Annotated in this window: 89 protein-coding genes, 1 tRNA gene and 1 other RNA gene; 21 read left to right on the forward strand and 70 right to left on the reverse strand. The window is 70.5% G+C overall.

The features are described 5' to 3' along the window. On the forward strand, positions 1-809 hold an 809-nt coding region (locus tag A5643_RS06725), incomplete at its 5' end, for an HNH endonuclease signature motif containing protein (protein ID WP_156628596.1). Between the two features lie 5 nt (positions 810-814). On the opposite strand, the gene gatB is transcribed toward A5643_RS06725, so the two are convergent. Continuing rightward, positions 815-2,317 carry an Asp-tRNA(Asn)/Glu-tRNA(Gln) amidotransferase subunit GatB gene (gatB, locus tag A5643_RS06730; protein WP_066853257.1) on the reverse strand — a complete coding sequence of 501 codons (1,503 nt, stop codon included), beginning with the start codon at positions 2,315-2,317 and terminating at the stop codon, positions 815-817. A 67-nt stretch (positions 2,318-2,384) separates the two neighbouring features. On the opposite strand from gatB, the gene A5643_RS06735 reads away from it, so the two are divergent. Further along, the gene (locus A5643_RS06735) at positions 2,385-3,029 is read left to right on the forward strand and encodes a hypothetical protein (protein WP_066853261.1); all 645 of its coding nucleotides are present in this window, start codon (positions 2,385-2,387) and stop codon (positions 3,027-3,029) included. Positions 3,030-3,031: 2 nt separating this feature from the next. On the opposite strand, the gene tenA is transcribed toward A5643_RS06735, so the two are convergent. Beyond that, complete coding sequence (gene tenA, locus A5643_RS06740) at positions 3,032-3,700, reverse strand: thiaminase II (protein WP_066853268.1); 669 nt, start codon at positions 3,698-3,700, stop codon at positions 3,032-3,034. Positions 3,701-3,797: 97 nt separating this feature from the next. Between tenA and A5643_RS06745 the strand changes: the two genes are divergently transcribed. Further along, positions 3,798-4,184, forward strand: coding sequence for a DUF2237 family protein (locus A5643_RS06745; protein ID WP_066853270.1), 387 nt, complete (start codon positions 3,798-3,800; stop codon positions 4,182-4,184). 4 nt (positions 4,185-4,188) lie between these two features. Here the strand turns inward: A5643_RS06745 and A5643_RS06750 are convergent, their stop codons facing one another. The 4 genes from A5643_RS06750 to gatC form a co-directional block, all read right to left on the reverse strand. Next, entirely contained in the window at positions 4,189-5,220 is a 1,032-nt protein-coding gene (locus A5643_RS06750; protein WP_066853405.1) for an ATP-dependent 6-phosphofructokinase, read from the reverse strand. 280 nt (positions 5,221-5,500) lie between these two features. Next, positions 5,501-5,971 (reverse strand): DIP1984 family protein, encoded by a 471-nt coding sequence (locus A5643_RS06755; RefSeq protein ID WP_066853272.1) that lies wholly within the window; start codon positions 5,969-5,971, stop codon positions 5,501-5,503. A gap of 96 nt (positions 5,972-6,067) precedes the next feature. Beyond that, positions 6,068-7,561, reverse strand: coding sequence for an Asp-tRNA(Asn)/Glu-tRNA(Gln) amidotransferase subunit GatA (gene gatA, locus A5643_RS06760; RefSeq protein WP_066853274.1), 1,494 nt, complete (start codon positions 7,559-7,561; stop codon positions 6,068-6,070). Further along, positions 7,558-7,857, reverse strand: a complete 300-nt coding sequence (gatC, locus tag A5643_RS06765) for an Asp-tRNA(Asn)/Glu-tRNA(Gln) amidotransferase subunit GatC (RefSeq protein ID WP_066853407.1) — start codon at positions 7,855-7,857, stop codon at positions 7,558-7,560. The genes gatA and gatC overlap by 4 nt, the downstream gene beginning before the upstream one ends. Before the next feature lie 83 nt (positions 7,858-7,940). Between gatC and A5643_RS06770 the strand changes: the two genes are divergently transcribed. Beyond that, positions 7,941-8,600 carry an ACT domain-containing protein gene (locus A5643_RS06770; protein ID WP_066853276.1) on the forward strand — a complete coding sequence of 220 codons (660 nt, stop codon included), beginning with the start codon at positions 7,941-7,943 and terminating at the stop codon, positions 8,598-8,600. Between the two features lie 35 nt (positions 8,601-8,635). Here A5643_RS06770 and A5643_RS06775 read toward each other — a convergent pair whose 3' ends face one another. The 8 genes from A5643_RS06775 to A5643_RS06810 form a co-directional block, all read right to left on the reverse strand. Beyond that, entirely contained in the window at positions 8,636-9,724 is a 1,089-nt protein-coding gene (locus tag A5643_RS06775; RefSeq protein ID WP_066853278.1) for a DUF4878 domain-containing protein, read from the reverse strand. A gap of 113 nt (positions 9,725-9,837) precedes the next feature. Beyond that, positions 9,838-11,922: an NAD-dependent DNA ligase LigA gene (gene ligA, locus A5643_RS06780; RefSeq protein ID WP_066853280.1), complete on the reverse strand. Its 2,085-nt coding sequence runs from the start codon at positions 11,920-11,922 to the stop codon at positions 9,838-9,840. Next, complete coding sequence (locus A5643_RS06785; RefSeq protein ID WP_066853409.1) at positions 11,919-12,944, reverse strand: methionine synthase; 1,026 nt, start codon at positions 12,942-12,944, stop codon at positions 11,919-11,921. The genes ligA and A5643_RS06785 overlap by 4 nt, the downstream gene beginning before the upstream one ends. A 25-nt stretch (positions 12,945-12,969) precedes the next feature. Further along, positions 12,970-13,995 carry a TIGR03617 family F420-dependent LLM class oxidoreductase gene (locus A5643_RS06790; protein ID WP_066853281.1) on the reverse strand — a complete coding sequence of 342 codons (1,026 nt, stop codon included), beginning with the start codon at positions 13,993-13,995 and terminating at the stop codon, positions 12,970-12,972. Positions 13,996-14,025: 30 nt separating this feature from the next. After that, positions 14,026-15,099, reverse strand: coding sequence for a tRNA 2-thiouridine(34) synthase MnmA (mnmA, locus tag A5643_RS06795; protein ID WP_066853283.1), 1,074 nt, complete (start codon positions 15,097-15,099; stop codon positions 14,026-14,028). After that, complete coding sequence (locus A5643_RS06800; RefSeq protein ID WP_066853285.1) at positions 15,096-16,274, reverse strand: cysteine desulfurase family protein; 1,179 nt, start codon at positions 16,272-16,274, stop codon at positions 15,096-15,098. The genes mnmA and A5643_RS06800 overlap by 4 nt, the downstream gene beginning before the upstream one ends. Before the next feature lie 140 nt (positions 16,275-16,414). Beyond that, a complete protein-coding gene (locus A5643_RS06805; protein ID WP_066853287.1) occupies positions 16,415-17,371 on the reverse strand; it encodes an electron transfer flavoprotein subunit alpha/FixB family protein in 957 nt (318 codons plus the stop codon). A gap of 32 nt (positions 17,372-17,403) precedes the next feature. Continuing rightward, positions 17,404-18,195 carry an electron transfer flavoprotein subunit beta/FixA family protein gene (locus A5643_RS06810; protein WP_066853289.1) on the reverse strand — a complete coding sequence of 264 codons (792 nt, stop codon included), beginning with the start codon at positions 18,193-18,195 and terminating at the stop codon, positions 17,404-17,406. Positions 18,196-18,401: 206 nt separating this feature from the next. Here A5643_RS06810 and A5643_RS06815 point away from each other — a divergent pair, with 206 nt between their 5' ends. The 3 genes from A5643_RS06815 to A5643_RS06825 are packed head-to-tail and all read left to right on the forward strand — an operon-like array spanning position 18,402 to position 22,023. Then, a complete protein-coding gene (locus tag A5643_RS06815; RefSeq protein WP_066853291.1) occupies positions 18,402-19,211 on the forward strand; it encodes a class I SAM-dependent methyltransferase in 810 nt (269 codons plus the stop codon). A 20-nt stretch (positions 19,212-19,231) separates the two neighbouring features. Beyond that, a complete protein-coding gene (locus A5643_RS06820) occupies positions 19,232-20,782 on the forward strand; it encodes a 1,4-alpha-glucan branching protein domain-containing protein (protein ID WP_502686218.1) in 1,551 nt (516 codons plus the stop codon). Continuing rightward, on the forward strand, positions 20,779-22,023 hold the full coding sequence (locus A5643_RS06825) for a glycosyltransferase family 4 protein (protein WP_066853295.1): 1,245 nt from the start codon (positions 20,779-20,781) through the stop codon (positions 22,021-22,023). Before A5643_RS06820 ends, A5643_RS06825 begins: the two co-directional genes overlap by 4 nt. Before the next feature lie 11 nt (positions 22,024-22,034). On the opposite strand, the gene A5643_RS06830 is transcribed toward A5643_RS06825, so the two are convergent. Further along, positions 22,035-22,772: an acyltransferase gene (locus A5643_RS06830; RefSeq protein ID WP_066853297.1), complete on the reverse strand. Its 738-nt coding sequence runs from the start codon at positions 22,770-22,772 to the stop codon at positions 22,035-22,037. Between the two features lie 50 nt (positions 22,773-22,822). Between A5643_RS06830 and A5643_RS06835 the strand changes: the two genes are divergently transcribed. Beyond that, positions 22,823-24,112 carry an outer membrane protein assembly factor BamB family protein gene (locus A5643_RS06835; protein WP_066853298.1) on the forward strand — a complete coding sequence of 430 codons (1,290 nt, stop codon included), beginning with the start codon at positions 22,823-22,825 and terminating at the stop codon, positions 24,110-24,112. A gap of 7 nt (positions 24,113-24,119) precedes the next feature. Here A5643_RS06835 and A5643_RS06840 read toward each other — a convergent pair whose 3' ends face one another. From A5643_RS06840 to ctaD, 19 genes are all read right to left on the reverse strand, one after another. Beyond that, positions 24,120-24,818, reverse strand: a complete 699-nt coding sequence (locus A5643_RS06840; RefSeq protein ID WP_066853301.1) for an esterase — start codon at positions 24,816-24,818, stop codon at positions 24,120-24,122. Positions 24,819-24,885: 67 nt separating this feature from the next. Beyond that, positions 24,886-26,172: a PPE family protein gene (locus A5643_RS06845; RefSeq protein WP_066853302.1), complete on the reverse strand. Its 1,287-nt coding sequence runs from the start codon at positions 26,170-26,172 to the stop codon at positions 24,886-24,888. A 22-nt stretch (positions 26,173-26,194) separates the two neighbouring features. Beyond that, positions 26,195-27,367 carry a PPE family protein gene (locus tag A5643_RS06850; protein ID WP_066853304.1) on the reverse strand — a complete coding sequence of 391 codons (1,173 nt, stop codon included), beginning with the start codon at positions 27,365-27,367 and terminating at the stop codon, positions 26,195-26,197. Positions 27,368-27,664: 297 nt separating this feature from the next. Next, on the reverse strand, positions 27,665-28,861 hold the full coding sequence (locus A5643_RS06855) for a THUMP-like domain-containing protein (RefSeq protein WP_502686219.1): 1,197 nt from the start codon (positions 28,859-28,861) through the stop codon (positions 27,665-27,667). Continuing rightward, a complete protein-coding gene (locus tag A5643_RS06860; RefSeq protein WP_066853307.1) occupies positions 28,858-29,826 on the reverse strand; it encodes a class I SAM-dependent methyltransferase in 969 nt (322 codons plus the stop codon). The genes A5643_RS06855 and A5643_RS06860 overlap by 4 nt, the downstream gene beginning before the upstream one ends. Positions 29,827-29,876: 50 nt before the next feature. Then, positions 29,877-30,980 (reverse strand): histidine phosphatase family protein, encoded by a 1,104-nt coding sequence (locus A5643_RS06865; protein ID WP_066853309.1) that lies wholly within the window; start codon positions 30,978-30,980, stop codon positions 29,877-29,879. 128 nt (positions 30,981-31,108) lie between these two features. Continuing rightward, a complete protein-coding gene (locus tag A5643_RS06870; protein WP_197497668.1) occupies positions 31,109-32,452 on the reverse strand; it encodes a phosphoglycerate mutase family protein in 1,344 nt (447 codons plus the stop codon). Positions 32,453-32,669: 217 nt separating this feature from the next. Next, positions 32,670-33,329: an enoyl-CoA hydratase gene (locus A5643_RS06875; RefSeq protein ID WP_066853313.1), complete on the reverse strand. Its 660-nt coding sequence runs from the start codon at positions 33,327-33,329 to the stop codon at positions 32,670-32,672. Further along, positions 33,326-34,138, reverse strand: coding sequence for an NUDIX hydrolase (locus A5643_RS06880; RefSeq protein ID WP_066853315.1), 813 nt, complete (start codon positions 34,136-34,138; stop codon positions 33,326-33,328). Before A5643_RS06880 ends, A5643_RS06875 begins: the two co-directional genes overlap by 4 nt. After that, positions 34,135-34,977, reverse strand: a complete 843-nt coding sequence (locus A5643_RS06885; protein WP_066853411.1) for an ABC transporter ATP-binding protein — start codon at positions 34,975-34,977, stop codon at positions 34,135-34,137. Before A5643_RS06885 ends, A5643_RS06880 begins: the two co-directional genes overlap by 4 nt. A gap of 68 nt (positions 34,978-35,045) precedes the next feature. Next, positions 35,046-36,527 carry a hydrogenase large subunit gene (locus A5643_RS06890; RefSeq protein ID WP_066853316.1) on the reverse strand — a complete coding sequence of 494 codons (1,482 nt, stop codon included), beginning with the start codon at positions 36,525-36,527 and terminating at the stop codon, positions 35,046-35,048. After that, positions 36,527-37,993 carry a proton-conducting transporter transmembrane domain-containing protein gene (locus A5643_RS06895; RefSeq protein ID WP_066853318.1) on the reverse strand — a complete coding sequence of 489 codons (1,467 nt, stop codon included), beginning with the start codon at positions 37,991-37,993 and terminating at the stop codon, positions 36,527-36,529. Before A5643_RS06895 ends, A5643_RS06890 begins: the two co-directional genes overlap by 1 nt. Then, entirely contained in the window at positions 37,993-38,655 is a 663-nt protein-coding gene (locus A5643_RS06900) for a hypothetical protein (protein WP_066853320.1), read from the reverse strand. The genes A5643_RS06895 and A5643_RS06900 overlap by 1 nt, the downstream gene beginning before the upstream one ends. 4 nt (positions 38,656-38,659) lie before the next feature. Continuing rightward, positions 38,660-39,619, reverse strand: coding sequence for a respiratory chain complex I subunit 1 family protein (locus A5643_RS06905; protein WP_066853322.1), 960 nt, complete (start codon positions 39,617-39,619; stop codon positions 38,660-38,662). Continuing rightward, positions 39,616-41,583 (reverse strand): proton-conducting transporter transmembrane domain-containing protein, encoded by a 1,968-nt coding sequence (locus A5643_RS06910; RefSeq protein ID WP_082948776.1) that lies wholly within the window; start codon positions 41,581-41,583, stop codon positions 39,616-39,618. Before A5643_RS06910 ends, A5643_RS06905 begins: the two co-directional genes overlap by 4 nt. After that, complete coding sequence (locus A5643_RS06915) at positions 41,580-42,059, reverse strand: NADH-quinone oxidoreductase subunit B family protein (RefSeq protein ID WP_066853324.1); 480 nt, start codon at positions 42,057-42,059, stop codon at positions 41,580-41,582. The genes A5643_RS06910 and A5643_RS06915 overlap by 4 nt, the downstream gene beginning before the upstream one ends. Beyond that, positions 42,056-42,418: an ArsR/SmtB family transcription factor gene (locus tag A5643_RS06920; protein WP_082948777.1), complete on the reverse strand. Its 363-nt coding sequence runs from the start codon at positions 42,416-42,418 to the stop codon at positions 42,056-42,058. Before A5643_RS06920 ends, A5643_RS06915 begins: the two co-directional genes overlap by 4 nt. 127 nt (positions 42,419-42,545) lie before the next feature. After that, the gene (gene serB, locus A5643_RS06925) at positions 42,546-43,784 is read right to left on the reverse strand and encodes a phosphoserine phosphatase SerB (RefSeq protein ID WP_066853326.1); all 1,239 of its coding nucleotides are present in this window, start codon (positions 43,782-43,784) and stop codon (positions 42,546-42,548) included. Between the two features lie 30 nt (positions 43,785-43,814). Further along, entirely contained in the window at positions 43,815-45,539 is a 1,725-nt protein-coding gene (ctaD, locus tag A5643_RS06930; RefSeq protein ID WP_066853328.1) for an aa3-type cytochrome oxidase subunit I, read from the reverse strand. A gap of 189 nt (positions 45,540-45,728) precedes the next feature. Between ctaD and A5643_RS06935 the strand changes: the two genes are divergently transcribed. Further along, a complete protein-coding gene (locus A5643_RS06935; protein WP_502686217.1) occupies positions 45,729-46,805 on the forward strand; it encodes an ABC transporter substrate-binding protein in 1,077 nt (358 codons plus the stop codon). Here A5643_RS06935 and A5643_RS06940 read toward each other — a convergent pair. Next, the gene (locus A5643_RS06940; RefSeq protein ID WP_066853330.1) at positions 46,798-48,651 is read right to left on the reverse strand and encodes a hypothetical protein; all 1,854 of its coding nucleotides are present in this window, start codon (positions 48,649-48,651) and stop codon (positions 46,798-46,800) included. The genes A5643_RS06935 and A5643_RS06940 overlap by 8 nt on opposite strands. A gap of 278 nt (positions 48,652-48,929) precedes the next feature. Between A5643_RS06940 and A5643_RS06945 the strand changes: the two genes are divergently transcribed. Continuing rightward, complete coding sequence (locus tag A5643_RS06945; protein ID WP_066853331.1) at positions 48,930-49,979, forward strand: NAD(P)-dependent alcohol dehydrogenase; 1,050 nt, start codon at positions 48,930-48,932, stop codon at positions 49,977-49,979. On the opposite strand, the gene A5643_RS06950 is transcribed toward A5643_RS06945, so the two are convergent. The 4 genes from A5643_RS06950 to A5643_RS06965 form a co-directional block, all read right to left on the reverse strand. Further along, positions 49,957-51,186 (reverse strand): nitrate/nitrite transporter, encoded by a 1,230-nt coding sequence (locus A5643_RS06950; RefSeq protein WP_286143644.1) that lies wholly within the window; start codon positions 51,184-51,186, stop codon positions 49,957-49,959. The two genes, A5643_RS06945 and A5643_RS06950, sit on opposite strands and share 23 nt — an antisense overlap. 13 nt (positions 51,187-51,199) lie before the next feature. Continuing rightward, positions 51,200-52,174, reverse strand: coding sequence for a class 1b ribonucleoside-diphosphate reductase subunit beta (gene nrdF, locus A5643_RS06955; protein WP_156628597.1), 975 nt, complete (start codon positions 52,172-52,174; stop codon positions 51,200-51,202). A 99-nt stretch (positions 52,175-52,273) separates the two neighbouring features. After that, complete coding sequence (locus tag A5643_RS06960) at positions 52,274-53,815, reverse strand: flavin-containing monooxygenase (protein WP_066853335.1); 1,542 nt, start codon at positions 53,813-53,815, stop codon at positions 52,274-52,276. 93 nt (positions 53,816-53,908) lie between these two features. Beyond that, positions 53,909-54,646 (reverse strand): TetR/AcrR family transcriptional regulator, encoded by a 738-nt coding sequence (locus A5643_RS06965; protein ID WP_066853420.1) that lies wholly within the window; start codon positions 54,644-54,646, stop codon positions 53,909-53,911. Positions 54,647-54,812: 166 nt separating this feature from the next. On the opposite strand from A5643_RS06965, the gene A5643_RS06970 reads away from it, so the two are divergent. Beyond that, positions 54,813-55,994, forward strand: coding sequence for an NAD(P)/FAD-dependent oxidoreductase (locus A5643_RS06970; RefSeq protein ID WP_066853337.1), 1,182 nt, complete (start codon positions 54,813-54,815; stop codon positions 55,992-55,994). A gap of 9 nt (positions 55,995-56,003) precedes the next feature. On the opposite strand, the gene A5643_RS06975 is transcribed toward A5643_RS06970, so the two are convergent. Further along, entirely contained in the window at positions 56,004-57,101 is a 1,098-nt protein-coding gene (locus A5643_RS06975; RefSeq protein WP_066853339.1) for an oxygenase MpaB family protein, read from the reverse strand. A gap of 84 nt (positions 57,102-57,185) precedes the next feature. On the opposite strand from A5643_RS06975, the gene A5643_RS06980 reads away from it, so the two are divergent. Then, positions 57,186-57,791 (forward strand): TetR/AcrR family transcriptional regulator, encoded by a 606-nt coding sequence (locus A5643_RS06980; protein WP_066853341.1) that lies wholly within the window; start codon positions 57,186-57,188, stop codon positions 57,789-57,791. 101 nt (positions 57,792-57,892) lie between these two features. On the opposite strand, the gene nrdE is transcribed toward A5643_RS06980, so the two are convergent. From nrdE to nrdH, 3 genes are all read right to left on the reverse strand, one after another. Further along, positions 57,893-60,061, reverse strand: a complete 2,169-nt coding sequence (nrdE, locus tag A5643_RS06985; RefSeq protein WP_082948779.1) for a class 1b ribonucleoside-diphosphate reductase subunit alpha — start codon at positions 60,059-60,061, stop codon at positions 57,893-57,895. Continuing rightward, positions 60,028-60,474: a class Ib ribonucleoside-diphosphate reductase assembly flavoprotein NrdI gene (gene nrdI, locus A5643_RS06990; protein WP_066853345.1), complete on the reverse strand. Its 447-nt coding sequence runs from the start codon at positions 60,472-60,474 to the stop codon at positions 60,028-60,030. Before nrdI ends, nrdE begins: the two co-directional genes overlap by 34 nt. A gap of 82 nt (positions 60,475-60,556) precedes the next feature. Continuing rightward, on the reverse strand, positions 60,557-60,796 hold the full coding sequence (gene nrdH / locus A5643_RS06995; protein WP_066853347.1) for a glutaredoxin-like protein NrdH: 240 nt from the start codon (positions 60,794-60,796) through the stop codon (positions 60,557-60,559). Between the two features lie 454 nt (positions 60,797-61,250). Here nrdH and A5643_RS07000 point away from each other — a divergent pair, with 454 nt between their 5' ends. After that, a complete protein-coding gene (locus A5643_RS07000) occupies positions 61,251-62,141 on the forward strand; it encodes an LLM class flavin-dependent oxidoreductase (protein ID WP_066853349.1) in 891 nt (296 codons plus the stop codon). Between the two features lie 7 nt (positions 62,142-62,148). Here the strand turns inward: A5643_RS07000 and A5643_RS07005 are convergent, their stop codons facing one another. Beyond that, positions 62,149-63,009, reverse strand: coding sequence for an SDR family oxidoreductase (locus A5643_RS07005; RefSeq protein WP_066853352.1), 861 nt, complete (start codon positions 63,007-63,009; stop codon positions 62,149-62,151). Between the two features lie 37 nt (positions 63,010-63,046). After that, on the reverse strand, positions 63,047-63,706 hold the full coding sequence (locus A5643_RS07010) for a TetR/AcrR family transcriptional regulator (RefSeq protein ID WP_066853422.1): 660 nt from the start codon (positions 63,704-63,706) through the stop codon (positions 63,047-63,049). 124 nt (positions 63,707-63,830) lie between these two features. Between A5643_RS07010 and A5643_RS07015 the strand changes: the two genes are divergently transcribed. After that, positions 63,831-65,306, forward strand: coding sequence for a cytochrome P450 (locus A5643_RS07015; protein ID WP_066853353.1), 1,476 nt, complete (start codon positions 63,831-63,833; stop codon positions 65,304-65,306). A 17-nt stretch (positions 65,307-65,323) separates the two neighbouring features. Here the strand turns inward: A5643_RS07015 and A5643_RS07020 are convergent, their stop codons facing one another. From A5643_RS07020 to A5643_RS07055, 8 genes are all read right to left on the reverse strand, one after another. Continuing rightward, positions 65,324-65,818, reverse strand: coding sequence for a 2-isopropylmalate synthase (locus tag A5643_RS07020; RefSeq protein ID WP_066853355.1), 495 nt, complete (start codon positions 65,816-65,818; stop codon positions 65,324-65,326). Positions 65,819-65,999: 181 nt separating this feature from the next. Then, positions 66,000-66,401, reverse strand: a complete 402-nt coding sequence (locus A5643_RS07025) for a DUF302 domain-containing protein (protein WP_066853357.1) — start codon at positions 66,399-66,401, stop codon at positions 66,000-66,002. A 27-nt stretch (positions 66,402-66,428) separates the two neighbouring features. Further along, entirely contained in the window at positions 66,429-66,698 is a 270-nt protein-coding gene (locus A5643_RS07030) for a metal-sensitive transcriptional regulator (RefSeq protein WP_066853359.1), read from the reverse strand. 17 nt (positions 66,699-66,715) lie between these two features. Further along, a complete protein-coding gene (locus A5643_RS07035) occupies positions 66,716-67,072 on the reverse strand; it encodes a carboxymuconolactone decarboxylase family protein (RefSeq protein ID WP_066853362.1) in 357 nt (118 codons plus the stop codon). Between the two features lie 52 nt (positions 67,073-67,124). Next, positions 67,125-68,861, reverse strand: coding sequence for a ubiquinone-dependent pyruvate dehydrogenase (poxB, locus tag A5643_RS07040; RefSeq protein WP_066853364.1), 1,737 nt, complete (start codon positions 68,859-68,861; stop codon positions 67,125-67,127). A 64-nt stretch (positions 68,862-68,925) separates the two neighbouring features. Further along, the gene (locus tag A5643_RS07045) at positions 68,926-71,103 is read right to left on the reverse strand and encodes an acyl-CoA dehydrogenase family protein (RefSeq protein ID WP_066853366.1); all 2,178 of its coding nucleotides are present in this window, start codon (positions 71,101-71,103) and stop codon (positions 68,926-68,928) included. 55 nt (positions 71,104-71,158) lie between these two features. Then, positions 71,159-71,611 (reverse strand): GreA/GreB family elongation factor, encoded by a 453-nt coding sequence (locus tag A5643_RS07050; protein ID WP_066853368.1) that lies wholly within the window; start codon positions 71,609-71,611, stop codon positions 71,159-71,161. A gap of 42 nt (positions 71,612-71,653) precedes the next feature. Beyond that, positions 71,654-72,895: an NAD(P)/FAD-dependent oxidoreductase gene (locus A5643_RS07055; RefSeq protein WP_066853370.1), complete on the reverse strand. Its 1,242-nt coding sequence runs from the start codon at positions 72,893-72,895 to the stop codon at positions 71,654-71,656. A 266-nt stretch (positions 72,896-73,161) separates the two neighbouring features. Here A5643_RS07055 and A5643_RS07060 point away from each other — a divergent pair, with 266 nt between their 5' ends. After that, positions 73,162-73,746 carry an RDD family protein gene (locus A5643_RS07060; RefSeq protein WP_197497669.1) on the forward strand — a complete coding sequence of 195 codons (585 nt, stop codon included), beginning with the start codon at positions 73,162-73,164 and terminating at the stop codon, positions 73,744-73,746. Here the strand turns inward: A5643_RS07060 and A5643_RS07065 are convergent. The 3 genes from A5643_RS07065 to nrdF (A5643_RS07075) all read right to left on the reverse strand — a co-directional run bounded on the left by A5643_RS07065 (position 73,737) and on the right by nrdF (A5643_RS07075) (position 78,363). Then, complete coding sequence (locus A5643_RS07065) at positions 73,737-75,203, reverse strand: DUF7937 domain-containing protein (RefSeq protein WP_156628600.1); 1,467 nt, start codon at positions 75,201-75,203, stop codon at positions 73,737-73,739. The two genes, A5643_RS07060 and A5643_RS07065, sit on opposite strands and share 10 nt — an antisense overlap. A gap of 18 nt (positions 75,204-75,221) precedes the next feature. Next, a complete protein-coding gene (locus A5643_RS07070; RefSeq protein WP_066853374.1) occupies positions 75,222-77,282 on the reverse strand; it encodes a hypothetical protein in 2,061 nt (686 codons plus the stop codon). A 124-nt stretch (positions 77,283-77,406) separates the two neighbouring features. Then, complete coding sequence (gene nrdF / locus A5643_RS07075) at positions 77,407-78,363, reverse strand: class 1b ribonucleoside-diphosphate reductase subunit beta (protein ID WP_066853426.1); 957 nt, start codon at positions 78,361-78,363, stop codon at positions 77,407-77,409. 358 nt (positions 78,364-78,721) lie between these two features. Between nrdF (A5643_RS07075) and A5643_RS07080 the strand changes: the two genes are divergently transcribed. Further along, on the forward strand, positions 78,722-80,884 hold the full coding sequence (locus A5643_RS07080) for a catalase (protein WP_197497670.1): 2,163 nt from the start codon (positions 78,722-78,724) through the stop codon (positions 80,882-80,884). Positions 80,885-80,993: 109 nt separating this feature from the next. Here A5643_RS07080 and A5643_RS18650 read toward each other — a convergent pair whose 3' ends face one another. The 4 genes from A5643_RS18650 to pgm all read right to left on the reverse strand — a co-directional run bounded on the left by A5643_RS18650 (position 80,994) and on the right by pgm (position 84,396). Next, a complete protein-coding gene (locus A5643_RS18650) occupies positions 80,994-81,233 on the reverse strand; it encodes a DUF6480 family protein (protein WP_066853376.1) in 240 nt (79 codons plus the stop codon). Positions 81,234-81,372: 139 nt separating this feature from the next. Then, a tRNA-Ala gene (locus tag A5643_RS07090) sits at positions 81,373-81,445 on the reverse strand. A gap of 57 nt (positions 81,446-81,502) precedes the next feature. Continuing rightward, positions 81,503-82,768 carry an MFS transporter gene (locus tag A5643_RS07095; protein ID WP_066853378.1) on the reverse strand — a complete coding sequence of 422 codons (1,266 nt, stop codon included), beginning with the start codon at positions 82,766-82,768 and terminating at the stop codon, positions 81,503-81,505. After that, positions 82,765-84,396 carry a phosphoglucomutase (alpha-D-glucose-1,6-bisphosphate-dependent) gene (gene pgm / locus A5643_RS07100; protein ID WP_066853380.1) on the reverse strand — a complete coding sequence of 544 codons (1,632 nt, stop codon included), beginning with the start codon at positions 84,394-84,396 and terminating at the stop codon, positions 82,765-82,767. Before pgm ends, A5643_RS07095 begins: the two co-directional genes overlap by 4 nt. Before the next feature lie 52 nt (positions 84,397-84,448). Here pgm and crcB (A5643_RS07105) point away from each other — a divergent pair, with 52 nt between their 5' ends. The 3 genes from crcB (A5643_RS07105) (at position 84,449) to A5643_RS07115 (ending at position 85,774) form a co-directional block, all read left to right on the forward strand. Beyond that, the gene (gene crcB / locus A5643_RS07105) at positions 84,449-84,847 is read left to right on the forward strand and encodes a fluoride efflux transporter CrcB (protein ID WP_066853383.1); all 399 of its coding nucleotides are present in this window, start codon (positions 84,449-84,451) and stop codon (positions 84,845-84,847) included. Further along, positions 84,844-85,203, forward strand: a complete 360-nt coding sequence (crcB, locus tag A5643_RS07110) for a fluoride efflux transporter CrcB (RefSeq protein WP_066853385.1) — start codon at positions 84,844-84,846, stop codon at positions 85,201-85,203. Before crcB (A5643_RS07105) ends, crcB (A5643_RS07110) begins: the two co-directional genes overlap by 4 nt. A 70-nt stretch (positions 85,204-85,273) precedes the next feature. Continuing rightward, positions 85,274-85,774 (forward strand): hypothetical protein, encoded by a 501-nt coding sequence (locus tag A5643_RS07115; RefSeq protein ID WP_082948783.1) that lies wholly within the window; start codon positions 85,274-85,276, stop codon positions 85,772-85,774. A 3-nt stretch (positions 85,775-85,777) separates the two neighbouring features. Here A5643_RS07115 and A5643_RS07120 read toward each other — a convergent pair whose 3' ends face one another. The 4 genes from A5643_RS07120 to A5643_RS07135 all read right to left on the reverse strand — a co-directional run bounded on the left by A5643_RS07120 (position 85,778) and on the right by A5643_RS07135 (position 88,900). Beyond that, positions 85,778-86,140, reverse strand: coding sequence for a DUF488 domain-containing protein (locus tag A5643_RS07120; protein ID WP_066853387.1), 363 nt, complete (start codon positions 86,138-86,140; stop codon positions 85,778-85,780). A gap of 31 nt (positions 86,141-86,171) precedes the next feature. Beyond that, entirely contained in the window at positions 86,172-86,777 is a 606-nt protein-coding gene (locus tag A5643_RS07125; protein WP_066853389.1) for a heme-binding beta-barrel domain-containing protein, read from the reverse strand. 387 nt (positions 86,778-87,164) lie between these two features. Further along, the gene (locus A5643_RS07130; protein ID WP_066853391.1) at positions 87,165-87,992 is read right to left on the reverse strand and encodes a phosphoribosyltransferase family protein; all 828 of its coding nucleotides are present in this window, start codon (positions 87,990-87,992) and stop codon (positions 87,165-87,167) included. Beyond that, positions 87,989-88,900 (reverse strand): DNA-processing protein DprA, encoded by a 912-nt coding sequence (locus tag A5643_RS07135; RefSeq protein WP_066853393.1) that lies wholly within the window; start codon positions 88,898-88,900, stop codon positions 87,989-87,991. Before A5643_RS07135 ends, A5643_RS07130 begins: the two co-directional genes overlap by 4 nt. 188 nt (positions 88,901-89,088) lie before the next feature. On the opposite strand from A5643_RS07135, the gene A5643_RS18070 reads away from it, so the two are divergent. Then, positions 89,089-89,250 carry a hypothetical protein gene (locus A5643_RS18070; RefSeq protein ID WP_156628601.1) on the forward strand — a complete coding sequence of 54 codons (162 nt, stop codon included), beginning with the start codon at positions 89,089-89,091 and terminating at the stop codon, positions 89,248-89,250. A gap of 45 nt (positions 89,251-89,295) precedes the next feature. Here A5643_RS18070 and A5643_RS07140 read toward each other — a convergent pair whose 3' ends face one another. Continuing rightward, the gene (locus A5643_RS07140; protein WP_066853395.1) at positions 89,296-90,252 is read right to left on the reverse strand and encodes a hypothetical protein; all 957 of its coding nucleotides are present in this window, start codon (positions 90,250-90,252) and stop codon (positions 89,296-89,298) included. A 382-nt stretch (positions 90,253-90,634) separates the two neighbouring features. Here A5643_RS07140 and A5643_RS07145 point away from each other — a divergent pair, with 382 nt between their 5' ends. Next, positions 90,635-91,870: an IS256 family transposase gene (locus A5643_RS07145; RefSeq protein ID WP_066853396.1), complete on the forward strand. Its 1,236-nt coding sequence runs from the start codon at positions 90,635-90,637 to the stop codon at positions 91,868-91,870. Between the two features lie 276 nt (positions 91,871-92,146). Here A5643_RS07145 and ssrA read toward each other — a convergent pair. The 5 genes from ssrA to ftsE all read right to left on the reverse strand — a co-directional run bounded on the left by ssrA (position 92,147) and on the right by ftsE (position 95,560). Beyond that, positions 92,147-92,516, reverse strand: a transfer-messenger RNA (tmRNA) gene (gene ssrA / locus A5643_RS07155). A gap of 99 nt (positions 92,517-92,615) precedes the next feature. Beyond that, positions 92,616-93,467: an EamA family transporter gene (locus A5643_RS07160; RefSeq protein ID WP_231995483.1), complete on the reverse strand. Its 852-nt coding sequence runs from the start codon at positions 93,465-93,467 to the stop codon at positions 92,616-92,618. A 2-nt stretch (positions 93,468-93,469) separates the two neighbouring features. Further along, positions 93,470-93,976 carry an SsrA-binding protein SmpB gene (gene smpB / locus A5643_RS07165; protein WP_066853401.1) on the reverse strand — a complete coding sequence of 169 codons (507 nt, stop codon included), beginning with the start codon at positions 93,974-93,976 and terminating at the stop codon, positions 93,470-93,472. 1 nt (position 93,977) lies between these two features. Continuing rightward, positions 93,978-94,871: a permease-like cell division protein FtsX gene (gene ftsX, locus A5643_RS07170; protein WP_066853403.1), complete on the reverse strand. Its 894-nt coding sequence runs from the start codon at positions 94,869-94,871 to the stop codon at positions 93,978-93,980. Beyond that, positions 94,871-95,560 carry a cell division ATP-binding protein FtsE gene (gene ftsE / locus A5643_RS07175; RefSeq protein WP_066853434.1) on the reverse strand — a complete coding sequence of 230 codons (690 nt, stop codon included), beginning with the start codon at positions 95,558-95,560 and terminating at the stop codon, positions 94,871-94,873. The genes ftsX and ftsE overlap by 1 nt, the downstream gene beginning before the upstream one ends. Between the last annotated feature and the right edge of the window lie 173 nt (positions 95,561-95,733).

Below are 95,733 nucleotides of genomic sequence, written 5' to 3' on the forward strand. Positions count from 1 at the left end.
ACGACGACGACCGCGCCCGCCGCCGCGGTCTGGTACTCGGCCGGCAGCAGGCCGACGGGATGAGCGAACTGCGCGGCTACGTCAGCCCGGAACTGCGCGCCACCCTGGAGGCCGCCTGGGCCAAACTGGCCGCACCCGGGATGTGCAACTCCGAGCAGAGCACCCCGACCGTCGACGGCACCCCCAGCGCCGAGGCCGTCGACGCCGATCGGCGCAGCGCCGCGCAACGCAACCACGACGGCCTGCTGGCCGGCCTGCGGGCGTTACTGGCCTCCGGCGAGCTCGGTGCGCACAACGGGCTGCCGGCCACGATCGTCATCACCACCACCCTGGCCGAGCTGGAGTCGACCACCGGGCACGGCTTGACCGGCGGGGGCACCCTGCTGCCGATGAGCGACGTGATCCGGCTGGCCCGCCACGCCCACCATTATCTGGCGATCTTCGACAAGGGCAAGGCGGTGGCGCTCTACCACACCAAGCGACTGGCCTCGCCGGGTCAGCGAATCGTCTTGTACGCCAAGGATCGTGGGTGTTCACACCCGGGCTGCGACGTGCCGGGCTACTTCTGCGAGGTGCACCATGTGCGCGAGTACGCGACCAGCCCCGAAACCGCCATGGACAACCTGACTTTCGCCTGCCTGCCGCACCACGCACTGCTGACACCGGGCGGCTGGCGGACCAGGGTCAACAGCCGCGGCGAGGTCGAGTGGATTCCCCCGCGGCACCTGCAGCGCGGCAGCCCGCGCACCAACACCTTCCATCACCCGGAGAAACTGCTGGACGGCGATCCCGACGACGACACCGGGTGACCAGGTCAGCTGCAGGCGGCCAGCACCAGTTCGCGGACCCGCGCGGCGTCGGCCTGTCCCTTGGTGGCCTTCATCACGGCGCCGACGATCGCGCCGGCGGCCTGCACCTTGCCGCCGCGGATCTTCTCCACGACGTCGGGCTGGGCGGCCAGCGCCTCGTCGATGGCCGCCTGGATCACCGAGTCGTCGCGGACCACCTCGAGTCCGCGGTCGGCCATCACCTGCTCGGGCTCGCCCTCGCCGGCGAGCACCCCTTCGACCACCTGCCGCGCCAGCTTGTTGGACAGCTTGCCCGCCTCGACCAGCGCCACCACCTCGGCCACCTGTTTGGGGGTGATGGCCAGGGCGTCGAGTTCGACGCCGGCCTCGTTGGCCTTCTGCACCAGGAAGTTGCCCCACCAGGCCCGCGCGGCCTCGCTGGGGGAGCCGTGGTCGACGGTGGCGGCCACCAGTTCGACGGCCCCGTTGTTGACCAGGTCGCGCATCACCTCATCGGAGATGCCCCACTGCTCCTGGATGCGCTTGCGCGCTAGCCAGGGCAGCTCGGGGATGGTGGCGCGCAGCTCCGCCACCAACTCCGGGCCGGGCGCCACCGGCTCCAGGTCGGGTTCGGGGAAATACCGGTAGTCCTCGGCGGTCTCCTTGGCGCGCCCCGGGCTGGTGTAGCCGGCCTCGTGGAAGTGCCGGGTCTCCTGGGTCACCTGCCCGCCGGCGGTCAGCACCGCGCCCTGCCGGCGCATCTCGTAGCCGACCGCCACCTCGACGCTCTTGAGCGAGTTGACGTTCTTGGTCTCGGTGCGGGTGCCGAACTCCTCGACGCCCTTGGGCTTGAGCGACACGTTGGCGTCGCAGCGCATCGACCCCTGGTCCATCCGCACGTCGGAGACCCCCAATGCGCGCAGCAGGTCCCGCAGCGCGGTGACGTAGGCGCGTGCGATCTGCGGGGCCCGCTCCCCCGCCCCGACGATCGGCCGGGTGACGATCTCGATCAGCGGCACCCCGGAGCGGTTGTAGTCGATCAGCGAGGCGGTGGCGCCCTCGATGCGGCCGGTCACACTGCCCAGGTGGGTGAGCTTGCCGGTGTCCTCTTCCATGTGGGCGCGTTCGATCTCCACCCGCCAGGTCGAGCCGTCCTCCAGCGGCACGTCCAGGTAGCCGTTGATCGCGATCGGCTCGTCGTACTGGGAGATCTGGTAGTTCTTGGGCATGTCCGGGTAGAAGTAGTTCTTCCGGGCGAACCGGCACCACGGCACGATCTCGCAGTTCAGCGCCAACCCGATCCGGATCGCCGACTCCACCGCCGCGTCGTTGAGCACCGGCAACGATCCCGGCAGCCCCAGGCACACCGGGCAGACCTGGGTGTTGGGCTCGGAGCCGAAGGTGGTGGCGCACCCGCAGAACATCTTGGTGGCCGTGGACAGCTCCACGTGGACCTCCAGACCCAGCACGGGATCGAAACGCGCGATGACGTCGTCGTAGTCGAGCAGTTCGGTGGTGGCGGCGGTCATGGCCCGAGTCTATTCGGCCCCGCGATTCGCTCCTCGCCCCCCGGCGCGCCGTCGGTAGGCTCGCCCCGTGTTACGCGTGGGAACGATTGCTGCCGCGGCGCTCGCCGCCCTGTTCGGCCCGGCCGTCACCGGCTGCCACACCCCGACCGGCGAGCCGGGCACCGAGGTGGTCCACGTCGTGCCGGTGGACCGGGACGGCCAGCCGGTCGACGGCTACCGGGTGGCGGCGGAGGGCGGGCTGGTCGACGACTGCACCAACCCGTCGCCGTCGGCTGTCGCCGACGACATCTACCTCTGCTTCCCCTACGCCGCCGGTGCCTACCAGTGCTGGTCGTCCCCACCGGAGTCGATGCTGTGTCTGTACGACCCGACCGAGCGGCAGCTGCGTCGGGTCACCTACACCGGGGAGTTGCCGGAGGTGCATCCCCTCGCCACCCCCGAGCCGTTGGCGTTGCGTCTCGACGACGGCACGCTGTGCTTCCTGCGGCACGGCGGGGCGTGGGGCGTGCGCACCGACGGCTACGAGGCCGCCTACGGCTGCTCGGGTGAGGACACCGTGTTGCGCGGCATCGACCCGGACGCCCCGCCCGCGGTGGACCGCTCCGACCGGGCTTGGACGGTGCAGGTCGGTCCCGTCGGCCCGGCCGCCGACCCGGCGCCGCCGCAGACCCGCACCGTGGCTACGGCCTGGTTCGCCGGTGACCCGGGCTGAGGTCACACCGGCCACTGCTCCATCCGGTAGGCGCCGTCCCAGAACATCCACTCGTAGCGGGCGGTGGTGTGGAAATGCCTGCGCATCGCGGCCAGTTCGTCCTCGGCGGCCCGCGCCCCGATCCGGTCGGTGACGGTCAGTGCGGCCTCGACGACGGCCTGGAACTCCGCCTCGGCATAGGCGTCGATCCAGCGCCGGTACAGCGCATCGGTGGAGCCGCCGGCCTGCAGGTGCTCCCCCACCCGCGCGTAGATCCAGTAGCACGGCAGCACCGCGGCCACCGCTTCGGCGTAGGAGCCGGAGTAGGTGACCGCCAACAGGTAACTGACGTAGGCCTGGGTGGTCGGTGCGATCGGCAGCGCGGCGGCCCGCTCGGCGTCCAGGCCCAGGCCGTCGAGCAGTTCGGCGTGCATCTCCCGCTCGGCGGCCACCGCCTGGCCGGCGTGTTCGGCGAACATCATCAGCTCGGCCTCGTCGGGCGCCTTGGCCGCGCACACCGCCAACGCCTTGGCGTAGCCGCGCAGGTAGTGCGCGTCCTGCACGATGTAGTGGCGGAACCGCTCCCGCTCCAACGAGCCGTCGGTCAGCCCACTGATGAACGGATGGGCGCAGATACCGCGGTAGATCTCCGCGGCGTCGGCCCAGAGCAGGTCACGGGTACGGGAAGCCATGGGTTCCACCGTATCCGAACCGTCGCCGCGAGACCGTTTGACAGCGAACGGTATTCGCTGCTCGCTAGAATCGGGAGCCGAGACTTCGGGAGGTCTGATGACCGAGCGCAATGTGTTGGGCGGTCCGTTGCAACCCTGCGGCACCGACCCGCTCACCGGCTTCTACCGTGACGGCTGCTGTTCGAGCGGTCCCGAGGATGCCGGGCTGCACACGATCTGCGCGGTGGTCAGCGCGGAGTTCCTCGACCACCAGCGCTCGATCGGCAACAACCTGACCACACCGGTACCGCAGTACCGGTTTCCCGGCCTGGCCCCCGGTGACCGCTGGTGTGTGACCGCCCGCAACTGGCTGCGGGCGCATCGCGACGGCCGGGCGGCGCCGGTGGTGCTGGCCGCCACCCACGAGCGCACCCTCGACGTGGTGCCGCTGGAGGTGTTGCGCCGCTACGCCGTCGACGTGCCCGACGACCCCGGCGACCTGTAGACCGTCAGCCGAAGAACGCGGCGGCGTCGTCGTAGCGGCTCTGCGGCACCAGCTTGAGCTGACGCACCGCGTCGGCCAGCGCCACCCGGCCGATGTCCTGGCCGCGCAACGACACCATCATCCCGTACTCGCCGGCATGGGCGGCGTCGGCGGCGTTGACCCCGAACCGGGTCGCCAACACCCGGTCGAACGGGGTCGGGGTGCCGCCGCGCTGCACGTGGCCCAGCACGGTCACCCGGACGTCCTTTTTGACCCGCTGCTCGAGTTCGACGGCCAGCTGGGCGGCCACCCCGGTGAACTTCTCGTGGCCGAACTCGTCGGTGCCCCCGGCGCGCAGCTCCATCGAGCCGGCGGCGGGTTTGGCGCCCTCGGCGACCACGCAGATGAAGTGCGACGACCCGTGCTGGAACCGCTTTTTGACCAGCCGGCACACCTCGTCGATATCGAACGGCTGCTCGGGGATCAAGATGGCGTGCGCGCCGGCCGCCAGACCGGAGTTCAGCGCGATCCAGCCGGCGTGGCGGCCCATCACCTCCACCAGCATCACCCGCTGGTGGGATTCGGCGGTGGAGTGCAGCCGGTCGATGGCGTCGGTGGCCACGGTCAGGGCGGTGTCGTGACCGAATGTGACGTCGGTGCAGTCGATGTCGTTGTCGATGGTTTTCGGCACCCCGACCACCGGCACGTTCTCCTCGGAGAGCCAGTGCGCGGCGGTCAGCGTGCCCTCCCCGCCGATCGGGATCAGCACGTCGATGCCGTTGTCGTCGAGGGTCTGTTTGATCTGGCTCAGGCCGGCCCGCAGCTTGTCCGGGTGCACCCGCGCGGTGCCCAGCACGGTGCCGCCCTTGGTCAGCAGCCGGTCGTTGCGGTCGTCGTTGTAGAGCTGGATGCGCCGGTTCTCCAGCAGTCCGCGCCAGCCGTCCTGGAACCCGACCACGCTGGAGTTGTAGCGCGCGTCGCAGGTCCGCACGATCGCTCGGATGACGGCATTGAGGCCCGGGCAGTCACCACCGCCGGTGAGGATTCCGATTCGCATGTCCCCCATCTTGCCGGGTCGGTGCCGCGCGCGGGTGCCGACGTCGATCCGCGGGGAAGGTGTGTGCCCCGTGCCCGCCCTCGTCGTCGCGGGTCTGCGCGTGGTGATGTGCCGTGCGCGTTGCGCTGTCACCGGTGCGCGTTGCGGGGCTGAGGTGTGAGGAGGGAATCGAACCCTCTGCACTGCCCTTCGTGCGCCACAGAGACCGGACTTGGCCCGCCGGTCGGGGCTTGCGCACGCCCCCGCGACAACTACCTGCCACACCTCGAACCTTCGAGGATCAATCGAGCAGATCGACCTCCCAGTTGGCTCGCTGGATCCGGACGTCGAGTTCGCGCAGCGCCTTGGCGACCTCGTCGGCACGCGACCGCAGCTCGGCCACCGGCAGCGCCGAGAGCATCTTCAGCTCCGAGCGCAGCTGACGCGTGTACCCGCCCTGGTTGCTGCCCGCGGCGGCGTCGGCGGCGTTGGTGAGCAGCTGGTAGCGCAGCCGCAGCGCGTCGCGGCGGGCCAGGGCGTCGGTCACGGTGCCGTCGTCCCCGAGCGAGGTGGCCGCGTTGGTGCGGTTGATCCGGCGCAGCATGGTCTGGTAGTTCTCGAGCGCCACCTCGGCCTCGGCGAGCAGGCTCGCCGCGTCCTCGGCCGGTTCCTCACCCTCCTGGTAGCGGGCGTTGTTGACGATGCGGGTGCGCAACTGTTCGACGCGGCGCACCGCGTTCGCCCGCGCCGAGAGCGCTTCGGCCAACTTCACCGTGGTGTCCTTCCTGCCCTGCCGGATGGGCCTGCGGCGCCCAATCTTGTTCCGCGGCCATCATTGCACCGGGCCGCGGAGCCGCGGAACACTTTTTTACAGGGTCGGGGCGACCGGCAACTCCCCGCGCGCGGCCTCGTAGGCCGCGCCCACCTGATAGAGCCGATCGTCGGCCAGCGGCGGCGCCATGATCTGCAGGCCGACCGGCAGGTTGTCGTCGGCGGACAGCCCGGCGGGCACCGAGATCGCGCAGTGGCCGGCGAGGTTCATCGGCAGCGTGCACAGGTCGAAGAAGTACATCGCCAGCGGATCGTCGATCTTCTCGCCGAGCTTGAACGCGGTGCTCGGCGTCGTCGGCGACACCAACACGTCGACGTTCTGGTAGGCGGCGTCGAGGTCGCGGGCGACCAGGGTGCGCACTTTCTGCGCCTGGTTGTAGTAGGCGTCGTAGTAGCCCGCCGACAACGCGTAGGTGCCGATCATGATGCGCCGCTTGACTTCCGGGCCGAAACCGGCGGCGCGGGTCAGCGCCATCACCTCTTCGGCGCTGCGGGTGCCGTCGTCGCCGACCCGCAGCCCGAAGCGCATCGCGTCGAAGCGCGCCAGGTTGCTGGAGACCTCCGAAGGCATGATCAGGTAGTAGGCGGCCAGGGCGTGCTCGAGGTTGGGGCAGTCGACCTCGCTGACCTGCGCGCCGAGTTCGCTGAGCTGCTCCACCGCCGCGTCGAACGACGCCAGCACCCCGGGCTGGTAGCCCTCCCCGCTACGCAGTTGGCGCACCACCCCGACGCGCACGCCGCGTAGGTCCCCGGTGGCGCCGACCTGGGCGGCGGCCACCAGGTCGGGGATCTCGGCGGTCACCGAGGTGGAGTCGCGGGCGTCGTGCCCGGCGATGACCTCGTGCAGCAGGGCGGCGTCGCGCACGGTGCGCGCGCACGGCCCGCCCTGGTCCAGGGAGGAGGCGCAGGCCACCAGCCCGTAGCGCGACACCGTGCCGTAGGTGGGTTTGACCCCGACGGTGGCGGTGAGGGCGGCCGGCTGGCGGATCGAGCCGCCGGTGTCGGTGCCGATCGCCAGCGGCGCCTGGAACGCGGCCAGCGCGGCGGCGCTGCCGCCGCCGGAGCCGCCGGGCACCCGGTCGGTGTCCCACGGGTTGCGGGTCACCTGGAAGGCGGAGTTCTCGGTGGAGGAGCCCATCGCGAACTCGTCCATGTTGGTCTTGCCCAGGATCGGGATGCCCGCCGCACGCAGCCGCATGGTCACGGTGGCGTCGTAGGGGGCGTGCCAGCCCTCCAGGATCTTCGAGGCGCAGGTGGTGGGCATGTCCACGGTGGTGAACACGTCCTTGAGCGCCAGCGGGACGCCGGCCAGCGGGGACGCCAGTTGCTCGCCCGCGGCGATCGCGGCGTCCACGGCGGCCGCGGCGGCCAGCGCCGCGTCGGCGGCGACGTGCAGGAACGCGCCGTAGCGCTCGTCGGTGGCGTGGATCTGGTCCAGGCAGGCCTGGGTGATCTCGACCGACGACAGCTCACCGGCGGCGATGCCCGCGGCCAGGGTGGCGGCGTCGGAACGGACCAGCTCGTCGGTCATTGCTCTTCTCCGAGGATCTGCGGCACCGCGAACCGGCCCTCGGCGGTCGCCGGCGCGCCGGCCAGCGCCTGGTGCTGGGTCAGCCCCATCCGCACCCGGTCCGGGCGGGTGACGTTGACGTCGGGCAGCGGGTTGCCGGTGGGGGCGACACCGTCGACGTCGACGGACTGAATGGTGCTGACGTGGGCCAGGATGGCGTCCAGCTGGCCGGCGAACCCGTCCAGCTCGGCGTCGGTCAACGCCAGCCGGGCCAGTTTGGCCAGGTGGGCCACCTCGTCACGGGAGATCTTCGACACGGCCGCCAAGCCTAGTCGCGTGGGTGCGTCGGGCCGGAGACGGCCCGGCGCTCTGGCGGCCGCACTGTGCCACAGTTGACGGTGTGTCGACGTATCTGATGCGGGTGCAGCTGCCCGACCGGCCCGGGTCGCTGGGGTCGCTGGCGGTCGCGCTCGGCGCGGTCGGCGTCGACATCCTCTCGCTGGACGTACTGGAACGCACCGCCGGCAGCGCGGTGGACGACCTGGTGGTGGAGCTGCCCGCCGGGGGCATGCCCGACCGGCTGATCAGCGCCGCCGAGGCGCTGCCCGGGGTACGGGTGGACAGCGTGCGGCCGCACACCGGCATGTTGGACGCGCATCGCGAGCTCGAGCTCATCGACCACATCGCCGCCGCGGGCGGGCGGGCCGCCAAGCTGAAGGTGCTCGTCGACGGCGCGCCGCGGGTGCTGCGGGCGGGCTGGTGTGCGGTGGTGCACGGCTCCGACGACGAGGTCAGCCGGGTCGCCGGCAGCGGCAGCGCGCCGGAGACCCGGGTGCGGGTGGCGCCCTGGCTGCCGCTGGACCGGCCCACCACGCTGGATATCGAGGCGGATTGGGTGCCGACGCTCTGGCGGGAGCTGCACACCGCGCTGGCTGCCGCCCCGCTGGGCGACCCGCGCACCGCGATCGTGCTGGGCCGCCCCGGCGGCCCGGAGTTCCGGGCCTCGGAGGTGGCGCGGCTGGGCTATCTGGCCGGGATCGTGGCCACGCTGCTGCGCTGAGCGTTGTCGCGCTGAGCGGTGGCCGCCACCAGCGGTCAGCGCAGTGTGGCGGTCGGCGGGCTGGTCGACACGTCGGCCTTGCCGTAGATCGTCGTCGAGACCGTGCCGGTGACATCGCCGCCGCCGCGTTTCTTGGCCTTCAGCGGCCAGTCCAGCGTGCCGTCGAAGCGCACCGTCATGTCGAACTGGCTGAATCTGTTCAGGGTCAGCGGGCTCAGGTCGGGCATGCCCCACTCGACGGTGTTCTCCATGGCCTCGCTGCGACTCACCCGCTGCGGGCAGTCCGGCGGGGACAGCGCGCGTGATTTGTTGCACTCGGTGATCGCGGCCTTGATCGCGGTCATCACGCCCTGCCTGCCCTGCTCGCTGAGCTCGAACTCGACGTTCATCGAGGTGAACGAGGCGTAGCTGAATCCGTTGAGCAGCAACGGTTCCGAGGTGACCTTCAGGTTCTTGTTGGTGCTGGCCAGGTCCAGCCAACCCGGGAAGACGTAGACGGCCGAGTCCACGGGCTTGCCGAACAGGGTCAGTGTCTCCATCGGGGTGTTGCGGGTGCGGGTGGGCGGCTCCACCTTGATCGCGGCCTGCTTGAGCTTCCACTCCTTGCCGGACCGCTCCAGCTGGATCGTCTCGTCGGAGGTCTTGTCGCCGAACTTCACCCGCACGTGCACGCTGGCCATGCTGATGAAGTTGGCGCCGTCGTCGGACAGGATCTGGATGTCGCTGATCGGCATCTTCTCGATCTGTTTCTTGAGGATCTCGTCGGTGAGCAGATCGGTCGAGCCGGGCTGGTCTCGGCCGTAGGACAGCGCGGCCTCGGCGTCGCCGCGGCTGAGCGCCTCCAGGTAGGCGGTCACCGCCTCACCGGGGGTGCCGTCCTTGCCGCCGCCACCGCCCAGCGTCACCACCGCGATCACCGCCGCCACCAGCACGACGACGCCGGTGATCACCAGGCCGATGATCAGCGGTTTGCGGTTGGGCGCCGGCGGCGGTCCGCCCTGCCACGGCGCGGGGCCGGGCGGCAGGTAGCCGGGCTGGTAGCCCGGTGGCGGCTGGTAGCCCGGCGGCGGGAACTGCGGGGCACCCGGGTTGCTCCCGGGGTAGTCGCCGGGTCCGAACGACATGGGGCTCCTCTCACCGCGGAGCGCCTGACCCCCGCCTCGGTTGCTGCCACCCGCCGAGCCGGGCGGGTCGCGCTCAGTTTAACCACGGCGCAGCCACCCCCAGCGCGGTGTTTTCACCCGCCGGATTCGGCCCCGGCCGGCCCGTTTTCCAGCAGCGCGACGAAGCCGTCCTCGTCGAGCACCGGCACCCCGAGCTCGACGGCCTTGTCGTATTTGGAGCCCGGCGCCGCCCCGGCGACCACGAAGGAGGTCTTCTTCGACACCGAGCCGGCGGCCTTGCCGCCGCGGGCGATGATCGCCTCCTTGGCCGCATCGCGGGAGAACCGGTCCAGCGACCCGGTGACCACGATGGTCAGCCCCTCGCAGGTGCGGGCGATGCTGGCGTCGCGCTCGTCGGCCATCCGCACCCCCGCCGCCCGCCACTTCTCGACGATCTCGCGGTGCCAGTCCTCCGCGAACCAGTCGGTGATGGCCGCGGCGATGGTCGGCCCCACCCCGTCCACGTCGGCCAGTTCCTCGGTGCTGGCCGCCATGATCGCCGTCATGCTGAGGAACTCGGTGGCCAGCGCGCGGGCCGCGGTCGGGCCGACGTGCCGGATCGACAGCGCCACCAGCACCCGCCACAGCGGCTTGTCCTTGGCGTTGGCCAGGTTGGCCAGCAGCCGCTTGCCGTTGGCCGACACCGTCCCCTTGCGGGTGGTGAACAGCGCGGTGCGCAGCAGGTCGTCCTCGGTGAGGGTGAACAGATCCCCCTCGTCACCGATCACCCCGGCGGCCAGCAGTTCGGTGGCCGCCTCATAGCCCAGGGCTTCGATGTCGAAGGCGCCGCGCCCGGCGACGTGGAACACCCGTTCGCGCAGCTGCGCCGGGCAGGACCGCGCGTTGGGGCAGCGGATGTCGACGTCGCCCTCCTTGGCCGGGGCCAGTTCGGTGCCGCACTCCGGGCAGTGGGTGGGCATGACGAACGCCCGCTCGGTGCCGTCGCGCACGTCGACGACCGGCCCGAGCACCTCCGGGATGACGTCACCGGCCTTGCGGATCACCACGGTGTCGCCGATCAGCACGCCCTTGCGGCCCACCTCGGCGGCGTTGTGCAAGGTGGCGAGGCTGACGGTGGAGCCGGCGACGGTCACCGGGGTCATGTAGGCGAACGGGGTGACCCGGCCGGTGCGCCCGACGCTGACCCGGATGTCGAGCAGCGTGGTGGTGGCCTCCTCCGGCGGGTACTTGTAGGCCACCGCCCACCGCGGGGCGCGGGAGGTGGCGCCGAGGCGGCGCTGCAGCGCCCGGTCGTCGATCTTGACCACCAGGCCGTCGATCTCGTGCTCGACGTCGTGGCGGTGCTCGCCCCAGTAGGTGATCCGCTCGGCCACCGCATCGATGCCCTCGACCCGGGCGGTGTGGTCGGAGACCGGCAGACCCCAGGCCTTCAGCGCGGTGTAGGCCTCGTGCAACGTGGCCGGGTCGAATCCCTCGGTGTGGCCCAGCCCGTGGCAGATCATCCGCAGCGGCCGGCGCGCCGTCACCGCCGGGTTCTTCTGCCGCAGCGAGCCGGCGGCGCTGTTGCGCGGGTTGGCGAACGGCGATTTGCCCTCGGCGACCAGTCCGGCGTTGAGCGTCTCGAAGTCGGCGAGCCGGAAATACACCTCGCCGCGCACTTCGAGCACCGCGGGCACCGGGTACTCGTCGCTGGCGGTGAGCTCGACCGGGATGTCGTCGATGGTGCGGGCGTTGAGCGTGACGTCCTCGCCGGTCACCCCGTCGCCGCGGGTGGCCGCGCTGACCAGCTTGCCGTCGCGGTACACCAGGGCCAGCGCGGCACCGTCGATCTTGAGTTCGCACAGGTAGGCGGTGTCGCCACCGATCTCGGTGCGCACCCGCGCCGCCCAGGCCATCAGTTCGTCGGGGTCGAACACGTCGTCGAGGGAGAGCATCCGCTCGAGGTGTTTGGCCGGGCTGAACTCGGTGGCGAACCCGGCGCCGCCGACCAGCTGGGTCGGCGAGTCGGGGGTGCGCAGCTCGGGGTGCTGCTCCTCCATCGCGAGCAGGGCGTTGAACAGCCGGTCGAATTCGGCGTCGGAGATGATCGGGGCGTCGCGCACGTAGTAGCGGAACTGGTGCTCGCGCACCTCGTCGGCGAGTTCGCGCCACTGTCGCCGCACGTCGGGGGCGACCGGGTCATCCTCGGGGGAGCTCACGACTGCAGGCTATCGCCGAACACCGTCTCGGGGTCGTCGGCCAGCGCGGCCGCGGCGAGCCGGGCCAGCTCGATCGCCCGACGCGCCCAGCCCATACTCGCTCCGGCGAGCCCGCAGGCCGGGGTGATGCCGACCCGTTCGGCGAGCACCGCGCGCGGCAGCCCGATCCGGTCGATGAGCGCCGCGGCCGCCCCGGCGACCTGCTCGACGCTCGGCCGGCGCGCCGGCTCCAGCGCGGGCACCGCGCCGAGCAGCACGCTGCGCCCGGCGTCGAGGAACTCCCCGACGCCGTCCTCGTCACCGCGCGCGAGCCGGCTGACGTCGACCGCTACTGCCGCTATCGCGCTGCGCCGCAGTAACTTCCACGGTAGCTGTGGGGCGCAGCAGTGCAGCACCGTATCGGCGGGCGCGGCGCAGGCGTCGAGCAGTTCCACCGCGACGGCCTGCTCCACCGCCGGCACCGGGGTCAGTGCGGTCACCCCGGTCAGGTGTCCGGCCAGCGCCGCGGGCAGCGCCGGCTCGTCGAGCTGCACCACCACCGGGGTGTTGAGGCGCCGGGCCAGCTCCGCGGTGTGGGAACGGATCCCCTCGGCCAGGGACGCCGCCAGGTCGCGCAGCGCGCCGGGGTCGGTGACGGCGCGGTGCCCGTTGCCCAGCTCCAGTTCGGTGGCCAGGGTGATCGGGCCGGGCACCTGCACTTTGACCGGCCTGCCCTGCCCGGCCAGCCCGGCGGTCTCCCACGCCTCTTCCAGAGCGTCGAGGTCCTCGGCGAGCAGGCTGGCCGCGCGCCGGGTCACCGCGCCGGGGCGGGTGGCCACCCGGTAGCCGCGGGGGGTGGTGTCGATCGCGATGTCGACCAGCAGCGCCCCGGCCCGCCCGATCAGGTCCGCCCCCACCCCGCGGGACGGCAGTTCGACCAGGTGCGGCAGCCCGGGCAGCTCCCCGACGATGACCGCCGCGGCCTGCCGCGGCGGCATGGCCGGCCAGGAGCCGATCCCGGTGGCGGTGGCGAAGACACTCACCGGCTCACCGTAGCGGCGCGGCGGCTCAGCGCAGGCGGCGGGCGATCTCACCGTAGCGTTCGAAACGCTCCCGGTCGCCGCCGTGGTGCAGGGGCAGCGCGTTGTAGAGCACGAGCCGATCGGTGAGGCCGCCGTACTTCGCGGTGAGGGCCTCGGCCAGGCCGTCCCAGGTCGATTCGGTGGCGAACACCGCCAGGTGCTCGTCGGTCACCTGGGCGGCCATCCCGGCGATGTCGGCGGCCTTCTGATTCTCCCGGATGCGGGCGGTGGTGCCCTCGAATCCGGCCTCGTCCCAGATGAAGGCGTAGTTGGGGGTGCTGCCGTAGAAGCTGAGGCTGGCCCGCACCAGCTCCCGTTCGACGTGGCGTTCGGCGTCGTCGTCGCCGACGATGGTCAGCGCCGGCACGGTCAGGGCGATCTCGGCGGGGTCGCGGCCCGCCGCGGCCGCACCGGCGGCGACGTTGGGCAGCACGTGTCGGCGCAGGTAGCCCGGCTCGCCCAGCGGGTGCACGTGCACCCCGTCGGCGACTTCGCCCGCCATCCGCAGCATCCACGGATTGACCGCCGCCGCATCGATTTTGGGGTCGGCCACGTCGATGGGCCCGGGGCTCCACTGCGGGGTGATGAAGTCCAGCTCATAGAACTCCCCCGCGTAGTCCAGCTCCCCGGTGCGAAACGCCGCGAAGCAGGCCTTCACCGCCCGCAGATAGTCGCGCAGCCGCGGGCCGGGCGGGTCGAACTCCACCCCGTAGCGGCGCTCCACGTGCCTGCGCACCTGGGTGCCCAGGCCGAGCCGGAAGTTGCCGCCGGTGGCCTGCTGCAACTCCCAGGCGGTCGCCGCGGTCACGAACGGGCTGCGCGGGAACGCGACCGCCACCCCGGTGGACAGCGCCAGGCCGGGCGCGGCCTGGGAGGCGACGGCGGCCCCGAGGTAGGCGGTGCGCCCGCCCTCGGTGAACAGCAGCCCGGCGAATCCGGCGGCCTGGGCGCGGCGGGCCAGTTCGGCGGTGCGGGCCAGCGGACCCGGGATCACCATCGCCTCGACGTGCATGCCCCTCACCGTAGCCAGCCGGGGCGCGGCTCACTCGGTGTCGGCGATGGTGGCGCTGGCGATCACCTCGTCGCCGGCCGGGTCGGGGAGGTAGCAGACCAGGGTCTGGCCGCGCGCCACCCCGCGCAGCGGGGCGCCCAGTTTCACCTCGAGGCGACCCGCCGCCGGCCGCGCGACCGCGGGCACGGTTTCGCCGTGGGCGCGCACCTGCACCTCGCACTGCACCGGGCCGGGGAAGACCGCGCCGCCGGTGTAGACCGGGTCGGCGCCGGTGAGCGCCCAGACGTCGAGATCCGCCACCGAGCCGACGGTGACGGTGCCGGTGGCCGCGTCGATGGCGGTCACGTAGCGCGGCTTGCCGTCGGGGCCCGGGCCGGCGATGCCCAGTCCCTTGCGCTGCCCGATGGTGAACCCGTGCACGCCGTCGTGGTGCGCCAGCACGGTGCCCTCGGCGTCGACGACGCTGCCGCGCCGCACACCGATGCTGGCGCCCAGGAAGGCCTGGGTGTCCCCGGAAGGGATGAAGCAGATGTCGTGGCTGTCCGGCTTGTCGGCGACCGCCAGGCCGCGGCGTTCGGCTTCGGCGCGGATCTCGGGTTTGGCGGTGTCGCCCACCGGGAACGCGGCGTGGCGCAGTTGCTCAGCGGTGAGCACGGCCAACACGTAGGACTGGTCCTTGTCGGCGTCGACGGCGCGGCGCAGCCGCCCGTCGGCCAGCCGGGCGTAGTGGCCGGTGGCGACGGCGTCGAAACCCAGCGCCACCGCGCGGGCGGCCACCGCGGAGAACTTGATCTGCTCGTTGCAGCGCACGCACGGGTTGGGGGTTTCGCCGCGGGCGTAGGACTCCACGAAGTCGTCGATGACGGTCTCTTTGAATCGCTCGGCGAAATCCCAGACGTAGAACGGGATCCCGAGCACGTCGGCGACGCGGCGGGCGTCGTCGGCGTCCTCCTTCGAGCAGCAGCCCCGCGAGCCGCTGCGCAGGGTGCCCGGGGCGCTCGACAGCGCCAGGTGCACCCCGGTCACGTCGTGGCCGGCGTCGACCATGCGGGCGGCGGCGACCGAGGAGTCCACCCCGCCGCTCATCGCGGCGAGCACCTTCATCGGATCACCCCCGCGCTGGCCAGCGCGGCCTGCCGCGCCCGCTCCACGGCGGCGGGCAGCACCCGCAGCGCGGTGTCCACGTCCTCCTCGACGCTGGTGTGGCCCAACGACAGTCGCAGCGATCCACGCGCCCCGGCCGGGTCCACGCCCATCGCGGTGAGCACGTGGGAGGCGCGGGCCACCCCGGCGGTGCACGCCGAACCGGTGGAGCACTCGATGCCGTTGGCGTCCAGCAGCATCAGCAGCGAATCGCCTTCGCAACCACGGAAAGTGAAGTGGGCGTTGCCCGGCAGCCGGGGTTCGCGGGCGCCGTTGAGGACGGTGTCGGGGATGGCGGCGAGAACACCGTCGATGAGCCGGTCGCGCAGCCGGCTCAACCGGGCCGCGTTGTCGCCCATGGCGTTCACGGCGATGTCCACCGCGGCGGCCATCCCCGCGGCGCCTGCGACGTTCGGGGTGCCGGAGCGCACGTCGCGTTCCTGCCCGCCGCCGTGCAGCAACGGCACGCACGCCACGTCGCGGCGCAGCAGCAGCGCCCCCACCCCGGGCGGGCCGCCGAACTTGTGCGCGGTGATGCTCATCGCCGACAGCGCGGTCGCCCCGAAATCGACCGGCAACTGCCCGATCGCCTGCACGGCGTCACTGTGGAAGGGCACCTCGAACTCCGCGGCGACGCCGGCGAGCTCCTCGACCGGCAGCACGGTGCCGACTTCGTTGTTGGCCCACATGATCGACACCAGCGCGACGTCGTCGGTGCCCTGCAGCGCCTCGCGCAGCGCCGCCGGGCTGACCGAGCCGTCCGCGGCGGTGGGCAACAAGGTCACCTCGGCCCCCTGGTGGTCGGCCAGCCAGGTGACCGCGTCGAGCACCGCGTGGTGTTCCACCGCGGTGGTGACGATGCGGCGGCGGCGCGGGTCGGCGGCGCGCCGAGCCCAGTAGATGCCCTTGACCGCCAGGTTGTCGCTCTCGGTGCCGCCCGCGGTGAAGACCACCTCCGAGGGGCGCGCCCCCAGGGCCGCCGCGACACTCTCGCGGGACTCCTCCATCACCCGCCGCGCCGCGCGCCCGGTCGTGTGCAGCGAGGCGGCGTTGCCGACCGTGGCCAGCATGGCGGTCATCGCCTCGATGGCCTGCGGGTACATCGGGGTGGTGGCGGCGTGATCCAGGTACACCATGACCCGCTCAGACTACCGGCGGACGCCCGGGAGCGGCGCGCCCGGCACCGAGCGGTCCGGCAGCGCGACGCGGCCCGGGCGAGCGAAAGGCCCCCGCCACGGTGTGCCGGGGGCCTTTCGTCTGCTCGTGCCGGAAGCGGTCAGCCCTTGCGGGACTTGATCGCCTCGGTCAGCTGCGGGGCGACGTTGAACAGGTCGCCGACGATGCCGTAGTCGGCAATCTCGAAGATCGGCGCCTCCTCGTCCTTGTTGACCACCACGATGGTCTTGGAGGTCTGCATGCCGGCCCGGTGCTGGATCGCCCCGGAGATGCCCAGCGCGATGTACAGCTGCGGCGACACGGTCTTACCGGTCTGGCCGATCTGGAACTGGCCCGGGTAGTAGCCCGAGTCCACCGCGGCACGCGAGGCGCCCACCGCGGCCCCCAGCGAGTCGGCGAGCTCCTCGACGACGCTGAAGTTGTCGGCGCTGCCCACGCCGCGGCCGCCGGCCACGACGATGCCGGCCTCGGTCAGCTCCGGACGGTCGCCGGCCTCCACCGGGTCCCGCGAGGTGACCTTGGTGTCGTTCTCCTCGGCGCCGGGCACCTCGACGGTGACCTGCTCGCCGGCGCCGTCGGCGGGCTCGGCCTCGACCGAGCCGGGGCGCACGGTGATGATCGGGGTGTCGCCGTTGGCCTGGGCCTCGACGGTGAAGGCACCACCGAAGATGGAGTGCACCACCTTGGCGCCCTCCTGCACCTCGACCACGTCGACCAGCAGCCCCGACCCGAGCCGGGCGGCCAGCCGGCCGGCGATCTCGCGGCCGTCGATGCTGGCGGCCAGCAGCACGCCCGCCGGGGAGGCCGACTCGACCAGCTCGGCCAGCACGTTGACGTACGGGGTGATCAGGTATTGGTCGACCACGTCGGACTCGGCGACGTAGATCTTGGCCGCGCCGGCGGCCTTCAGCCCGTCGATCAGCGGCTCGGCGGTGCCGGGGGCGCCGATGACGACGGCGGAGGGCTCACCGAGCGCGCGGGCGGCGGTGAGCAGTTCGGAGGTGACCTTCTTCAGGGCACCGTCGGTGTGCTCGGCGAGCACCAGTACTTCAGCCATGTTGTCTCTTCCCTAAACCAGTCTGGACGTCTCTAGATGATCTTCTGGGCAACCAGGTACTCGGCGATCTTGGTGCCGCCGTCGCCCTCGTCGGTGACCTTCTCACCGGCGGTCTTGGGCGGCTTGGGCGTCGACGCCGTCACCGTGGAGCCGGCGTTGGCGAGCCCGACCTCGTCGCCCTCCACACCGATCTCGGCCAGCGAGAGCACGGTGACTTCCTTCTTCTTGGCGGCCATGATGCCCTTGAAGGACGGGAACCGCGGCTCGTTGATCTTCTCGTTGACGCTGACCACGGCCGGCAGGCTGGCCTCCAGGGCGAACACGCCCTCGTCGGTCTCCCGCTCGGCGGTGAGCTTGTCGCCCTCGATGGTGAGCTTGCGCACCTGGGTGACCTGCGGCAGGCCCAGGTACTCGGCGATGATGGCCGGCACCGCGCCGGCGACGCCGTCGGTGGACTCGTTGCCGGCGATGACCAGCTCGGTGCCCTCGATGGTGCCCAGCGCCTTGGCCAGCGCCCAGGCGGTCTGGATGGCGTCGGAGCCCTTCATGCCGTCGTCCTTGACGTGCACCGCCTTGTCGGCGCCCATCGACAGCGCCTTGCGGATCGCCTCGGTGGCGCGCTCGGGGCCGGCGGTCAGCACGGTCACGGTGCCCTCGGCGCCCTCCTTCTCCCGGATGAGCAGGGCTTCCTCGACGGCGCGCTCGTTGATCTCGTCGAGCACCGCGTCGGCGGCCTCCCGGTCGAGGGTGAAGTCACCCTCGGTGAGCTTGCGCTCCGACCACGTGTCAGGGACCTGTTTGATCAGGACCACGATGTTCGTCATAAGTCTGGTCTGTCCTCCTCGAACGCGTCCTGCAGCGGCGGCCACCGGACTTGGCTCACGATAATGCGGAACAACACATCAGGTTACTCATGGGTAACTTAGCCCGTTTCGCCCGTCTACCATAACGGGTGCCGTGACGGGTTCTCGCTGCGCGTCGGGGTGACCCATTCGCACCCGGCGAGCTTGCCCGATAGCCTGCCTGTGCAATGAGCGCATCCGCCACCGAGGGCCGCGACGCCCCGCCCCCACCGGACGCCGACCCCGGGTTGGTGCTGACCGGGGAACGAACCATCCCCGGCCTCGCCGAGGAGAACTACTGGTTCCGTCGCCACGAGGTGGCCTACCAGCGGCTCGCGCCGCGCTGCGCGGGCCGCGACGTGCTGGAAGCCGGCTGCGGCGAGGGCTACGGCGCCGACATGATCGCCGCGGTCGCGCGGCGGGTCGTCGGGGTCGACTACGACGAGAGCACGGTCGCCCACGTGCGGGCCCGCTACCCGCGGGTGGAGATGCTGGCGGGCAACCTCGCCGCGCTGCCGCTGCCGGACGGCGCGGTGGACGTGGTGGTCAACTTCCAGGTCATCGAGCACCTGTGGGACCAGCCGGGCTTCATCGCCGAATGCGCGCGGGTGCTGCGCCCGGGCGGGCTGCTGATGATCTCCACGCCCAACCGGATCACCTTCTCCCCCGGCCGCGACACCCCGATCAACCCGTTCCACACCCGCGAACTCAACGCCGCGGAGCTCGCCGAGCTGCTCACCGACGGCGGTTTCGCGCTGGAGTCGATGAACGGGCTGTTCCACGGCCCGCGGCTGCGTGAGCTCGACGCCCGCCACGGCGGGTCGATCATCGACGCGCAGATCGCCCGCGCGGTGGCCGACGCGCCGTGGCCGGCCGAGCTGGCCGCCGACGTGGCCGCGGTGACCACCGCCGACTTCGACCTGGTGCAAGCCGGGACCGACCCGGCGCACCCCATCGACGACAGCCTGGACCTGATCGCGATCGCGGTGCGGCCGTGAACAATTCGTCTGCCCCCGGAATGTTCACACTGGTGTTGCACACCCACCTGCCGTGGCTGGCCCACCACGGCCGGTGGCCGGTCGGCGAGGAGTGGCTCTACCAGTCCTGGTCCTCGGCCTACCTGCCGCTGCTGCGGGTGTTGCGCACGCTGGCCGCCGAGGACCGCGCCCACCTGCTGACCCTGGGCATCACCCCGGTGGTCGCCGCCCAGCTCGACGACCCGTACTGCCTCGACGGCATGCACCACTGGCTGGGCAACTGGCGGCTGCGCGCCGCCGAGGCGGCCAGCCTGCGCCCCGGTGATGCGACCGGCCCGGCCCCGGCCTCCGCGCCGGAGGCGTTGCGCGAGTTCGGCATCCGGGAGGTCGCCGCCGCGGAGGAGGCGTTGGCGGACTTCGCGACCCGGTGGCGCCACGGCGGCAGCCCGCTGCTGCGCGAGCTGGTCGACGCCGAGACCGTGGAGTTGCTCGGCGGCCCGCTGGCGCACCCGTTCCAGCCGCTGCTGGCACCGCGGTTGCGCGACTTCGCGTTGCGCGAGGGGCTGGCCGACATCCGCCACCGCATCGCCCACGCCCCGACCGGCATCTGGGCGCCGGAATGCGCCTACGCACCCGGGATGGAACACGGCTACGCCGCCGCCGGGGTGAGCCATTTCATGGTCGACGGGCCCTCGCTTCACGGCGACACCGCGCTGGCCCGGCCGGTCACCGACAGCGGCGTGCTGGCGTTCGGCCGCGACCTGACGGTCAGTTACCGGGTGTGGTCGCCGAAGTCCGGCTACCCCGGGCACGCCGCCTACCGCGACTTCCACACCTATGACCACCGCACCGGGCTGAAACCGGCCCGGGTCACCGGCCGGGCGGTGCCCCCGGAGCAGAAGGCGCCGTATGACCCGGCGCGCGCGGACGCGGCCGTCGACGCCCACGTCGCCGACTTCGTCGAGGTGGTGCGCCGCCGGTTGCACAGCGAATCCGAGCGGATCGGGCGGCCCGCGCATGTGGTCGCCGCGTTCGACACCGAACTGTTCGGGCACTGGTGGTACGAGGGACCGGTCTGGCTGGAGCGGGTGCTGCGGGCGCTGCCCGAGGCCGGGGTGCGGGTCGGCACCCTCGCCGACGCCGCCGCCGCCGGATTCGTGGGCGCCCCGGTCGAATTGCCGCCGAGTTCGTGGGGTTCGGGCAAGGACTGGCAGGTGTGGTCCGGCGAGCAGGTCGCCGACCTGGTGCGGCTCAACGAGGAGGTCGTGGACACCGCGTTGACCTCGGTGGACAAGGCGCTGGCCATCCGCGGCGCAGCGCCGGGCGCACCGACGGTGCGCGACCCGGTCGCCGACCAGATCCTGCGGGAGGCGCTGCTGACGGTCTCCAGCGACTGGCCGTTCATGGTGAGCAAGGATTCCGCGGCCGACTACGCCCGCTACCGCGCGCACCTGCACGCCCACGCCACCCGCGAGATCGCCGACGCGCTGGCGTCGGGCCGCCGTACGACCGCCCGCCGGATCGCCGACGGCTGGAACCGCGCCGACAACCTGTTCGGCGCCCTGGACGCCCGGAGGCTGCCGCGGCCATGAAGATCTTGATGGTGTCCTGGGAGTACCCACCGGTGGTGGTGGGCGGCCTGGGCCGGCACGTCCACCACCTGGCGGTGGCGCTGGTCGAGGCCGGCCACGAGGTGGTGGTGCTGGCGCGCCGGCCCGCCGACACCGACCCGAGCACCCACCCGTCCTCCGACGAGGTCCACGAGGGGGTGCGGGTGGTGGCCGCCGCACACGACCCACACGAGTTCTCCTTCGGCGACGACATGATGGCCTGGACGTTGGCGATGGGCCACGCCATGGTGCGCGCCGGGCTGACCATCAAAACGCCGGGCGGCGACGAACTGTGGCGCCCCGACGTCGTGCACGCCCACGACTGGCTGGTCGCCCACCCGGCGATCGCACTGGCCGAATTCCACGACGTCCCCCTGGTTTCCACGCTGCACGCCACCGAGGCGGGCCGGCACTCGGGCTGGGTGTCCGGGCCGATCAGCCGCCAGGTGCACGCGGTCGAGTCGTGGCTCGCCCACGAATCCGACTGCCTGATCACCTGTTCGGCGTCGATGCGTGAGGAGATCACCGAACTGTTCGGCCCCGGCCTGGCCGAGACCACCGTGATCCGCAACGGCATCGACGCCGACCGCTGGCCGTTCGCCGCGCGCCGCCGCCACGACGGGCCGCCGGAGCTGCTGTATGTGGGCCGGCTGGAGTACGAGAAGGGCATCCAGGAGGCGATCGCGGCGCTGCCGCGCATCCGCCGCGGCCACCCCGGCACCACCTTGACCGTGGCCGGCGACGGCACCCAGCAGGACTGGCTGGTCGAGCGAGCCCGCAAGCACCGGGTGCTCAAGGCGACCCGGTTCGTCGGGCGCCTCGACCACGACGAACTGCTGGCGCTGCTGCACCGCGCCGACGCGGCGGTGCTGCCCAGCCACTACGAGCCGTTCGGGCTGGCCGCCCTGGAGGCCGCCGCGGCGGGCACCCCGCTGGTGACCGCCGACGTCGGTGGGCTCGGCGAGCTGGTGGTCGACGGGCTGACCGGACTGTCTTGTCCGCCCAGGGATCCCGCGGCGCTGGCCGCGGCGGTCTGCGCGGTGCTCGACGACCCGGCGGCCGCGCAGTCCCGCGCCCGCGCGGCGCGGGACCGGCTCACCGCCGACTTCGCCTGGCAGACCGTCGCCGAGGAGACCGCCGGGGTGTACCTGTCGGCCAAACGCGGTGTGCGCCAACCGCAGCCGCGCCGCCCGATCGTCGAGCACGCGCTGCCCGACCGCTGAGCCGATCCGCGCTAGCGGGCGGCTTTCTTGCGCTCGATGTCGGCCAGCGCGGCCTCCAGCTCGGCGCGTTCGGCCGCGGTGGCCTCCCAGGCCTGCTTGCGGTTCTTGACCACCCGGGCCGGCGCGCCGACCGCGATCGAATAGTCGGGGATGTTGCCGCGCACGACGGCGTGCGAGCCGAGCACGCAGCCGCGCCCGATCGTGGAGCCGCGCTGCACGGTGACCTTGGCCGCCACCCAGGTGTCCGGGCCGATGCGCACCGGGCTTTTGACGATGCCCTGATCCTTGATCGGCAGGTTGATGTCGTCCATCTTGTGGTCGAAGTCCACGATGTAGCACCAGTCGGCCATCAGCACCGAATCACCCAACTCCACGTCGAGGTAGGCGTTGATGACGTTGTCGCGACCCAGCACCACCTTGTCGCCGAAGCGCAGCGAGCCCTCATGGGCGCGGATGGTGTTCTTGTCCCCGATGTGCACCCAGCGGCCCAGCTCGAGCTGGGCGAGTTCCGGGGTGGCCTGGATCTCCACGTTCTTGCCGAGGAACACCATGCCGCGGGTGATGATGTGCGGGTTCTGCAGTTTGAATTTGAGCAGCCGCCAGTACCGCACGAGGTACCAGGGGGTGTAGGCGCGGTTGGCCAACACCCATTTCAGCGACGCCCGGGTCAGGAACTTCGCCTGCCGGGGGTCGCGCAGCCGGGAACCTCGCCAGCGTTTGTGGATCGGCGCGCCCCACATGGTCGTCATGACCGCAAAGCCTACGCGAGCCGTTTCGGGCCACGAGATACTCTCACCTGATGCTTCGCCGGTGCCTTTCGACGGCCGCCGTGCTGGTGATCACGCTGGCCGGCTGCTCCACCACCGACTCCTGGGTCGAGCCGGTCGCCGCCCCGGGCTGGCCCGCGCCGCTGGCCGACGCCGCCAACTCCAGCTACACCGCGACCGCGGGCGCCGCCGCGCTGACCCTGGACTGGACCCGCTCGGTCAAGGGCGCTCTGGGCGCCGGGGTGGCCCTCAGCGAGTCGGGCTATCTGGCGGTCAACGCCCAGACCGAGGACGGCTGCTCGCTGATGGAGTGGGAGAACGACAACACCGGCAGGCAGCGCTGGTGCACCCGGCTGGTGCAGGGCGGCGGCTTCGCCGGGGCGCTGTTCGACGCCTTCGACAACCTCTACGTCGGCGAGCCCGGCCAGATCATGGCGTTCCCGATCACCCAGTGGATCCGGTGGCGCCAGCCGGTGATCGGGATGCCGGCCACCCCGCGGCTGCTGGACCCGGGCCGGCTGCTGGTGGTCACCCATCTGGGCCAGGTGCTGGTGTTCGACGCGCATCGCGGCACCGTCGTGGGCAGCGCGCTGGACCTGGTCGACGGCGTCGACCCGACCGATTCGCGGCGTGGTCTGGCCGACTGCGCGACGGCCGGCCCGGAGTGCCCGGTGGCGGCCGCGCCGGCGTACTCGGCGGCGCAGAACACCGTGGTGCTGGGCCTGTGGGAGCCGCACTCCGACGCCGCCGTGCTGGTGGGTCTGCGCTACACCCCCGGCGGCAGTCCGCTGCTCAGCCGGGCGTGGACGAGCGACGCGGTCGGCGCCGGGGTGCTGGCCAGCCCGGTGTTCTCCGCCGACGGTGAGACGGTCTACGTCAACGGCCGCGATCAACGGCTGTGGGCGCTGCACAGTGCGGACGGGACGCCGAAATGGTCGGTGCCGCTGGGCTTTCTGGCCCAGACCCCGCCGACGGTCACCCCGGACGGCACGATCGTCGCCGGCGGCGGCCCGCAGACCGAGCTGGTCGCCTTCGCCGACCGCGGCGACAAGGCCGAACAGCTGTGGCGCCGCGCCGATGTCACCCCGCTGTCCACGTCGAGTCTGGCCGGCGCGGCGGCGGGCTACACCGTCGTCGACGGCACCTCGGTGGGCCCGTCCGGGCTGTCGTTGCTGGTGTTCGATCCCGCGGACGGCCACACCCTCAACAGCTATCCGCTGCCGGAGGCGGCCGGGTTCCCGCTGGGGGTGTCGGTGGGCGCCGACGGCCGGGTGGTGACCGCCACCAGCCGCGGCCAGGTCTACAGCTTCGCCCCGGCCTGATCCGGGCTCAGCCGACCGCCAGCGGCGGGATCGCGTCGCGGGGCACCCGCGCGCTGGTCTCCCCCGCCGCCAAGGGCAGCAGCTCGCCGGGGGCGAAGAAGAAGATCAGCTCGTCGTCGGTGATCGCGAAGTTCTGGTAGTGCGTCGGGTCGCTGCCGGTGCCGGGCAGCATGGTGGCGCGCCAGCCCAGCTGCCCTTCCAAGTCGCGTTGCACCAGCGGGGCGATCACCTCGAGGGCCTTGGTGCCGGGGGCGAACAGCGTGTCGAAGGTGATCGGCTGCTGGCGGCGCCGGTCGTAGTTGAACGCCTTGTACCACGTCGAGGGGTGCGGCCCGCCCAGCGTTTGGAAGACCTTGAGCACCACGCTGCTGGTGCCCTGCGGCGGCTGCCCGGACTGGTACCGCTCGGCGGTACCGTCCATCTCGTAGGGCACGCCGCGGGCGGCCGGCATCTGCGCCACGCTGAGGAAGCCGTCGCGGTTCTGCACCACGTAGTCGGTCAGCGTCTGCTGGTCGGGGTAATCGGTGGGGAACTCCAGGTTGAGCGTGTAATCCGGGTCGGTCACGTGAATCTGGCAGAACGCGGCCCCGTCGACCGTGCCGCCGAGGTCCGCGCAGCCCGGCTCGGCGGCGGCGGTCGGGCTGCCGTAGAGGGCCGCCGCCGTTGCGGCGGCCAGCAGGGCGGCCACGGTGGGTCTGCGCGTCATCGGATGCCTCGTGTCGGTGGTGGACCAATGGTGCTGGAGCAGTTGAGCTTACCGGCCCGCGCTGCCGTTAGGTGCCGGGCGAGGATTCCGGTGGGACGAGTTTGGCGGTGTCTCCGGACGAAAGGTGCACGGCGTGGATGCCGGGTTGTTTGGCCAGCCGCGCCAGCAGGCTCTCCAGATCGGCCTGATCGGTGTGCCAGTGCTGTACCGATTCCGGTTTGGCCGACAGTTCGGCGAGCACCTTCTTGAGCTTCTCCGGGGTGTCTTTGCCGCTGCCGCCGAGCCGTCCGACCCGCGCGACGGTGCCGCCGACGGCGCGTTCGGTCATGCCGCCGAGCGCGCTGCCGACCGCGCCGGCCCCGGCCACCTGCCCGAGCACCCCGGCCGGGACGCCCGTCGTCGCGGCGCCGCTGTCCTGCAGGGCGCCGGCCGCCAGCCGGATCTCCGGGGTGGCCACCGTCCAACTCGGCGGCACCGCCAGCCTGCCCACCACGGGGGCGCGGCCCAGCTGCGCCGAGACCGTCGGCCACTCGACGGGCCGGGTGGCGCTGACGACCACCGGCACCCGCGGCCCGGCGGTGGCCGGCGGGCGCCCCTTCTGCACCGCCCGGGTGCCCAGGCCCAGCCCCATGAGCACCGAGATCGCCGCGTCGTTGAACGGCAGGATGGCCTTGGGGATCAGCTCCACGTCGGCGGCGATCGTGGACAGCGACTGCAGCGGGTTGGGGGCGGCGAGCGGCGAACTCTGTGCCAGGTTCATCGCCTGCGGCAGCGCCGAGCGGGCTCCGGCGGCGGCCGCCTGCGCCGCCGGCTGGGCCGGACCGGCCGGGTTGGCGGCCGGCTTCGGCGGGATGAACGGGGTCAGCCTGCTGGCCGCAACCGATTCCGCGGCATAGCCGGACATCGCGGCCGCGTCCTGCGCCCACATGGCGGCGTACTCGGTTTCGGTGGCCGCGATCGCCGCGGTGTTCTGGCCGAGGACGTTGCTCGCCTGCAACGTGGCCAGCCGGGCGCGGTTGGCGGCGATCAGCGGTGGCGGCACGACCGCGGCGAACACGGTCTCGAACGCGGTGGCCGCCGCCTGCGCCTGGCCCGCGGTGTGCTCGGCGTGGGCCGCGGTGGTGGTGAGCCAGGCGATGACGGGCTGGGCGGCGGCGGCCATCGCCGCCGACGACGGGCCTTGCCAGCCCTCGCCGGTCAGCGTGGTGATGGCGGCGGTGTAGCCGCCCGCGGTGGCGCGCAGTTCGGCGGCGAGTTGCTGCCAGGCCACCGATGCGGCCACCATCGACTCCGGCCCAGGACCGGCATAGATCAGCGCGGAGATGACCTCCGGCGGCATCATTCCGAAATCCATTGCGGTATCCCAGCTTCGGCGGTCACTCGTCGGGCGGCAGGACGATGATGGTGGCGGTCGTCGCGCCGGTGGTGCCGTCGCCGACGGTGACGGTGCGCGCGGTGGCTCCGCCGACGTTGGCGGTGGCGCGCCCGGCGAGCGCCGACAGTCCCATCGGGCTCAGCAGGTTCGCGCCGCTGAGTTCGGCGGTTTCGGTTTCGCCTGCCGCCGTGGCGGTCTGCAGCACCGAGGCGATCGGTTTGACCGCGGGCGCGGTGGTCGCCCAGGTCTGCGGCACCGACAGCTTGCCGACCGTTCCCGCGTTGCCCAGCCCCGCGGTCAGGGGCGGCCGGGCGGCCGCGGTGGCGGGGGCGGTCGGGGCGTTGGAGACGAACATGGCCGTCGGCGGCTGGTTGCGGGCCATCGCCTCGGCGAGGTTCTGGCCGTTGAGCGGGAGCAGGAAGCTTTGGATCCCGAGCAGGAACGGCACTCCGGCGACCGGGAACAGCGACAGCGGGGAGAGCGGCCCGCTGATGAAGCTGTTCAGCGAGTCCAGCGGGGCGGAAGCGGCGGCCGCGGGCGCCGGGGTGGCGGCGAGGCTGTGCGGCAGCGCGGTCGCCACCTGCGCCAGCGTAGCGCGGGCCGTGCCGGCCGCGGCGGTGGCACCGGCCTGCGGCACGGCGGACGCCGGGTTGCTGGTCGGCGGCGCGGGGGCGAACGGTTCGAGTTGGCTGGCGGCGCCCGCGGTCGCGGCGTAGCCGTACATGGCGGCGACGTCTTGGGCCCACATCTCGGCGTAGTGTGCTTCGGCCGCGGCGATCGCGGCGGTGTTCTGACCGAGGATGTTGGTGGCGACCAGCGTCGCCAGCAGCGCCCGGTTGGCGGCGATCACCGGCGGCGGCACGGTGGCGGCGAAGGCGGTCTCATAGGCCCCGGCGACCGTCTTGGCTTGGATGGCGGTCTGTTCGGCCTGGGTGGCGGTGCCGTTGAGCCACGCCACCTGGGGCGCGGCGGCGGCGGCCATCGCCAGCGAGGACGGACCCAGCCACGAGGTGGCGGTGAGCTCCTGGATCACCGAGTGGTACGCCGCGGCCGCCGACCGTAGTTCGGTGGCGAGCCCGTCCCAGGCCGCCGAGGCGGCCAGCATCGGCCCCGATCCCGGGCCGGTGTAGATGCGCAGCGAGTTGATTTCCGGCGGCAGCAGTGCGAATTCCATGTCATTGTCACCTCGGTGGGTGTTAGACGGCAGTGCACGGCACTGCCGCGGCGAGACGGGGCGAAACCTGTGGCGGTTAGGCGCCGCGGTATCGCCACTGCCGGTGTCGACGGCGCAACCGCTGCCAGGATGCGGTGCGCTCACCGGCGATCGGGTGTTCGCGAGGTGCGGGTTCGGCGCGCACGCGGGCTGTTCCGACCCGGTCGTTCATCGTCATGGGCGCCTCCTGCGGGCCAGCTTGACAGCTGTTACTGCCCTGGCGCTGTATGCACCCCGGACGTTTCCTGTGAGCCGAAATCAGTGCGAGGGGCGGCAGACGAACGCCGTGGCCCGGGCGCCCGCCCCGGCCCCCAGGCGGGTGAGCACTACCGACAGTGCCCGGTCGCCGCGCAGCCGCAGCCGCCGGCGCAGCGCGTCGGGGTCGACGTCGAGGCCGCGGACCAGGATCTCCAGCGCGCCGCAGTCGTGGCGGGCCAGCGCCTGCCGCAGCCGCTTTTCGCTGTAGTGGAGTTGCTCGAGAACCTCGAAGCCGCGCACCCCGGCGGGCAGGTGGTCCCCGGAGAGGTAGGCGATGGCCGGGTCGAGTTGCCACAATCCGTGCCGGGCCGCGTACTGGCGGACCAGGCCGGCGCGCACGACGGCGCCGTCGGGGTCGACGATCCAGCGTCCGGCCGCGCCGACCGCGCAGTCGTCCGGTTCGGTGTCGGTGATCTCCTCGCCGCGGTCGAGCACGACCGCGCGGCGGCGGCTCCCGCCGCCGGTCAGCCCGGCCGACCACAGGCAGGCTTCCCGGACCGATCCGGCCAGCGAGGTGACGGCGATCTCGCCGTCGAAGCCGAGGTCGGTCACCGCGGCGAAGTCGATGCCGGGGGCGCATTTGACCACCAGGTCGCGGCCGCGATGCGCGGCCAGCAGGGCGTCGAGGGCCGGCCGGTAGGCGCGCGGGTCGAAGCGGCGCCGGCCGCCGGCCCGGCGGTCCGGGTCAGCGAGCACCACCGCGTCGCGGCTGATCGGCCGGCACGCGTCGGCGCGGCACAGCAGCACCTCGTCGGGCAGGTTGTGGCGCGCCATCGCCAGGCGCACCGGGTCGATGTCGCTGCCCAGCGCGGTCGCGGCGCAGTCGTGCAGGGCGGCGAGTTCGGTGCCGATCGAACACGTCACGTCGTGCACCGTGCGGCCGGCGAGCCGCTGGGCGCGGTGGCGGGCGACCGGGGCGGCGCTGGCCTGCTGCAGGGCGGGTTCGGTGAACAGCCACTGCCCCACCCCCGGCAGCCCGGCGAGTTTGGTCTGGGCGCGTCGCCGCGCCAGGACGGTGGCGATCAGCGTCGGCGCGTGGTCGCCGAAGCGGACGCGGGCGGCGGCCACGTCGGCGACCCGGGTGGCGCCGGTCAGCGGATAGCCGGCGACCTCGGCCAGGGCGGTCGCGCCGGCTTCGGAGTGCAGGTAGGCGACGTCGGCGGCGGCGAAACCCTCGGCGGGGTGAGCGTCGGTCAGGAGGGCTTTACCCCGGTGACCATGACGTTGTAGAACCAGCCCTTGGGCACCACGCGGCGCCACAGGTTGGCGTCGACCCAGCTCAGGCTGGTCCAGCTGGTGAACGCGAAGCGGGCCCAGCCCCAGCCGAGCCGGCCGGGCGGGACGGCGGCTTCGAAGGTGCGCACCGGCCAGCCCAGCATGGCGGCGGTGAATTCCTCGCTGGCGGTCTCCACGTCGACCGCGCCCGCGGAGGTGGCCATGCGTTCCAGGTCGGCCGGGTCAAAGGTGTGCAGGTCGACGACGGCTTCCAGGGCGGCGGCGCGGGAGGATTCGTCGAGTTCGGTCTGGGGGCGCCGCCAGCTCTCCAGCCCGGGCAGCCGGGTGAGGTTGGTGGCCAGCCGCCAGGTCAGGGTGGACAGGCCGCGGGCGTAGGTGTTGCCGACGGTGGTGGGTTCGCCGGCGAACACGAACCGGCCGCCGGGCTTGAGCACGCGCAGCACCTCGCGCAGCGACAGTTCGACGTCGGGGATGTGGTGGAGCACGGCGTGGCCGACCACCAGGTCGAAGGTGTCGTCGTCATAGGGGATGCCTTCGGCGTCGGCGACCCGGCCGTCGACGTCGAGGCCCAGGGATTCGCCGTTGCGGGTGGCGACCTTGACCATGCCCGGGGACAGGTCGGTGACGCTGCCGCGGCGGGCGACCCCGGACTGCATCAGGTTGAGCAGGAAGAAGCCGGTGCCGCAGCCCAGTTCCAGGGCGCGGTCGTAGGGCAGGTTGCGGCGCTCGTCGGCGGGCACGATGGCGTCGAAGCGGCCGCGGGCGTAGTCCACGCAGCGCTGGTCGTAGGAGATCGACCATTTGTCGTCGTAGCTCTCGGCTTCCCAGTCGTGGTAGAGGATCTGGGCGAGCTTGCTGTCGTGCCGGGCGGCTTCCACCTCTTCGGCGGTGGCGTGCGGGTTGGGCGCCGGGTCGATACTGGTCATGAGGGCAGCGTAACGGCCGGTCACGGCGGGGGGAAAACCGCGGTCGGCGCCTAGAAGGCGGTCGCGATTGCGGTGATCAGGGCGCCGAGGTCGCCGGGCAGCATCGCGGCCAGATCCCCACCCAATCCGGGCAGTGCGCCGGCGACGTCGTCGAGGATCGCCAGCGGGAAACCGAGGGTGGTGTGCAGGGTGTCGACGAGCCCGGTGTGGGCGGTGGCGAGGATGTCGGCGAGGTCCGCGCCGGGCAGTGCCTGCCAGAGGTTCCAGAGCGCGGCCTGCGGGGCGATGAGCAGCTCGCGGGTGTCGACGAACAGGCTCTGCCACAGGTTCGGGTCGGGCGCGACATCCACCCCGTCCCAGTTGACCAGGGTCCAGCCGTCGACGGGGTTGCCGCTGAGTTCGATGATGCCGGTGTTGGACAACTGGTGGGTCAGCAGCAGCGTCGGGTCGGGGTTGGTGACGTTCATCTGCGTCCAGAACATGATCGCCGCGCTGTGGGAGAAGGCGACCTGGTGGGCGCCGCCGGTTTCGTAGATGGTTTCGATCGCGTCGCCGAAGCGGTCGCTGAAGACGAACCCGTTGACATCCGGGGAGCCCAGCATCGGCACCAGCGGGAAGCCGAGGGCCCAGGCGACCGGCGGCAGGATGTAGAACGGGGCGAACGGGATCGCCGGGAGGTCGTTGACCAGGCCGGCGTGGATTTCGTTGAGGCCGGGGAGGATGTGCGCCGGGCTGAACGCGCCGGCGAGGTCGGCCGCCGCATCGGGGATCGGTACCGGTTCGCCGGGCGCGCCCTTGAGCAATTCGAGCAGCGGCCAGGCCGTTTGCTGAGTCCGCAGCAATTGCGAGACCCACACCTGCGCTGGGTCGGTGATCGGCCCTTCTCCCCCGCCGAAGAGTTGACTCCCGATTTCAAATGCCTGGCCACGGCCGGCGCCGGTGAGCAGCGCGCCCGGCGCGGCGGTGCCGAGGATGCCGGCGACGTTGTCGGCCGATTCGCCGTGCCGGATCAGGTCCAGCACCACGGTGTCGGCCAGTAGCTGGATCAGCGGGGTCGCGGACGGGTGGGTTTGCGGTGTCGTCGCGGGGGCGACGGCGATCAGCCCCGCCAGCACAACGGCGGCGGCGCAGCGGGTTCGCCCGTGACTGAACATCGTGCCGCGAACCTTAGCTGAGAAATGCGTGAGGAGCGGGTGTTTCTGCGGTGGGTTTCGCGGCGTGGTGCAACGGCCGGGTCGTGGGCGGTGGGGGGATCCCGCGACACGACCCGGCCGTTGCCCGATCAGAACGCCAGGCTGGTCAAGATGCTGGCGAGGAGGTCGCCGCCGACCATGGCGGCCATGTCACCGCCCATCGACGGCAGCAGGTCGGCGAAGTCCAGCGGCAGCAGCCCGCCGCCGCCGAGTCCGCTGAAGAGCTGCATCAGGGCATCGATTCCGAACTCGTGCATGAAGTTGCCTTGGAAGGCGTCGATGATGTCGCTAATCATGGCGCCGGGGTAGCCGAGGGTCGTCTGGAAGATGTCGGTGAGGCCGGTTTGCAGCGTGCCGAAAACGTTCTGCAACGACCCAGGAATGTCGCTCGGGTCGAAGGCGATCAGCGACTCCCCCAGATGCGTGAGCGCAGCCTGCGGGGCGACCATCAGATCGCGAGTGTTGACGAAGAGGTCTTGCCAGAGGTTGGCGGGCAGAACGTCAGTGCCGTTCCAGCTCTCCAAAACCCACCCATCGATCGGGTTCCCGCTGACCACTACCTGGCTTGTGTTGCTCAGCGGATCCGTGAACATCATCAACGGGTTCGGGTTGTTGACGTTCATCTGGGTCCAGGCCATGATCGCCGCGGCGTGGGAGAAGGCGGCGGCGTTATTGACACTCGGGTCCGCTAGCTCCCCGGACTGATTCACGAGACTGCCATAGATCGTATTGACGGCCCCGCTGAAGTTGTCGTTGAACACGACCCCGTTGAAATTGTCGAGCGAGCCCCACTCCGGCACGATCGGGAAGCCGAGTGTCCACAGGAACGGCGGCAGGATGTAGAGGATCTCGTTGAGCCGCCCGAGCGGTTGCATGAGTGATCCCAGCAGCGACCCCTTGTCCAGGAGGCCGGCGTTAATCTCGTTGAGGCCCGCCAAAACGTTGTCCGACGGAAGCCCCTTAATAGCCGCACCGACATCTGCCAACTCAGTCGGCATAGAAGTGCCAGCGCCACTATCGCCCAAAATAGCGTGAAGAAGGGGCCACGCAGTCTGTTGGGCTCGCAAGAATTCGGAAGCGAAAACCTGGTTCTCACTGGTAATCGCTCCAAAACCGTTTGGACCGAGATTCGGTTGGGCCAACTTCAAGATGTCGCCAATCGCCTTGGCTTGCGTGATCCCGTCGTCTGTCAGGCCAGCCCCGGTGGGGACAGTCCCGACGAGGTTGGCGATGTTGTCCGTGGACTCGCCGTGGCGGATGAAGTCGATGACGACATCTGCCGTGCTCATCAACTGGACCGAGATGTCGTGGACCGAAATCTCCGGGATCTGCACGTTCGGCAGCGGGGTGACCACCGGGGCGGCGGCAACCATGCCGGCCCCGGCGAGCGCGACGGCGGTGGTGGCCCAGGGGCGGGAAGCGAGCTGTTGCATGGCGCGGTCCTCACACGTCATCGTTTCGATACGAGCCGTCTCGTATCGCAAAGTTGGGGTTAAGTTACTTTAAGGCTGTACTCAGGTCAAGGGTTGGTCCGAAAAATTTTCGGACCGTGTCGGATGGGCCGATTACCGCTGATCACACGGCCGGCGAAGCCGAGGACCCCGGTCAGAAGACACCGGCCGGGCGCTCCCCCGGCCCGCCGAGGCGGGTCTAGGCGAAGGCGTCGTCGATGCCGGCTTTGGCCGCCGACAGCGCCTGCGCCGGCGCGTCGAGGAACCGCCGCACCCAGGCCGACGCGGCCTCGTACACCCCGTCGGGGGCCACCATCTCCTCGATCAACCCGAGGTCGAGCGCCTCTTCGGCGTCGAAGAACCGGCCGGAAAATACCAGCTCCTTGGCGCGCGCCGCACCCACGGTGCGGCTCAGCCGGCTCAGCGTGCCGGTATCCGGCGCGAGGCCGGCCAGGATCTCGGTCGCGCCGAACTTCACGTTGTCCCCCGCCACCCGCCAGTCCGCGGCAAGCGCCAAACCCAGCCCGCCGCCCAGCGCGTAGCCGGTGACCGCCGCGACCGTCGGCTTGGGGATGGCGGCCACGGTCGCCGCGGTGTCGCGGCGCAGCCGGCTCGCCGCGGTGGCCTCGGCGTCGTTGAGGGTGCGCAGCTCGGGCACATCGTCTCCGGCGCTGAAGATTTCGTGGCCGCCGTAGAGGATCACCGCGCTGATGTCGTCGCGCTGCGCCGCCTCCTCCGCTGCGGCCCCGAGCTCCCGATAGGCCTGGCGGGTCAGCGCGTTGGTGGGCGGACGCGAGATCACGATCGTCGCCACGCCCGGCTGCTCGGCGTCGACGTGCAACCCGATGAACTCGCTCATTGACCCCAGCCCGCCGGGAGGCCGTCGGGGCGCTGCCGCAGCGCCGTGTTGTACCGCTCGGAGTCGAAGAACTCCACGGTCCAGTTGTCGCCGTCGATGACCAGATCCGGCTGGATCGGGCTGATCTGGCGTTCCACCTCCAGCACCTCCGCGACACTGCGCCCGGCAAGCGAGTCCAGTTGGGTCCAGGTCGGCGGCAACAGCAGATTGCGGCCCGCGGCGAAGTCGTCGAGGGCGGCGCGAGGCGCGACCCAGTCGGCCTCGTCGGCCTCGGTGTTCTCCCCGTCGGCGCGCTGGCCTTCCGGGATCGCGCCGACGAAGAAGTAGGTGTCGTAGCGGCGGGTGCGTTCGGCTTCCGGGGTCACCCAGTTCGCCCACGGCCGCAACAGATCCGCGCGCAGCACCAGGTGCTCGGTGCGCAGGAACTCCGCGAACGACAACGAGTTGTCCGCCAACGCTTTCCGGGCGTCGCCGTAAATGGAGGCGTCGGAGACGATCGTCGCCGGATCGTCGGCCGGTCCGGCGAACAGCACCCCGGACTCCTCGAAGGTCTCGCGTGCCGCCGCGCACACCAGTGCCCCGGCCAGCTCCGGTTCGACGCCGAAGCGCTGCGACCACCACGCCGGTTGCGGTCCGGCCCAGGCGATGTCGGTGCGGTCGCGTTTGTCGACACCGCCGCCGGGAAACACCATCACCCGCGGGGCGAACTCCATGCTCGCCGCGCGGCGCATCAAGAACACGTCGACGCCGTCGGTGGAGTCGCGCACCAGCATCACGGTGGCGGCCGGGCGGGCGGGCAGCGGCGTCATGAGGGCCTCCGGTGGGCGGCGCGGGTGCGGGTGCGGCGGGCGAAGTAGCGTCCGTCGATCACGTCCAGGGCGATCGACTGCCCGAACGCCGCCGACAGGTTCTCCGCGGTGAGCACATCGGGCAGCAGGCCCGCGGCCACCACCGCCCCCTCCGACAGCAACAGGCAGTGGCTGAAGCCCGGCGGGATCTCCTCCACGTGGTGGGTGACCAGCACCAGCGCCGGTGCGTCCGGGTCGGCGGCCAGGTCGGTCAACCGCGCCACCAGTTCCTCGCGCCCGCCCAGGTCCAGCCCGGCGGCCGGCTCGTCGAGCAGAAGCAACTCCGGGTCGGTCATCAAGGCGCGCGCGATCAGCACCCGCTTGCGCTCCCCCTCCGAGAGGGTGCCGTGCCGCCGGTCGGCGAGGTGTTCGGCGCCCAGGCTCTCCAGCAGGTCGACGGCGCGCTCGTAGTCGATGTCGTCGTAGCGCTCCCGCCAGCGGCCCAACACCGCGTACCCGGCGGAGACCACCAGGTCGCGCACGATCTCGTCGTCGGGAATCCGGTGGGCCAGTGAGGAGGAGCTCAGCCCGACCCGGGCGCGCAGTTCGGTGACGTCGACGCAGCCCAGCCGCGCGCCGAGCACGTGGGCCACCCCGCTCGAGGGGTGCTCGGCGGCCGCTGCGATGCGCAGCAGGGAGGTCTTGCCGGCCCCGTTGGGTCCGACGATGACCCAGCGCTCGTCGAGCTCCACCGACCAGTCCAGCGGGCCGACGAGGGTCTGACCGCCCCGGCGCAGCGACACGCCCTGGAAGTCGATCAACAGGTCGGCGTCGACTGTGTCGGCTTCGAAGTCAGGCACGAGTCCATCGTGCCGTACCCGGTCCCGGCCGACGGCTGCGGGGTCGACGCCGGCGTCACGCTCACCGGTCACAGATCGTTTCCGGCGTAGGACAGGTTGAAACTCTTGTTGACCAGGGGGAAGTCCGGGACGATCGTGTCGTTCATCGCCACCGGCAGCGCCGGCCAGTTGAACCAGGACGGGTCGACGACCTTGGCGCGGGTGAGGCGGCCGGCGGCGTCGACCTCGACCCGGTGCACCAGGGTGCCGCGCCAGCCCTCGACGATGCCCACCCCGGAGCCGGGCTGCCCGGCGGGTCCGAGCGGCGCGGTGAACGCCAGGGTCTCGCCGTGGCCGGCCACCAGGTCGGCGATCAGCCGGACCGAGGCGGCGAACTCGTCGCGGCGGGCGGTGTAGCGGGCCAGCACGTCGCCGGCCTCGCCGGTCACTTCCCGCACCGGCAACTCGATCATCGGGTGGTCGAGGCGGGCGTCGGTGCGCAGGCCGCTGGCGCGGGCCACGTAGCCCAGGCAGCCCAGCGCCTGCGCGTCGCCCCGGCGCAGCACCCCGGTCTCGGCGAACCGGTCGTAGATCACCGAGTTGCGCAGGGACAGTTCGGCGATCTCGGCGACGTCGCCGGCCGCCGCCGCCAACTCGGCCGGATCGGGCAGGCTGCGCAGGCTCAGCGCGCCCGGCCGGATGGCGTCCCGCAACAGGCGATGCCCGGTGACCGCGGCGTTGATCCGCAGCAGCCGCTCCCGCACCCGCTGGGCGTGCGCGTTGGCCAGCGAGAACCCGACGTCGTTGGCCAGCGCGCCCATGTCGGCGACGTGGTTGTAGAGCCGTTCCAGTTCGACCAGCATCGCCCGCAGCCGGTGCACCCAGTCGGGCAGGTCGACGCCGAGCGCCTGCTCCACGGCCAGGCTGTGGGCCAGCGCGTGGCCGGCGGACGTGTCGCCGCTGATCCGTTCGGCCAACTCCACCGCGTCCCCGGCGGCGCGGCCCTCGAAGAGTTTCTCCACCCCGCGGTGGACGAACCACAGCCGGGCCTTGAGCCGGATGATCGATTCGCCGATCGCGGAGAACCGGAAATGGCCGGGCTCGATCAGCCCGGCATGCACCGGTCCGACCGGGATCTCGTAGACGCCCGGGCCCTCGACCTCCAGGAACGGGAACCGGCCGGCCGGCCGGAACGGGGGCGGCGGTCCGGCGTCGTGGCGCATCGGGTGCCAGTCATCGGGCCAGTGCGCGTGGCGCACCAGCCGGCGCGGGCGCGGGTGGCCGACCGGTTCGATGCCGTAGAGATCGAGCATCTCGCGTTCGAAACGCCCGGCCGGGAACGAGAACTGGTCCAGCGACGGCACCCGGGGCCGGTCCCGGTCGGTGGTGACCGTCAGCTCCACGCGCCGGTCGGGGCGCCCGGCCAGGAACAGGTAGACGACGCGGAAACCGGCGTCGCCGTCGTCGTGGCCGGCCACCAGCGCCAGCCGGAAGCCGTCGGCGAACAGCCCGGCGGCGGTCTCGCCGAGTTCGTCGTGGCCGACCGTGCGGCGGGTCGGTGCGGTGCCCATCAGCTCACCCCCACCTGGGTTGCGGCGGTGTCGAAAAGGCCGACCAGCGGGCCGGCGGTGACGCCCAGCGCGGCCGAGACCACGATCCCGGTGACCAGCGCGGCGGCGATGGTCGCCGGCGCACCGATCGGGGGCGCGCCGGGGTCGGGACGACCCAGCAACACCCGGGAGGCGTTACCGATCAGGGCGGCGAACCCGATCACGATCAGCAGCAGCGTCACACCCAGAACCCAGGCCAGGTCGGCGTCGGCCAGGGCGCGGGCGATGGAGATCTCGCTGGCGAACATCGCGAACGGCGGTAACCCGGCGAGCACCGCGATGCCGACCGCGAAGGCGCCACCGACCAGCCGGGAGCGGGCCAGTACCGCGGTGAGGTCGGTGATCGTGGTGCTGTCGTGCGCCGCCTGCAGCTGACCGCCGGCGAGGAACGCGAGCGTCTTGCCGACCCCGTGGGCCAGCACGTGCAGCAGCAGGGCGGCGATCGCCAGTCGGGTCCCGACGGCGGCGGCGATCGCGATCAGCCCCATGTTCTCCATCGAGGAATACGCCAGCATCCGTTTGAGATCGCCGGTGAGGGTGAGCAGCAGAACCGCCACCGCCAGTGAGGCCAGCCCGACGGTGAGCAGCCCAGCGCGCATGAACTCCGGGCCGGCCGCGGCGTCGACGATCGGTTTGAGCCGGATCAGCACCGAGAACGCCACGGCGAGCAGCACCCCGCTCATCAGCGCCGAGACCGGCGCCGGGGCCTGGCTGTGCGCGTCGGCCAGCCAGCCGTGGAAGGGCACCAAGCCGACCTTGGCGCCGTAGCCGATCAGCAGCAGCCCGCCGGCCAGCCGGGTGATCTGCGGGTCCAGGCCGGCGGCGTGGGTGAGCAGCACGTCGAGGTTCAGGGCGGTCGCCGAGTCGACGCCGGCGTGGGTGGCGGCGAAGTGCAACATGATCGTGCCCAGGAACGCGATGGCGATGCCGACCGAGCAGATCATCACGTACTTCCAGGTCGCCTCCAGCGCGGCGCGGGTGCGGCGGTGCCCGACCAGGAACGCGGTGATCACCGTGGTGGCTTCGACCGCCACCCAGATGATCCCGATGTTGTTGGCGCAGACCGCCAGCACCATCGCGGCGAGGAACGCCGGGGTCAGGGCGCCGTAGCGGCGGGCGTCGGCCTCGTCGGTGCGCCCGGCGGCCAGTTCGGTGTCGATGTAGCCGATGCTCGCCCAGGCGGCCAGGCTGCCGACCACGCCGATGACGATGAGCATGGTCACCGTCAGACCGTCCACCCGCAGCGCCCCGCCGAGCAGGACGTACTCCGCGCCGCCGGTGCGCCAGGCCAGTACGGCACCGGCGGCCAACACCGTCATCGCCGAGCAGGCGGTGACCACCGCGGTCCAGCGCTGCCACCCCGCGGCGAGGGCGAGCAGGGCTGCCGCGACGGGCGCGGCGATCGCCAGAATCACCAGGCTGCTCATCAGTCCCGCAGCTCCTGAAGTTGGTCGAGGTCGGTGCGGCCGAACATCCGCTGGATGCGTCCGGTGAGCACGCCGAGCACGATCACCGCGAACAGGACGTCCAGCGAGGCACCGAGTTCCACGATCAGCGGGACTCCGGCGGTGAGCAGGAAGGCGGTCGCGGTGATGCCGTTGTCGAGCATGAGGAAGCCGGCGGCCTGGGAGATCGCGTGGCGGCGCACCGCCATCACGAACAGCGCGATCAACACCACCGCGAACCCGGCGGGCACCGCACCGCTCGCCGGTCCGGCGCCCAGTTCCACCAGCGGGCGGGTGACCGCGAACGACACCACGATCAGCGCGGCGGCGACCAGCAGCGAACTGGCGGTGTTGACCAGTGGCTGGGCTTCGCGCAGCGCGTGCGGTTCGCCGCGCAATGCGCGGGCCAGCAGGCCGGGCATGATCACCGCGCGCAGCATGAGCAGCACACCGGCGATGGTGATGAGCAGCCAATCCTGTTCCCACACACCGCGGATGAGCGGGATGGCCGCCAGGGCGACGCCCTGGGCGGCGAGCAGCCACAGTATCGAGCGCAGGTCACGGCGCCACACGATCAGTGCGGCGGTGAGCACCATGGTGCCCGCTGCCAGCGCGAGCACGTTGCCGTCGTCGAATCCGGTCATCGCATCAGCCTTGCATCGCAACGAAGTTGGCGAAGGTGACGGCGAGCAGTGCCAGCAGGAACGATCCGGCGAGGAGTTCGGGGACCCGGAACAGCCGCAGCTTGGCGATGAAGACCTCCGCGCCGGCCAGCAACGCCGCCAGCAGCGCCACCTTGACCGCGATCGCCACCACACCGATCCCGATCTGCAGCAGGCCGGGTGCGGCCGGCGCTACCCCCCAGGGCAGGAACAGGTTGGCCAGCAACGCCAGCAGCACCGACAGCCGCATGCCTTCGGCCCATTCGACCAGCGCCAGCCGCGGTCCGGCGTACTCGAGCACCACCGCCTCGTGCACCATGGTCAGCTCCAGGTGGGTGGCCGGGTTGTCGACCGGCAGACGGCCGGTTTCGGCGACGATCACCAGCGCCAGCGCGGCGAACGCCAGCACCCCGGTCAGTGACAGCACCTGGCCGGGGTGGTCGAGGGCGTGACCGACGATCGCGCCGAGGTTGGCCGAACCGGCCGGGATGGACAGCGCGAACACCGCCAGCAGGATGGCGGGCTCGACCAGGGCGGCGAACGTGAGCTGGCGGCTGGCGCCCATCCCGCCGAACGCGGTCGCGGTGTCGACCCCGGCCAGCGTCATCGCGACGGTGCCCAGGAACAGCAGGCCCACCACCGCGAACAGGTCGGCGACCGAGTCCAGCGGCGAGCCCAATGCCACCAGCGGCGCGATCGCGGCGATCAGCAGCGTGCTGCCGGCCAGCAGCACCGGGGCGGCCCGGAAGACGACCGTGGTGCCCTCGGGGGTGACGCGTTGTTTGCGCAGCTGCTTGCGCAGGTCGCGCCAGGGCTGGCCGACGCCGGCGCCGCGGCGCCCCTCGGCGCGGGCGCGCACCTGGCGCACCAGCCCGACCAGCAGCGGGGCGCCCAGCATCACCACGGCCAGCTGCACGACGCCGGCCAGGTAGGCGGTGGGGGTCATCGGGCGATCACCACCACGATCAGCACGCCGATGCCGCCGTAGGCCAGGTACAGGTGCACGCTGCCGGTGTGGGCCGCGCGCACCGCGCGGGCCAGCGCGGTCAGGGCGCGCAGCAGCGGCAGGTAGAGACGCTCTTCGAAGGCATCGGTCAGCCGGGCGCGGTAGGCGATGCGTTCGACGTGGTAGCGCGACTCCAGCTGCGGGGTGACCTCGATGTCGGTGTCGGGGCGCAGCACGTCGTCGAAGACCTGCTGCAGCGGCTGCGCGAACGAGGTCGCGGTGTACTGCATGCGCGGGGTGAGTTCGGCGGCGCCGCAATCCCACAGCGGCGCGCCCGAGACCGGGGCGGGTCGCCGCCACGCGGTCCAGGAGGCGCACGCCACCGCGATCGCGACGGCGCCGAGCAGGGCGGCGGCCAGCAGGCCCGGGGCCACCGAGCCGTCCAGGCCGGGCAGCCGGAGGACGGGGCCGAGACTGCTCAGGTCGGCCTCGGCGAAACCGGGCAGACTCTGGACCACCGCGCCGAGGGTGGGCATCAGCACGAACGGTGCGACGCCCAGCACCACGCAGCAGGCGGCCAGTGCGGCCATGGCCGTGATCATCGTCGCGGACGCCTCACGCGCTTCGGCGGCCGCGGTGGAGCGGGCGCGGGCGAGGAATCCGAAGCCGAAGGCCTTGGCCATTGCCGCCACCCCGAGTCCGGCGGTGAGCGCCACCGCGCCCACGGCCAGCGGTGTGGCGAGGCCGACGACGGTGTCCACGGTGCCCGCGTCGGGGCGGGCATGGATCAGCGACTGCACCAGCAGCCACTCGCTGACGAAGCCGGCGCCCAGGGGCAGCGCGGTGGCACCGAATGCGCCGATACCGAAAAGGATTGCGGTGGCGGGCATCCGGCGGGCCAGTCCGCCGAGCCGGTCGAGGTCACGCAGGCCGGTGGCGCTGAGCACCGAACCGGCGCCCAGGAAGCCCAGGGATTTGAAGGCGCCGTGGGCGACCAGGTGCAGCAGCGCCGCGGTGACCGCCAGCAGCGCGGCCGGCCCGATCGCGGTGGCGCTGAGCAGGACCGCCGCGCCCAGCGCCAGCGTGATCAGGCCCATGTTCTCCACGGTCGAGTAGGCCAGCAGCCGTTTGATGTCGGTGGCCACCACCGCCTGCAGCACCCCGTAGACCGCGGTGAGCGCCCCGACGACCAGCAGCACCAGCCCCCACCAGCGCGGCCCGGGGCCCAGCAGCTGCAGATCGACCCGGATCACCCCGTAGATGCCCATGTTGACCATTGCCGCGCTCATCAACGCCGACACCGGGCTGGGGGCTTCGGGGTGGGCGCGCGGCAGCCAGGCGTGCAGCGGCAGCAGACCGGCCTTGGAGCCGAACCCGGCGAACGTCGCCACGAACACGATGCTGCGCACCGGTTCGGGCACCGCCCCCAGATCGGCGAAGGTGTCGGCTCCCCCGGCGGCGCCCAGCAGCATCAGCCCGAGCAGGATCACCACGAATCCCAGCTGGGTCATCACCGCGTAGAACACGGCCGCGGATCGCACCGCGGGGCGCCGGTGGTCGGTCGCGACCAGGATGACCGAGGCCAGCGCCATCAGTTCCCAGGCCAGCAGGAAGGTGCTCACCGATCCGGCGGCGGGCACCAGCAGGAGGGCGGCGACGAAGACGGGCAGCACCGTCAACGCGACCGGGCCGGGCCGGTCCCGGCGCAGGTAGCCGGCGCTGTAGATGCCGACCGCGACCGCGACCGCGCCGGTGAGCGCGATGAAGAATCCGCCGAGCCGGTCGACGTGCAGGTGCACCCCGACCAGCGGCACCAGCCAGTCGATCCGCACCGGCGGCACCGCTCCGGCGATCCCGGCGAGCCCGAGCGCGACACCGCCGGCGCCGAGGCCGACGGTGGCCGCCGCGCTGGCGGCCGCGCCCGCATCGCGGGCCGGCGCCGATTCGCGCTGCAGAACGGTCAACGTCGGGTCACCGACCGCAGGGCCGCGACGATCTGATCGGGGGTGGGTGGGCAGCCGGGCACCTCGACGTCGACGTCGACGATCTCGTCGACCGCGCCGGCGACGCCGTAGCCGTCGGCGAAGACGCCGCGGTTGAGCGCGCAGTCGCCGCAGGCGATCACCGCGCGCGGTTGCGGGGTGGCGGCGACGGTCTTGCGCAGCGGGTCGGCCATGTTGTGGGTGACCACGCCGGTGACCAGCACCGCGTCGGCGTGCCGGGGGGAGGCGACCAGGCGGGTGCCGTAGCGTTCGGCGTCGTAGACCGGCCCGAACGCCGCCGCGATCTCGATCTCGCAGCCGTTGCAGGAGCCGGCGTCGACGTGGCGGACCTGCAGCGAGCCGCTGACCCCGGTGGGCGGTTCGGGGCCCGGTTCGGGTGCGGGTCCGGCGGGCTCGGCGGCCCGGCCGAGTCGCAGGATTCGGCTCAGCCAACTCATGTCTCTGCCCCTTCCACGCCCCGGGCGGCCCGCAGGTCGGCCAGCACCGCGACCTGACCGCTGAGCATCCCGGTGAGCACCTCGCGAGCCACCGCCAGCAGTTCGGCGATGGCCGGTGAGGCCAGCGAGTAGGTCACGGTGGTGGACTGCTTGGTGGCGGTCACCAGGCCGGCGCGGCGCAGCACGCCGAGCTGGTGGGACATGCTCGACGCTTCCAGCCCGACCTCGGCGAGCAGCTCGGCGACGGTGTGGTCGCGCTCGACGAGCAGCTCCAGCACCCGGATGCGGGCGGGGTGGCCCAGCGTCTTGAAGAACTCCGCCTTCAGCGTGTACAGCGGTGTGTCCAGCGTGCCCGGCATGCGCCCTCGTTCGTGATTCCCTTAACTCAACAATTGAAGAAGTTATCATATGTGGGCGCCGCGGGGCCACCGGCGGTCTGCGGGCAATGCCGGGCTGCCGGCCGGCTTCTAGTCTGCGGGCCGGCTTCTAGACCGGGGGGATCTCCACCCTGCGCACGGTGCCGTCGACGGCGTCGGCGGCCTCGATCTCGCCGCGGGTGACGCCCAGGATGAACAGCACCGTGTCCAGGTACGGATAGCTCAGCGACGCGTCGGCGACCTCGCGCAGCGCCGGCTTGGCGTTGAACGCCACCCCCAGCCCGGCGGCGGTCAGCATGTCGATGTCGTTGGCGCCGTCCCCCACCGCGACGGTCTGGCTCATCGGCACGCCGGCATCGCGGGCGAAGTCGCGCAGCGCCTTGGCCTTTCCGGGCCGGTCGATGATCGGCCCGACCAGCCGACCGGTGAGCAGGCCGTCGACGACCTCCAGTTGGTTGGCGGCCACGTAGTCCAGGGCGAGCTCGTGGGCGAGTGGATCGATGACCTGCCGGAAGCCGCCGGAGACCACCCCGCAGTAGTAGCCGAGCCGGCGCAGGGTGCGCAGGGTGGTGCGGGCGCCCGGGGTGAGCAGCAGCTGGTCGGCGACGTCGTCGAGCACCGCGGCGGGCAGTCCGGCCAGGGTGGCGACCCGTTGCCGCAGGGAAGCGGCGAAGTCCAGTTCACCGCGCATCGCCGCCTCGGTGATGGCGGCGACCTCCGCCTGGCGGCCCACCCGGTCGGCCAGCATCTCGATGACCTCGCCCTGGATCAGGGTCGAGTCGACGTCGAACACGATGAGCCGCTTGGCCTGCCGGGACAGACTCATGTCGGAGAACGCGACGTCGAGGTGTTCGTCGGCGGCGGCCCGGGCCACCACGGTCTGCAGCTGCTCGCCGACGCCGGGCGGCACCGAGACCCGCAGTTCCAGCCCGGTGACCGGATAGTCGGAGATGCCGCGGATGGTGTCGATGTTGACACCGAGTTCGGCCACGTCGTGGGCCAGCGCCCCGAACGCCTCGGCGGTGACCGGCCTGCCCAGCACGACGATCTTGTGCGTGGAGGGCTCCTTGATGATCGGCAGATCGTCGCTGCGCTCGATCGTGACGTCGAGCCCCATCGCGTGGATGGCCGCCTCGACCTCACCACGGAACCCGTTGTGCACCACGCTGTCCGGCTCGGCCGACACCAGCACGCCCAGGGTCAGCCGGCCGCGGATCACCACCTGCTCGACGTTGAGCAGCGCGACCCGGTGCCGGCCGAGCACCTCGAACAGCGCCGAGGTGACGCCGGGCCGGTCGATGCCGGTGACGGTGATCAACACCGTCACCTTCTTCGCGGCAGCGCTCACCCGCAGCCCCGCGTCATCGGAACCCGCGGCTCAGCTGGACGGCAGGGCGGTGGGCTCTTCGGCGTGCTTGCGCCCGACGTGGGCCTCGGCGCGCATCCGTTCCACCATGTGCGGGTAGTGCAGCTCGAACGCCGGGCGCTCCGAACGGATCCGGGGCAGCTCGGTGAAGTTGTGCCGCGGCGGCGGGCAGCTGGTGGTCCACTCCAGGGAGTTGCCGTAGCCCCACGGGTCGTCGACGGTGACGACCTCGCCGTAGCGCCAGCTCTTGAACGCGTTCCACACGAACACGATCAGCGACACACCCAGGATGAACGAGCCGATCGTGGACACGATGTTCAGCGGCTGGTAGCCGTCGGTGTCCAGGTAGTCGGCGTAGCGGCGCGGCATGCCCTCGTTGCCCAGCCAGTGCTGCACCAGGAACGTGGTGTGGAACCCGATGAAGGTCAGCCAGAAGTGCACCTTGCCCAACCGCTCGTCGAGCAGGCGCCCGGTCATCTTCGGGAACCAGAAGTAGATCCCGGCGAAGGTGGCGAACACGATCGTGCCGAACAGCACGTAGTGGAAGTGCGCCACCAGGAAGTAGGTGTCGGTGACGTGGAAGTCCAGCGGCGGGGCCGCCAGCATCACCCCGGTCAGCCCACCGGCGAGGAAGGTCACCAGGAACCCGAACGAGAACAGCATCGGGGTCTCGAAGGTCATCTGGCCCTTCCACATGGTGCCGATCCAGTTGAAGAACTTGATCCCGGTGGGCACCGCGATGGTGAAGGTCATGAACGAGAAGAACGGCAGCAGCACCGCGCCGGTGGCGAACATGTGGTGCGCCCACACCGCGGTGGACAGCGCCGCGATCGCCATCGTGGCGAAGATCAGCGTGGTGTAGCCGAAGATCGGCTTGCGGCTGAACACCGGGATGACCTCGCTGATGATCCCGAAGAACGGCAGCGCGATCACATACACCTCGGGATGGCCGAAGAACCAGAAGAGGTGCTGGTAGAGGATGATGCCGCCGTTGGCCGGGTCGTAGATGTGCCCGCCGAGGTGACGGTCGTAGGCCAGGCCGAGCAGCGCGGCGGTCAGCAGCGGGAAGATGATGAGCACCATCAGCGAGGTGACCAGGATGTTCCAGGTGAACACCGGCATCCGGAACATGGTCATGCCCGGGGCGCGCATGCAGACCACGGTGGTGATCATGTTGACCGCACCGAGGATGGAGGCCAGACCGGTGACGGCCAGACCCACGATCCAGAAGTCACCGCCCGGTCCCGGGGAGTGGATCGCGTCGCTCAGCGGGGTGTAGGCGGTCCAGCCGAAGTCGGCGGCTCCGCCGGGGGTGATGAAGCCGGCCAGCGCGATCAGCGAACCGAACAGGAACAGCCAGTACGACAGCGCGTTCAGCCGCGGGAACGCCACGTCGGGCGCGCCGATCTGCAGCGGCAGCACCAGGTTGGCGAACCCGAACACGATCGGCGTCGCGTAGAAGAGCAGCATCGCCGTGCCGTGCATGGTGAACAGCTGGTTGAACTGCTCGTTGGAGAGGAACTGCAGGCCCGGCGCGGCCAGCTCGGCGCGGATGAACAGCGCCATCAGCCCGGCCACACCGAAGAAGACCATGCAGGTGACCACGTACATGATGCCGATCAGCTTGTGATCGGTGGTCGTCACCATCTTGTACAGCAGGTCACCCTTGGGACCCGTGCGCGGTGGGTACGGGCGGTTTGCCTCGAGTTCTCCGCGCGGGGGGGCTTCGGCTGTCACGGGTCCTCCAAATATCAGTCCGGCGTCCCTGGGCACAGTCAGCGGTGGTGAGGGATCTCTAGTAGAGATCGTAGCGTCCGTACCAATCCATGTGGGCCCCGGACCCCCTGTGTAGAACGTCATGTCCTACGAGCTGTCGTATTCGTGCCGTGCACAATCTTGCGTCACCCGGGTGTTACCGTCAACCGCGTGTTCAGGGGTGGTGCGCGACCTCGCCGCGGGTCCCGTGCCGTCGCGGCGCTGCTGGGCTTGGGGCTGGCCTTCACCGCGGGCTGCGCCACCGACACCGCCGGGGAGCGCGCCCCGTCGACCTCGGTGATCACCAGCACCACGATGATCGCCGGCGCCGGGGTGCTGGGCAACCAGCGCCGCCCCGACGAATCGTGTGCCGCCGAGCCCGCCCCCGCCGAACCCGGCCCCGGGCCGGTCGACAACGCCGAGGGCATCGTCCCGGCGACCGTCGAGGTCCCCGCCGACCCGCAGCGCATCGTGGTGCTGGCCGGCGACCAGCTCGACGCGCTGTGCGCGCTGGGCCTGCAGTCGCGGATCGTGGCCGCCGCCGAGCAGCCCTCCTACCTGGGGACGGTCATCCACGACCTGCCCGCGGTCGGCTCCCCCGACGCCCCGGATCTCGCCGCGATCAGCGCGGCCGACCCGGATCTGAACCTCGGGTCGGCGGCGTCGACCCCGGAGCTGTACCCGCGGCTCGCGGAGATCGCCCCGACCGTGTTCACCGCCGCGCCGGGGGCGCGCTGGCAGAGCGTCCTGCGCGCCGTCGCCGCCGCCACCGGGCGGGCCGGCGCCGCCGACGGGCTGCTCGACGGGTTCGCCGAACTGGCCGCGCGGGTCGCGGCCAAGGCCGACACCGCCCACTATCAGGCGTCGATCGTGCAGTTCACCGACGACCGGGTGCGGATCTTCGGTGCGGTGAACTTCCCGGCCAGTGTGCTCAAGGAGGCCGGCTTGGACCGGCCCCCCGCCCAGCGCTTCACCGACCGCCCGTTCATCGAGGTCGACACGACCGACCTGGACGGCGCCGACTTCTCCGCCGCGGACGCCGACATCGTCTACGTGTCGTTCGCGACCGCCACGGCCAAGGAGCGCGCACCGCAGATCTTCGACAGCACCGCATGGCGCGCCCTGTCGGCCACCTACGACAACCGGGTGTTCGTGGTCAACAACGAGGTGTGGCAGGCCGGGCAGAACCTGGTCGCGGCCCGCGGCATCCTCGACGACCTGCAGTGGGTCAACGCCCCGATCAACTGAGCAGCCGCTGCAACTGCGCTGCCGCCGCGGCGCGGGCGGCCGCGGCCTCCGCGCCGACCCGCCGGATCTCGGCGTCCAGGCCCGCCACCTGGTCCTGCAGTTCCGCCAGCGCGCCGACCTGGCGGGCGCGGAGTTGCCCCTCGGCGCCGTCGGTGCGCAGCACCTGCAGTTGTTCGGTGATGCGGCTCGCCGCCGCGTGCAGATCGGCGCGGTCGGTGTCGAGCCGGTCGCGTTCGGCGTCGAGGTGTTCGGCGCGCCGTCGTTCGGCGAGCACCTCCGACAGTTCCTCGATGGTCGCCGCGTCCAGCGAGCGGCTGGACAGCCAGGCGTCCAGCCGCGCCGGGGAGAGGTCGCCGTAGCCGACGTCGCGGTAGACCGGCCAGGTTTCCAGCACCGTGGCCGCCACGCTCCGGTGGCCGGGGACGGTGACGGCCAGCCGGTGCCGGTCGGGGTCGGTGTCCTCCAGCAGGACAGCGGTGTCGTCGCCGATGACGTGGTGGTCGAACCGGCGCGGCAACTCGACGATGACCTCCACCGGGTCGGGGTGGTCGTTGCGCAGCCACAGCCCGTGGCGCTGCTCCACCCGTTGTTCTTCGATGGCGGCGGTGTCGGCCAGGCGCACGCCGACGGTGACGGTGTCGGTGGCGGTGTGGCTGCTGCAATGCACGGCGAGGTCTTTGGCGAAACTCAGCCGCGCCCGCGCGCCGCGGGCGGTGAAGCCCAGCATCGCCTCACCGGCGTAGCCGCCGTGTTCGTAGATCACCGCCGGGCCCTCCTCGAGCACCAGGTCGGTGTCGTTGGCGAAGGAGATCGTGATCTCCGGGGCGGGGGCGGAATCGATCGGCCACACCAGTTCCCGGCGTAGCTGCCCGACCGGAGCGACCGCCAGCGGCACCATCGTCGCGCCACCGGGCGCCAGCGAGACCGGCGTGGTCAGCCGGTATTCGAAGTACTCGCCGCTGTCGGCGGCCTCGACATCCTCGGCGGCCGCTCCGTAGGAGTCGAGATCGGGGACGCCGGAGAGCATCATCTCGTCACGCGGTGCGCTGCGCATCGCCCGGTCCGCGACGAGCCGCTGCTGCTCCTCGGCGACGGTGCGCCGCACCCGACGCGGGTGATACAGGTCGATGTCGAACGAGTGGGGCTGGCCGGTGGTGAGGGTCACCGCGATGTCGGTCAGGTCCTCGTCGACCGGGTTGTGCAGGATTCCCATCGCGGCCAGGGTGGCCCGGTCCCCGTCGCGGATCAGCCGGTAGGACACCCGCCACATCGGGGCGGCGACCAGATAGGACAGCTCCGCCTCGGCGGCCCGGCCGCGCAGGTTCACCCCGATCGTGGCGTGCGGTCCCGCGGTCGCCGCCTTCGCGCGGTCGAGCAGGCGGGCCAACTCCGCACGCGCGCCGGGATCGAGCACGCTGAGTCGCCCGACGCCGGCGAGGTCGACGATCTCCACCTGGCCGGCGTCGGTGCGCAGCAGCAGGGTGCGCTGCCCCGCACCGGGTTCGTCGACCCCGATCACCTCGCCGCGATACGTCGCCGCGCCGTGCTGCGCCTCGACGCTGCGTCCGCGCAGTCCGTCGAGCAGGTCGCGCAGCGCGGTCCCGGTGTCGGACGGCACCGGGAAGCCGGGCGCGTCGTCGGGCGGGTCCACCGGGGTGTCGAAGGTGATCGCCCCGACCGCCGCGTCGGCACCCGCCGCGGAGACCACCAGCGACTTCAGCACGTCGGGCATGTCGGTGCGGCGGACGGTCAACGCGACATCGCCGTCGACGGGTCCGCGGTGGACCACGAAGGCCACGCCGAGTTTGTAGAGGACCAGGTGCGTCACCGGCGGGCATGCGGACATGAGCCGACGATAACCGCGGGGGGTGACACGGCAGGCGGGTCGAGGCGATGTGGTGGAGAACACGTTCGTCGGCCCGCCGGGGTTTCGGTGCGGCTTTCACCTCGCCGTTGTGGCCGATACCGTGGCCGCCGGGCGGTGGGATGCCGCGGCGCGCGACGGCACCGACTATTTAACTTCGCTAAGCTATACAACTAGGGTGCCGGCCGGGCGAAGGGCCGCGGCCACGCCATTGCTGAGCCAGCTAGCCACATCGAGAGATTGCAAAGAGGGATAGCCAGATGAGCACGACCGTTTCCGCTTACGCCGCCACGTCGCCGACCTCGCCACTGACCAAGACCACGATCACCCGCCGCGAACCGGGCCCGCACGACGTGGCCATCGACATCAAGTTCGCCGGGATCTGCCACTCCGACATCCACACCGTCAAGGCCGAGTGGGGCCAGCCCAACTACCCGGTGGTGCCCGGCCACGAGATCGCCGGGGTGGTCAGCGCGGTCGGTGCCGAGGTCACCAAGTACCAGGTCGGCGACCGGGTCGGGGTCGGCTGCTTCGTCGACTCCTGCCGCGAGTGCCCGAGCTGTCAGGCCGGGCTGGAGCAGTACTGCACCGGTGGCGGCATGGTCGGCACCTACAACTCGGTCAACCGCCGGTTCGACGAGCCCACCCAGGGCGGCTACAGCCAGGCCATCGTCGTCGACGAGAACTACGTGCTGCGCATCCCCGACGCCATCCCGCTGGATGCCGCCGCTCCCCTGCTGTGCGCCGGCATCACCCTGTTCTCCCCGCTGCGGCACTGGAAGGTCGGCCCCGGGATGCAGATCGCGGTGGTGGGTCTCGGCGGGCTGGGCCACATGGGCGTCAAGCTCGGCGCGGCGATGGGCGCGGAGGTCACCGTGCTGTCCCAGTCGCTGAAGAAGATGGAGGACGGGCTGCGCCTGGGTGCCAGCCACTACTACGCGACCAGCGACCCCGACACCTTCAAGAAGCTGCGCAACCGCTTCGACGTCATCCTCAACACGGTGTCGGCGAACCTGGACCTGGGCGCCTACCTGAACATGCTCAAGGTCGACGGCACCCTGGTCGAGCTGGGCATGCCCGAGCACGACATGGCGGTGCCGCCGTTCCCGCTGGCCGGGATGCGCCGCAGCCTGTCCGGGTCGATGATCGGCGGGATCGCCGAGACCCAGGAGATGCTGGACTTCTGCGCCGAGCATGACGTGCGGCCCGAGATCGAGCTGATCGACGCCGACTACGTCAACACCGCCTATGAGCGGGTGCTCGGCTCCGACGTGCGCTACCGGTTCGTCATCGACACGGCGACGATCTGACCGGCGGCCGCGCGGGCATCCGCACCGCGGTGTAGCCGAGCGTGAGCACCGCGGTGACCACCAGCAGCACCAGCCCGACCGTGTAGTCGTTGTGCACCGGGTCGTAGGTGGCGCCCATCACCAGCGGCGGGAAGAAGCCGCCCAAACCGCCTGCGGCGGCGACGATCCCGCTGACGGTGCCGACCGATCCGGGCTGGGCGCGGCGGGTCACCCAGGCGAACACGCCGCCGGTGCCGATTCCCAGCGCGACCGCCAACGCGATGAACGTGGCCGCCGACCACACGTCGGCCGGCGGCCGGAACACCGCCACCAGCGCCAGTGTCGCGACACCGGCGAGTGAGGCCAGCACGACGTACTTGGGGGCGATCCGGTCGGCGAGCATGCCGCCGACCGGCCGGGCCAGCACCGCGGCCAACGCGAAAGCGGCGGTGCGGGTGCCGGCCTCCACCGGCGCGAACCCGTAGACGGTCTTGATGTAGGTGGGCAGGTAGTTGCTGAACGCCACGAACCCGCCGAACACCACCGCGTAGAGCAGGGACATCTCCCAGGTGATCGGCAACCGCAGGGCAGCACGGATTTTCGGTCCCAGCCGTTCGGTGTTGGGAACGAACACCGGCCCGGGATGCATCGCCACCGCGCACACGCCCGCGGTCACCAGCAGCGCCGCGGCGACCAGCAGGTGGGTGGGCACCAGCCCGAACCACCGCACGAACCGCGGGGTGAAGTACGCCGAGAGCGCGGTGCCGACCATGCCCATCCCGAACACGCCGGTGGCGAAGCCGCGGCGCGACGGCTCATACCAGTTGTTGGCGAACGGGATCCCGATGGCGAACACGGTGCCCGCGATCCCGAGGAAGAAGGCCGCGGTCAGCAGCAGCGGGTAGGACCCGCTGGCCTCGGCGGCGCCCACCGCCACCACCGGACCGACCGAGAGCAGCGAGACGGCGACGAACATGGTGCGTCCGCCGAACCGGTCGGTCAGCGGGCCGGTCACCATCCGGCCGAGTGCGCCGACGAGGACCGGGGTGGCGACCACCAGCGCCTCCTGGTTGCCGCTGAGCGACATCAGCGTCGCCTCGCGGGTTCCCAACGGGCCGATCAGGTTCCACGCCCAGAAGTTGACCAGCGACGCCCAGGTCGCCAGCGCCAGCTGCACCCCGGGGCGGTTGAGCAGGGTCGCGGTGGGTTCCGCCGTCTGCCGGTTCACAGCCGGGGTGGGGTCAGAACTCCCAGTCCTCGTCCTCGGTCACCACGGCCTTGCCGATCACGTACGAGGAGCCCGACCCGGAGAAGAAGTCGTGGTTCTCGTCGGCGTTGGGGCTCAGCGCCGAGAGGATGGCCGGGTTGACGTCGGTCTCGTCACGCGGGAACAGCGCCTCGTAGCCGAGGTTCATCAACGCCTTGTTGGCGTTGTAGCGCAGGAACTTCTTGACGTCCTCGGTCAGGCCGATGTCGTCGTAGAGGTCCTGGGTGTACTCCACCTCGTTGTCGTAGAGCTCGAAGAGCAGTTCGTAGGTGTAGTCCTTGAGTTCCTGGCGTTTGGCTTCGTCGGCCATCGCCAGCCCGCGCTGGTACTTGTAGCCGATGTAGTAGCCGTGCACGGCCTCGTCGCGGATGATCAGCCGGATGACGTCGGCGGTGTTGGTCAGCTTGCCCCGGCTGGACCAGTACATCGGCATGTAGAAGCCGGAGTAGAACAGGAAGCTCTCCAACAGGGTGGAGGCCACTTTGCGCTTGAGCGGCTCGTCACCGCGGTAGTAGCGCATGACGATCTCGGCTTTGCGCTGCAGGTTGGTGTTCTCCTCCGACCAGCGGAACGCCTCGTCGATCTCGGTCGTCGAGCACAGCGTGGAGAAGATCTGGCTGTAGCTCTTGGCGTGCACCGACTCCATGAACGCGATGTTGGTGTAGACGGCTTCCTCGTGCGGGGTCAGCGCGTCGGGGATCAGGCTGACCGCGCCGACGGTGCCCTGGATGGTGTCCAGCAGGGTCAGCCCGGTGAACACCCGCATGGTGACTTCTTTTTCCTTGTCGGTGAGCGTCGCCCAGGCCTGGATGTCGTTGGAGACCGGCACCTTCTCCGGCAGCCAGAAGTTGCCGGTCAACCGGTCCCAGACCTCGAGGTCCTTCTCGTCTTGCACCCGGTTCCAGTTGATCGCCGAGACCCGATCGATCAGCTTCACTTGTCCGCTCACCGCTACCCCACTTCGAACGCCGATACCCGTGCCTGACGACACTACCCCTGGGGGCCGACAAGTTCGGCTAACACAACACGTTGTGTTGCCGTGTCGGGCTCAGCGATGCGACCGGGCGGCCGGCCCGACCCCGAGGAACCGGTATTCGGCGGGGCGCAGCCGGCGGGTGGCGGTCCAGTACTGCCAGGTGTAGCCGCCCCACAGCACCGGGTTTCTGCCGTGTGCGTCGAGGTACCAGCTGGAACAGCCGCCGGTGTTCCACACCGAGCGGGCCAGCCGGCGCTGCAGCTCGGCGTTGAACCGGTCCTGGGCGGAGCGGGTCGGGGTCAGCGCCTGGGCACCGGCCTTCTCGGCGGCGGCGATCGCCTGGTCGACGTAGTGGACCTGGGATTCGATCATGAACACCATCGAGTTGTGGCCCAGCCCGGTGTTGGGGCCGAGCAGGAAGAACAGGTTGGGCATGCCGGCGACGGTGACCCCGCGGTGGGCGGCCATGCCCTCGGCGTTCCACCGGTCGACCAGGTTCTCCCCGTCGCTGCCCTTGATGTCGACGTAGGTGTAGGAGTCGCTGACGTGGAACCCGGTGGCGAAGACGACCACGTCGACGTGGCGTTCGGTGCCGTCGACGGTGACGATGCCGTCGGCGGTGAACCGGTCGATGCCCTCGGTGATCAGCTCGGTCTTCGCATCGGCCACCGCCGGGTAGTAGGTGGAGGAGTTCAGGATGCGTTTGCAGCCCAGCCGGTAGCGCGGGGTCAGTTTGCGCCGTAGCGCCCGGTCTGTGACGCCGCGGCGGATGTTCCACCGGCCCAACACTTCTCCGATGCGCAGCAGCCCCGGCCAGCGGGTCATACCGACCGCCACGGCCTCCTGCAACCAGTAGATCGCGGTGCGCAGCGCGAGTCGGGCGCCGGGGACCACGGTCAGCACGCGGCGCAGCCGCTCGGGGATCGCCTCGTTGGTGCGCGGGATGACCCAGGCCGGCGTGCGCTGGTAGAGCTGCAGGCCGCCGACCCGGTCGACGATCTCCGGCACGATCTGGATCGCGCTGGCCCCGGTGCCGATCACCGCGACCTGCTTGCCGGTCAACTCGACGCTGTCGTCCCACTGCGCGGAGTGGAACGCCGCGCCGCCGCCGGCGCGGAAGTCCTCGAGCCCGGCGAAGTCGGGCACCGACGGGATGTGCAGCGCGCCGGCCGCCGAGATCAGGAAGCGGGCGACGAATTCCCTTCCGTCGGTGGTGAAGACATGCCAGCGGTACTCGTCGTCGTCCCAGTGGGCGCGGTCGACGAGGGAGTCGAACACCATGTAGCGGCGGAGGCCGTACTTGTCGGCGACGCCCTTGAGGTAGCCGAAGATCTCGTCCTGGTAGGAGAACAGGTACTCCCAGTCGGGTTTGGGCTCGAACGAGTAGGAGTACAGGTGCGAGGGGATGTCGCAGGCGCAGCCGGGATAGGTGTTGTCGCGCCAGGTGCCGCCGAGGTCACCGGCCTTCTCCAGCATCAGGAAGTCGATGCCGCGCCGTTGCAGGGCGATGCCCATCGCCAGCCCGGAGAAGCCGGTGCCGATGATCAGGGCGCCGGTCTGCACCACCGGCCGGTCGGGCGCGGCGGAGTCGGCGGGCTGCTCGGTGACGGTCATGGCGCACCCTTTCCTGGGACCTGCGGTACCGGATAATTCTCAGTGTGGCCGCGCGCGCCGTCCGCTGTCAACGGTGGACCGGCGTGCCAGGGGCTAGCTGGCGGCCCGCCGCGGGACCGCGGCGTGGATGGGCTGACCGGGATCGATGGTGATGCCCAGCACCGCCGCGGTGCTGGTCACCGTGCCGGACAGGATCGTGCTCAGGTGCTCGACGAAGACGTCCTGGGCCATCCGGCGTTCGCTGCCGGCGTCGCGGCCCAGCCACCAGTCGGTGGCCGAGGCGACCGACCCGAACGTCGCGAACGCGGCCAACTCGATCGCGTCGCGGTCCAGCTGCATCTCGCGCAGTTCGTTGCTGAACATCTCCGCGATCGCCAGGATGATCTCGCGGCCCTCCTGCAGCGCCTGCAGGGTGGACGACGACTGCTCGGTGAACTGCCCCTGGAGCAGGAACCGCAGCACGTTGGGGTGCTGTTCGACCAGCCCGACGTACTGTTCCACGCCTTTGCGGATCACTTCCTCGGCGGAGTCGGTGGTCACGTCGATGGCCGAGGAGATCGCCGCCCACAGCATGTCGCGCATCCGTTCGCTGACCGCCTGGAACAGATCCGACTTGTCGGTGAAATGCCGGTAGATCTTCGGTTTGGCGGTGCCGGCCTCCTCGGCGATCTCCCGCACGCTCAGTTCCGGTCCGCGCTTGTCGATGGCGCGGAAGGCGGCGTCGACGATCTCGGCGCGCACCTTTTTGCGGTGCTCACGCCAGCGCTCCCGCCGGGCGTCGACTTTGCCGTCGGGCCGCTCGGCGGGGCTGGGCCGGGCCGGTCTGCGCACGTCCCACACTGTACTCGCCCGTACCGGCCGCGCCGGTGGCTATAGCCGGGTTGACCTGCCGAGACACCGCGTCACCGGGCGGCGCGGGCGCAGGCTCGGTTTTTCTCCGGCACCCTCGCCTCGGTAGCGTAGGGCCCGCGATCGATCTCGGAAGGGCTGAACACCGGTGACACAGCGATACGACCTGGCCATCGTCGGCGGCGGGCCGGCCGGGTCGGCGGCTGCCTGGCAGGCCCGCCAGGCCGGGGCCAGTGTCGTGCTGCTGGACAAGGCGCAGTTCCCCCGGGACAAGCCGTGCGGGGATGGGTTGACCGCCCGCGCCGTCAGCTACCTGCAGAAGATGGGGCTGGCCGAGGAGGTCGCGACCTTCCACCGGGTCAACCGGGTCTGCGTGTACAGCCCCAGCCACTGGGAGCTGTCCTTCCCGCGCCGCCCGGGCATGCCCGATCACGGCCGCACCGTCAGCCGCACCACCTTGGACACCATGCTGCTGCGCCACGCGGCGGCCGCCGGCGCGGAGGTCCGCGAAGCCGCGGAGGTCGCCGGGCCGGTCCTCGACGACCGCGGCCGGGTCACCGGGGTGAGCCTCAAGGGCGGCGAGCAGGTGTTGGCCGACGCGGTGATCGCCGCCGACGGCGCCTACTCCCCCATCAAACGGGCGCTGAAACTGGACTCGGCCTACAACGGCTACTCCGCGATCGCCATCCGCGCCGAGATGGACGCCAACCGGCCCGACTCCGACAGCCTGGACATCTACCTTCGGCTGCGCTTCGAGGGCGACCAGCTGCCCGGCTACGGCTGGGTGTTCCCGATGGGCGACGGCCGGTTCAACATCGGGCTGGGCTACGTCAACAGCTACCGCAACTGGCAGGCGATCAACGCCACGGCGTTTCTCGGGGAGTTCCTGGGCACGCTGCCACGCGAGTGGGAGCTGCCCGACATCGGTGAGCTGAAGAAGTCCAAAAGCGTGCGCGCCTGGCGGCTGCCGATGGGCTTCACCGCCTGGCCGCCCTGGCGACCCGGGGTGCTGTTCGCCGGCGACGCGCTGGGCGCGGGCAAGCCGGCCAGCGGCGCCGGCATCTCCAAGGCCCTGGAATCCGGGATGGCCGCGGGCGAGTGCGCCGTCGCCGCGCTGACCAACGCCGGACCCGACGACTTCACCAACTACGCCCAGCGCATGCAGGAGGCGTGGGGCCGGGAGTACCGGCGCGGCCGCTACTTCCACAAACTGCTGGGCTATCCGCACGTCGCCGACGCGGGGGTGCGGCTCATCGACAACGCGGCGTTCCGCGACCGGGTGCTCAAGGCGCTGTACAAGAAGGCGCAGGGGCCGGCGCACAGCTACTGAGCCAGCCGGTCATCCGAACGGGCAGGTACCGGTGCGGCCCCCCGGGACCGCGAACGACTCCAACCCGTAGCGGTCGTAAAAGCGTGCCAGCCAAGCGTTCTGCCGCTGCAGCCGCCGCGCCGCCCGCTCGTAGCGGGCGCGGCTGCGCGGGGTGTCGCCGCGGCGGGCGCGTAAACCGTCTAGGCGCACCCGGTTGTAATGGATGGGTTCGAGTTTCAGCCGGTCCGGCAGCAGCCGCCAGGCCAACTGCATCGCGGTGCTGTAGACGGTGAACTCGATGTCGTGGCGCGGCTTGAGCTCGAACCCGATCATAGCCAGCACGTCGGGGTGCATGGTCTTGGCGGAACAGACCTGCACCACGTGGCCGGCCAGCGGGCGCAGCACCAGCCAGGGCGGAGTGAGTACCGGGCGCATCCATTTCGGCAGCAACAGGTTGGGCAGCGGTAGGCGGGTCAGCGTGGCGAACTGGTGGCGCAGGAAACCGTTGGCCTCCAACTCGGTGGTGACCGTCTGGTCGTAGTAGGCGGCGAATTCGGCGAAGGTGGCGGGCAGTTTGCCCCGCTTGCTGGGCAACTCCAGGTCGGAAAAGAGGTGGCGCAAGTACTGGTAGGCGGCTTCTTCCTCGGCGGGCCGCAGGCTGTTTCCGGTGCACACCGGGAAGGCGACCAGGATCGCGTGCACCGCGCTGGCGATGATCCACAGCCACAGGTCGGGGTCCAGCGCGCTGTAGCGCACGCCGTCGTATTCGCCGATGCCGGTGCCGCGGACGTCGCGGTGGCGGTCTTTGAGCCATTGGGCGTGTGTTCGGCGCTGTTGCGCGTCGGCGAGGATCACCTGCCCGCTGAAGCCGCTGCGCAACGCCCGGTCGGTGAAGTTCTCCCGAAACCGGCCGGTGTGGTCCACCGATGCGGCGATCGGGACGCGGGCCACCTCGTCGAAGAGCACTCCGCCGAACACGCCGGTCAGCACGCTGCCGATGTGTTTGCGGAAGTCGGCCATCACCGCCGGGCGCAGGCCGGGGCCTTCGAGCAGGTGCAGACCGTCGGTCTCGTCGTTGTCTGGGGCGGCCTCGACCGGCGGGTCGATGTCGGTGAGCAGCTCGGTCATCGCAACCTCCCGATGTTAGGGCGTTAACTGAACGCTAACATCATCACTCGTCGGAGGGAAGCATTCCTGTGCGACGATGGGGACATGCCTGTCGACGGGACCGGCGAGCGCATCTTGGACGCGGCCCTACAGGCGATCCTCGACTTCGGGGTGCGCCGTGCATCGGTGGAGGAGATCGCCCGACGCGCCGGCGTGTCGCACATGACCGTCTACCGACGCTGGCCGACCAAGAAAGACCTGCTGGTGGCCACGCTCGGCACGGTGACCGATGCCATCTTCGCCGCCGTCGACGCCGAGGTGGCCGCACTGGACGACTACGAGGACCGGTTCGTCGCCGGGTTCACCGGAATCTACTGGCGGGTCTGCACCCATCCGATGCTCAGCCGCACCCTGCAGACCGACCCCGAAGCGGTGCTCCCGGCGCTGACCACCGGCGCGGGGCCCGCGCTGGAGCTGGCGACCAACTATCTGGCCCGCCACATCGCCGACACCGCCCGCCACGGCGGGGTCGAGATCGACGATCCGGCGGGCCTGGCGGAGATCTTCGTCCGCCTCACCCACTCACTGGTGCTCACCCAGCGGGTGCGCGAACCGTTGACCAGCCGCGCCGAGGCGGAACGCTATGCCCGCCAGCATCTTCTGCCGCTGGCGCTGGCTATGGTGCGCCCGGCGAACGTCTCGGCGCGGTGAGGCGCAGGACACGCCCGAAGCCGGACCTCAGGACGCCGAGCGTGTTCTGACTGCGAGAATCGTCGCGCCTTTTCGCAGCCCGTGCACGCTCGGCGTCGAGGTCACAACATGCAGGACACGCAGCCCTCGACCTCGGTGCCTTCCAGCGCCATCTGCCGCAGCCGGATGTAGTACAGCGTCTTGATGCCCTTGCGCCAGGCGTAGATCTGGGCCTTGTTGACGTCGCGGGTGGTGGCGGTGTCCTTGAAGAACAGCGTCAGGCTCAGCCCCTGGTCCACGTGCTGGGTGGCCGCGGCGTAGGTGTCGATGATCTTCTCGTAGCCGATCTCGTAGGCGTCCTGGTAGTACTCCAGGTTGTCGTTGGTCATGTAGGGCGCCGGGTAGTAGACCCGGCCGATCTTGCCCTCCTTGCGGATCTCCACCTTCGACACGATCGGGTGGATCGAGGACGTCGAGTGGTTGATGTAGGAGATCGACCCGGTCGGCGGCACCGCCTGCAGGTTCTGGTTGTAGATCCCGTGCGCCTGCACCGATTCCTTGAGCCGGCGCCAGTCGTTCTGGTCGGGGATGCGGATGCCGGCGTCGGCGAACAGCGTGCGCACCTTGTCGGTCTTGGGCTCCCAGATCCCCTCGGTGTACTTGTCGAAGAACTCACCGCTGGCGTAGGCGGAGCGCTCGAAACCCTTGAAGTGGGTGCCGCGCTCGATCGCGATCCGGTTCGACGCCCGCAGCGCGTGATAGAGCACCGTGTAGAAGTAGATGTTGGTGAAGTCGATGCCCTCTTCGGACCCGTAGAAGATCCGCTCGCGCGCCAGGTAGCCGTGCAGGTTCATCTGCCCGAGCCCGATCGCGTGGGAGTCGTTGTTGCCCTGCTCGATCGAGGGCACCGAGAAGATGTTGGTCTGGTCGCTGACCGCGGTCAACGCGCGGATCGCCACCTCGATGGTCTCGGCGAAGTCCGGTGAGTCCATCGCCTTGGCGATGTTCAGCGAACCGAGGTTGCAGGAGATGTCCTTGCCCACCTTGGCGTAGGACAGGTCCTCGTTGTACAGCGACGGCGTGGAGACCTGCAGGATCTCCGAGCACAGGTTCGAGTGGGTGATCTTGCCCTCGATGGGGTTGGCCCGGTTCACCGTGTCCTCGAACATGATGTAGGGGTAGCCGGACTCGAACTGCAGCTCGGCCAGGGTCTGGAAGAACTCCCGCGCCTTGATCTTGTGCTTGCGGATCCGCGGGTCGTCGACCATCTCGTAGTACTTCTCGGTGACGTTGATGTCGGCGAACGCCACCCCGTAGACCCGCTCGACGTCATACGGCGAGAACAGGTACATGTCCTCGTTCTTCTTGGCCAGCTCGAAGGTGATGTCGGGGATCACCACGCCCAGCGAGAGCGTCTTGATCCGGATCTTCTCGTCGGCGTTCTCCCGCTTGGTGTCCAGGAACCGGTAGATGTCCGGGTGATGCGCGTTGAGGTAGACCGCGCCCGCCCCCTGGCGCGCGCCGAGCTGGTTGGCGTAGGAGAAGGAGTCCTCCAGCAGCTTCATGATCGGGATGACGCCCGAGGACTGGTTCTCGATGTTCTTGATCGGCGCGCCGTACTCGCGGATGTTGGTGAGCAGCAACGCCACTCCCCCGCCGCGCTTGGACAGCTGCAGCGCGGAGTTGATCGACCGGCCGATCGACTCCATGTTGTCCTCGATACGCAGCAGAAAGCAGCTCACCGGCTCGCCGCGCTGCTTTTTGCCCGCGTTGAGGAACGTCGGCGTCGCCGGCTGGAACCGGCCGTCGATGATCTCGTCGACCAGCCGCTCGGCGAGCTTGGTGTCACCGCTGGCCAACGACAGCGCCACCATGACGACCCGGTCCTCGAACCGCTCCAGATACCGCTTGCCGTCGAAGGTTTTCAGCGTGTAGGAGGTGTAGTACTTGAACGCGCCCAAGAACGTCGGGAACCGGAACTTCTTGGCGTAGGCGCGATCCAGCAGCGTCTTGACGAAGTTGCGGGAGTACTGGTCGAGCACCTCACGCTCGTAGTAGTTCTCCCGGATCAGGTAGTCGAGCTTCTCGTCCTGGTTGTGGAAGAACACCGTGTTCTGGTTGACATGGGTCAGGAAGAACTGCCGGGCCGCCGCGACGTCCTTGTCGAACTGGATCCGTCCGTCGGCGTCGTAGAGGTTCAGCATCGCGTTCAGCGCGTGGTAATCGGTCTCGTTACCCGCGCTGGGCGCCGTGGTGGTTACCGGCTCTGCAGCTGCGACAGTCGCTGGCATGTCTCGTCCTTCCAGAAATCAGCCAATCCCGCACGAACGGTTTCCACGTCGTCGGGGGTTCCCATGAGTTCGAAGCGATAGAGGTAGGGCACGCCGCACTTGCGCGAGATGACCTCGCCGGCGTAGCAGTATTCGGCACCGAAGTTGTTGTTGCCCGCGGCGATGACCCCGCGCAGCAACCCCCGGTTGTGTTCGTTGTTCAAAAACTTCTTGACCTGTTTGGGCACGTAGCCGCTGTCGGTGACGCTCGGCGCGCGCCGCCCGCCGCCGTAGGTGGGCACCACCAGCACGAAGGGCTGGTCGACCTCGATCGGCTCGTGCAGCGGGATCCGGGTGGCCGGCAGACCCAGTTTCTGGATGAAACGGTGGGTGTTCTCCGAGACGGAGGAGAAGTACACCAGGCGGTTGCCCATCTGCTGCCCCTCCCGTGACTCGTGCCGGCTGTTCGACGTGTGACTACCCCGGATCGCCGCCGACGGATCGCGGCGGCCGCGCTCAGGCGCTCAGCGCCGTCGCGGCCAGTGCCTTGATGCGGTCCGGGCGGAAGCCCGACCAGTGGTCGTCGCCGGCCACCACCACCGGAGCCTGCAGGTGCCCCAGCGCCATCACGTAGTCGCGGGCCTCGGAGTCCAGCGAGATGTCCACCGACCGGTAGGCGATGCCTTCCTTCTCCAACGCCTTGTGGGTGGCGTTGCACTGCACGCAGGCCGGTTTGGTGTACACGGTGATGTTCATCGTCGAACGACTCCTCGCTGGAAGGTTGAGCAACTATCAAACACTGCGTCCGCACCGCTGGTCAGCGGACCGTCGGGCGGTGAATCCCCGGGCTGGCGGGGCCGCGCCGACCCGGAGGCCGGGGACTTCTCCCCGGTTCCGAACGACCCGGTCTTCGTCGGGCCCGGCGGCACTGTGAACACTACACCTAGTGGGTGACAACGGGAAGGGATACAAGATGTTCTGAACAACATTCATGAAATTCCCTGGTCGGAAGCTTTCCACAGGCACCGCCTCCGGCGTGTCGCAGCTCACACTGCATCTGTTTCGTGCCGCTGATCACAATTACCACCGGGGTCGGACATTCGCGACGCACGGGGTCCGCCATCCCGACCCTCAGCAAACTCCGGGCCGGTAGGCTGGCGGGGACCTCACCCAGGTCGGGTGCCGTCGAGAACCGGCGAGGAGTGCCACCATGACCGACTACGGCCGCCCCCTGCAGTTCGGCCTGTTCGTCTCCCCCGCGGTCGACCTGTTGGACAACTCGTTCGCGCTGGCCGAGATCGCCGACGAATCCCTCGAGCTCATCGGGGTGCAGGACCATCCCTACCAGGCGAAGTTCCTCGACACCTGGGCGCTGATGCCGATGCTGCTGGCCCGCACCCGCCGGGTGCGGGTGTTCCCCGATGTCGCCAGCCTGCCGTTGCGCCCGCCGGCGGTGTTGGCAAAGACCGCGGCCAGCCTCGACGTCATCTCCGGGGGCCGGTTCGAGCTGGCGCTGGGCGCCGGCGCCTTCTGGCCGGCGATCGCGGCGATGGGCGGCGCCGACCGCACCCCGCGGGCGGCCGCCGAGGCGCTGGAGGAGGCCGTGCAGGTGACGCGGCTGATGTGGTCGGGGCAGCGCTCGGTGCGCTTCGAGGGACGCCACTACCAGCTGGCCGGGGTGCACCCCGGGCCGGCGCCGGCCCACGACATGGGGATCTGGCTGGGGGTCGGCGGGCCGCGGCTGCTGGAGTTCCTGGGCCGCAGCGCCGACGGCTGGGTGCCGTCGAACAGTTACTTCCCGCCGGAGAAGCTGCCCGGCATGCACGAGCGCATCGACGCCGGGGCAGCCGCCGCCGGCCGCGACCCCGCCTCGATCGTGCGGGCCTACAACGTGTTCGGGACGATCGGCGACACCCCGGCTGACGACCCGTTCGAGGGCACCGTCGAGCACTGGGTGGGCGCGCTGACCGACCTGGCGGTGCGGACCGGCATGGACACGTTCCTGTTCGGCACCCCCGATGACGACATCGGCCAGGTCCGGCGGTTCGCCACCGAGGTGGTGCCCGCGGTGCGCGCGGCGGTGGCCGAGCGCCGCGGCTGAGCGCCGGTCAGCCGCGCGCCGCCGGCCCCAGCAGGGCCCGGGCGAAGAACCGGTTGGCCCCGCGCATGGCCACGCTGTAGGGCCACCAGGCCACCCGCTTGAAGGCGTACAGCGCACGGATGTCCACCGACGTGTAGATCAGAAACCGGTTGCGGCGCACCCCGGCGAGGATCTTGCGGGCCGCCCGCTCCGGGGTGACCGCATGGCCGCTGAACCGGTCCACCCACTTCTGCACGTGCGGATCGTCGCGGTCCACCCCGGCGATCTCGACGGTGTTGACCAGCGGGGTGCGCACCGCGCCGGGCACGACCACCGACACCCCGATGCCGTGGCGGGCCAGGTCGAAGCGCAGCACCTCGGAGACCCCGCGCAGCCCGTATTTGGAGGCGCTGTAGGCGGCGTGCCAGGGCAGCGCCACGATCCCCGCCGCCGAGGAGACGTTGACCAACTGTCCGCCCCGCCCGGCCGCCAGCATCGGCGGGATGAACTCCTCGATGACGTGGATCGGACCCATCAGGTTGATCGAGACCATCCGGCTCCACTGATCGTGGCTGAGCCGGTCCACCGTGCCCCACGCCGAGACCCCGGCGATGTTCATCACCACGTCCATCGCGCCGTGGCCGGCGTGGATGTCGGCGGCGAACGCGGCCACGTCGTCGTGGTCGGCGATGTCGACGACCCGGTGCGCCGGTACCTGGGCGCCCAGCGCCCGGGCGTCGGCGACCGTCTCGGCCAGCCCGTCGGCGTTGCGGTCGGTCAAAAACAGCTCGGCGCCCTCGGCGGCCAGCGCCAGCGCAGTGGCCCGCCCGATGCCGCTGGCGGCGCCGGTGATGAAACATCTCTTACCCGCAAAGTCCTTGACAGCCATCCGCCGACGATATCGTCGCCCCCGGTGCGCGCAGGGACTAATCGGCGAGTTGGCCGCCCCACAGCGCGTTGAGCCACAGCGCCTCGAGCACCCGCAACCCGCGGCTGACGTCGGCGTCGGGCCCCAAAAACGTGGTGTCGCCGGAGAGCATGGTCGCGGTGGTGGCGCCCAGCGTGCGCACCAGCGCCGGGATGTCGTCGCTGATCGGGTGGGCGGTGCCGGCGGCGATCTCGGCGCGCACGATCGCGATGATCTGGTCGACGATGGTGTCGATCTGCTGGTCGAGGATCTCGCGGATCTGCGCGTCGCTGTAGCGGGCCTCGTTGCAGGCCATCATCACCGGGTCGTTGTGGGCGAACACCAGCGCCGCGCTGCCGACCATGCGCCGCGCGAACGCGGCCGGCGTCTCGTCCTCGCCGCGCGGGGCGAAGAAGGCGGTGAGCTCCTCGAGCTCGGCGGTGGCCTCGGCCATGATCTGGGCCAGCACCGCGTATTTGGATTCGAAGTAGAAGTAGAAGCCCGACCGCGCCACCCCGGCGCGGTCGCTGATCGCGCTCACCGACAGCTCGGCCAGCGGCCTTTCCTCCAGCAGTTGACGCACCGCGGTGAGGATCGCCTGTCGCTGTTTGTCGCCGCGCCGCTGCGGCGCCGCGGCGCTCGCCCGCTGCTCGATGCTCACCTGCCTACCATGCACCAGGGCGCACCGCGGGCAAAACTTGACAGGCGTCAAATTTCGGGGTGGGATAGCGAATGAGTGACGGCCACCACAGCCGGCACGCCCTGCTGCCCTCTCCGACCCATTCACCGCCCAAGGAGCGTCGATGGCCACCATCAGCACCCCGCACTACCTGCTCGACCAGGCCAAGCGCCGGTTCACCCCGACGCTCAACACCATCCCCGGCATGGGGATGCTGGAAAAGGCGCTGCTGAACGTGAACTGGAAGCAGCACACGCTCGCCGAGCCGCCCCCGGGCAGCGACCTCAAGCCCATCCGCGGCGACTCCGGCCTGCCGCTGCTGGGTCACATCATCGAGATGTTCCGCGGCGGCCCGGAATACCCGAAGTTCCTCTACGAGACCCGCGGGCCGGTCACGTTCGCCGACTCGCCGATCCTGCCCTCGATCGTGGCGATGGGCCCCGACGCCACCCAGACCGTGTTCGCCAACCGGAAGAAGGACTACTCGCAGAAGGGCTGGCTTCCGGTGATCGGCCCGTTCTTCGACCGCGGTCTGATGCTGCTGGACTTCGAGGAGCACCTCGCCCACAAGCGGATCATGCAGCAGGCCTTCACCCGGCCCAAGCTGGCCAGCTACGTCGCCGACATGGACCAGGTCGCCAGCGCCACCGTGCGGGACTGGCCGACCGACGATCCGCGGTTCCTGGTGTATCCGGCGATGAAAGAGTTGACCCTCGACGTCGCCTCGGTGGTGTTCATGGGCCAGGACCCCTCCACCGACCATGTGCTGTTGACCAAGGTCAACAAGGCGTTCGAGAAGACCACCCGCGCCGGCGGGGCGATCATCCGCACCGGGGTGCCGCCGTTCAAGTGGTGGCAGGGCCTGCAGGGCCGCAAGGTGCTCGAGGAGTACTTCGAGCAGCGGGTCAAGGAGCGCCGCCACTCCGACGGCACCGACATGCTGACCGCGCTGTGTCACGCCGAGGACGAGGACGGCAACAGCTTCACCGACCAGGACATCGTCAACCACATGATCTTTTTGATGATGGCCGCCCACGACACCACCACCTCGACGGTGACCACGATGGCCTACCACCTGGCCGCCCACCCGGAGTGGCAGGACCGCTGCCGCGAGGAGTCCGACCGCATCGGCGACGCCCCGCTGGACATCGAGACGCTGGAATCGCTGCAGTCCCTCGACCTGGTGATGGACGAATCGCTGCGCCTGGTCACCCCGCTGCCGTTCAACATGCGCCAGACCGTCCGCGACACCGACCTGATGGGCTACTACGTGCCGGCGGGCACCAACGTGGTGATCTGGCCGGGCGCCAACCACTGGCTGCCCGAGCTCTACACCGACCCGATGAAGTTCGACCCGGAGCGGTTCCTGCCGCCGCGCGAGGAGCACAAGAAGCACCGCTACGCCTGGGCGCCGTTCGGCGGCGGCGCGCACAAGTGCATCGGGATGGTCTACGGCCGCCTGGAGGTCAAGACGATCCTGCACCGGATGCTGCGGCAGTACCGGCTGGAGCTGGCCCGGCCGGACTACCAGCCGCGCTGGGACTACGGCGGCATGCCGCTGCCGATGGACGGCATGCCGATGGTGCTGCGCAAGCTCTGAGCCGGGCTCGGGTCCGCTCAGTCGGCCAGCAGCCGGTTGGCGCAACCGATCACCGCGCGCAGCGCCGACTCGGTGGCGTCGCGGGCCCAGCCCATCGCCCATTCGGTGCGGATGCCGTCGCTGCCGCAGACGAAGGTGACGGTGTGCCCGTCGCCGGAGCGCATCTGGTGGAACCGCACCGTCTCCACGGTCACGCCGTGCTCGTGCAGCATCGCGGTGACCGCGGCGATCGGCCCGCTCGCCACCGCCGTGTCGGTGCGGACGCTGTCGCCGTGGGCGATGGTGGCGCGGTACCGGCAGGAGCCCAGCGAGCGGGTACGCCCGCGCGACCACTGCCCGAGCCGCAGCGGCCCGGAGCAGCCGGACGGATAGCCGTAGGTGGTGACGAACCGCCCCCAGTCCATGGCGGCCGCCTGTTCGCGCAGGCCGCGCGGCAGCGACACCCCGAACCGGTCGAGGAACCAGGTGTTGGCGTCGGTCGACGGACTGGAGTGGATGAAACGGCTGGTCATGTGCCGGCTTCCTCGGATTGGAGGGTGACCGACGGGCAAGCGTCCGACCCGCAGCGGGGGGTCGGTCCGAATCAGACCCCGCTGCGGGTACTGGCTACTACAAGCCGATCACGCAACCATGACACGGCATCGAGCCTAGCCGCCGGCCCCATGCCCGGCAACCGGATTCGCCGCGCGGGCGTCACGTGGCCGCGATCGACTGCAGCGCGTTCTGCAGCAGGCCGGTGACCTCTTCGGCGACCGCGCGCACCTCCGGCACATCGGTGAGATCGGCCATCAGCGCGGGGTTCATCGCATCGACGATGACGGTGTCGGCGGCGGCCGGATCCCGGCGCACCACCACGTTGCACGGCAGCAGCACCCCGATCTGGCGGTAGGCGTTCACCGCGCGGTGGGCCAGGCCCGGGTTGCAGGCGCCCAGGATCAGATAGTCCTCCATGTCCTCGCCCAGCTTGGCCTTCAGGGTCGCCTTCATGTCGATCTCGGTGAGTACGCCGAAGCCCTGCTGGGTCAGCGCTTCGCGGGTGCGGGTGACCGCCTCGTCGAACGATGTGCGCACGGTGGTCGTCAACGCCACAGCCATGGGGTCCTCCTTCGTCTCGGGTGGTCCTCACGCCAGGGTGAGGAAGAGTTTCTCCAGTTCCTCCTCGGTCAGCGGCTCGTCGTCGCCGCTGCTGGTGCCGGCGATGCACTCGCGCAGCCCGGAGGCGACGATCTTGAACCCCGCCCGGTCCAGGGCGCGGGAGACCGCGGCGAGTTGGGTGACCACGTCGCGGCAGCTGCGGCCCTGTTCGATCATCGTGATCACGCCGGCCAGTTGCCCCTGGGCGCGGCGCAGCCGGTTGAGCACCGCGGTCATGTTCTCCTGGTTGTCGCTCATCGCATCTCACCCGGCGCTCAGCCGGCCGCCTCCTTCTCGGCGTCGGCGAACTCGCAGAACGCGTCGTAGGCGCGGGCGCCGTAGATGGTGGCCGGCCCGCCCATCATCAGGATGCTCACCCCGATCGTCTCGGCGGCCTCCTCCTTGGTGGCGCCGGCCTTCACCGCGGCGCGCGCGTGCGAGGCGATGCAGCCGTCGCAGCCGTGCACCACGCCGATGGCGACCGCCATCAGCTCCTTGAACTTGGTCGGCACCGCCCCGTCTTTGAAGGCGGCCTTGCTCAGCGCGCCGAACCCCTCGTAGACGTCGGGGATCTGGGCGCGCAACGCGCGGTGCTGGGGGTTGAGGTCGTCGAGGACGTCGTGGTAGGTCATGCCCCAACTATACCCCTCGGGGTATCCGGGCGCCAGGTCGCGGCGCCCCCGGTCAGGACAGGATGCGGCGCGCGACGTTGGTGGTGACCAGGTCGAGCAGCTCGTCGCCGCGGCCGGCCAGGATGGTGCGGATGGCGTAGAGGGAGAACCCCTTGGCCTGCTCCAGGCTGATCGCCGGCGGGATGGTCAGCACCTGCCGGGCGGTGACGACGTCGACCAGCGCCGGCCCGTCGTGGGCGAACGCCGCGCTCAGCGCCGGTTCCAGATCGCCGGGCTGCTCCACCCGCCTGCTGAACAGCCCCATCGCGACCGCGACCGCCGCCAGATCCGGGTTCTCCAGTTCGGTGCCGAAGTTGACCAGGCCGGCGGCCTTCATCTCCAGTTCGACGAAGTTCAGCGAGGAGTTGTTGAACACGATGACCTTCACCGGCAGCCGGTTCTGCACGACGGTGAGTAGCTCACCGAAGAGCATCGCCAGGCCGCCGTCCCCGGCCAAGGCGACCACCTGCCGGGCCCGGTCGACGCTTTGCGCGCCGATCGCGTGCGGCAGCGCCCCGGCCATGCTGCCGTGGTTGAACGACCCGATCAGCCGGCGGCGGCCGTTCATCGTCAGGTACCGCGACGCCCACACCACCGGCGAGCCCACGTCGACGGTGAACACCGCGTCGTCGGCGGCCAGCCGGTCGGCGGTGACCGCGACGTACTCCGGCCGGATCGGGGTGCGGCCGCGGTCGTCGACACCCAGCGCGTCCAGGCTCTTGCGGGTCTTGCGGTAGTGGGCCAGCGACCGTTCCAGGTGGCCGCGGTCGGGGTTGCCGCGCAGCAGCGGCTGCAGCGCGGTCAGGGTGTCGGTGACGGTGCCGACCAGGCCCAGGTCGATCGGGGTGCGCCGGCCCAGGTGCCGACCGCGGATGTCGACCTGGATGATCGTGGCGTTCTCCGGATAGAACTGCTGGTAGGGGAAGTCGGTGCCGAGCATCAGCAGCACGTCGGCTTCCTCGATCGCCTTGTAGCCGGAGGCGAAGCCGAGCAGGCCGGTCATGCCGACGTCGTAGGGGTTGTCGTACTCGATGTACTCCTTGCCGCGCAGCGCGTGCACGATCGGGGCGGCCAGCGTCCCGGCGGCCCGGATGACCTCGTCGTGGGCGCCGGCCACCCCGGCTCCGGCCAGGATCGTCACCCGGCTCGCCTCGTTGAGCAGGCGGGCGGCGCGGGCCAGCGCGGCGTCGTCGGGCCGGGCCACGGTGCTGCTGGCGGTGACCGGGCGGGTGGTCCAGCCGGTCTCGGCGGCACGGGCGGAGAACACCTCACCGGGCACCACCACCACCGCCACCCCGCGCTCCTCGACGGCGGCCCGCATCGCCTGGTGCAGGATCCGCGGCGCCATCTCCGGGGTGCTGATCAGCTCGCAGTAGACGCTGCACTCGGCGAACAGGTCCTGCGGATGGGTCTCCTGGAAGTACTCCGAGCCGATCTCGGCGCGCGGGATGTGGGCGGCGAACGCCAGCACCGGCACCCGGCTGCGCTGCGCGTCGTAGAGGCCATTGACCAGGTGCAGGTTGCCCGGCCCGCAGCTGCCCGCACAGACCGCCAGCTCGCCGGTGAGCGCGGCCTCGGCGGCCGCGGCGAACGCCGCGCTCTCTTCGTGGCGGGTCAGCTCCCAGGCGATGTGCTCAGCGCGGCGCAGCGCGTCGGTCAGCCCGTTGAGGCTGTCCCCGGGGATCCCGTAGATGCGTTGCACCCCGGAGTGCTGCAGCGCGGTGACGAAGTGATCGGCGACGGTGGCCATCGGACCTGCCCTCCTGCATCGGACACTCCCAGAGAGCCCGACCCGCCGCAACCCCGTTCGGCGGCTATTTGATCAGCGGGTCGCGCGGCATCCCCAGGATGCGCTCGGCGATCTGGTTGCGGCTGACCTCCGAGGTGCCGCCGGCGATCGCCATGCCGCGCGCCCCCATCACCATCCGCCCGGCCAGGGCGGCCGGGCCGTCGGTCAGCGCGACCTCCGGGCCCAGCAGGGCCGCGCCGATCGCCGCGCCTTCGCTCATGTGCTCGGCGAGGGTCAGCTTGGTGATGTTGCCCTCCGGGCCGGGGCCGGCTCCCTCCAGGGTGCGCACGGCGCGCCGCAGGTTCAGCAGCCGCAAGGCGTGGTCGTGGGCCAGGTAGGTGCCCACCCGCACTTTGGCGCCGGCCACCCGGTCGGGGTGCTGGCCGACCAGGGTCACCAGGTGCTCGGCGATGCCCTCGTGGAAGGAGCCGCCGCCACCGATGCTGACCCGCTCGTTGCCCAGCGTCGCGCGGGCCACCGTCCAGCCGGTGTTGGGTTCGCCGACGACGTCCTCGTCGGGGATGAACACGTCGTTGAAGAAGACCTCGTTGAACTCCGAGCCGCCGGTGATCTGCCGCAGCGGGCGCACCTCGACGCCGTCGGCGTTCATGTCGATGATCACCGTGGTGATGCCGGCGTGCTTGGCGGCCTCGGGGTCGGTGCGCACGGTGGCCAGCCCGCGCCGGCAGTAATGCGCTCCGGAGGTCCAGACCTTCTGGCCGTTGAGTTTCCAGCCGCCGTCGAACCGAGTGGCGCGAGTCTTGACCGCCGCGGCGTCCGATCCGGCGTCGGGTTCGGAGAACAGTTGGCACCAGATCTCTTCCTGGCGCAGCGCTTTGGCGACGAATCGGTCGATCTGCGACTCGGTGCCGTGCTGGATGAGGGTGAGGATCACCCATCCGGTGATCGAGTAGTCGGGCCGTTTGATACCGGCGGCGGCGAACTCCTCCTCGATCACCAGCTGTTCGACGGCGGAGGCGGCGCGACCCCACGGCTTGGGCCAGTGCGCCATGATGTAGCCGGTCTCGATCAGCTTGTCGCGCTGGGCTTCTCCGTCGAGCGCGGCGATGACGGCGGCGTCGGCGCGGACCTGTTCGCGGATCCGGTCGGCCTCGGCCGGCAGGTCCAGGCTGTTGGCGCGGCTCGCTCCCCCGGCGGTGCGTTCGAAGGTGTCCAGTGCCGGTGCGTCCCCGCCGAACAGGGCGCGCAACGTCAACGCGCGACGCAGCTGCAGGTGCGCGTCGTGTTCCCAGGTGAAGCCGATGCCGCCGTGCACCTGGATGTTGAGTTCGGCGTTGCGGGCGTAGGCGGGCAGCGCCAGGGTGGCCGCCACCGCGGCCATCAGCTGGAACTGGGTTTCGGCGTCGTCGCCGGCCTCGCCGGCCGCGCGGGCGGCGTCCCAGACCGCGGCGGTGGCCGATTCGGCGGCCACCAGCATGTTGGCGCAGTGGTGTTTGACCGCCTGGAAGGTGGCGATGGTGCGGCCGAACTGCTGGCGCACCTTGGCGTAGTCGACGGCGGCGTCGACGCAGTCGGCCGCCCCGCCGACCGCCTCGGCGGCGACCAGCACCCGGGCGCGCGCCAGGGCCGCCGGGCGGGCGCCGGGCAGGATGTCGGCGTCGGTGACGGCGACGTCGGAGAGCGTCACCCGACCGGAGCGGCGGGTCGGGTCGAGGTTCTCCGGCACCTCGACGCTGACCCCGGCGCGGTCGCGCTCGAGGAGCAGGACATCCTCGCCCGCGGCGATCAGCAACAGGTCGGCGAGCCCGGCGCCGAGCACGACGCCGCCGTCCCCGGCGGCCACCCCGTCGGCGACCCGGACGTCGCCGCCGAGTCCGACACCGGCGGTGGTGCTGCCGTCGATCAGCCCGGGCAGCAGCCGGTCCTGCTGCTCGCCGTTGCCCGCGGCGGCCAGCACCGCGGAGGCGATCACGGTCGGCAGGAACGGTCCGGGGGCGACCGCGCGGCCCAACTGCTCGGTCACCACGACCAGTTCGGGCAGCCCGTAGCCGGACCCGCCGTGGTCCTCGGCGATGTGCAGCCCCAGCCAGCCCAGCCGCGCCAGGTCGTCCCAGAACGCGGGGCGCTGTTCGTCGTCGGCGTCGAGCAGCGCGCGGGCGGCGGCCCGGGCCTTCTGCGCGGCCAGGAAATCGGCCGCCACCTCGGCGAGTTCGCGGTGGTCGTCGGTGAGCGCGATCCCCATCGGGGCCTCCTTGCAGCGGTGGGTTCGGATCAGCCCCGCGGGCCGGGTCGAAGGGTCAGGACTGCTTTTCCGGGGACCGCTGCCCGTAGGGCACCGCCGCGAGCAGGGTCACCGAGATCGAGGCGCCGCTGGGCACCCGGTAGGTGCGCTGCTCCCCCGGCCGGGCGCCGGCCAACGCGGTGCCCAGCGGGGACTGCGGGGAGTACACCTCCATGTCGCCGGGGTCGACGTCGCGCACCCCGAGCAGGAAGGTTTCGGTCTCCTCGGTGTCGTCGAAGCGCACGGTGAGCACCATGCCCGGTTCGGCGATCCCGTCGTCCGGCGGGTCCTCCCCGACCGTGGCGTGCGAGAGCAGGTCGCGGATCTGCGCGATTCGGCTCTTGCGGGCCTGCAGGTGATCCAGCGCCACCGATTCGTCCTCATCATGGGTGTCGAGCAGCTCGTTGAGCTCGGCTTGGAGCCGTTCGTAGGCGCTGCGAGTCATCCAGACGGATTGCGGGCCGGTCATGAGGTGTTCTCCGTTCTTAGGTACGCCGGAAACTTGTCGGTGCTAACGCACCGGGTCGAACTCGCGCAGTGCTGCGGGCAGTTTGCCGGTGGTGATCAGCTCGGTCAAGAACCGGCCGGTCGCCGGTCCCTGCGCCATGCCCCACATGCCGTGTCCCCCCGCTACGTAGATTCCTGGTTCCGGCGTGGCGCCGATGACCGGCCGGGAATCCGAGGACAGCGGCCGAGGACCGACCCACAGGTCGGTGCGCTGGGCCCAGTTTATCCCGTCGAGCAGCGGTTGTGCGGCAGCAGCGATGGCATCCAGTCGGGCGGGCACGGCCGGGGCGTCCGGCGAGCGGAATTCCATCGTCCCGGCCACCCGCAGTCCGCCGCGGTACGGGGTGCAGGCCACGCGGGCGTCCGGCAGGTAGATCGGTGTCTCGACGGGCCGGTCGGTGGGCACGGTGAAGGAGTAGCCGCGCCCGGCCCGCACCGGCACCCGCACCCGGCGGCCGGCCAGCCGCGACAGCCACGCCCCGGTGGCCAGCACCGCCACGTCGGCCGTGAGTTCGGTGCCGTCGGCGCAGCGCACCGCGACCACCCCGGCGCGTGAGCCCACCTCGGTGGCCTCGGCGATCCGCAGCGTCGCGCCGCGCCGGACGACGGCGTCGCCCAGGTCTTGGACGAACCGGCCGGGATCGAGGTGGCGTTGCCCTTCGACGCGGATCGCGGTAGTGATGCGGTCGGAGGCCAGCGGCACCTGCTCGCGCACCGCCGGGCCGGTCAGCACGGTGTGGGTGACCGGTTGGCCGGCCTCGGTGAACCGGCGCAGCTGGTCTTCGAATCCGGTGGCCTGCTCACGGGTTTCGAAGATCGCGGTGATCGGGCCCTCGGTCAGCGGCGCGTCGACCCCGTTGGCCGTGAGCACGTCGTAGGCCGGCAGCGAGGCCTCGTTGAGGGCCACCGCGGCACGCACCGCGCGTCGCCACGTCGACCACCGGCAGTGCGCGGCGAAGCGCACCAGAAACGACCACATCCGCGGGTTCGCCGACGCCGGGATCCGCAGCGGCGCGGTCGGGTCGAACAGCGAGGCCAGACCGTAGCGCAGCACGTCGGGCTCGTTGAGCGGGATGGTCAGCCCCGGCGAGATCCAGCCGGCGTTGCCCCACGAGGACCCGGCAGCCACCCCGGTGCGGTCGACGACGGTGACCTCGACGCCGCGTTCCTGCAGGAACCACGCCGTCGACAACCCGACGATGCCGGCACCGACCACGATCGCGGTGCGCGGGGCGCTGTGTGCCATCCGGTGACCTCCTTCGCAGTGCGGCCGCGGCCGGTGCCGCCGGCTCCCCCTCCCATGATGTCCCGCCGGGGTGGGCGCACCGGCCGCCCGCCCCGACACCGCAGTTCACGGGCGCCGAAGCGGCGTGGCTGTTCTGTGTTGTCCCGGATACACCATGATGGTCGGTGCGGTGGTGGGATGCTGACCGTGGCCGGAAGCGCAGCGCCGGCCGGGCCGGACGGAGATGGACGATTTCTGAACAACCCGTTGCTGACGAGTCGGGCGGTGTGCAGCGCTGCTGCCCGTTCTGCGGTGCCACCAACCCGCCCGGCGCGCACTTCTGCACCGCCTGCGGTGAGGCGCTGGAGGCCGGACCCACCGCGGCCGGACCGGCCGAGGCGTTGGAGGTGCCGTCGGCGCCGGTGCGGCGGGCCGGGCGCGCGGTGCGCACCGTCGCCGCCCTGCTGGATCTGGCCGCGATGCTCAGCCCGGCGCTGCCGTTGGCGGCGGTCGCCACGGTGTTCCGGGTCCCGGCGGTCGTCTACATCGTGCTGCCGCTGGCGTTCGTGTTGGTCTGGGCGTGGCTGCAGATCTGGCAGGCCGTCGGCGGCACCTCGTTCGGCAAGGCGATCCTGGGCTTGCGGCTGATCCGCACGGCCGACCACCGCGCGCCCGGGCTGCTGCGCACGTTGGCGCGCAGTGCGGTGTTCATCCTCACCGCCGGGCTGGCCGGTCTGCCGGTGCTGGCCGGGGGAACCGGTCTGCACGACCGGCTCAGCGGCCTGACCGTGCTCGACGTGGTCAACGGCGCCGACCCGCTGGGGCCGCGGCGGCGACGCTGGGCCGACCGGCGCGGCGACGTTCAGGACTGATCGCGCGGGGGCGGCGCCGCGATGCGCGGCGCTTTCGGCGGCGCCGCGGCGATCCTCGGCGCGGCCACCGCGGGTGCCGGGGCGGGCTGCGGCGCTGCGGCCGGAGCGGGCTGGGCGGGAGCGGGCCGGGCCGGTTGCGGGCGGGACGCCGGGGTGCGCACCTGGCGTAGGAAGGCGGCGACCAGCAGCAGCAACGCGAGGACGGCGAGGGTGGCGTCGATGATGCCGGTGATCTGCTGGCTGAGGTCGTTGCCGTAGACCGCGTTGATGGTGCCGGAGTTCAGCGGCATGCTGCGCGGCACCAGCGCCACCCCGACCACCAGCCGGCAGCCGGTCAGCACGAACACCACGCCCAGCAGCAGCAGGGTGACCGCGCGCGGCGTTGCGCGGTGGCCGCTGTTGAGCGCCAGCCAGGCGGCCACCACCGCGGTGAGCACGTCGAAGGCCATCAGCGCGGTGTTGTTGTAGGGCAGGGCGGGCAACTGCAGCATCCCGTTGAGCACCACGCCAACGATGCGCAGCACGGCGGTGCCGCCGCACCAGACCGCCACCAGGATGAGGCAGGAGCGGGTCGCCGCGCGCCACAGGGCATCGGCGTCGGCGGCCGACGCGGCCCGCAGCGCGGCGGCTCCGACCAGACCGGCCACCGCCACCCACGCCAGGTAGCCCTCGTAGCCGACACCGGCGGTCCCGGTGTTCTGCGCGATCCCGTGGAAGGCGTCCAGGTCGCGCCCGACCGGCAACAGCCACAGCAGCGCCGTCGCCACCAACGTCGCGATGCCCAGCAGCGTCGTGGCCAGCCGGTGAGCGCGAGTGCCGGCGATGATCCAGCGGCCGACGAGGACGATCGGTGCCAGCGCCACCACGGTGTAGAGCAGCGCGGTCACCGCGGTCATGATGTTGGCCCCGGCGGCCGGGCCGGCGAATCCGGCGACCACGAACCGGATGCGCAGGTAGAGGTTGAACAGCGCGGCGAGCACACCGAGCAGGATCGATGCCCAGCCGAGGAGCGCACGGACCCGCGCCGTGCGCTGGCCGCCGCCCGGGAGCAGCGGCGGCTGCGCGGCCAGCAGGGCGCCGGCCAAGCCCAGCAGCGCGCCGGGCCCGATGCCGGGCGCGGCGACACCGTCGCCGCCGTGGCGCAGCGCGCTGACGATCGTGGTCAGCGTGAAGATCGCCACGACCAGCAGGTAGGGGCCGCAGAGCGGCAGCCGCAGCCCGATCGGCGCTTTCGAGTCGCCGCGCCGGGCGAGCTCTCCGATACCGGTCGCGGCCAGCGCCGCCACGGTCACCGCCACCAGCACCGCGAACACCCAGCCGGACGTGCCGGCGATCCCGACGCCGGTGTGGATGTTCCACGGCAGCAGCAGCCCCGCCACCAGCAAGGCGGCGGCGAGCACGTCGCGGCCGCGGGCGGGCGCCTGCCCGCTCGCCGTGGCGGTCTCCGGTTTGGTCATCTCGCCCACCTTCCGCGGCTATTCCGAGCTGTCCCCGCCGAAGTCGGGCATCTTCATGGTCGGCATCGACGGCATCTTCGGTGCCTCCTGCGTCGGAATCTGCCGAGTGGGGGCCTGCGGCGCCGGGATCTCCCGAGTCGGCGCCTCGTAAGTCGGCGCCTCATAGGTAGGCGCCTCGTAGGTCGGCGCCTCCTGGGTCGGGGCCTCCCGGGTGGGGGCCTCGTAGGTCGGTTCCTGTTGAGTCGGCGCCGGCCGTTCCGTCGGCATCTCCCGGGTCGGCTCCTGGGTGACGGCCGGCTGCTGGGTCGGGCTGTCCGCCGAGGTCTCGGCCGGCCGCTCGGCGGTCGTCTGCCGTGTCGGCGCCTCGGTTGTGCGTGCCGGGGTCTCCGATGCCGGGCCCTCCGACGCCGGAGTCTGCGACTCCGGGACCTCCGAGGCGGGCGTGGTCTGCCCCGGCGACGGCTGTTCGCGGCTCTCACCCGGCTCGGTCGGCGGTGTCTCCGACGCGGGGGTCTGCTCCCCCGGGCTGGTCAGCGCCGGGCTCTCGGTGGCCGGCGACGTCTCCGGCGCGATCTCCGGCGCCACGGTCGCCAGGTCGGGGAAGACCGGCGGCGACTCCTTCTCCTGCACCAGTTCTGGGCCGCTGCCGACCACGGTCGGGTTGAGCGCATTCACGTCGGTGATCGGTGTGCTCAGCGGGTTGAGCCCGGCGTCGGCGGCGGTCTCGGGCAGGTCGCTGATCTCGGTCACCCCGGCCGGCAGCAGCTCGGATTTCTGCGCCGGGGTGATGGTTTGCGAAAACAGTTGCGCCGGAATGCTGTTGGTCAGCCGCACCGGGTTGAACGGCGCCGCCAACGCCGCGGCGGTGTCCGCCGCGAACAGCGCCCCCTGCAGGGGGCTGACCGCCACCACCGCGCCGAGTTGCGCCAGCGTCGGCCCGAGGCTGGAGGCGACGATGTTGACGGCGTTCGCGCCCGCGATCACCGTGGCGGGCGCCATGTTGCTCATGTAATAGAGCACTTCGAGCGGGGTGTACAGGCCGAAGTTGGGGATCAGCCGCGACACCAGGATCGGCGCGATCGGGTCGATCCCGCCGGTCACGTTGGGCACCGGCGGTGCGATCGGGGGCAGCGGCGCGGCGGCGTTGCGCACCCCGAACGTGCCGTCGGGGTAGACGTCGATCAGGGAGTTCGCCGCGGTCGCCGGGCGCGCCAACGACACCGGTTCGAAGGTGCGCACGCTGGGCCGCACCCCCTTGGCCGGGACGTGTTCGATCACCGTCCAGTTATCCCCGTCCCGCTGCACGCCCTGGCCCGGCGAGTTGGGGAAGTAGTTGCCCGGCACCGCGGGCTCCTGGGCTCGCACGTCCTGCCGGCTCGCGGTCGGACTCACCCCGACCGCCACGCCGACGGCGAGCGCGGCGAACCCGACCACCACGGCCGCGGCGAAGGTGCTGCCGACCAGCAGCGCGCGCGGCCGGGCCCGCCGCTGGGGCGGGCCGACGTATTCGGTGGCCGCCCAGTCCTCGTCGTCGGCCTCGTCGAGTTGGGTCGGCGCCCAGGCCTCGTCGTCATCGACCTCCGAGTAGGCCAGCTGCGGCCCCTGCGGGCTGAGCTGGGTCATCGACGGGTCCGCCGACGCCGCACCGACGGCCGGGGCCGCCGCGGTGGGCGTCATCCCGGTCATCGCCGCCCCGGCGGCCAACGCCAGTGCGGTGTTCTCACCCTGCGCGGTGGCCAGCGCCGCGGTCTGCGAACCGGCCGGGCCCTCGGCGGCGGCCGCCGCGGCCGATTCCGACACCGCGATCACGTTCGCCAAGCCGGTCGCGGCCAGCGCGTCGACGACTTGGGCCGCCAGCGCGCCGTCACCGGAGATGCGGGTGGACACCAGCCGGTGGCCGGTGTCGGTCAGCATCCGGTCGGTGGCCACCAGCGTGGCTACCAAATCCTCGACACCGGTGCCGGCCAGGTCCACCTGTGACCGGTCGATCACCGGATGCGGCGGCGCCGCATCCAGCAGCGCGATCTGCGCGACACCGTCGTCGATGACGGCTCCCAGCGCGACATCCATCTCGCTCACCCTCCGCTCGGTGGCCGCCGTCCGTCGCAACCCCCCTGGTCACGCGACGAGATATGCCACTGTATGCATGTCGCCGGAGCGGCGGGCGGCGTTACAGATTATTCGGTGGCGGCTTCGCGGCAGGTCAGAAGTCGTCCCAGTCGCTGTCGGTGGTCTCCTCGGTCTTGCCCATCACATAGGAACTGCCCGACCCGGAGAAGAAGTCGTGGGTTTCGTTGGCGCCGGGATCGAGGCTGGCGATGATCTCCGCCGGCGGGTTGCACTCCTCGGCCGCGAAGGCGGGCGTGAAACCCAGGTTCTGCAGCGCCCGGTTGGCGTTGAGCCGCATCCAGGCCAACACGTTGGGGGTCCAGCCCAGGTCGTCGTAGAGCTCGCGGGCGTAGCCGACCTCGTTCTCGTACAGCTCGTCGAGCAGCCGGTAGGCGTACTGCTCGAGGTCCCGCTGACGCTCGGGGTCCTGCTCACGGAAGCCGTACTGGAACTTCTGGCCGATGTACCAGCCGTGCAGTACCTCGTCGCGCAGGATCAGTCGGATGATGTCGGCGGTGTTGGTCAGCCGGCCCCGCGCCGAGTAGTGGAACGGCAGGTAGAAACCGCTGTAGAACAGGAACGACTCGAGGAAGACGCTGATGACCTTCTTCTTCAGGGCGTCGTCGCCGCGGTAGTACTGCCGGATGATCCGCGCCTTGTTCTGCAGCCAGCGGTTGCGCTCGGACCACTCGAACGCCGCGTCGTTCGCGGTGGTGCTGGCCAGGGTGGAGAAGATGCTCGAGTACGACCGGGCGTGCACCGCCTCCATGCCGGAGAAGAAGCACAGCACGGCCTCTTCGTGCATGGTGCGGGCGTCCTCGATCATCTCGATGCAGCCGACGGTGCCCTGCGCGGTGTCCAGCAGGGTCAGGCCGGTGAACACCCGCATGACGGTGAGTTGCTCGCGGTCGCTGAGCGCGGCCCAGGACTGCAGGTCGTTGGAGAGCGGGATCTTCTCCGGTAGCCAGAAGTTGGAGGTCTGCCGGTTCCAGGCGTCGAGGTCGATCTGTTCCTCGATGCGGTTCCAGTTGACCGCGCGGGCCGCATCCAGGGGCTTGGCGGACTCGCGGTCGGGGTGGGACGTCGCCGCTGCCCCGTTGTCGGAAGTGACCTCGGAAAGTCCCTGCGCCGCCAAGAAATCCTCCTCAAAAATTCGGGTGACCAAAATCCAGCATAGGCCGTGGGGGCGACAGTTCCCGGACGGCTGAGAACCTCCGCGGGTCTGTCCGGCGGTGCCGACGTCGGTGACTTCGCCCGCGCTGCGCGAATCGTGGGCACGCGGGTGTGTGGGCACGGACCCCGCGGGTATCCGGACCGCTGAGGCACTACGCCCGCGGCGAAGGCAACGACTCGGCGGACTCCGAGGACTACGAGGACTCCGAGGACTCCGACCAAGGCAGGAGAACGACATGGACAACATCGGCCACAACGTGCGCAGCAAGGCGGAGCAGTTGAAGGGACGCGCGAAGGAGGTCGCCGGCTCGGCGATGGGCGACGACGAACTGATGATCGAGGGACACCAGGAGCGGGCCGCCGCGCTGGCGAAGCGCGGCCGCACTGCCAAGACCGAGCAATTAGACCAGTTCCGGGAAGAGAACACCGGTAAGCCGCTGACGAGCGACACCGGCACCCTGATCTCCGATGACCAGCACTCCTTGCGGGCGGGACGACGCGGCCCGACCCTGCTTCAGGACACCCATTTCTACCGGAAACAGTCGCGGTTCAACCGGGAGCGCATTCCGGAGAAAGTGGTCCACGCGCGCGGCTTCGGCGTGCACGGCGAGTTCGAGCTGACGAAATCCCTCGAGCACGTGACGCGGGCACATTTCCTGCGGTCACCGGGGACGAAGACACCGACGTTCGTCCGGTTCTCCAACTTCATCGGAAGCAAGGGCTCCAAAGACACCGCTGTCGATGTGCGCGGGTTCGCGACCAAGTTCTACACCGAGGAAGGCAACTACGACAATCTGGCGCTTTCCTTCGCCGTCTTCATCCTCCAAGACGCGATGAAGTTCGTCGACTTCGTGCATTCCATCAAACCGGACCCGGCCAGCGACACCCCGCAGGCAACCGGCGGGCACGACGGTTTCTGGGACTACGTCACCAGCAATCCGGAATCCGCACACATGATCATGTGGCTGATGTCGATGCGGGGACGCCCGAGAAGCTGGCGCATGATGGAGGCCTGGCCGATCAACACCTTCCGCCTGACCAACGAGCAGGGCAAGTCGACATTCGCCCGGTTCGTCTGGAAGCCGCTCCTCGGGGTTCACGGGCTGTTGTTGGAAGAGGCGAACATCCTCGGCGGCGTCGACCCGGACTTCCATCGTCACGACCTGGTCGAGGCGCTGGAAAACGGCGCATACCCGGAATACGAGCTCGGCGTGCAATTGATCGCCGAGGAAGACGAATTCAAGTACGACTTCGACATCCTCGATGACACGAAGCTCTGGCCCGAAGACGTCGTCCCGGTCGAAATCGTCGGCAAGATGACGCTGAACCGGTTGATGGACAACTTCTTCGCCGAAGAAGAGCAGGCCGTCTTCGACCCCTCGAACCTGGTCCCGGGCATACAGATGACCAACGATCCGTCGCTGCAGGGCCGGTCCTTCGCCTACCGGGATACCGAGTATCACCGCCTGGGGGCGAACATGAACGAGATCCCGATCAACCGGCCGATCGTGGAAACGAACCACAACCACCGCGACGGATACGACCGGTACCGCATCGACGCCGACGAGGTGGACTACCGGGCGAATTCGCTCGCCGACAACACCCCGTCGGTGACGCCGGCGGAGCAAGGCGGCTACGCGAACTACCCCGGGCCGGTCGAGGGCCACATCACCCGCGAGTTGCCCAGTGAGCGGTTCAACGATCACTTCTCCCAGGCGCGACTGTTCTGGAACAGCATGGCGGATTTCGAGAAAGCCGATCTCCTCAAAACCTTCAGCTTTCACCTGCAAAAGGTGAAGAGCAAAGCTGTTCGCCAGCAGACGGTCGAGATGTTCGGCAACGTTGATCAAGAGATGGCGGCCATGCTCGCGCGCAATATCGGCGTCAACCCGCCGAGCGGGGACCACGTGCCGGTCACCGAAAGCTCGCCGGTGCTCAGCACGGCCAACACCGCCTACAGTCCCGCCACCCTGAAGGTCGGCGTGCTGATCGCCGAGGACTTCGACGACAAGGAGGTGGGGCCGGTGCTCACCGCGCTGAAGGCCGGTAAAGCGGTCGTGCAGATCGTGAGTGACCGGCTCGGTGCGGTGACCGGGGCGAGCGGCATGAGCCTGGAGGTCGACGAGACATTCTTCACATCGCATCCCACGCTGTTCGATGCCTACTACGTTGTCGGCGGACGCAGCGATCAGCAGCCGCTGTTCGACGACAACGTGCGCGAATTCGTCAGGCAGGGCTACAAGTTCTACAAGCCGATCGGCCTCGCCAAGGCCGGTCAGGCCTACCTCGGCCTCGCCGACGGCAGTAACCCGACCGGCGTGGTGACGGCTGCCGAATCCGATTTCAGCGAACGTTTCATGGCCGCCGTGACCCAGCAGCGGTTCTGGGATCGAGTCTGAATCCGGCCGTTGCGGAGCTGGTGGACGGCCTGACCTGTTTCGGGTTTGCTGCCTGATTGCGGATCCGGTGGCCGGTCATGGCCTGGCTCCGACACGAGTCAATCGCGAACTAACTCAGTATGCGCAGGACCAGGAACACCGCGGTCGCGAGAAAGGCGGCGGCGAAGATCGCGATCGCGACGAATGCGACGACTGTTGCGACCGTCGGCCGGGGCCGGGGCACTGGCTCCGGCTCGGACGCCCCGGAGGTCTGCGCCGACTCCGGCGGGGTCGAGCCGGGAGCCACGCCGCCCCCCGCCTCGAGCCCCGGCGTCCGTTCCGGTTCTGGATCTGGAGGCGACGCGGTCATGTCGACACCGCGCCGCGGTCGCGTTTTGCCGAAAACACAGTGCCCGGATACCCCGAGGCGTCGTCCTTACACGCCGAAACGGACGGTGCTCTGCCGGTCGACCCGAGAGCGGTCACGGTTTGACCTGCGGTTTTCTCGGTGGAGCTAAGGGGACTCGAACCCCTGACCCCCACACTGCCAGTGTGGTGCGCTACCAGCTGCGCCATAGCCCCGTGCAGTCGTGCCCATCGAAGTTACACCACCGCCATTCCTACCTTCAAAACGGCTGGTCACGGCAGCTCCTCGGAGCCCCGGGACCGCAGGATGCGCACCACCCGGGGCCGGACGGCCCCCGGCCGGGTCTCCGGCGCCAGCAGCCAGCCCAGCGACGCGAGCACCAGGATCGCCCCGGCCACGGTGAAGCTCCATTCGAAGGTGAGCCGCTCAGCGATCTGGCCGATCGCCACCGACCCGGTGATCACGCCCAGATCGGCCATCATCTGGAAGGTCGCGACCGCGGTTCCCGAGCGGGTCTCACTGCCCAGGATGTCGGCGACCGCGGCCTGCTGCGGCGCGCTGAACATCCCCGACGCGGCGCCGCTGAGGTAGGCGGCCAGCAAAAACAGCGGCAGCGAGTGCGTCGTGCCCAGCAAGATGGTGGCGACCCCGGCGGCGGCCAGCCCGACGATCAGCGGCAGTCGCCGTCCGACCAGGTCCGACAGGTGTCCGCTGGGGATGACCGCGGAGATGTTGCCGATCGCGATCGTCGCCAGCGTCACCCCGGCCATGCCGGGGCCGCGGGCGAGCACCTCGGTGACGAACAGCGGCACCAGCGCGATGCGCACCCCCAGCACCGACCAGCCGGTGGCGAAGTTGGACAGCAGCGCCGCCCGATACGCCGGCAGGCGCAGCGCTTCGCGCACCGTGACGGCCGGTTCGCTCGACTCCGTGGCGGGTGCGGCCAGCCGCGAGTGCCGCAGGTTGATGAAGACCACCAGCGCGGCGGTGAGCACGGCGGCGCCGTAGATGACGAACGGGGCGCTGAGCCCCAGCCCGGCGGTGAGGCTGCCGATCACCGGCCCGCCGATCGACCCGAGCAGGAACGCGGTGGAGAACAGCCCGGCGATGCGGCCGCGGGCGCCGGGTGGGCTGATCCGGATCATCAGCCCCAGCGAGGAGATGAAGAACATCGTCGAGCCGACCCCGCCGATGGACCGGAACAGCAGCAGCTGCCAGTAGGACTGCGCCACCGCGCACGCGGCGGTCGACACCGCCACGATCAGCAGCCCGCCGACGTAGACGCGCCGCTCTCCCAGGCGCTGCACCATCAGCCCGCTGACCGGCGCGAACAGCAGCCGCATCAGCGCGAACGCGGTGATGACGAAGGTGGTCGCGCCGATGCTGACCCCGAAGTGGCGGGCGTAGGCCGGCAGCACCGGCGACACCACCCCGTAGCCCAGCGCGATGATGACATTGGCGACCACCAGCACCCAGATCTCGCTGGGCAGCGGCTGCGAGCGCCGCTCCCCGCGCGGCCGTCGAGCGGTGGAGGTCACCCGATGACCCTATTCACCACCTCTTGAGCCGCTTCCTGCACCTGCGTCACATGCTCGGGGCCGAGGAAGGATTCCGCGTAGATCTTGTAGACGTCCTCGGTGCCCGACGGCCGGGCGGCGAACCAGGCGCTGGCGGTGGCGACCTTCAACCCGCCCAGCGGTGCCCCGTTGCCGGGCGCGGTGGTCAGCTTCGCGGTGATGGGCTCTCCGGCCAGCGTGTCGGCGCTGACCTGCTCGGCGGAGAGCGCGGCCAGCCGCGCCTTCTGCTCCCGGTCGGCCGGGGCGTTGATCCGGGCGTAGACCGGCGCCCCGTAGCGTTCGGTGAGCTCGGTGTAGCGCTGGGCGGGGCTGGCGCCGGTGACCGCGAGGATCTCGGCGGCCAGCAGCGCGCAGATGATGCCGTCCTTGTCGGTGGTCCACACCGCGCCGTCGCGCCGCAGAAACGACGCCCCGGCGGACTCCTCGCCGCCGAAGCCCACCGTCGCCTCGCGCAGACCGTCGACAAACCATTTGAACCCCACCGGCACCTCGCGCAGCGGCCGGTCGATGCCCGCGGCGACCCGGTCGATGATCGAGGAGCTGACGACGGTTTTGCCGACCCCGGCGCTGCCCGGCCACTCCGGGCGGTGGGTGAACAGGTAGTCGACCATCACCGCCAGATAGTGGTTGGGGTTGAGCAGCCCGGCGTCGGGGGTGACGATGCCGTGCCGGTCGGCGTCGGCGTCGTTGCCGGTGGCGATCTGGTAGCTGTCGCGGTGCGCGATCAGGGCGGCCATCGCGTCGGGGGAACTGCAGTCCATCCGGATCTGGCCGTCGGTGTCGAGGGTCATGAACCGCCAGGTGGCGTCCACCAGCGGGTTGACCACGGTGAGGTTGAGCCGGTGCCGCTCGGCGATCGCCGCCCAGTACTCGACGCTGGCCCCGCCGAGCGGGTCGGCGCCGATCACCACCTCCGCGGCGCGGATCGCGTCGAGGTCGACGACGGCGGGCAGGTCGTCGACGTAATGCTGCAGGAAGTCGTGCCGGCCGGCGCGCTGTCGCGCCGCGGCCAGCGGCACCCGGCGCACCGCATCGGTGCCGCCGCGCAGAATCTGGTTGGCACGCTTGGCGATCGCGTCGGTGACATCGGTGTCGGCGGGCCCGCCGTGCGGCGGGTTGTATTTGAAGCCGCCGTCGCGGGGCGGGTTGTGCGACGGGGTGACGACGACGCCGTCGGCCAGATCGGTGCTGCGACCGCCGTTGTGGCTGAGGATCGCGTGACTGATCGCCGGCGTCGGGGTGTAGCCGTCGCGGGAGTCGATCACGACCGTGACGTCGTTGGCGCCCAACACTTCCAGCGCCGTCGTCCAGGCCGGTTCGGACAAGGCGTGGGTGTCGCGGCCGAGAAACAGCGGGCCGGTGATGCCCGCAGCGGCGCGGTACTCCACGATCGCCTGGGTGATGGCCACGATGTGCGCCTCGTTGAACGCGGCGTCGAGGGCGGAGCCGCGATGCCCGGACGTGCCGAACGACACCTGCTGGTCGGGGTCGTCGGCGTCGGGCCGGATCGTGTAGTACGCCGTGACCAGGTGCGGCAGGTCGACGAGGTCTTCGGGTTGAGCCGGTTGCCCGGCGCGCGGGTGGGCCATGGTTTCATTCTGCGATACCGTGCCTGCGCAACCCAGCGATCGGAAGGCATCCGTGGTGGGCCATGACAGCCGTGAACTGGCCGCCGTCTTCGCCGGCGGCGCGCTGGGCGCCGGTGCCCGCGCCGCGCTGGAGGTCTGGGTCGCTCCCGATCCGGGGTCTTGGCCGTGGCCGACGTTCGCGGTCAACATCCTCGGCGCGTTCCTGCTGGGCTACTTCACCACCCGGCTCTTGGAACGGCTGCCGGTGTCGGCCTACCGGCGCCCACTGCTGGGCACCGGGCTCTGCGGCGGGTTGACCACGTTCTCCACGATGCAGGTCGAGACGCTGGCGATGCTGCAGCACCAGCGTTGGGCGTTGGCCGCCGGCTACACCGCGGCCAGCCTGGCCGCGGGGCTGGTGGCGGTGCAGGTGGCCACCGCGTTGGTGCGCCGGGTGCGGGTCCGCCGATGATGCTGTGGGTGGGGGTGCTGGCGGCCGGCGGCATCGGGGCGGTGCTGCGGTTCCTGGTCGACCGGGCGGTGGCCCGTCGGGCGGCGCGCGCCTTTCCGTTCGGCACGCTGGTGGTCAACCTCAGCGGCGCGATGCTGCTGGGGCTGCTCAGCGGCCTGACGCTCAGCCCGCAGGTGGGATTGCTGGTCGGCACCGCGCTGGTGGGCTCCTACACCACGTTCTCGACGTGGATGCTGGAGACCCAGCGACTCGCCGAGGAGCGCCAGTTCGCGCCGGCGGCCCTCAACATCGGTGTCTCAGTGGTGCTCGGGTTGGCCGCCGCGGTGCTGGGGGAACACCTCGCGGGTTGGCTGTGAGTCGCCCGCAGCGGGAAGGGTCCGGGAGCGCGGCGGGTTGGCCCACAACAGAGACGGCGGAGGGAGCGAGATGACGACCGAAAGCGGCCAGATGCCGGCGGCGGTGACCCGGTTGTGGGATCGGCGGGCGGTGTTCCTGCCGTTCGCGTTGGCCGGGCTGACCGCGGTGCTGGCCGGCGGGATCGTCGCCGCGGTCATCGCGGCGCCGGCGCCCACCCGGCACGGCACCTGGGCGGCCGCCTACCTGGTGCTGGTGCTCGGCCTGAGCCAGCTGGCGCTGGGGGCCGGTCAGGCGCTGCTGGCCGCCGCCGCCCCGTCGGCGCGGTACACGGCGGTGACCGCGACGCTGTTCAACGTCGCCAACCTCGGGGTGATCGCCGGGGTGCTCAGCGACCGGGCCGCGGTGCTCGATGCCGGGTCCGCGCTGCTGTTCGTGGCGTTGGGGTTCTTTCTCTACGGCGTGCGGCGCAGCGACGGGCCACGCTGGCCGCTGTTCGCCTACCGCGGCGTGCTCATCGTGCTCGCGGTCAGCATCCCGATCGGGCTGCTGGTCACCACCGTGGCGCGGTGAGCGTCAGCGGTCCAGCAACTCGGCCAACACCGCGGCCTGGCTACCCGCCAGATCACGGGTGGCGGTCACCAGCGTCGCCGCACCGGATCCGATGAGCCTGCGCAGTTCGGCGACGGCGGCTTGGCCGTCGGCGGTGCTCAGTTCCCGGTGGTAGCGGGTGACGAACTCGTCGAATCGCTCCGGGCGGTGGCCATACCAGTGCCGCAGTTCGTTTGACGGTGCCGCGTCTTTGAACCAGTGCCCGACTCGCGGGTCGTCTTTGCGGAATCCGCGCGGCCACACCCGGTCGACGAGAATCCGCACGCCGTCGTCGTCGCTCGGATCGTCGTAGACCCGCGCCACCCGAATCCGGTTCGCGGCGCCCATGGTTTTCAGATTACTCGCGCACGCCGTGTCCTCAGGCGTATGCCGACCCCGGGTGGTAGCGCTTGACCCGACGCAGCGTGTTCTGGTCGGTGTGGTTCATCTGCTTACCGTCCATGGCGGCCAGTTTGAGCACCAGAGTCGAGGTGTAGCTGAAGGTTTCGTCGTCCTCGATGGTGAAGGTGCTGTCGAACGCGATGAGTTCGGCGCGCTCGGAGAGATACTCGTTCTGCAAGATGCCGTAGTTGGGGTCACCGGGGGTGGCGGTGAACTGCAGGGTCTTGTCCCGAGGCTCGGCTTGGCCGCCGGCGAGGATGGCGATGCCGCGGCCGAACACCACGTTGCGGATGACCACGCCGGTTTTCTTCTCCCACAACAGATATCCGACCTCATCGTGGAAGGGGTCCATGGCTTCCTCGCCGTGACGCCAGGCGGTCATCTCATACTTGAGACCCTCGATGACCTGCTGCCCGTTCTCCTGGATCGGGATGGGCTTGAACCACGCCCGCTCGAAATAGCTGGTCTGCGCGGTGCCGCCGTCCTTGTTGTGGAAGGAGAAGTCGACGCCGACATCACCCTCCCACTCGCCGACCAGCGGGGTCAGCGGCCCGAGTTTCTGCGGGCCCTGGATTTCGGTCATGGCTGCATTCCTCCCGACGGTGGATGGGGTTCCATGCCGCCCGTGACCGGCAAACCACGCTGACCTGAGCGGGACCGCCCTCGCCAAGCCGCGCCAACCGCGAGTGACACGAACCGAGATGGTAGTCGGCGGCGCGCGGCGCCGCGGGCGTTCCCGCAGACCCGGGTGGCCGTTCGTCAGCTGGCTGATCTGGCCGAGTCGGCGCTGCCGGGCCGTCCACTCGACCGGCAACGCCATCTCGGCCACCTCAGCTGAACAGAACGGGCAAAAGAGAACGTCGTCGTGTCGCGCCGTCGTCTCGACTCTCCTACGCTCGCTGTGTCACCAAGCGTCGGGCAGTAACCCCGCAGGTGCGCGTCAGAATCGTGACTGTGATAGCAGCCCGTCTCACGTGTGCCGGAGGCGGCACTGGCGTGTGCCCACGAAGCACGCGAACGGGTCGTACGGCGCGACGGTGACCTTCTTCAACAGCGGGATATCAGAGTCCCGGTCCCAGCTGAGCCACCGCGCGATGCACAGCCCAGTGACCGACGCGGCCCCCGCGGCCTTGAGCGCGGCGGCCGCGGACTGCACCGACGTGCCGGTCGTCCAGGTGTCGTCGACCAGGAGAACCCTCTTCCCCTCGACACTGGGCCTCCACATGTCGGATACCGCGAACCGGCCAGCGTTGGCGATGCGCGAAACGTCCACCGGACCGGGTTCGAGGACCACGCGCTTGATCTTGTGCGGGCCTTCGGTGGCGGGGTCGTCCTCAGCGAGCCGCGCCACGTTGCGTGCGATGGCGGCGACGGGGTGCAGCCCTTCACGCGGTGTCCGCGACGGCACGAACGCGGCGGCGTCCCACCCGCCGTCAGCGACACGCATGCAGTCATCGTGGATCCAGGTCACGACGAACATCAGCTCGTGCAGGTGTTCCACACAGAGCGCGGTGGGAGGGATCTCCTTATAGAGGCGCATCGTCTGCGCGCTCTGCGACCAGCCGCCGGGGTTGCGTCCGTCGGCGTACGCGACGAAGAACGTGTGATCGCACGTCGCCCCGCCGAGTGTCTCCGCGGTGGACTGGCACCGGGGGCACGCGTCGGAGTCCTGCGCGGGCCCGCGGCAGACACGGCAGATGCCGGGACTCACCGCAGCGATGTTGTGGAAGTAAGAGACCTTGCCCATCGCGACGGAAATCTCGTGGCGCAGTGCCGCGTCCGCCTCCCAGTCGGTCACCAGGCGGTGCCCACCGGCACCGGAGCCAGGTGGGATCGCACTGTCTGATCCGCAGCCGCGATCTGTTCCAACTGTGCAACCGCTTCGCCAGCGGTGCTCACCACGAACACATCAGGGCGTTCGGCGAGGGTCCGCCCCCACGACGTGCCCTCAGCTACGCCGCGATGCAACACGAGCCGCCGGCCGTGGGCTACGGCTTCCAAAGCTTGGTGCTTGGTTCCGGACTGCTCGGTCGCTTCGGCGATCACGGTCACCTGGACGTAGGCGCTCATCGTCCGATTGCGTGCGGGGAACGCCCACTTAGCCCCGGGGAATCCAGGAAGGAACTGAGTAAGCACCAGCCCGCGTTCCGCGACGGTCGCCTGCAGCTTCGCGTTGAGCGCCGGATACGCGCGGTCGATGCCGGTCCCGATGACGCCGACGACCCGACCGCCCAGCTCGACAGCGGTGCTCATCGCTGCGGTATCGATACCTTCAGCGAGGCCGGAAACCACGGTGACGTCGTGTTCAACAAGGCCCTCGGCCGCACCCACCGCGAAGTCGAGCCCGCTGGCCGAAGCCTTCCGGGAGCCGACGATCGCCACGGAGTAGTCATCGTCGGCCATCGTTCCCGCTGCCATCATGAGCGCGGGTGGCCGCCGCGCAGCGCGGACCCGGTCCGGGTACTCAGGATCGAGGACGGTGAGTGTTTTCCAGCCGCGGACATCCCACTGCTCGATGTCCCGGGCGGCGGCGTCACGGTCCGGTTCGGTTCCTGGCACGGCCAGCAGCGTCGCGCCGACGTGTTCGTCCCACACCTGATCAGCGGAGCCGCTGTCGAGCAGGGCTTCACCGAGGCTGGCCATCGTTATCGTCTTCGGCATGTCTCGCAGCAGCGCCACGACGGTGGCAGCAGCTGAGTAAGCCACGAGTCCTGCACCTCCGTTCCTCTGATCTGCGCGTCTACTGCGAAGGCTAGTCCGCTGTGCGCGAGCCGCTACCTGGACACTCCGCCGACAAACCCGCAGCCTAGAGCTGGGGACCGACACGCTGGCGCTGGCCAGGTGCCGCCGTTGTGGGAAAGGGCGCTGCACGTCCTCCGCGTACCTCCCGCCTCATGGACAAGAACGTAAAGAACCAGAGCTCTGCGCGACCCGACCCCAAGACTGTGTTCCCGGAGGTGGGCCAGGCTGCGCGAACACTGATGTACTGGCTGGCCTCAGCCCTTGCCTCCGACTTCGACGAGGCGCGCCGGCTGGCTGCACAGACCTGCACCTGATGACCACGAACGTCGTGACCAGCAAAGCGAGCGACCATCGCCACGCTACGAGCTGAACAGCTCCGCGGACCACGCGGCGATCGTCGGTTCCAGCCGCTCGGGGACGTAGGAACCTTCCGGCCTGGCACCTCCGGGTGCCCTGGACGCCGTCTCGTACAGGCACACCGCGCACTCGGTCATGTTCAGCGCCACGCCCATCGCGTCGGCCAGCAGCGACCAGACGGTGCCGTCGCGGCTGTAGTCCGTCATCCACCGGTAGCCGTGGATGAAGCTGGAGCCGTAGGAGTAGAGGGACCGCGCGGACCGCTCCCTCCAGCCGACGTCGATCTCTTCCGTGTCGGGCATGTGTGCGTCGGCCCATTGCGCGGACTCTCGGACCATCGTGGTGAACGACGGCGGATTGTCGAAGCTGTACGCGTCCTTGGCCGCGGACAACATGAGGTTGAACTTGCGCCGGTGCTCGGCGTTCATGGTTCGGCGCTCCTGCGTGAACCGCTCACGTCGGCCGGCCTCGTTCTCGGCATCGATCACGAGGAATCGGCGCTGCTGCTCCATCTGCTCCATCTCCTCAGCCAGGCACCGTGCGAGGCGTATGTCGGGATCCGGATCCCTGAGCAGCCAGACCGTTAGCGCGGCGGACTCCAGCGCTACGCGGCACAGGTTAATGACCTCCAAGATGTGCGGCTGCTGATGCGTGAGGCGACGGGCCACCAGAATCCCGACAGTGTTCAGGTTCCCGACAGCGGCAATGACGGGGAAAAGCGCGTGCCCGGTGACGGCTGCGAGTCCCGGCAACGTGATCGGGTACGCGGCTGCGAAGGCGGCATCATCGGCGGCGAGAGCGCTCCCCTCGTCGGCGGTGTGCGGGTGCAGCCCCCATTCGTACAGGTCACCGCACCGCTGGCCCCGCTCGTCGATGTAGCTGAGGACACCGTTGTGCCTGATGTTCATCAGCGCCTCAAGCAGCGACTGCTCTGGCGGCGGGATGTTCGGAGTGGTCATGGGGTAACGGTAGGCGGCCGCTACGACATACTCGGCTGCAGAATACTCACCAGCCAGTCACCCAGACACAGGTGCGTCTTCTTGCGCGCCCACTCCGGTTTACCTTCGACCAGCATGTGCGCCGAAGGGCCAAGCCAACGGGAGACCCCTGCACACGTGAGTTGCGGCCTCCGGCGAATCACTCCCCCCGCGTCCCCGCCGATCTCGCGTAACGAGTTCGATTGCGGACCGCTCGGTGCCGGAATCGGGTTGCGTCCACCAGAGTGGTGTACGAGTCGGGACCTGATCTTGGTGACCGGCGTGTCGTAGCCAAATGATTGAAGGTCATCGCGTGATTCTTCGAGAGACCCGTCAAAGTCACTCGAGCAAAGGAATCAACGCGATGACCGACGCCCACGATATCGACCTGCCGGCTGTGCTGGCTGAGCGACTCACCAGCGCCCACCCGGACGTGCTGCGCGAATTGTTGGCCACATTCATCCACACCCTGATGGGGGCAGAGGCCGATGCGTTGTGCGGGGCCGGCTATGGCCAGCGCACCGCTGAGCGCATCAACCAACGTAACGGCTACCGGCATCGCCGGTTCGATACCCGGGCGGGCAGCTTGGATCTGGCGATCCCGAAACTGCGGCAGGGCTCGTATTTTCCGGACTGGCTACTGGAGCGACGCAAACGCGCCGAACGAGCGCTGACCACGGTGGTAGCCACCTGCTACTTGCTGGGAGTGTCCACCCGGCGCATGGACCGGCTCGTCGACACCCTCGGTATCGCTGGCCTGTCGAAATCACAGGTCTCGGTGATGGCCAAAGAACTCGACACCACGGTCGAGGCCTTCCGGACCCGTCCGCTCGATGGCGGGCCGTATACGTTCATGGCCGCTGATGCCCTGGTCCTCAAAGTGCGCGAAGCGGGCCGGGTGGTCAATGTGCACGCCATGATCGCGGTGGGGGTCAATGCCGAGGGCTACCGCGAAATCCTCGGTGTTGACGTGACCACCGCCGAAGACGGCGCCGGCTGGTTGACCTTCCTGCGATCATTGACCGCCCGCGGCCTATCTGGGGTGCGGCTGGTCACCTCCGATGCCCACGCAGGGTTAGTCGCCGCGATCGGCGCCACCTTGCCCGGCGCATCCTGGCAACGATGCCGAACCCACTACGCCACCAACCTGATGGCCCTCACCCCCAAAACGTCGTGGCCGTGGGTCAAGACACTGCTGCACTCGGTCTACGACCAACCTGACGCCGACTCCGTTGGCGCCCAGTACGACCGCATCATCGACGCCCTGGCCGACAAGCTGCCCAAAGTCGCCGACCACCTCGACACCGCGCGTCCTGACCTGCTGGCCTTCACCAGCTTTCCCAAGCAGATCTGGCGCCAGATCTGGTCCAACAACCCCCAAGAACGGCTCAACAAGGAAATCCGCCGGCGCACCGACGTAGTGGGCATCTTCCCCGATCGCGACGCCCTGATCCGCCTCGTCGGCGCCGTCCTCGCCGAACAACACGACGAATGGGTCGAATCCCGCCGCTACCTCGGCCTCGACGTCCTCAGCAAATCCCGCACCGACCAACACCCCACAACCCAACAGGAGGACACCCCGGCAGAACTCACCGCCTAAACCACCACACCGAAGAATCACACGACGACGCCGTACACCACATCAGTGGACTTGACCCGGAATCGAGGTGCCAGCGTCTGCAAAAACGACGACCACGGGTGCGACGCCACGCCGTCGGGAGCGCGGAGCACTTCGTGCGCATGTGCGCCTCTCTGCACCACGGCTATCCGCATGAAGAAACCTCCTTGCCGACTGTGCACCCACTGGTACTCCACGGGTTTGACACTTTTTCTCGTCGGCAAAGAGGTTCTCGATACGAAGCTGTCTGTACTTCGAAAGTGGAGCTGCCGGGAATTGAACCCGGGTCCTCCGGCCTGCCCTCAAGGCTTCTCCGTGCGCAGTCCGCTGTGTCTCTACTCGGATCTCCCGGTCACGCGGACCAGCCGGGATGACGATCCCAGTCGCTGTGTGGTGTCCCGTTACGTCCCGCGACCGAACGTAACGGTTGATCCCTCTAGCTGATGCCAGGGTCCGGGCCGAGGGCGTTCCCGGTCTGACAGACTAGCTGTCGCTTAGGCAGCGAGAGCGTAGTCGCGCTGATGTGAATCGGCGCTTAATTGGTTGCAACGACGCTTAACGGTGGTCTCTTGCCTGCACCGGCACGCTTCCCTTGATTCGAAGCACGAAGTCGAAACCGTTCAGCCCCCTGTCTTGGTTGTTCTCCCCGCCGAGCCGGCGGGGCGTTTTCCATGATACGTGGGCTGCAACGACAATTCAGCCGGGAATCATCCCCGTGCCCGCGACGTCACCCCACCGTGATCATGCTCACCGCGATCACGGCGAGCACCATCCCGGCCACCTGCCAGCGGTGCACCCGCTCGCGCAGCACCACGATCGCCAGCACCACCGTCGCCGCCGGGTACAGCGAGATGAGCACGCTGGCCAGCGACAGCAGCGCCAGGTGCAGCGCCAGCAGCATGGTGATGTTGGCTCCGGTGTCCAGCGCGCCGGCCAGAAACGCCAGCCGCAGCGGGGTACCGGACGGCACCCGCAGGTTGTGGGTGACGGCGGCCACCAGCACCACCATCACCGCGGCCGCCGCGCGGGCGAACACCAGCGGCCACAGCCGCGACTCCCCCGGCGTCTGGTCGATGAACACGAAGTTCAGCCCCAGCGCCAACCCGGAGCCCACCGTCAGCCACGCCACCTTGACGGTGAAGCGGTGCGGCCGGACGTCCTCGTCGGTGGCCTCCCGGCTGATCAACACCACCGCCAGCAGGGCCAGCACGATCCCGATTGTGGCCACCGTGTCGGGCCGCTCCCCGATCACCACACCGACCCCGACCGGCACCGCCGCGTCGATCACCGCAGACAGCGGAGAGACCACCGCGATCGGGCCGGCCCCCAGCGCGGCGTAGAACCACCAGATGCCCAGCGCCTGGGTGATCCCGCCCAGCGCGCCCCAGACAGCGGCCTCGACGGTGATCGGTCCGCCGGCGCCCAGCGCCGCCAGCCCCAAGAACACCATCGCGACCGGGGTGGAGATCAGCACCACCCGCAGCGCCGCGACCTGCCGTGCGGCGATACCGCCGACGAAGTCGCTGATGCCGAAACTGGCCGCCGAAGCCAGCGCCAGCGCCGGGGCGGCGGTGACCACCGTCAGTCCATTCCCTTGGCGCGGCGGCCCAGCGCGCGGGTGATCTCCCGCTGGGCGTCGCGGCGGGCCAGGTCCTGGCGCTTGTCGCGGGCCAGCTTCCCGCGGGCCAACGCCAACTCCACCTTCACCTTGCCGCCGGTCAGATACACCGACAGCGGCACCAGGGTCAGGTTGCCGTCCTTGATCTTGCCGACCAGCATGTCGATCTGCCTGCGGTGCAACAGCAGTTTGCGATTGCGCCGGGGCTCGTGGTTGGTCCAGCTGCCGTGGTGGTACTCCGGGATGTGCATGTTGCGCAGCCACACCTCGCCGTCGTCGATAGTGGCGAATGCGTCGACCAGTGACGCGTGCCCGGCGCGCAGGCTCTTCACCTCGGTGCCCAGCAACGCGATCCCAGCCTCGAAGACCTCCAGGATCGAGTAGTCGTGCCGCGCCTTGCGGTTGGTGGCGATCACGCGATTGCCACCGTCGGCGTCGGAGCCCTTCGGGCGACCGGATTTCTTGGCCACGTCAGCGCCGAACGTACAACCGCAACGTCACGTACGCTGTCGCCCCGGCCATCGCCACCCCCACCAACCACAGTAGTGGGGCGATGTAGAGGACGTCGGCGTAGTCGATCTTGGCGATCAGGTTGGCCTGATAGAACTGGCTGAGCGCCCGGTCGAGGAAGACCGCGCGCACCACGATCAACCCGAGAACCGAGATCGCCACCCCGATCGTGGCGGCCAGCATCGCTTCGACCAGGAACGGTAGCTGGGTATACCAGCGGCTGGCCCCGACCAGGCGCATGATGCCGATTTCCGTGCGCCGAGTGTAGGCGGCCACCTGCACCATGTTGGCGATCAGCAAGATCGCGCCGATGGCCTGCACCAGCGCCACCGCGAACGCGGCCCCGCTGATCCCGTCGAGGACGGCGAAGAGCCGGTCGATGAGGTCCTTTTGGTTCTTGACCTCCCGCACGCCGGGTTGGCCGCGCATCGCGTCGTCGAACGCGACGTGCTCCTCCGGGTTCTCCAGCTTGACGATGAACGACGCCGGGAACGCGTCCTCGCTGGCCACCTCCTTGAACTGGGGCAGCTTGGCGATGGCGTCCTCGTAGGCATCCTTCCGGTTGAGGAAGCGCACCGACTTGACGTCGTCGCGGTCCTCGATGCGTTCGCGTAACGCCTTGCACGCGTCGCTGTCGCAGGTCATGTCGCCCGCGGAGATGTCGTCGGTGAGAAAGACCTGCGACTCCACCCGGTCGAGGTAGATGGCTTTGGAGTGGTCGGCCAGCCGGATGATCAGCAGCCCGCCGCCGAACAGCCCGATCGAGATCGCGGTCGTCAGGATCATCGCCACGGTCATGGTGACGTTGCGACGAAGCCCGATGAGGACCTCGTTGAACAGGAATCCGAAGCGCACTATCGATCCATTCCGTAGATGCCGTGCTGCTCGTCGCGCACCAGCCGGCCCAGCGACAGCTGGACCACCCGTCGGCGCATCGAGTCGACGATGTGGTGGTCGTGGGTGGCCATCACGACGGTGGTGCCGGTGCGGTTGATCCGGCCGAGCAGGTCCATGATGTCGCGGCTGGTCTCCGGGTCGAGGTTGCCGGTCGGCTCGTCGGCCAGCAGCACCAGCGGGCGGTTGACGAAGGCGCGCGCGATCGCGACCCGCTGCTGCTCACCGCCGGAGAGTTCGTCGGGCAGCCGGTTGGCTTTGCCCGCCAAGCCCACCATCTCCAGCACGTCGGGCACCACCCGGTTGATGGTGTCGGTGCGTTTGCCGATCACTTCCAGCGCGAACGCGACGTTGTCGAAGACCGACTTCTGCTGCAGTAGCCGGAAGTCCTGGAAGACACAACCGATCACCTGCCGCAGCGCGGGGATGTGCCGGCCGGAGAGCTTGTTGACGTGGAATTTCGAGACCCGGATATCGCCGCTGGTGGGGCGTTCGGCGGCCAGCAGCAGCCGCATGAACGTCGATTTGCCCGAACCCGACGGCCCGATCAGGAAAACGAACTCGCCCTTGTCGATCTTGACGCTGACGTCGTCCAACGCCGGGCGGCCCGACGATTTGTACTGCTTGCTGACATGGTCAAGCGTGATCATCACGGCACGCAGTGTAACCGCGGATAACTCCGCCGCCGGTCACGCTAGCCCGGCGGGGCCGTCGGCGTCGGCGACGGCGGAGTCGGGGGCGGCGGAGACGGCGGGGACGGTGAATCCGGCTCGGGCGGGATCAGCGGCGGCAGCGTCCCGAACGGGGAGGGCAACGGCAGGGG

Origin of the sequence: Mycobacterium sp. 1274756.6 (assembly GCF_001668625.1) — a bacterium.
Lineage (GTDB): Bacteria > Actinomycetota > Actinomycetes > Mycobacteriales > Mycobacteriaceae > Mycobacterium.

Coding starts and splice junctions, on each gene's coding strand:
- A5643_RS07065 (WP_156628600.1), bottom strand. CDS start 75,203: ATGACCAAACCGGAGACCGCCACGGCGAGCGGGCAGGCGCCCGCCCGC.
- A5643_RS06790 (WP_066853281.1), bottom strand. CDS start 13,995: ATGCACGTCGAGGCGATGGTGATCCCGGGTCCGCTGGCCCGCACCGCC.
- A5643_RS06810 (WP_066853289.1), bottom strand. CDS start 18,195: ATGACGAACATCGTGGTCCTGATCAAACAGGTCCCTGACACGTGGTCG.
- A5643_RS18070 (WP_156628601.1), top strand. CDS start 89,089: ATGGACAAGAACGTAAAGAACCAGAGCTCTGCGCGACCCGACCCCAAG.
- ftsE (WP_066853434.1), bottom strand. CDS start 95,560: ATGATCACGCTTGACCATGTCAGCAAGCAGTACAAATCGTCGGGCCGC.
- A5643_RS06875 (WP_066853313.1), bottom strand. CDS start 33,329: ATGAGCGAGTTCATCGGGTTGCACGTCGACGCCGAGCAGCCGGGCGTG.
- A5643_RS07115 (WP_082948783.1), top strand. CDS start 85,274: ATGACGACCGAAAGCGGCCAGATGCCGGCGGCGGTGACCCGGTTGTGG.
- A5643_RS06745 (WP_066853270.1), top strand. CDS start 3,798: ATGACCGAGCGCAATGTGTTGGGCGGTCCGTTGCAACCCTGCGGCACC.
- A5643_RS07000 (WP_066853349.1), top strand. CDS start 61,251: ATGACCGACTACGGCCGCCCCCTGCAGTTCGGCCTGTTCGTCTCCCCC.
- nrdI (WP_066853345.1), bottom strand. CDS start 60,474: ATGGGCAACCGCCTGGTGTACTTCTCCTCCGTCTCGGAGAACACCCAC.
- A5643_RS06980 (WP_066853341.1), top strand. CDS start 57,186: ATGCCTGTCGACGGGACCGGCGAGCGCATCTTGGACGCGGCCCTACAG.
- gatA (WP_066853274.1), bottom strand. CDS start 7,561: ATGACCGACGAGCTGGTCCGTTCCGACGCCGCCACCCTGGCCGCGGGC.
- A5643_RS06775 (WP_066853278.1), bottom strand. CDS start 9,724: ATGTCGTTCGGACCCGGCGACTACCCCGGGAGCAACCCGGGTGCCCCG.
- A5643_RS06975 (WP_066853339.1), bottom strand. CDS start 57,101: ATGACCGAGCTGCTCACCGACATCGACCCGCCGGTCGAGGCCGCCCCA.
- A5643_RS07020 (WP_066853355.1), bottom strand. CDS start 65,818: ATGACCAGCCGTTTCATCCACTCCAGTCCGTCGACCGACGCCAACACC.
- crcB (WP_066853385.1), top strand. CDS start 84,844: ATGATGCTGTGGGTGGGGGTGCTGGCGGCCGGCGGCATCGGGGCGGTG.
- A5643_RS06815 (WP_066853291.1), top strand. CDS start 18,402: ATGAGCGCATCCGCCACCGAGGGCCGCGACGCCCCGCCCCCACCGGAC.
- A5643_RS07030 (WP_066853359.1), bottom strand. CDS start 66,698: ATGAGCGACAACCAGGAGAACATGACCGCGGTGCTCAACCGGCTGCGC.
- A5643_RS06900 (WP_066853320.1), bottom strand. CDS start 38,655: ATGACCGGATTCGACGACGGCAACGTGCTCGCGCTGGCAGCGGGCACC.
- A5643_RS06860 (WP_066853307.1), bottom strand. CDS start 29,826: ATGACCAGTATCGACCCGGCGCCCAACCCGCACGCCACCGCCGAAGAG.
- A5643_RS06940 (WP_066853330.1), bottom strand. CDS start 48,651: ATGTCCGCATGCCCGCCGGTGACGCACCTGGTCCTCTACAAACTCGGC.
- A5643_RS07050 (WP_066853368.1), bottom strand. CDS start 71,611: ATGACCGGCCCGCAATCCGTCTGGATGACTCGCAGCGCCTACGAACGG.
- A5643_RS06890 (WP_066853316.1), bottom strand. CDS start 36,527: ATGGGCACCGCACCGACCCGCCGCACGGTCGGCCACGACGAACTCGGC.
- gatB (WP_066853257.1), bottom strand. CDS start 2,317: ATGACCGCCGCCACCACCGAACTGCTCGACTACGACGACGTCATCGCG.
- A5643_RS07145 (WP_066853396.1), top strand. CDS start 90,635: ATGACCGACGCCCACGATATCGACCTGCCGGCTGTGCTGGCTGAGCGA.
- A5643_RS06865 (WP_066853309.1), bottom strand. CDS start 30,980: ATGTTCAGTCACGGGCGAACCCGCTGCGCCGCCGCCGTTGTGCTGGCG.
- A5643_RS06820 (WP_502686218.1), top strand. CDS start 19,232: ATGTTCACACTGGTGTTGCACACCCACCTGCCGTGGCTGGCCCACCAC.
- A5643_RS06840 (WP_066853301.1), bottom strand. CDS start 24,818: ATGACGCGCAGACCCACCGTGGCCGCCCTGCTGGCCGCCGCAACGGCG.
- A5643_RS07140 (WP_066853395.1), bottom strand. CDS start 90,252: ATGACCACTCCGAACATCCCGCCGCCAGAGCAGTCGCTGCTTGAGGCG.
- A5643_RS06830 (WP_066853297.1), bottom strand. CDS start 22,772: ATGACGACCATGTGGGGCGCGCCGATCCACAAACGCTGGCGAGGTTCC.
- nrdH (WP_066853347.1), bottom strand. CDS start 60,796: ATGAACATCACCGTGTACACCAAACCGGCCTGCGTGCAGTGCAACGCC.
- A5643_RS06845 (WP_066853302.1), bottom strand. CDS start 26,172: ATGGATTTCGGAATGATGCCGCCGGAGGTCATCTCCGCGCTGATCTAT.
- A5643_RS06880 (WP_066853315.1), bottom strand. CDS start 34,138: ATGACGCCGCTGCCCGCCCGCCCGGCCGCCACCGTGATGCTGGTGCGC.
- A5643_RS06960 (WP_066853335.1), bottom strand. CDS start 53,815: ATGACCGTCACCGAGCAGCCCGCCGACTCCGCCGCGCCCGACCGGCCG.
- mnmA (WP_066853283.1), bottom strand. CDS start 15,099: ATGAAGGTGCTCGCCGCGATGAGCGGCGGGGTGGACTCCTCGGTCGCC.
- A5643_RS06905 (WP_066853322.1), bottom strand. CDS start 39,619: ATGACCCCCACCGCCTACCTGGCCGGCGTCGTGCAGCTGGCCGTGGTG.
- nrdE (WP_082948779.1), bottom strand. CDS start 60,061: ATGCCAGCGACTGTCGCAGCTGCAGAGCCGGTAACCACCACGGCGCCC.
- A5643_RS18650 (WP_066853376.1), bottom strand. CDS start 81,233: ATGACCGCGTCGCCTCCAGATCCAGAACCGGAACGGACGCCGGGGCTC.
- A5643_RS07055 (WP_066853370.1), bottom strand. CDS start 72,895: ATGGCACACAGCGCCCCGCGCACCGCGATCGTGGTCGGTGCCGGCATC.
- A5643_RS07035 (WP_066853362.1), bottom strand. CDS start 67,072: ATGACCTACCACGACGTCCTCGACGACCTCAACCCCCAGCACCGCGCG.
- A5643_RS06895 (WP_066853318.1), bottom strand. CDS start 37,993: ATGAGCAGCCTGGTGATTCTGGCGATCGCCGCGCCCGTCGCGGCAGCC.
- A5643_RS06825 (WP_066853295.1), top strand. CDS start 20,779: ATGAAGATCTTGATGGTGTCCTGGGAGTACCCACCGGTGGTGGTGGGC.
- A5643_RS06850 (WP_066853304.1), bottom strand. CDS start 27,367: ATGGAATTCGCACTGCTGCCGCCGGAAATCAACTCGCTGCGCATCTAC.
- A5643_RS07005 (WP_066853352.1), bottom strand. CDS start 63,009: ATGGCTGTCAAGGACTTTGCGGGTAAGAGATGTTTCATCACCGGCGCC.
- A5643_RS07045 (WP_066853366.1), bottom strand. CDS start 71,103: ATGGGGATCGCGCTCACCGACGACCACCGCGAACTCGCCGAGGTGGCG.
- A5643_RS07120 (WP_066853387.1), bottom strand. CDS start 86,140: ATGGGCGCCGCGAACCGGATTCGGGTGGCGCGGGTCTACGACGATCCG.
- A5643_RS06805 (WP_066853287.1), bottom strand. CDS start 17,371: ATGGCTGAAGTACTGGTGCTCGCCGAGCACACCGACGGTGCCCTGAAG.
- A5643_RS07015 (WP_066853353.1), top strand. CDS start 63,831: ATGGCCACCATCAGCACCCCGCACTACCTGCTCGACCAGGCCAAGCGC.
- A5643_RS06870 (WP_197497668.1), bottom strand. CDS start 32,452: ATGCAACAGCTCGCTTCCCGCCCCTGGGCCACCACCGCCGTCGCGCTC.
- tenA (WP_066853268.1), bottom strand. CDS start 3,700: ATGGCTTCCCGTACCCGTGACCTGCTCTGGGCCGACGCCGCGGAGATC.
- A5643_RS06800 (WP_066853285.1), bottom strand. CDS start 16,274: ATGGTGTACCTGGATCACGCCGCCACCACCCCGATGTACCCGCAGGCC.
- A5643_RS06945 (WP_066853331.1), top strand. CDS start 48,930: ATGAGCACGACCGTTTCCGCTTACGCCGCCACGTCGCCGACCTCGCCA.
- A5643_RS07125 (WP_066853389.1), bottom strand. CDS start 86,777: ATGACCGAAATCCAGGGCCCGCAGAAACTCGGGCCGCTGACCCCGCTG.
- poxB (WP_066853364.1), bottom strand. CDS start 68,861: ATGGCCACCGTCGCCGATCACTTCGTCACCGCGCTGCAGCACTCCGGG.
- A5643_RS06750 (WP_066853405.1), bottom strand. CDS start 5,220: ATGCGAATCGGAATCCTCACCGGCGGTGGTGACTGCCCGGGCCTCAAT.
- A5643_RS07080 (WP_197497670.1), top strand. CDS start 78,722: ATGGACAACATCGGCCACAACGTGCGCAGCAAGGCGGAGCAGTTGAAG.
- A5643_RS07025 (WP_066853357.1), bottom strand. CDS start 66,401: ATGGCTGTGGCGTTGACGACCACCGTGCGCACATCGTTCGACGAGGCG.
- A5643_RS06915 (WP_066853324.1), bottom strand. CDS start 42,059: ATGAGTTGGCTGAGCCGAATCCTGCGACTCGGCCGGGCCGCCGAGCCC.
- A5643_RS06920 (WP_082948777.1), bottom strand. CDS start 42,418: ATGCCGGGCACGCTGGACACACCGCTGTACACGCTGAAGGCGGAGTTC.
- A5643_RS06835 (WP_066853298.1), top strand. CDS start 22,823: ATGCTTCGCCGGTGCCTTTCGACGGCCGCCGTGCTGGTGATCACGCTG.
- pgm (WP_066853380.1), bottom strand. CDS start 84,396: ATGGCCCACCCGCGCGCCGGGCAACCGGCTCAACCCGAAGACCTCGTC.